Consider the following 95,270-nt stretch of genomic DNA (forward strand, 5'->3'; position numbering starts at 1 on the left):
GCCTGCGATACCTTTCGTGGCACTATCAGCGCAGACACTTATAAAGATTTTATCCTCACCATGCTGTTCCTTAAGTACATCTCGGATGTGTGGCAGGATCACTACGATAGCTACAAGGCCGAGTACGGCGACGAGCCAGAACTTATCGAAGAGATGATGAAGAACGAGCGCTTTGTGCTGCCCAAAGCGGCCAGTTTTTACACTCTGTATGAGAAACGCCATGAACCCGGCAATGGGGAGCGTATCGACCAAGCCTTACACGCGATTGAAGAAGCCAACGGCACCAAGCTGAAAGACGCGGGTAAAAGTGTGTTCCAAGATATTAGCTTTAACACGGATAAGCTGGGTGAAGAAAAGCAAAAGAACACGATTTTGCGCCATCTGCTGGAAGATTTTGCCAAAGAGGATCTTAACCTCAAGCCGAGCCGTGTCGGTACCCTGGATGTGATTGGCAATGCCTACGAATATTTAATTAAAAACTTTGCTGCCAGTGGTGGGCAGAAAGCCGGTGAGTTTTACACCCCGCCGGAAGTCAGTGATTTAATGGCTGAACTCCTGGACCCACAACCGGGCAATAGGATTTGTGACCCGGCTTGTGGCTCTGGTTCCTTGCTGATGAAATGTGGCCGTAAAGTCTTGGCCAATCATGGTAACAAACAGTATGCCCTCTATGGTCAGGAAGCCATTGGTTCCACTTGGTCGCTGGCGAAAATGAATATGTTTTTGCACGGGGAAGATAACCATAAGATCGAATGGGGCGACACCATCCGCAACCCCAAGTTGCTGGATAAAAACGGCGATCTGATGCTGTTTGATATTGTCACCGCTAACCCACCGTTTTCCTTAGATAAATGGGGCCATGATGAGGCCGAACACGATAAGTTCAGTCGTTTTCGCCGTGGTGTGCCACCCAAAACTAAAGGCGATTATGCCTTTATCCTGCATATGATCGAAACCCTAAAACCGCAAGGGCGTATGGGAGTTGTGGTACCCCACGGTGTACTCTTCCGCGGATCAAGTGAAGGCAAGATCCGTAAGCAACTGATTGACGAAAACCTGCTCGATGCGGTGATTGGTCTACCGGAGAAACTCTTTTACGGTACCGGCATTCCGGCGGCAATTTTGATTTTTAATAAAGCCAAAACAGGCACTAGCACCCTATTTATCGATGCTAGCCGTGAGTTTAAAGCCGGTAAAAATCAGAACCTGCTCACCGATGACAATATCCGCAAGATTGTGCAGACCTACCGCAACAACGTCAGCGTTGATAAATACGCCTATATTGCCAGCCTTGATGAGATTAAAGAGAACGACTACAACCTGAATATCCCGCGCTATGTCGATACTTTTGAAGAAGAGAAAGAAATCGATCTGATGGCGGTACGGGCTGAGCGTGAACAACTCAAAGCGCAACTGAATGAGCTGGAAGGTGAAATGGATAAGTACCTTAAGGAGTTGGGTTATGGTGCCTGAAGGGTGGAAACAAGAGTCGCTAGGAAGTCTTTTTGAGTTAAAAAATGGATTGAATACCGAAAAAGATCAATATGGCAGTGGTTACAAATTCGTAAATGTTATGGATGTCTTTAAAAATGACATACTGACAGAATCCAAAATTATTGGGCGTGTTCAGGTTACAGATAGCCAGCTTGAAGGCTATCAGATTAAATATGGTGATGTTTTATTTAATCGTACATCTGAAACTTTTGATGAAATAGCAATGGCGGCGGTTTATTTAGATGATGCGATTGCTACGTTTGGCGGATTTGTAATTAGAGGGCGGCCTACTGGAGATGACATTTTATCAGACTATTCACCTTTTCTATTTCAATCTAAAAATTATAGAAGTCAGGCAATAAAACTAGGTCAAGGAGCGGTTCGAGCGAATATTGGGCAAAAAGACTTATCCAAGGTTTTGGTCTTATTACCCCCACTCCCCGAACAAAAGAAAATCGCCCAAATCCTCTCCACCTGGGATAAGGCCATCACTACCACCGAACAACTACTTGCCAACAGCCAACAGCAGAAAAAAGCCCTAATGCAACAACTGCTTACCGGCAAAAAGCGCCTGCTGGATCAGAATGGGGAAAGGTTTCAGGGGGAGTGGCTAAGAAATTCGTTGAAAGACTTGGTAGAGATTATCTACGGGAAGTCCCCCAAGGAAGTTGTCAGCCCAACAGGTTCATTTCCAATATATGGAACTGGGGGAATTGGGGGATTTGCGTCCGAAGCTCTCTGTGAAGAGACAGCCGTTTTGATTGGGCGCAAAGGGACCATCGACAAGCCTCTTTATATCAGTGAGCCGTTTTGGGCCATTGATACGACGTTTTATTGTTTGCCAAAGACAGATACTGACTTGAAATGGTTTTACTATCTAGTTGGTAGTTTGAAACTTAGAAGTTTTAGCGAGGCATCTGGTGTTCCGAGTTTGTCTCGAGAAACTTTAAATGCGATTAAGGTTTCAGTGCCGTCTACCATCGAAGAACAACAAAAAATCGCTGCGGTACTCTCCGCTGCCGATCAGGAAATCACCACCTTGCAACAAAAGTTGAATCACCTAAAACAAGAGAAAAAAGCCCTCATGCAGCAGCTATTGACGGGGAAGCGAAGAGTACGATTAAACGATCAAAATACTAAGGCCACAACTGATGGAAATTAAACGATTTCGCCTGACTAATTTAGGGCGTTTTAGCGAATTAGAGGCAGAGCTAGCGCCAACACAAGAGCTAAACAGCAATGTGACGGTTTTTATTGGTAACAATGGCGCGGGTAAAACCTCCATCTTAAAAGCGCTTGCCACCAGTTTAAGCTGGTTTGTTGCGCGGCTTCGTAGCGAAAAAGGCAGTGGTAGCCCAATTCCAGAAGGAGTTATTTTAAATGGTCAACCTTCTGCATTGATTGATGTTACTGTTTTAGACGATCACGGTCAGTCAAGTAATCCAGATTATCGTTGGTCGCTTGCAAAAACTCAGAAGGGCAAAAAAAACAAGTTTAACTCTAACTTAAACGATGCTAGTCGGTTAGCAGATGATTATCGCGCCGCCATCACCCATAAGGAACAAGCCAGTTTGCCACTGATAGCCTTCTACCCAGTTGAGCGGGTGGTATTGGATATTCCGCTCAAGATTAAAGAACGCCATAGTTTTGGGCAGCTCGATGGTTATGATAATTCGCTCAATCAAGGGGTTGACTTTCGGCGGTTTTTTGAATGGTTTCGTGAGCGCGAAGATGCCGAAAATGAAACGGGCGTGCCGCAAGATGTGCTGGATAAACTCTTGGAAACGTTGGGTGATAATCACGACGTTTGGCATAAGTTGCAGTCGTTAATGGCCTCTTCACGTGATAGGCAACTGACCGCTGTACGTACTGCTATTAGCAACTTTATGCCGGGCTTTAGTAATTTAAGAGTACGCCGTAAGCCACGATTACATATGTCAATTGATAAAAATGGCCAAACGCTGAATGTATTACAACTTTCACAAGGGGAAAAGTCGCTGATGGCACTTGTTGGAGATGTTGCCCGCCGTTTAGCCATGATGAACCCCGCGCTTGAAAACCCGCTGCATGGTGATGGTATTGTGCTGATTGATGAAGTTGACATGCATCTGCACCCCACTTGGCAGCGCAGCATTATTGAGCGACTAACCTCTACCTTCCCTAACTGCCAATTGATTTTAACCACTCACTCACCTTTAGTGATTAGTGATTATAAAAATGTACTGGTTTACTCGTTAGATGACGGTGAGGTAAGTCAGGTGCCATCGCAATATGGAGAGGATGCAAATAGCGTGTTACTCAATGTCATGGATACTCATATCAGAAATGCACAGATAACAACACGACTTAGCAATCTGCGAGATCTAATTGAAGACGGAAACATTGTTAAAGCACGGAGCTTGCTTGCGGAGCTTGAAACTGAATTACCCACGCAACATTTGGAGCTGAGCAAAAGCAGATTGCTCCTTCGTAAGGAGGAGTTGCGGCGTGCGAAAAATTGACAAAGGTATTGAGCCTCTTAGCTTAATAGCTTTTAAACAAGGCTCACCGAATGCGCGTTATTCTGACTTATCGGATGTTGAACGTAGAGACATTAGAGCTGCCTGTACCACAGAGCAATTTTATCTGTGCGCATATTGCTGCCAGTTAATTTCTGGCGATAATTCAGACACCATGAACGAGCATGTTGAGGCTCAAGCTATTGCTCCAAACCGCTCACTGGATTTTACCAATATTGTTGCCAGTTGCAGAAAGCCAAACCAGTGTGACGCTGCACATGGTTCTCGGCCATTAACACTCACGCCATTGATGCAAGAGTGTGAGACAGAGCTTCGCTTTAGAATGAGTGGTCGTGTGGAAGGGCTTACAGAGCGGGCAGAGAATAGTATCCAGGTTCTCAATCTGGGCGATACAGAAAAAAATAATAAGGCACTGATTGAGATGCGTAAGCAACTAATAGATAGCCTCATTTGGGAAAAATATGGAGATGATCCTGCCAATCTTGAATTGGAAGATGATAAGGAACTTTTAAACTTGCTTATTGACGATCTATTAACGCCAGAAGAAGGGAAATTGGCGCCATTTGCACCCGTACTTGTGAATATTCTGAGAAAAAGAATGGCTGACTAATCAGATTGCAGCTCAAGTATCAGGGATTGAAGAGAGATAAGGCATGACACAATACACACCAAAATTTCAGGAAGAATACAGTGCCAAGTTACCTGCGCTGACGTTATTGACTAACCTAGGGTGGTCGTTTCTCTCGCCTGCACGCGCGTTAGCTGCCCGAGATGGTAAAACGGATGCTGTTGTATTACGCCAAGTGCTACGCACTGAACTGCAAAAACGCACCTTTACCTTTGCGGGGAAGCGTTATCCCCTCTCTGAAAAAGCCATTGATAACTTGATTGCCGAGGTTTGCAGCCCCGCACTTAACGAAGGCTTGTTAACCGCGAATGAGCGCCTGTACAACCATTTGCTGTATGGCATTTCGGTCACTGAATTTGTGGATGGCAAAAAAGCCAGCCCGACGGTTGCGCTGATTGATTGGCAGAACCCAGCCAATAACAGCTTTGTATTCACCGAAGAGTTTACCGTGACCCGTTCCAATGGCGTCGAGAGCAGACGCCCAGATATTGTCTGTTTTGTCAACGGTATTCCCCTCGTGGTCATGGAAGCTAAGCGCCCAGATGGCAACACAAAAAAAGGCCCAACGATTGATGAAGGCATTTCGCAAAGCCTGCGTAATCAGCGCCCCGATGAGATTCCTCACCTGTTTGCTTACAGCCAGCTATTGCTATCGATCAATGGCAATGAGGGGCGCTATGGCACTTGTGGCACGCCCGCTAAGTTCTGGGCCGCTTGGCGTGAGGAAGATATCACCGATGCCGAGATGCACGCCATCAAAAACAAAAAGCTTTCAGAGGACGCCTTAGCCAACTTGTTCGCGCATCGACCGGTGCAAGACTTAGACTGGTATCAAAACCTGACGGCTGCCGGTGAGCTGGCGGTGACCGGTCAAGATCAATTACTGATCAGCCTATTAAGCCCTGCCCGCCTGCTGGAAATGATGCGTTATTTTACCCTGTTTGATAAAAAGGTGGGCAAAATCGTCGCCCGCTATCAGCAGGTGTTCGGTATCAAACGATTGATTGAACGCATCAATACCCGCACCAGTACAGGCGGCCGTGAAGGCGGTGTGATCTGGCATACCACTGGGTCGGGTAAGTCATTCACCATGGTGTTTTTAAGTAAGGCGTTGATTCTGCATGACAGCCTCAAGCAGTGTCGCATTGTGGTGGTGACGGATCGAGTGGATCTTGAGCGTCAGCTTAGCAAGACTTTTGCCTCAGGTGGTGAACTGGCAGACAAGAAAGATAAAGCTGCGGCTATGGCCACCTCGGGGAAACGCTTAGCGGAGCAGATTGGCAAGGGCACGGAGCGGATTATCTTCTCGCTGATCCAGAAATTTAATACCGCGACAAAACTCCCAGAATGCATCAATACCAGCTCGGATATCATCGTACTGATCGATGAGGGGCACCGAAGCCAGGGCGGTGAAAACCATATCCGCATGAAACAGGCACTACCTAAAGCAGCCTTCGTTGCTTTTACGGGGACACCCCTCCTCAAAGACGATAAAACCACTAATAAATTTGGCCCGATTGTCCATGCCTATACCATGCAGCGCGCGGTGGAAGATCGGGCGGTCACCCCCTTGCTGTACGAAGAGCGTATTCCCGATCTGGAGGTGAACGAACGCGCCATCGACAGCTGGTTCGAGCGTATTACTGAAGGGCTTTCCGATGACCAGAAAGCCGACCTAAAGCGCAAGTTTGCCAAAAAAGGTCAAGTGTACAGTGCCGATGATCGTATTCGCCTGATCGCCTTGGATATTGCCAACCACTTTGTCAAAAATATCGACGAGGGCTTAAAAGGCCAACTCGCCTGCGATAGCAAAGCCGCCGCCATCAAATACAAAAAATATCTGGATGAGGCGGGCTTATTTGAATCCGCCGTGGTAATAAGCGCACCCGATAGCCGTGAAGGTAATACCAGTGTCGATGAAGCTGCTATACCTGAAGTGACCCAGTGGTGGAAAGAGCATGTGGGGAGTCAAGACGAACCAGTCTATACCAAACACCTGATTGAACGTTTTGATAAAGATGACTCGCTTAAACTTCTGATCGTAGTAGATAAGCTGCTGACTGGCTTCGATGCGCCAAAGAATGCCGTGCTCTATATCGATAAGCCTTTGAAAGAGCACAATCTGATTCAGGCGATTGCGCGAGTGAACCGCCTGCATCCGAAGAAAAGATTTGGCTTACTGATCGACTATCGCGGCATTCTGGCGGAACTGGATACGACCATCCAGAAGTATCAGGACTTGGCTTCCCGCACTCAGGGCGGGTATGACATCAAGGATATTGCTGGCCTCTACAACCAGATGAGTACCGAGTACAAGCGCCTACCACAGCTGTACAAGCAGTTATGGGCGATCTTTGATGGCGTTAAAAACAAAAACGATATTGAGCAGCTACGTCAGGTGCTGGTGCCCAAGATTGCAGACAGAGACGGAGAGCTGGTGGATGTGCATCTCAAGGTGCGTGAAGATTTCTACGAAGCGCTAACGGCTTTCGCCAGCTGCTTAAAGGTTGCATTGCAGTCTGCCACCTTCTTTGAGGACAAGAGCTTCAGTGACGATGACCGCCGCCACTACAAGGAAACCGTCAAACACTTCTCTAGCCTGCGCCAGTTGGTACAGCAGGACTCTGGCGAGAAGGTGGATTATGACGAGTACGCCGACCAGGTGAAGAAGCTGCTGGATAAGCATGTGGTGGGTGTCGAGGTGAAAGAGCCCGAAGGTGTGTATGAAGTGGGCAAGCTGGGGCAGCAGCAATCGCCGGAAGACTGGGGCGATGATCCCTCTCCTACAAAAATCCGCAACGAAACCGACATTATTAAAACCCGTGTCACCCGCATGATTGAGCAGGAATTACAGGATGATCCCTATGCTCAGGAAGCCTTTTCTAAACTGCTGCGCCAAGCCATCGAAGAAGCGGAGAAGCTTTTCGACCATCCGTTAAAACAGTACCTGCTGTTCCGTGAGTTTGCAGACCAGGTACAAGAGCGCCGCTTGAACGAGATCCCAGACGTTTTTGCTGGTAATCATCATGCCCAAGCTTACTTTGGTGTGTTCAAAAAAGTGCTGCTTGAAGCCTTAGCTGTGCTTGATCAGCAGGTGCAGGATAAGTGGGTGAAGTTAGCTTTTGAGATTGATCAGACAGTTGAAACCTCTGTTGCGGAGCACTCTATCAACCCGCAGAACATCGAAGCCGATATTCGCAAAAAGCTACTGCCGCGCATGTTTCAGGAGTGCAAAGCGATTGGTGGAGGTATGGGACAAGCAAAAAAGCTAGTTGAAATGATCGTACAGATTACTCGCGTTGGACTGAAAGGGGCATGATTTATCAATGAGTGCCCTGATATATCTAGAAGGACGTGAGCTGAGTTTCTTCTACGGCGATGAACGGATTGTCTTTTTGCGTTTAGACCGTCCCAAGGCAAGTGGTAAAGTACAAATTAAGGTCTATCCGGATTGTCGGGTCGTCGCATCGGCCCCAGAAGATGCTGACAGTGAGACAGTTCTATCCGCTGTTAAAAAACGTGGGCGTTGGATATACGAGCAGCTTAGAGATTTCCGTAAACAGCTTGAATTCACCACACCTCGGCAGTACATCAGCGGTGAAAGCCATTACTACCTAGGGAAGCAGTACCTGCTAAAAGTGATTGAAGCACCAAAGCAGATTCAAGGCGTGAAGCTGCTACGAGGCAAACTGGAAGTATCAGTACGAACAAAGTCCACCGAAAAGGTGAAAGAGCTACTGACTGACTGGTACAAAGCACGGGCCAAGGAAACCTTCGCCAAGCGCCTCGATGCGATGTTGGAGCAAGCCCTTTGGGTAGAAGCGCGGCCACCGCTGCGCATCCTGACCATGCAAACCCAATGGGGCAGCTGCTCATCCAATGGCCGAATTACCCTGAACCCTCACTTGGTTAAAGCGCCTCGTGAGTGCATTGATTACGTGATTTTGCATGAACTTTGCCACCTTGCCGAACATAACCATAGCAAACGTTTTTACCGGTTGATGAGCCAAGTCATGCCTCATTGGCAACAAACGAAAGTACGATTAGATGGGATGGCGGCTGTGATTCTCAACGCTTAAGGTCGAAGGGGTGAAATCGCAGGGAGAAAGCCAGCGTATGCCAAGGCGTTGAAATAAAAAACTCCCTGCAAATACAGGGAGTTGTGTAAGTTAAAGCATCAAAACTAGATGCGGTTTTACTCAACGTAAAACTGGTCTTCATCCATCGCCATAAGCACATCAGCACCTGCACGTACTTGGGCTTCTAAGCTCAAGGTCCGTGGCAAAATACGTTTGAAGTAGTGCGCACCCACTTTTAGTTTCGCATCATAGAAACCAGAAGTATCCGCAGCCACTTGCGCTTGTGCAGCGGCCATCATGCGTAGCCACAAATAGCCATAAGTGACGAGACCAAACAGGTTCAGATAGTCTACCGCAGCCGCGCCGAGTTCTTCAGGGTTAGCACCTGCTTGCTCAACTAACCAAGCACTGAGGCTTTCTAAACGCTGGAGTTCGGCTTCGAGCTGGCTGACGTAAGCGGCGAGTTCAGGCGCATCACAAGCGGCCATAAACTGACGCACATCGCTTGCAAAGTGAGCTAAATAACCACACTTATTGGCAACAATCTTACGCCCTACCAAGTCCATCGCTTGGATGCCGTTGGTGCCTTCGTAGATTTGTGCGATACGTGCATCACGTACGTATTGTTCTGCACCCCACTCACGCACATAGCCTTGACCACCGTAGATTTGCTGGGCTTCTACACACACATCAAAGCCACGATCTGTGAGGAAGGCTTTAGCCACTGGGGTTAACAAGGCAACTAATTCTGCGGCTTGTTTGCGTTGCTCTTCATCAGGATGATATTTACTAATATCAAGCTGCATACCAACATAGGAAGCAAAAGCGCGTCCGCCTTCGTTAAAGGCTCGTACGTTCAATGCCATACGGCGTACATCAGGATGCACTAAGATAGGATCAGCAATTTTATCTGGGCACTTAGCACCTTTAGGCGCACGCGCTTGCAGACGCTCTTTAGCAAAATCCATGGCGCTTTGATAAGCGACTTCACCCAAACCAAGACCTTGGATACCAATCGACAAACGCTCATAGTTCATCATGGTAAACATGGCGGCAAGGCCACGGTTAGGTTCACCTACCATCCAACCTTTGGCACCGTCAAAGTTCATCACACAAGTGGCAGAACCTTTGATCCCCATTTTATGTTCGATAGAGCCGCAATTGACATTATTGGCATCGCCACTGCTGCCATCTTCGTTAATCAAGAACTTAGGTACGATAAACAAAGAAATACCACGGGTGCCCGCAGGGGCATCTGGCAATTTAGCCAATACGAGGTGAACGATGTTTTCGCACAGATCGTGATCACCACCTGTGATAAAAATTTTGGTCCCTGAAATGGTATAAGAACCATCTTCGTTAGGTTCTGCTTTCGAACGCAAGATGCCCAAATCAGATCCTGAATGTGGCTCAGTTAAGCACATGGTGCCCAACCAACGGCCCTCATACATAGGGGGCAGGTATTGCTCTTTGATTTCATCGCTGGCGTGCGAATCGAGCAATAAAACCGCACCTGAGTTTAATGCAGGATATAAAGTAAAGGAGGCGTTGGCGGCGTAGAGCATTTCTTCGAACAAGACAGTCAGCATTTTAGGCATGCCTTGACCGCCGTATTCAGGATTACCACCTAAACCCAACCAGCCACTTTCTGCCAAGGTGTCATAAGCTGCTTTGAAGCCAGCGGGGGTGGTTACCTTGCCGTCATCAAAGGTACAGCCTTCTTCATCGCCACTACGGTTAAGCGGGAAAAGTTCATTTTCGGTGACTTTTGCCCCTTCTTCGAGAATTGCATCTACAAGATCAGGGGTGACTTCTGACATCGCCGGCATGGATGCCCACAAACTACCGGCATCAAAGACTTCATTAAGTACGAAACGCATATCGCGAAGGGGCGCTTTGTACATGGCCATAAGCTTATCCTCGAAGATTAAAGAGTCCTAGGGTAATCAATGCGGAACTAAACCGCGCGTTTTAGTCATCATAACTCGCACCCCAGATCATAGCTAGTGCTGAGCGTGACTTATGAGTTTTTTTAAAACACCTCTTGAGCCTAGTCAACTTTGGTAATAAATACAAATACTTAATCACAAACTTCATTGAAAGACTCGCGTTTGCAGAAGTTTACATTGTTCTGTGAGAATTTCCCTTAAAATATTAGACTAGACAGTCTAGTTCCAATCTAGACAACCTATTTTTTCGGAAACCTGAGTCCTTGTTTATGTCCTCGCTAACTTCTGCGCCCTTGGGTGTCAATAATATCCGTAATTTACTTTTGATGCTGTCTGCATTGACTGCCTTGGCCCCTTTAGGGACAGATATTTACCTCCCTGCGGTTCCCAGCATGGCGAGCCGTTTAGGCGTCGTTATCCATGATATAGAAATTTCTATCAGCTTCTTTCTATTAGGGCTAAGCCTTGGGCAGTTGCTAGGTGGGCCTTTATCAGATCAATTCGGGCGTCGCAAACTGGTATTAACTGGCTTGGTTGTTTTTTCCTTAGCAACCTTGGCCATTATTTTTACCACCTCTGTCTATTGGTTATGGGGGTTACGTTTTGTGCAAGCGCTAGGCGGTGGGCTGGCGATGGTCAATAGTTCTGCAATTATCCGTGATATTAGCTCGGGTCAAGTAGGGGCAGCGAACCTTATTCGAGTGATGCAGGTGATGATGCTAGCGCCCTTGGTCGCACCTATGTTGGGGATGCTGATTTTGCACTTTAGTGATTGGAGTATGATTTTTGCTTTTCTATTTATATACAGCTTGGTATTAATTTACTTATTTTATTATTACTTACCAGAAACCAGTCCTCAACAAGCCAATAAGAATTTATTTAAAAATTATTGGCTTGTGCTCCAAGAATCCCGTGTCTGGGGGTTTATGATTTCTGTTTGTGCTGCTTATGCAGGTTTACTCACGTTTGTCACTGCCTCGCCGAGTATTTTTATGGAATACTTTGGTTTGTCAGAAACCTTGTATCCTTTTGTCTTTGGATTAAATGTCCTAACTATGATCTTGATGAGCCGAGTCAATTTGCATTTGTTAAGCCGGTTCACTTCTAAAAAAATTATTAGTATTGGCCAGAGTATCCAAGTTGTAGCCGGTGCTTGTATGCTAGTTTATGTCTTGTTTGTCCCTGTAATTAATTTATGGCTATTGGTTCCTTTAACCATGTTATTTATGGGTAGTCACAGTTTTATTATTTCCAATAGTATTGCTTGTACCACAGAATACTTCCCTAAACAGGCAGGGACAGCCACGGCGTTATTAGCCGCCTTAGGCTTTTTGTCTGGGGGGGTAGCTGGTGGTTTGGCAGGACACTTTGCAGATGGTACCCCTTTGCCTATGGTCACTGTGATGTTAGTGAGCTGTTTGCTAGGTGCTATGATACGTATTTATATGCGTAAAACATTGAAAGTGTGTTAATCACTTTTTTTGATAAAAAACCTGACCAAAGCGGGGAAGTTCTACCTATATAGAAAAAGAGACTTAGTGAGGCAAAACCTGCTAAGTCTCCTACTCCAAATAAAAAGATAAGGGGAAAATAAGCTTAACTTGCTTGTGCTAGGTCTATTTTGGTGGCCTGTTGTTTAGATAAAAATGGTGTGATATCACTAACATCATTTTGTTCAGGGTCTAAAAATTTAGCGGTATAGTCCTTATAAATACCACTGGTTAAAAATAAATCAAAAAGCTCAGCGTCAAAGTGCTGATCATTGCGCATGTAAGCCATGATCTTAAGTGTTTCACTTAAAGTTTTCGCTTTTTTATAAGGGCGATCACTGGCAGTTAAAGCCTCAAAAACATCAGCAATTGCCATAATACGCGCAGGGATAGAGAGTTGCTCTCTAGTTAGTTGGCGTGGATAGCCTGTTCCTACTAAGGTTTCATGGTGAGAACCTGCATATTCAGGGACACGCTTTAAATTCTCAGTGAAAGGAATTTTTTCTAGCATTTTAATGGTAGCTACCATATGCCCTTTAATGATAAATCTATCTTCTTCGCTCAAGGTGCCCCTTTGAATACTTAAGTTGTAAAGTTCACCTTGATTACTTTCATATTTAGGCACAGGTAATTTAAAACCAAAGGCTTGATACTCCTGCATATTGATGGCTCTTTCTCTTGGAATAAGATGCTCAGGCTTGTCTGCTAATAACTTCTCCATAGCAGGGGTTTGAATTTCATCTTTATTGATTCGGGTGAGTTCATCTTCACTTAACCCTAATAGAGGATCAAAATTTCTTTGCCATTCCCAAGTAGCAATGTCTTTAAGCTTTTCAATATCTTGTGGTGCCATAAATTCCCCACCAAGATTAGCGTTTGCAACAAACTCAAAGGCTTGTGTTAACTCAGTAAAATGCTTTTCTAATCCTTGAGATAAGCTGGCTTGCTGATCAGGTGTTTTTACTAAAGCTTGGTAAAAGCTAATTTGTGCATCTCTATATAACACTTCAAAACGCATCCGTATTTCATGAATACGGTTATAAATCGTTTCTAATTTAGTCGATTTATCAACAACATGTTCAGGTGTAATAATTTTCCCACAGTCATGCAGCCAAGCGGCCACTTTAAATTCACGCCACTCATCCTTATTTTTAAAACTAAAACTTGCTAGATTACCTTGGTTACAAGCACTTGCTGCAGCCGCTAGACGCATGGCTATTTCGGGAACACGCTCACAGTGGCCACCGGTATAATGGGATTTATCATCTATTGCTTCTGCTAAAATCTTGACAAAAGAATCTATTAGTTCTTTTTGATCCTCTTCATATTTTTGAATTGAAGCAGACATTTCTAACATAGAATCAGATAATCGGTTAAATTCATAAATTACTGTAGGTAAAGCCTTAACTTTTTCATATTCTTTGTTAGCAATAAAATGGGTCATATCTTCTAGTTGGTGTACAGGGTTGATCACAAATCTTTTTAATGCCCAGTGGATAGGGAAATAAATCAAGGCAATCATCAAAAGTGAAAAAATAACTGTATCAATTAAAAATGACTCTATATTAGCAACTACATCTTTTTTGCTAATGACTGAGGCAAGATACCAAATCTGATCTGAGTTAGCTTCTATTTTAGAGACAAAAAATACGAATGGATTACCTTCTTGATCAATCAACTCCCCATCAAAGTGATTCTGCAAGAAGTGTTGAGGAAGAAAGTTAATAAAATAGTCTGAAGTAACTGTTGTACTGGATTCTTTTAGAGAAGAGGCAATAATATCTTTTTGCTGGTTAAATATGATAAGATCACCCCCAAGCTCTTGGCTTTTTTGTATGAGCAATTCAGTAATTTTATCAAGTGTAAAGTCCACTGCAGCAACATTAATTTTTTTACCTTGCTGAGTATCAAAGTTGCCAAGCGCTAGGGTAATTCCTATCGATCCCGTTGAAGCAAATTGATACGGTTTTGACCAATATTGATGTGCTTCAAGGGTGACATTTTGGTACCAGTCGCGTGTGCGCGGATCATACTGGATTTTGGATACTTGGGTTTTAGCAGTAAAAAATTCAGTATTTTTATAATGCCAAGTATCTTTATTTTGCTCCCTTTGAATATAACGTACGGCTAACTCAGGCTCTCTGCGGGCTTGTAGAAAATTGCCATAAGCATCTGCAGTAAAAATACTTGCAATACTGGTATCGGTCTTTAATTGCTCCCACATTAGCTTTAATAGAAACTCCTTATTAGTGTTAATATTTTCTTTCTGGTTGAATTGATTGATTAAGTTAAGTTGATTGATTGCATTATCAAAAGTTTCATCTAAAATGTGAGCAATATTAGCAGTGGTTTGCGCATTATTGTTTTTGAGTAATTGGTAGGCTTGTTCTAAACTCTTGTTGTAAAAGTTGTAGATAAGAAAAATGGAAAGAGCTAATGTTAAAATCCCAAAAAGGCTGAGTATACTAAATACAAAAGTGTATTTCTTGTTCTTCATTTTAAGCGCCTCCAAGCTTTTATAAAAAATAAGAAAGCACAAAAAGGAATGGACGAGCTCTTTATCTAAAATTTTTCGGTTCATTCCTGAATAAGTAAAATATTCGTACTTCCATATGATTTTGTTATGAGGCGGCTATCATGCCTTTAAAGTGTCTTTGGTACAAGCTTGCTCGCACTCATGCAAATAAAATGTCATCTGCAACCAGATTATTTTTTGTACTTAAGTTGTACAAAAAATGAGACGCTTAAGTAATATGCGAAATTTGTATCAGAATGGGCGGAAAATCCGCTGCATCATTTTTACGTGGGAGATCTTCGCCGACTCAGATGAAAGTCCCTCCCCCTGTTAAGGGAGAGGTTAAGCACGGGTTAAGGTGCGGGGGTATCCTGACTTGCACGCATAATAAAATGCTTAATTCTATGCGTAATCCACCAAACACCCACCAAGATAATAGGGACAGAAATTCCTGTAATTAACTCCTTATTGATAGGCAAACCTGCAGCATATCCAGCATCTAGGATAAGTTTAAATAAACTCACACCATAATAACTAATTGCAGCGATAGATAAACCTTCAACCGTTTCTTGTAAGCGTAATTGTAACCGTGAGCGCCGATTCATTGAGGCTAACAAATGTTGATTTTGTGCTTCTATCGTTAAATCAACCCGAGTTCTTAATAAATCACTTGCGCGTTCAATGCGGCGGGCCAAATCTTCCAAGCCTTGGGTGACAGAAGTACAAGTATGATAAGCAGGAGTTAAACGGCGCTCAATAAAAGTACCTAGATGAATCCGCTGGCCAGTATTGGCTTCTCTTAATTCTTTTAAACGTTGTAACACTAAATGATAATACGCTTGGGTTGCACGAAAACGTGAATTGGTTTCGCCGCGGTGCGCTTCGACTTGGGCGGCAAGCTGAGATAAAGATTGTAAGAGTTCGCGTTCTTGATCAAGGTTTTCTAAAATCGGGATTTGTGCAATCATCTTGGCTAAATCCGCATCCATACGCGCAAGTTCTGGTGCTAATGTACGTGCTGGATTTAAACCTAATAAAGCCATTAAACGATAGGTTTCTAATTCTAAGACCCTTTGCACTAAACGCCCAGTTTGATTCGGGTTGAGCTTATCAATATATAATAAAATACGCTCAAAATTATCCCCTTGTAATCGAAAAGCACTCCATAAAGTGGCTTGGCCTTCCATCAGTTGTGCGCTAATTAAGCGTTGCCCTTCAAAGCAAATACTTAAATCTTGACGATCCCAAGGTTGATTTTTGGCATGAACTTCTAATTTTAAAGCAACCACCATCTGCCCAGGGAGCTTGGCTAACCAAGCCGGAGCAAGAAAATCTAAGGGTGAATATTTAAAGGGGAGATGGGCTTGGGTGCTGGGTCGATAGAAAGTGTAAGTGACAAATTCTAGGTGCCTTTCCCAGCGCAATTCAAATTCAGCAAAACTTTGTTGATACGAGGTTGCGCCATCGGACGGTGGGTTAACGCCGTAATCTCGGCAGAGTTGTTGTAGGTGTTGCCATTCGGCGTCTTTTTCATCCGTAGTTAATAAAATCCCTAGATGTACCACTTGCATCGGGGCTTGCAATACAGGATAAGGACGCGCATGTAACTCTGCATACAAGCTATCCCTCAAAGGATGTTGACGCGGTAAGGTTTCAATCGATGACATCTAGCAAGTCCCTGTCAATACTCAAAATAATGCATAAGGTACTGTGAATATACCGAGAGTGCAATCCTAGATAAAAAGCCCCTGTGAAAGACACAGGGGCTAGGCATTAATGGGAACTTAATATGCGTTTTGGTGGATAAGCTAACACTTTACGCACACTGGCTAAGCCACCTAGGAAGGTGAGTAAAGCGCCGGCAAGCGGCAATAACACCCATAATTCAAAATGTAGGCTCGGGGGAATTTTCAGTACAGAAACATATAACAGGGCAGCAACGCCCTCGGTCAGTATGGCCGCTAAAATGCCAGATAAAGCCCCTAAAGTGACCAGCTCGCTGATTTCTTCACGCCATACCCAGGCACGGGAAGCCCCAAAGACCCGTAATATGGCGCCTTTGTGTTGGCGTCTGGGTTGAGAGGTCACTAAGGTGGCTTGTAACACCAAAATCCCAGCGAGTAACACCACCAGGAATAAGGCTTCTATCGCAAGTGTCGCTTGGCGGACAATGTCTCGTACTTGTGTCAGCAAAGCATCTACATTTAATAAGGTGATACTTGGAAACTGGTTGAGCAAAGCATTGACTTGAGCGCCTTGGTCCTGCGGTAGATAAAAACTGGTCATAAAAGAATGCGGATACTCTAACAAGACCTCCGGCGGAAAAATCACAAAAAAATTCGGTTGGAAGCTTTCCCAACGGACTTGGCGAATACTGGTGATTTGTCCGCTAATTTGCCGATCAGCGATCTTAAATGTCAGTGTTTCTCCTAAAGTAAGCCCTAGACGCTCTGCAAAACCAGATTCAATAGATAGCGGAATCTCACCATTTCTCAGTGTATTTGCTGTCCACCAGCGCCCAGAAACAATTTCGTTTAATGGGGGTAATTCAGCTTGCCAAGTCAGATTTAAAGCACGCTGTAAGGCATTATCTTCCTGACCTGAAGCGGGTACTTGGCTGGCTGGGTCTTGGCCATTAATGGCGACAATACGCCCGCGCACCAAAGGATATAACCCCGCATGTGGCCAACCCGCTTGATTTAAATACGCCTCGAAGCCTTGGCGCTCATAGGGTTGAATATTAATTGCAAACTGATTGGGGGCCTCTGCTGGAAGTTGAGCTTGCCATTGGGTCAGCATATCCGTGCGCACTAACCAGACTAAGGCCATAATCACAAAAGTCAGACTAAAACCAAACATTTGCGCCAAGGTTAAACTAGGATGGCGTACCAGTTGGCGGATACCTTGCTGCCAAGCGCCTTGCGAGCTGTTCGCTAAAAGCTTTTGTAAACCGGCAAGTAGGAGCTTACCGATGACAAGGACACTTAAAGTGGCTGCACCTAAACCTAGACCGGTAAATAAAGTCAGTTGTAAATCCTGAGTGAAGGCGAGCAGTAGGGCAAAAAAAGCTGCGCCCGTCAAAAGGTGTAAAGGAAAGTCTGCACGCTGGCTGGGAGGTTCTGTTGGTCGTAAAACGCGCCAAGGGGGGATTTGGCTTAAGCGCCATAGAGAAGGAAAGGCAGCGCCGAGCATTAATAATAAGGCGACTGTGGTGCCTAAAAAGACAGGCTGTAAACTGGCGCTAGGTAAGGCATCAAAGGGGAGCCAAGCAGTTAAGAAGTATAAGAGGATGTTTTGTGCCAACCAACCAAGCAAACTCCCTAAAATACTCGCGAATAAAACCAGCAATAATAGCTGGCTTAATAAGAGGGTAAGAATTTGCCTGCGTTGACTGCCTAAGCATCCTAATAAAGCAATACTCGCTTGTTGTCTTTGTGCATATCTACGCGCGGTAAGGACTACAGCAATCCCTGTCAGCAAGACCGCCATCAGGCTCACTAGGTGTAAATATCGGGTGGCTGTTTCTAAGGTGTTGCTGAGTGCAGGCCGGTCTTCTTGCAGATTCAAGACCCTGTGTTCACTTGCTAATTGGGGTTCTAATGCTTGCCACCAAGCACTGATAGCTTCTGGGGAGCCAGCAAATTGCATACGGTAAGTAATTCGGCTGCCTGTACGCACTAATTGGGTACTGGCAATATCTGCCGCCGCCAGCATGACTCTGGGATTAAAGCTATAAAAACCATTGCCACGGTCTGGCTCGCTTTCAATTAAGCCTGTGATGACAAAATGCCCTTGGCCAAGGTGTAAGGTATCACCTAATTGTAATTGTAAGGCTTGCAGCACGCCGAGATCGACCCAAGCTTCGCCCGAAGTTGGCCCTTGCTGCACTGCTTGTAAGGTGTGCGGCTGTGCAAGGGTTTTGATTTCTAACGGTGCTAATAAAGGATAAGCGCCATCTACCCCTTTAATGCTGACAAGACGAAATTGCCCAGCCTCACTAGCAGCCATGCTAGGAAATTCCGCGGTGCTTGCAGTTTTTACCCCATATTGCTGAGCTTGTTCAGCCCAATTGAAGGGTAAGGGTTCATTCGCGCGAATAATAAGATGGCCACCGGCCATTTGTGCCGCTTGCAGTTGCATTCCTTTATCGACACGCTCACTTAGAAAAGCAATCAAGGTGGTACTGGCAACGGCTAAGATCAGTGCCAACATCAAAAGGCGTAGCTCTTGACTGCGGCTTTGTCGCCCTAACCAAAGGACACTTAACTTTAAATCTTGTTTTAGCATCGGGGCAACCTCTCTATTCGGGCACAATACGCCCAGCTTCTAACTTGATTCTACGTTGGCATTCTTGGGCTAACTTGCTGTCATGGGTGACTAAAACCAAGGTGGTATGTGCTTCTTGATTGAGCTGAAAGAGTAAATCAATAATTTGCCGTCCTGTGGCGGCATCCAGGCTTCCCGTTGGCTCATCAGCAAAAAGAATTTGTGGATGCGTCACAAAAGCGCGTGCAATGGCCACCCTTTGTTGTTCACCACCAGAAAGTTGATGTGGTCGATGGTGCATACGGGCTTGTAAACCCACTTGAGCTAACCAATGTTGGGCAACTTCTTGCGCACCTGCTTGTCCACTGACTTCCAGCGGAAGCTGTACATTCTCCAATGCGGTCAACTCTGGCAAAAGCTGAAAAGATTGAAAAACAAAGCTCATATAGTGTGCGCGCAGTTGAGCGCGTGTATCTTCATTTGCTTGGCTAAAAGCTTGTCCTGCAAGGCGAATTTCCCCTGCATCTGGGGTATCTAAACCTGCAAGTAAACCGAGTAAGGTCGATTTACCTGCGCCGGAAGCACCTACTAACGCTAAAGTTTCTCCTTTGGCAACTTCTAAGGACACTTGCTCTAATAAACATAAAGGCTCAGCATCTGGGCTTAAACGAATAAAACGGCTGATATTTTCAGCGACTAATAAAGGTGAAGATGTGATTTCTGTAGCGTTTGGTACTGTGTCAGAGGCAGTCGATGACATAAGACCTATCCTTAATAAATTGAAGACCAGTGTATTGATGAAAAATAATTTGGGAAATCGAGTATGCAAAAACCCATAGCAAAGCAGCGTAATCACCCTTGGTGGCGTCAATGGATCCTTTATTTTGGTCTCCCTCTGATGATTCTGGCTTACACCTACTCTTGTAGTGTTGCCTCGACGCCGGAATCCCTACCACAGGAGGGTAATATTTTAGTGTTGGGAGACAGCCTAAGTGCCGCTTATGGGATAGCACCTGAATCAGGTTGGGTCGCTTTATTGCAAACGCATTTACAAGAGTTTGGTTATGCACACCAGGTGGTCAATGCGAGCATCAGTGGTGAAACTACAGGTGGTGGACTTGTGCGTCTACCCGCATTGTTGCGACAGCACCGTCCTGTATTGGTTCTGGTGGAGCTGGGTGGGAATGATGGCTTGCGTGGCTTACCACCGGTGGCTATTCGTAATAATTTGGCGCAGATTTTGCAGCTTACACAGGAAGCTGGGGCACAGGCCATGTTGTTAGGCATTTATTTGCCGCCGAATTATGGTGAAATCTACACACAAAAGTTTGCAAATATTTACCCCGAGCTAGCCAATCAGTATGATGTACCTGTAATCCCTTTTATTTTGGCAGGGATTGCAGACCAACCTGAATCCGGCTTGATGCAAGAAGATGGGATCCATCCCACGCAGGACGCACAACCTAAGATTTTGGACAATATCTGGCCACACCTACACATGTTGTTACCTTAGTAGTGGGGCAAAGAGTTGTTATTTTGTTTTTGCCATCTACAAGGACAGGATGCAAACCGCGAGGTTTCATGCTGCAAGATCAATAAGATGTCATCAAAAGAAGACAGACTTGTGTAGCATAAAAAAGCACTTTGCTTGCCTTAAGGACTCAAGTCAGTGGCCAGCCTGCTTAACGACTCGCAATAATAAGGAAGAGTTATGACTACAGAAACGCCCAACTTTGCTGAACTAACTGCTGAAGATCACGCCCAAAAGCAAGAAACGAACCAAGAGCCAGAACCGCAATTCCGCCAAAACCAGTTCCCTTACCAACGCAAAATGGGACGTCGTGAATACGAAGCCGAAAAGCAAAAGCTGCAAATTGAATTGCTCAAAATGCAACGCTGGATGAAAGAAAAAGGCGAGCGTTTGGTGATTTTATTTGAAGGTCGTGATGCAGCCGGTAAAGGCGGTACCATCAAACGTTTTATGGAACACCTCAATCCACGGGGTGCGCGCGTGGTGGCTTTGGAAAAGCCAAGCGAAAGCGAGCGCGGTCAATGGTATTTCCAGCGTTATATTCAAAACCTGCCCACCAGTGGTGAGATTGTTCTTTTCGACCGTTCTTGGTACAACCGCGCCGGCGTAGAACGTGTGATGGGATTTTGCTCACAAGAAGAATATGTGCAATTTTTGCATCAAGCGCCTGTGCTTGAGCAAATGTTGGCAGAAAGTGGGTTACGCTTATTTAAGTTTTGGTTCTCTGTCTCGCGTGAAGAACAGTTCCGCCGTTTCCAAGGGCGTCGTGAAGACCCGTTGAAGCAATGGAAACTTTCCCCGATTGATATGGCGTCTTTAGATAAGTGGGATGATTACACTCAGGCAAAAGAAGCCATGTTCTTCCATACGCATAAGCCACAAACACCTTGGACTGTGATTAAGTCGGATGATAAAAAGCGTGCACGTTTAAATGCGATGCGAGTGATTTTATCAGCGATTCCTTATGAAAATAAGGATATAGAAACTATTGGTGAGCCGGATCCTTTGATTGTGGCAACTGCAGGTGAAATTCTTAATAACCCAGATATCTAATAGATCTACCTAGATCAAGGTGTTTGTGGTGAAGTGCTTTTATACTGAGTGTAAATGCCCGCTCGAAAGGCAAATGCCTATAGCAAGGAATCAACACAAGTGTCAGTTGCTAAGCAGGCGCTTGTGCTGTAGCTATCAACACAGTTATTGATTGCGAGGGATAAACGATGAAAAGCTGTCATGCAGAACATGCGCATCATGTGGTAGAAACTTTCCGTAATAAAATTAGTGCAAGCGCAGATCAACATATAGGCGCAAAACATTTGGAAGAGCTTGAGTTGTTGATTGAATCAGCAATTTCTAGTGCAGTGATGAGCGCTTTAGAAGAGGCTGCGAAAAAAGCCGATACTTTAGCAGCAGATTTACGTAAATTTGAGCAACATCAAGCCTAACTTGCGGACATTTCTTGTATTGAACGCATAGGCCGATGATAAAAACTGGGCTATCCTTAGACATTTGTGGCTAGGGATAGTCCTTTTTTTGGGAAAGCCATATGTACGCCAATCACTTATTCTGCAAGACTTCCTCTTCTTGCAAAAGCTCCTCCGCAGCCTCTTTATCCTTAGCGCCTACGCCGGCAAGTACTTTGACAGGTAGTTTCACAGGTACAAGTAGTTTCACGGGTGATCAACATACCCAAATGCTGAGCTTGCCGGAGCATGCCTTGCGCCATGATCACGCGTATCACCAGTTGGTGTTCGGCTTAGAAGGCAGTACAGAATTTGATTTAGCCGGTCATCGACGCCCTGTGACTTTAGGGGCTGGCTGTATTTTACCTGCCTCGACCGAGCATGTTTTTCAAGGGTGGGGACAAAATCATATTTTGGTGGTGAATCTCAGTACCCAGCAAGAAGCGGCGATGCTGGAAGCGGTCGAACGCTTATTTGCAAAAGCGCATTATTTTGATTGTCCCCCAGATTTACTCTGGCTATTGCGTGCCCTAACGCGGCAAATTTCTGCTTATCCACAGGATACACGTTTGCATCAAGCTTGTGGTCATACCCTGATTTGTGCGTTAAATCAGCATTTGGGGATGCAACAAGCATGGATACGTACCGGAAAGCGCTTAAATCTAGCGCATATTGATGATTATATTGATGCACATTTAGACCGCAGAATCCAAGTGAGTGAGCTGGCTGGGCTGATGTGTCTGAGTTTGAGTCAATTTCAATATCGTTTTCGTGAGCAAGTGGGAATACCTGCACAAACCTATATCAATCAAAGACGTTTAACCCAAATCGCTCAAGTATTGACAAGCTGTGATCGTCCTTTAAGCCAGGTGGCGCATGAGTTTGGTTTTGCTCATCAAAGTGCTTTGACGAAGGCCTTTAGTCAGTATTTTGGTATTTCACCAGCGCGCTATCGTACGCAATACACACGTCTGTGAGTGAGCTTGTTGGTGGCTAGGTATGGGGCTGATCTGCTTTGCTTTAGTCTAATGTCGAGTGAAAACCAGTTGCATTTGCGCCTTATTAATATTTAAATATTAAGCGTTCTCATTTACTGTTTGGGTTGGGTATCAATCCTTGTTTTCGCTGACTTGATAGGATATAGACACTTATGTTGAAGCCTTCGTTATTAGCCACCAGCTTGCTTGCAGCTTCTAGCCTTTTCAGCACGAGCTATGTGCTGGCACAAGATGAAGTCAATGTATATAGCTATCGCCAAGCTTTTTTAGTTGAACCCTTGTTTGCTGAATTTACCAAGCAAACAGGTGTGAAAGTGAATGTGGTGTTTGCTAAAGCAGGCTTGATTGAGCGTTTAGAGCAAGAAGGCAAACATACGCCGGCAGATTTATTATTGACGACAGATATTGGCCACCTTGAAGAAGCCATGGAAAAAGGTGTGCTGCAGCCAGTGCAAGATGAGGTTTTAGAGGAACATATCCCTGCACATCTACGAGATCCAGAAGGCCGTTGGTTTGCACTGACAACACGCGCTCGAGTAATTTATGCTTCGAAGGAACGTGTACCTGAAGGTGAAGTGCAAAGCTATGAAGATTTAGCTGATCCTAAATGGCAAGGTCGGATTTGTACACGTAAAGGTGATCACCCTTATAACATTGCCTTGATTGCTTCTATGATTGCGCATCATGGCGAAGAGGATGCCAAGGCGTGGTTAAGTGCACTTAAATCTAATCTGGCACAAAAACCCCAAGGCAATGATAGAGCGCAAGTGAAAGCAATTAAAGAAGGGGTATGCGATCTTGCCATTGGCAACAGTTACTACTACGGCAAAATGTTAGAAAACCCTGAGCAACAAGCTTGGGCACAAGCAGTGAACCTGGTGTATCCCAATCAGCAAGATCGAGGGACCCACATGAATATCAGTGGTGTGGGCATGACACTAGGCGCACCTCATAAAGAAGCGGCCTTACAGTTGATGCGCTTTTTAAGTGATACAAAGGCGCAAGGCATGTATGCCGAAGTGAACTATGAAACACCTGTAAAAGCTGATGTGCCTGCTTCTGAATTAGTCGCTTCTTGGGGCGAATTTAAAGCCGATACTTTGCCATTACATGAAATTGCAGCACAACGTAAAGCAGCGGCACAATTAGTCAACAAAGTTGAGTTTAATCACTAAAGTCTACAGGTAAGGCTTTTATACTCATCTCGACTTGTACACCCAAGCTTGGCAACAGGCTTGGGTGTTTGTGTCCAAGGGGAATCAGTTTTAACGGGAGGTGGAATGGCACAGACGCTAGGGCTTAAAGCGTATTTTCGTTTAGGAATACAAGCCAAAATGCATATCCACTGGGGAGTGAGTGCTTGGGTCATCGCACTGCTGGTACTTTTACCCATCTTAGCGGTCTTTGGTTTAGCGCTATGGCCACAAGATGAAAATATTTGGCCGCACTTGTGGGAAACTGTTCTTGGACACTATATCAGTACAACCTTGATGCTGATGCTCGGTGTTGGTTTGCTCAGTGCCTGCATTGGTGTAAGTACAGCTTGGCTAACGAGTCTGTATGAATTTCCAGGGCGTCGTATTTTTGAATGGGCGCTATTACTGCCTTTTGCGATGCCAGCGTATGTCATAGCATATGTTTACACAGATTTATTAGAGTATGCAGGCAGTGTACAGACTTATTTGCGCACTGTGTTCGCTTGGCAATCGCCACATGATTATTGGTTTCCGCCAATTCGTAGTCTCGGTGGTGCAATTGCCATGCTCACTCTGGTGCTTTATCCCTATGTGTTTATGTTGGCACGTGCTGCTTTTTTAGAGCAATCGCCTAGCTTACGAGATGCGAGCCGCTTATTAGGCTGTTCTGCATGGGGAAGTTTTTGGCGTATTTCTTTACCGATTGCCCGTCCTGCAATTGCAGTAGGTTTGGCTTTGGTTTTAATGGAAACTTTAAACGATTTTGGCACAGTTGATTATTTTGCAGTGCGTACTCTGACCGCTGGCTTGTATGATGTCTGGCTGAATATGGGCAATCTATCAGGTGCAGCGCAAATTGCTGTAGTGATGCTGGTATTTGTACTGACCTTAATGGGACTAGAAAATTTTGCTCGGCGTAAGCAAAAAATGTTTTCCCGTCAGGATGGCTTTCGTGCAAGTGCACGCATTCCTTTACAAGGTAGCAAGGCAATGTGGGCCAGCCTTTTGTGTACCTTGCCACTGACCCTAGGGTTTTTAATTCCTTTTGCTTTGTTGGCACGCCATGCTTGGGTTTATTTTGATGTCTCTTGGACCCCCACCTTCTTTAGCCATGCATGGAATAGCTTTTATCTTTCTAGCTTGGCAGCGATTTTAGCTTTAGTGCTCGGCGTTTTGCTTGCGTATGGAAAACGTTTGGTACCTCACCCTGCATTGCAAGTTGGCGTACGTTGTGCCGGCTTGGGCTATGCTATGCCAGGTGCGGTGTTAGCTGTGGGTGTGATGATTCCTTTTTCACGTTTCGATCATGCATTGGATGCTTGGATGCAAGCTAGCTTTGGTATTAGCACAGGTCTTGTATTAAGTGGCACGCTAGTTACGCTGATTTTTGCTTATTTAGTGCGTTTTCTTGCTGTAGCCATTGGGAGTTTGGATTCGAGTCTTGCGAAAGTAACACCGAGTATGGATATGGCAGCACGCTCTTTGGGTTGTCAACCGAAGGAAGTATTGTGGCGTGTCCACTTGCCTTTAATTCGTCCAGGCCTATTAACTGCAGGTTTGGTCGTTTTTGTTGACTGTATGAAAGAGCTACCCGCCACTTTAATTTTACGTCCTTTTGGATTCGATACTTTGGCAACCCATGTGTATCAATATGCTTCTGATGAACTGCTGGAAGAATCTGCACTGGCTGCTTTAGTGATTGTACTGGTGGGGATTTTACCGGTGATTTTAATTAGCCGTGCGATTGTAGGACAAAGACGTACTTAAAACATCAGGGCGCCGCAAGACGCCCTGAGATCAAATGAAGTTTTTACAGTGATGAACTGCGCAATGCTTGGATACGCTCTTCAATCGGTGGGTGGCTAGAAAATAAGATTTCGATCAAGCTACGCTGACTTGAACCCTTATTAATACCGAAAGCGGTCATGGTTGCAGGCATTTGGTCTGCCATCTCATGTTCAGCTTGTAGGCGTTGCAAGGCACTGATCATCGCGGCTTTGCTGACAAGTTGCGCGCCTGCTTCATCTGCACGATATTCACGGCGGCGGCTAAACCACATAACGATCGTGGAAGCTAGAATACCAAGAATAATTTCCGCAATTAAAGTGGTGACAAAAAAAGCAATGCTCGATGCGAAGCCTTCACCGCTTTCGCCTTCACCTTCTTCCTCATCACTAGAGAATAATTGGGAGACACCGTAAGCGATAATCCGTGCAAAGAACATCACAAAAGTATTTACCACGCCTTGGATCAAAGTCAAAGTGACCATATCGCCATTGGCAATGTGGCCGATTTCGTGGCCGATGACCGCACGCACTTCCTCCTCATTCATGTTTTCTAGCAGAGCACTAGAAACGGCAACCAAGGCGCTATTTTTGTTCCAGCCGGTTGCAAAGGCATTTGATTGATAAGAGGGGAAGATGCCAACTTCTGGCATACCAATGCCGGCTTTTTTAGATAAATCTGCAACGGTTTCCACTAACCATTGTTCTTGAGCATTGTTGGGTTGCTCAATAATTTCTGTGCCCGTGCTCCATTTGGCCATTGGCTTAGACATCAGCAGGGAAATCCCAGAGCCCAACATGCCAAAAACAAAACAGAAAATCAGTAAGTTTGTCAGGTCTAGGCCTGCACTACTGACATAGCCATCGACCCCTAACAGCGATAGGGTAATGCTAGCGACAAGAATGACCGCTAAGTTAGTGGCTATAAAGAGCAAAATACGCATCATAGTCACAAGATCCTATAAAAGAGGATAAATAAAAACGCCCCTTTCGAGGCAAATGCCAAAAGGCACTCAGCTTAGATAAAGAGGCGAGATAAAAGTTTACTGGCGATATTTGCTGAAAAAACGCGCTAGACGTGCAATCGCATCTTCTAATTGATCCACATAAGGCAAGGTGACCAAACGGAAATGGTCAGTATGTGGCCAATTAAAGGCAGTGCCTTGTACGATCAGCATTTTTTCTTGCAAAAGGAGGTCTAAGACCATTTTTTCATCGTCTTGAATATTAAAGACTTTAGGATCAAGACGCGGGAACATATATAAAGCGCCTTTGGGTTTGACGCAAGAAATTCCCGGAATTTGTGTGATTAATTCATAAGCTCGGTCGCGTTGAGCAAGCAAACGTCCACCGGGGAGAATCAAATCTTGGATACTTTGATAGCCACCTAAGGCAGTTTGAACCGCATGTTGTGCAGGAACATTGGCACACAGACGCATGGAGGCCAACATATTCAATCCTTCAATAAAATCATGCGCATGATTTTTAGCACCAGATAAAATCAGCCACCCAGAACGGAAGCCGGCAACCCGATAACTTTTCGATAAGCCATTAAAGGTACAAAAAAGCAAATCATCTGCTAGGCTTGCGATCGAAGTATGTTCGGCATCTTCATATAAAATTTTGTCGTAAATTTCATCAGCGAAAACGACTAATTGATGCTCGCGTGCAAGTTGAATAATCCCTTCGAGGATCTCTAACGGATACACTGCGCCGGTTGGATTGTTAGGATTAATTAAGACAATACCGCGCGTACGCTCGGTAATTTTGCGGCGCATATCCTCAAGATCTGGATACCAATCGCTCTGCTCATCACAAATATAATGCACGGCTTTACCGCCTGCTAGGCGAGTCGCTGCGGTCCATAAAGGATAATCTGGCGCAGGAATCAGGACTTCATCAGCATCATTTAATAAAGCCTGCATAGCCATGACGATCAGTTCACTGACACCATTGCCTAAAATAATATCTTCAACGCCTACACCGTCAATGCCTTTGGTTTGACATTCTTGCATTACCGCCTTACGCGCCGAATAAAGCCCTTTAGAATCACTGTAGCCTTGCGCTTGGTGCAGGTTGCGCATCACATCTTGCAAGATTTCTTCAGGTGCTTCAAAACCAAAAGGCGCTGGGTTGCCAATATTTAGCTTTAAAATACGGTGGCCTTCTTCCTCTAAGCGTTTGGCTTCTTGAAGCACAGGACCACGAATGTCATAGCAAACATTACTCAGTTTGTGCGATTTACGTACCGTGTACATATCCTGTCCTAAATAAATAGATCATCAGTCAACCTAGGATATTTCTAGGGGTCATCAGTTGGGCGGGGCATAGGCGAATGCAAGGGATGATCATAACGAGGGGCATCCATCCTGTACAGGATAAACTCAGGATGGATGCAAAAAAGTGGCAAAAGTCGAGAAAAAAAGCACTAAATTAAGTGCCTACAACACAATTTCGGCCTTTATTTTTTGCCTCATACAGGCGATTGTCTATGCGTTGCAAAGCACTTTCGATGGACTCCTGTAAGTTGACTTCACCAACGCCTATGCTGGTAGTAAAGGGGACAGGCTCGTTATTAAGGTTAGAAACCCAGCATTGCTCGCAATGAACACGAATGCGTTCGGCGACTTGTACCGCATCTTCTTTAGGTGTCCCCGGAAGGACAACAACAAATTCCTCGCCACCATAACGTGCTACCACGTCTGTGGTACGTAATTCAGCGTGTAAAATTTTTGCGAAAGTTTTTAAGACTTGATCACCAATTAAATGTCCGTGTGTATCATTAATCCGTTTAAATCGATCTAAATCCATAATCATAATAGAAATAGGAAGTGGCTTTTTGGCATTTTGGCTTTCTTTACTGAGTGTATGTAAGCGTTCCATTAAAACCCCACGGTTTAATAAGCCTGTGAGTGGATCATGGGTTGCTTGTCGGTAAAGACGTAATAACATATGAAGTTGCGATTGATTTGCCCAAATCGCAATAATCATTAATACACTAATTTGCCATAAATCATGAAATCCTACTGGGGTAAATAAATTACCTTGAAACCAGTCTGCTAAAATCATAATCGCAATCAGCGGAATACCTATGCTAATTGATTCCATCGAGGTAAGCGGGAATACACTTAAAAAAGCCATAAGCAAGAAGGGGATAAAGCTATAACCTATCAGTTGGCTTGCCTCTTGTTCTACTAATGCCATGATACCTAAGTAAAAGATCGCAGGGGATAACACTAAAAGTTTTAATGCGATCAGGGTTAACTTTAAGTTACCGCGGCTTTTATGGCTTAAATATAAAGTGCCAAGGAGTACGAGCGTTAATAATAAGCGCCCACCTACGACAATACTAATTTGCTCTTCTGGAAAAATAAGATAATCAATGGGAATCCATAAAGGTGCAAATAAAGTAAATAAGGTACATAGGATGATAATCCGCGAGCGAATATATTCACTACGGGCACTATTAAAGTCATGGGAATGATGCTGGTTCGTCAGGGTGTCAAATAAGTTCATCGAACGGATACGATGAAACATTCCTTGTGGGACACCTGCAAAAGGATAGCGGCGGCGCTCCGTCGCCTGCTTGGATTCAGATGCCTGCTCGGTATGCTGCACGCCTTCATCTCCTGAAAAAACAAAAAAGCCAATACAGGCCTTGGGGGCTTGATCCTAGCATAGCATAAAGGCTATTTATTGATGTAAATCAAGTTTTAGTAGTGGTAAAGAATGCAATTAGACATTTTCTACGGGAGATAACCGATACGAAAACCACCCCAATGACGTCCTTGAATATACACAGGGACAGATAAATCATGCATGATTTCACCTGTATCCCTTTTGTAAGTTTGCAGCAATAAGGTATGGGTATGGCTACCACAGCGTTTGCCAGTTCTATCATCAAAAATACGCTTGCTGCGGCTGTATTTTAAATCTTGCTGATAATCTCCTGTAGGTGCACGGCTCACATGACGGTTATGTGTAGGCACATAACCTTTTTGATCGCATAAAATGGCATAACTGACTTGGGTGAGTTGTTGCAAAATCGGTTCCTGAATTTCTGGTAACATACGATCAGTGAAAGCGTCATAACTTGTGTGGTATTTGGGGGGATCTGTATGCTCAATTTTTTGATACTGAGATTGAAATAAAGCTTCTAAGCTCAACTCACCTTGTGTAATGGCAGATTCAAAACGATGACTAATGGCTTTAGCCGCTGCTTGAGCTTGTTCAAAAATGATTTGGTGGCGCCCACTTAAATTTTGTTGTGCTAATACGGCACTAATTTTTTCTGCTTGTTGCATTAATTGACTGGCCTGATTGGCCAAAGAGTGCATATCTTGCGTTCCTTGCTGGGCTTCTTGCCGTAAGGATGTGCTGGCCTCTGCGATAGATTCTATATGTCCGTATGTATTGTGAATACCTTGGGCGATGGCTTGGATTTGTGATTCTACCGTATCAAAGTTGGTGTTCATGGCCGTTAAACGCTGGCTCACACTATCTATGGCTTGCGTTTGTTGTTGAATATCCTGCATTAAGGTTTGGATGTGAGTAATAACTTGATGCGTACTTTGCTGAATGTCTTGGACGAGATGTTCCACTTGACGAGTAGATTGACTAGTACGTGAGGCTAACTGACGTACCTCATCTGCGACTACCGCAAATCCACGCCCATATTCACCAGCGCGTGCGGCTTCAATCGCAGCGTTTAATGCCAGTAGATTGGTTTGTTCGGCGATTTCTTCAATCACAGAGGTCACTTCTTGGATATTGCCTGAACGGGCACGTAATTCATCCACAACAGTCAGTAAACCTGCAGAATTTTGGCTTAATTGATGCATACTCGTGGTGACTTCTAATAATGCCGTATGCCCTTGATGGCTACTTTGGCGTGCTTGTTCAGCGATTTCTGTAACGCCTTGTGCACTATCAGAAATACCTGCAATAGCTTGGCTAATCGATTGCATGCTTGATACAAGAATCCCTGTACTGGTTTCCTGCTGCTTGAGCGATTTTTCTAATAAGTCTGCATGATGAGATACTTCGGCTGTCGCAATAGCTGTTTTATCAGCACTGTGATTCAACTGATAAGCCATGCGTTTAAGCTGTAAATAATCTTGCGCAATAGGGTAGGTGGCTAGGCTAGCTTCTCGATAGGCTTTAAGATGATCCTCACTTTTTTGTGCGTATACGTTTTGTAGGTGAATCCACTCAGAAGGTAATGCCACCAGCTTCCACATGGCCCCAAGTGTTATACCTGCTGCGCACAAGAAAGCGATCAAGCCAGCTGTGGGTGTTTCCATCATCCATAAGATCAGCAGCATCACAAGCTGAATGCTAACAGCCAACGCGAATAAAGAGGGACGCTTTAACATAAAAATCTCCCATAGAGGGCTATTTAAGGTCGATCAAGTGACAGCTCAGCATCCTAGCTGGCCCTAAAGACTAAAGAGGCCTAGCATACCCTGTATTCGTTTGGTGAGGTCTTATACCTTGGTGGATTAAGCACCTTGTGCAATAGATAAATTTGAACTAGGGTGTTTACCTTCACTAAAACCAGTGCCTTGTGCGTGTTGAGGATCAAACCAAGCTAATTTGTGGGCTAGATGCACCACATTTCCTACAATAATTAATGTGGGTGGACAGATAGGTTGGGGACGTGCCTCTACAGCAGCAACAATGGTCTCTAAGGTAGCGATCAGGGTTTGTTGTTGGCGAGTAGTGCCTTGTTCAATTAAAGCGATAGGCGTATTGGCGGGCAGGCCAGCATGAACTAACTCGCGACTGATATGAGGTAAAGCACCTAATCCCATATAAAAGACAAGCGTTTGTTTTTCTTGCGCAAGTTGCTGCCAAGGAAGGTTGCAATGCCCTTCTTTTAAGTGGCCGGTCACAAAACGCACGGATTGCGCATGATCTCTATGGGTTAGAGGAATACCTGCATAGGTCGCACAGCCGCTAGCTGCAGTGACACCAGGAACCACCTCAAAGCTGATGCCCGCTTGCGCAAGGCGTTCTAATTCTTCACCGCCGCGACCAAAAATAAAAGAATCACCACCTTTTAAACGTACGACACGCAAACCTTGACGGGCAAACTTAACCAAAAACTCATTAATTTCTGCTTGTGGCACACTATGTTGGGAACGTGCTTTACCAACGTAGAATTTTTTTGCGTGTGCTGGAGCCTCTTGCAGCAATTCAGGTGCAACGAGGCGATCATAGAGTACGATATCCGCTTGTTGCAGCAATTTAAGGCCTTTGACTGTGATCAGATCAGGATCACCAGGGCCTGCACCGATCAAATAAACCTTACCAGCTTGCGGGGAACTGGGAGAAAAAGTAAGCTTGGTAAAAGACATGCGACACCTATTTAAATTTATGGAATATAAAATAAATTTTTTATGCCGCTTTTATATATAAACTCTCTGTTTTTGGCTAACAATCCTTAGTTATATGAAAAAAAGTAATTTGTCTAACTCCCTTGTAGAACAATAAAAAAACCGCCCTTGTGAGGCGGTTTTGTTACAAATCACAGCTTGGTGCACTGTGCTTATTCGTTGTGCTTAGTGGAACTGATCTTCTTCAGTAGAACCAGTCAAAGCAGTCACAGAAGAGGTGCCACCTTGAATCACTGTAGTCATATCGTCGAAGTAACCAGTACCCACTTCTTGTTGGTGAGCAACGAAAGTGTAACCCTTATCACGCGCAGCAAACTCAGGTTCTTGAACCATTTCAACATACGCTTTCATGTCTTCACGAGCATAGGCATGTGCAAGTTCGAACATGTTGTACCACATATTGTGGATACCGGCCAAAGTGATGAATTGGAACTTGTAACCCATGGCAGACAGTTCACGTTGGAACTTAGCAATTGTGCTGTCGTCTAGGTTCTTCTTCCAGTTGAAAGAAGGTGAGCAGTTGTAAGAAAGCAACTGATCTGGGTATTCTTTCTTGATAGCTTCGGCAAATTTCTTCGCTTCGTCTAGGCAAGGTGTTGCAGTTTCACACCAGAGCAAGTCAGCATAAGGCGCATAAGCGAGACCACGTGAAATCGCTTGGTCGATACCTGCATTAACACGGTAGAAACCTTCGGCAGTACGCTCACCAGTCACGAAAGGACGATCGTATTCGTCGCAGTCGCTAGTGAGAAGATCAGCGGCGTTAGCGTCAGTACGGGCCAATAAAATAGTTGGCGTGCCAGCAACGTCAGCTGCTAAACGTGCAGCAACGAGCTTTTGTACAGCTTCTTGAGTAGGTACTAAAACTTTACCACCCATGTGACCACACTTCTTCACAGAAGCTAACTGGTCTTCGAAGTGAACGCCCGCAGCGCCGGCTTCGATCATGGATTTCATCAGTTCGTAAGCGTTCAAAACGCCACCGAAACCGGCTTCCGCATCAGCAACGATAGGCGCGAAGTAATCAATGTAACCTGCATCGCCAGGGTTGCTACCGGCTTTCCATTGGATTTGGTCAGCACGACGGAAAGAATTGTTGATACGCTTAACGACAGCAGGAACAGAGTCTACAGGATAGAGAGACTGATCTGGGTACATAGACATGTAGCTGTTGTTATCTGCAGCGACCTGCCAACCAGAAAGATAAATTGCTTGGATACCAGCTTTTACTTGCTGTACAGCTTGACCACCAGTCAAGGCGCCCATCGCATTTACGAAGTCTTTTTCAGGACGGAATGCAGGCTTAGCACCTTCAGTCACTAGGTTCCAGAGTTTCTCCGCACCACGCTTAGCGAGAGTGTGCTCAGGCTGTACAGAACCACGTAGACGTACAACATCTTCTGCTGTGTAAGTACGCTTAACGCCTTTCCAACGTGGATTCTCAGCCCAATCTTTCTCGATAGCAGCGATCTGTTCTGCGCGACTCAGTGCCATGATAACAACCTCACATTTAGGTAAAGGTCTTGCAGCCTAAGCGACTGACAAGGAATAAAAACTCAATAAACTTCAAAAACACTTTAACTCGATACACAGATGGTGCCGCATCTGCATATCCAGTGCTGCAATGCAGCGTAAATTGCGTTTTTTGATACTGCGATGATTAAGCGCCGCTGTCAAATTAGTATTTGGTCTAAGCGACTTTGGACGCATAAGCTTAACCAGTGAAAAAATTCAAACGGGTGTTAGCCCGTGATTGCGTGCTAACTATGCCCTAAAAGGTGAGGGTTTGGCAAATAAAAATTTCAACAAAATCAAGGTTGTAAATTAACTACAAACCCGTTTTTTGTAGTTCTTTAATTTGCTGTGCGCGTTCCCAGTAGCTTTTAAACTCGGCGGCTTTCGCAAGTGCAAGACGTGAACGCCCAATTTCTAAGGTCGCCTTATGCGCATCTGTATCTGCTAGGTACAAGACATGGGTGTCATCAACTAATAAATAAGCCTCACGTTGTGGGCGATAACTTGGGTGGGTTTGTTGAATTTGCAATCCAGAAGACAAACGCTGTTGTAAGCGTACGAGTTTGTTGGTTCTTTGTGTTAAAGAGCGTGTTTGACTCACTAAAATCTGGATTTGATTATACTTATGTGCACGACATACACGAGTAAACTGGCTCATCACCTCATCGTCAAACCAAGCCAGATACAGTTCAGGCGCATAGATTTTAATTTTTTGCTTGGCAGCTTGGGTTAAAGCGTGCCAAGCAATTTGCATTTCTTGGCGCCCATGCACAATCCATTGCCCGCTGCGATCTTGTTCCAAGTAAGTTTGTAAGTAAGCTACCGAAATTTGCTCTGGTGCTTGTTGATCTTGAGCTGCGAGTGTCATCACCATATCTTGATGGGGGAGACCCGCATCGATATAGGTTTCACTAGCGATGCCAAAACCCAGTTGCTGATAAAAGCCTAAGCTTGTGGTTTGTGCGGCTAAAGTAATTTTTGGCCAGCCGCGTTGGCGGGCGCGTGCAACAATAAATTGCATTAGTTTGCGTCCTAAGCCATGTCCACGAACAGGCTTGAGCAAAGCAAGGCGTCCTAGCTTGCCCTCTTTGCTGATACGTGCGGTACCGACAGGCTTTTGATTGACCAGTAACAAATAGTGCTCACAGTGTGGGTCGAGCGCATCAAGCTCTAACTCAGGTGGTACTTTTTGTTCTTGGACAAAGACTTGGTGCCGAATAGCGGTACAGTACTTTTGATATTGTGACCAAGTCCCTGCGACTACTTTGACCTGCGCCATCATGCCCCCCTAAGGTTAAAATTCGTCGGCTGCAAGGATACTACCTTGATTATACCAATCCCTCAGTAAGGCGATAGCCGCCGTGAGTGCTGAGTTATCTATCGGCAAATTCTCGATTTGCACCGGTGGACGGCTGATACTTTCGATCCAAGTTTGTAAGAACCTAGGATAAGCAAAGACGTGTCCATCCACAAAAATCTGTCCGTCAGTGGTTGAAGTCGGTGGCACCCAAGCAAGACGGCTCCCCTCTGCCAAAATAAAAGCGCCTCCTTGTTGTAAATATGCCTCTACATCCACAGTGGTTAGTGGTGTTTCTGCAGGGATCAGCTGATCAGCGTATTTGGTTTGGGTCATCGTCAGGCCAAACCAGGTGCGTAACGTCTGCTCATCTGAGTGTAAGGCTTGGGTTAATAAGGTACGCATTCTTGTGATGGCTTGATCATCTATTTGCGCTGGATGTTGTGGCAAGTTGAGATCTGGATCTGTATACCTGAGATCTTCACTGAGTTGGGGGGCGATATAGTCAATCCAACCAGATAGGCTTTCCTCTGCACTGGGCGCGCGAAAACCAACTGACCAAGTCATGCATTCATCATCTAAAGCAAGGCCATAATGTGCCAGTGCAGGGGGCAGATATAAAAGATCTCCTGGATGAAGCACCCAATCTTGGCCATCAACAGGCGTAAAATCTTGTAAAATTCGCAAAGGTGCATCGGCTAAAATGGGCGTAGTTTGACTACAAAACTCCCCAAGTTGCCAGCGTCTGCTACCTGCAGCTTGTAATAAAAATACGTCGTAATAATCAAGATGGGGGCCGACACTACCGCCTTGGACGGCGTAACTGATCATGATGTCGTCGAGACGCCAACGCGGGATAAAATCAAATGCGTCCAAAAGTGCGGCGACTTCAGGGACATAATGATCCACGGCTTGGACTAATAACGTCCAATTTTTTGCAGGCAGTTGGGCAAAGGTGTGCTCGTCGAAAGGCCCGTGTTGTACTTGCCAATCTTGCTGAGCTTGTGTGCCCAAAACTAAGCGAGATTCCACCATCTTTTCCATTGCAAGGCCAGCGACTTCTTCTTTGCTCAGTGGGGATTGAAAATTTGCAATCGCTTGGCGGATCAAAAGCGGCTTTTTCTGCCAATAATCGCGCAGAAAGGTTTCGCGACTCATATCCCCTAATAAGGCGGTAGTCAGAGGCAACATGATTATTTCCTATCATTTTTAGAAAACAATGAAGGCTCCTAGCAAGTCACTAAGAGCCTTCATTTCATCAAAATCTGCAAGCTAGTGGATTAATCTGCCTGCAAAGCTAACGTTTGTTGTGCCGCATTACCTAGATAAGCGGCCGGTGTCAGTGCTTTGAGCTCAGTTTTAACACCTGCAGGTAAGTCAAGCGTATCAATAAACTCAGCCAGTGAGGCTTGATTAATGGTCTTACCACGGGTGAGGGCTTTTAGCTTCTCATAAGGTTGCTCAATACCATAACGGCGCATCACAGTTTGAATGGGTTCTGCCAGTACTTCCCAGCTGGTATCTAAATCTTCGTGCAGACGTGCGGCATTAGTTTCTAGTTTGCTAATCCCTTTGAGGCTGGCTTGATAAGCAATCAGGCTATGGCCTAATCCTACGCCTAAATTGCGTAATACGGTGGAATCGGTTAAATCACGCTGCCAGCGTGAAATAGGTAGCTTGCTTGCTAAATGCTGGAAAATCGCATTGGCAATCCCGAGATTACCCTCGGAATTTTCAAAATCAATCGGATTAACTTTATGCGGCATGGTGGAAGAACCCACTTCGCCTTCGACTGTGCGTTGCTTAAAGTAACCCAGTGAAATATAACCCCAAACATCACGATCAAAATCAATCAAGATGGTATTAAAGCGTGCGATAGCATCAAAAAGCTCAGCAATATAATCATGTGGCTCGATTTGGGTGGTGTAAGGATTCCAAGCTAAGCCTAAGGATTCAACAAAGGCTTGTGCATTGGCTTGCCAATCCACTTCAGGATAGGCGCTCAGGTGAGCATTGTAATTGCCGACTGCGCCATTGATTTTCCCTAATAGAGGCACGGCTTCCACTTGTTGTAGTTGACGTTGTAAACGGTAGACTACATTGGCCATTTCTTTGCCCAAAGTTGTAGGGCTGGCTGTTTGTCCGTGGGTCCGTGAAAGCATGGGTTGGTCTGCATGGGCTAGCGCAAGGGCTTGTATCGCTTCAATAACGCGGCGCATTTCGGGAAGAATGACTTCTTCTAACCCGCCTTTGAGCATCAATGCGTGAGAAAGGTTGTTAATATCTTCACTCGTACAAGCAAAGTGGACAAACTCATTGATTGCAGCCAGCTCAGCCACGGGGGCAAGATGCTCTTTAATGTAATATTCCACCGCTTTTACATCATGGTTGGTGGTGGCTTCGATCGCTTTAATGCCTTGTGCATCGGCTTCATCAAAGTTTTCTACTAGCTGATTGAGCGTCTGGTTGGCTTGGTCTGAAAGCGCAGGCACCTCGGCAATACCGGGATGAGCAGCAAGTTGTTGCAACCAGCGAATTTCAACCTCTACGCGGCGACGAATCAAACCAAATTCAGAAAAGTGTTTGCGCAAAGCGGCGGTTTTGCTGCCATAACGGCCATCAATTGGCGAAATTGCTGTGAGAGATGATAACGACATGCCTAAATACTCACCCTAAGAAAAATCAAAAATCAAAGCCTAGCATGATACCTAAAAAAGCCGAGACTCAGAAGCCAAGTTGCTGCAAATCCTTGAGGATCTTTTTGCGCCCGAACAATAAACGCCAGCGTTTGCCGCCTGATTGACGCCATAACATGGCCGAGCGTACACCTGCCAAAAGTAAGGCGCGTACCTTGTCAGCATTGATATTTTGCTTTAAAACTTCTGGCTCGCCTTGGACTTGAATACGAAAGCTTAAATGACTCAAAGTATCCTGATACAAGGTCGACAGGTTATGAATGACTTGGGGATCTGTGCTACCAAAATGCTGCACTTGATGTTTCATGTTCTCTAAACGTTGGCCAATGGCTTCCAACATTTGTGGTTGTTTCATCAGCTTATGTTGCAAGACCAAAATCGACATTGCATAACGCAGTACCGCAGGATGAGCGCGGGCATCACGTTGCATAAACTCTTTCAGTTGACGCGCACCGACTTGTAAGTGTTCAAGCTGGCCACCGTAGATATCTAAAGTACGTTCGGGGCTAGTGACAAGAATGCTTTCAATGCTGATAGCAAAAGGTGCTTGATCCAGCAAACCACGCGTAGCAAGTGAATGCACTTGCACTGCCGCTTGAAAAACACCAGCAAGTGCCAAAGTTTGGCGAACCTCGTAGGGATAATCTGAAAGACTCATAAAGGCAGTTCTCTTTAATCTAAAACGGCAAGCCATTAATTGAAGGTATGTTCGATCACTGCACCGCCTAGGCATAAATCATCTTGGTATAGAACAACAAATTGCCCAGGGGTCACAGCACGTTGTGCTTGTGCAAATTGGATGCGGTAGCGCCCTTCGTCTAACGGCTCGACGTGGCAAACTTGTTCTTGCTGGCGGTATCTTACCTTGGCTGTACACGTGAAAGTATCTGTGGCTGGTTTACGACTGATCCAATGGAACGCTTCTGTCACCAAGGCTTGGCTGTATAACAAGGGGTGTTCGCCTTGTACTGCGATTAACACATTGCGTTCGAGATCTTTACCAGCAACAAACCAAGGCGCTTCGGGGTATTTGGCCAACCCCCCAATCCCTAAACCTTGGCGCTGACCTAGAGTGTAATACATCAGACCTTGATGCTGCCCAATCACATCCCCTTCAGGTGTTTGAATTTCTCCTGTTTGTGCAGGCAGGTAGCGTTTGAGGAAATCACGGAAACGGCGCTCACCAATAAAACAAATCCCAGTCGAGTCTTTTTTACGTGCGGTCACTAAGCCAAGTTCAGTAGCAATTTTGCGCACTTCTGGTTTCGTGAGTTCACCAAGCGGAAAAAGGCTTTTGGCCAGTGCCTCTGAGGTGACGGCATGTAAAAAATAACTTTGATCTTTTTGTGTATCTTTGCCCTTGTATAAAGCGGCGCGTTCGCCATCCCAGCCACGGCGTGCATAATGTCCAGTGGCAATAAAATCTGCGCCCAAAATTTGGGCATATTGCATAAAGACCTTAAATTTGATTTCACGGTTACATAAAATATCTGGGTTAGGGGTACGCCCTGCAGCATATTCAGCAAGGAAGTACTCAAACACATTATCCCAATACTCAGCAGCAAAGTTAGCGGTATGTAGATGAATGCCTAACTTGTCACACACTGCTTGTGCATCGGCCAAATCTGCTTTGGCGGTGCAATATTCGGTACCGTCGTCTTCTTCCCAGTTTTTCATAAATAAACCAGAGACTTGATACCCTTGCTGCTGGAGTAAATACGCAGTGACTGAGGAATCGACGCCGCCAGACATGCCGACGATCACGGAAGTTTGTGCTGGCGGGGGCGTAAGGGCCGTATCCTGCATGAGGGCTTATCCTGACTTGTAGAACATAAGTGAACAATAAAACGTGGATGCTGTGCTTAGGCAAGGCCACGGAAATCCTGGATGATTTCTAAGGGATAATGTCGGCCAGCAAGAAAATCACGACAGCAGGCCAGCACCATAGGTGAGCGTAAACGCCCTGCGCGCTCAGCGGCTTGAATCTCATCCCATGTCAGCCAATGTGCTGCAACAATGCCTGTATCTAGTTCGCGTTCAGGAAAGTGTTGCTCAGGCACGGCAATAAAGCAGTGTCTATGATAGATGATTTGCTGATCTTGAATCTGGGCTTGATTGACATACAAGCCTAAATATTGTGTTAAACGCACTTGCCAACCACTTTCTTCTAAGGTTTCGCGTTTGGCGCCTGTGAATAAACTTTCGTCGGCTTCTAAATGGCCAGCAGGTTGGTTGAGTTTGAGCTTACCTTGTACCCATTCTTCAATCAGTAAAAAGCGCTCTTGATCATAAACCAAAGTGGCAACGGTCGTATTGGGCTTCCAACGCATAGGCAAGAGTATCCTATTGTAGATAAATGAAAAATATTTGTCTCTACGACGATTTTTTGCGTGTTTGAGTTTTGGCTGTTGGGTTTTTTGTTGAGGGTTTACGCACGACGGAGGCGGTCGCGACCGGCATATGTACTTCTGTGGTGCGGTAGCGACCGACTTTGATAAAATCCAATGTCCAAGTCCCTATGGCATAACGCACAAGACGCAAGGTCGGAAAACCTACGGTAGCTGTCATGCGTCTTACTTGCCGATTGCGCCCTTCTAATAAAGTCAGTTCAATCCAACTTGTACCTAAACCAGGGCGAGGCTGTACTGCTTCAGGGCGTTCAGGTAACCAAGCTGGTGCTTGAAAATGTGCGGCTTTCGCAGGTCGTGTCATACCATCGTTAAGCTCGACACCTTTGCGCAGTTTTTCTAATGCTTCATCTGTGATTTGCCCTTCAACTTGTACCCAGTAGGTTTTGGGTAGCTTGTATTTAGGCTCAGTAATTCTTGCTTGTAAAGCGCCTTCATCAGTGAGCAAGAGCAAGCCTTCAGAATCATAATCAAGGCGACCTGCAGGATAAATATTGGGTACCTTAATATAATCTGCAAGGGTGGTACGTCCTTTATCGTCACTAAATTGTGAAAGAACTTGATAAGGTTTGTAAAAAAGGTACAGGGTGCTCATAAGGCGTATCCAAGTGTTCACGCGCGCTTAATCAACTAAAGCGCGAGGATATTGTCATTAAGTTGTGATTTTAACGGAAGTAGCTACCAGATGCTTGCAGTAAAGTGACTTTTCCGTGCGGCTTTTTAGTGATCAAGATAAAAAAATTAACGGTTTTCTCTTTGCACTTGGCTTGCTCAAGTATCCAACTCCTTCTAATCTGTACAAGAAATAAGCAGCTAGCTCATGTTGCATAACAAGAAAAGTGAGGGAGTAAAACAATGGAATTTCAACATATTTGTGTTCCTAGTACTGGCGAAAAAATCCAAGTACAAGAGGATTTTTCTCTCTTGGTTCCCGACCAACCGATTATTCCTTTTATTGAGGGAGACGGGATAGGTGTTGATGTGACGCCACCGATGCAAGCTGTAGTGGATGCTGCCGTGGCGAAAGCGTATGCAGGTCAACGTAAAATTGCTTGGATGCAGGTATATGCCGGTGAAAAAGCGACGCAAGTCTATGATAAGGACACTTGGCTACCGCAAGAAACCCTTACTGCGATCAAAGATTATGTCGTGTCGATTAAAGGCCCTCTGACAACCCCTGTCGGTGGTGGGATTCGTTCCTTGAATGTCGCTTTGCGTCAAGAGCTAGATCTGTATGTCTGTCAGCGTCCTGTGCGTTGGTTTACTGGGGTACCTAGTCCGGTTAAAAATCCCGGTGATGTTGATATGGTGATTTTCCGCGAAAACTCAGAAGATATTTATGCAGGAGTTGAATGGAAAGCGGGGACGCCTGAAGCCGATAAATTGATTAAGTTCCTCCGTGAAGAAATGGGTGTGAACAAGATTCGCTTCACCGAAGAGTGTGGTATTGGTATTAAGCCAGTTTCAGCCCAAGGTACCAAACGCTTGGTGCGTAAAGCGCTGCAATACGCAGTTGATAATGATCGCAGTTCAGTGACCTTGGTACACAAAGGCAACATTATGAAATTCACTGAAGGCGCTTTTAAAGATTGGGGTTATCAGGTAGCAGCGGAAGAATTTGGCGCTGAACTACTGGATGGCGGCCCTTGGATGCAATTTGCTAACCCTAATACAGGCAAACAAATTATTGTAAAAGATGTGATTGCAGATGCCATGTTACAACAGATTTTGTTGCGTCCTGCAGAATATGATGTGATTGCGACTTTAAACCTCAATGGGGATTATTTATCCGATGCTTTGGCCGCAGAAGTCGGTGGTATAGGGATTGCCCCAGGTGCGAATCTCTCTGATTCTGTAGCCATGTTTGAGGCAACACATGGCACAGCACCTAAATATGCAGGTCAAGATAAAGTCAATCCTGGTTCGTTAATTCTATCGGCAGAAATGATGTTGCGTCATATGGGTTGGGTAGAAGCAGCGGACTTAATTATCCAAGGTATGGAAGGTGCAATTGCTGCAAAAACAGTGACTTATGATTTTGAACGCTTGATGGAGGGCGCTGAGCTCCTCTCGAGTTCTGAGTTTGGCGCCGCTGTGATTGCGCACATGGATTAAACTGCTTCGGTGTTGTTCGGTCTTATCATCCCGTTCGTGTTGCTACATGAGCGGGTTTTTTGTTTGTTCTCGGGTGTGCTATCTTGCTGGAAGAAAGCATCAGTTTTGTATTACCAATACACTGAATTTTTTAAGCGAGCCTTCTGGGTTTAATATATATTTATTATCTATTTTTAATGATCATGCATGATGAAACACCTTGGGCTTATCAGCCTCTAAGTTTACACTCAGCCTCATCTTTTGAGGTATACGCAATGGCAACTTCTGATGAAGATGCGGCAGGGGATGCCCATGAGGATGTCAGCCTTGCGCCTGCGCGTCCTCAACTTAAACCACCGCGCATGTACCAAGTGGTGATGTTAAACGACGACTATACGCCTATGGATTTTGTCGTCGAGGTATTGATGGAATTTTTTAATATGGATCAAGAGCGTGCAACTGAAGTAATGCTTGCGGTTCACTTGCAAGGACGTGGTGTTTGTGGTGTTTTCACCCGGGATGTGGCCGAAACCAAGCAGATGCAGGTTAACCAGTATGCACAGCAATGTGAGCACCCCCTGCTTTGTGATATCGAAGCGGTGGACTAAACCCGAGCTCACTCCATAATTTGGCGGCCAAGAGGGTACTCCCATGCTCAGCAAAGAACTTGAAAAAACCTTAAATTCGGCCTTCACCCTTGCGCATACGCAGCGCCATGAATTTATGACAGTCGAGCATTTGTTGCTCGCTTTGTTAGATGATGGCTCAGCGACAGAGGTTCTACGTGCCTGTGGTGCAGATATTGAGCAACTGCGTACGGATCTACACGAGTTTATTCGTACGACAACACCGACTTTAGCAGATAGCCAAATTCAAGAAAGAGACACCCAACCAACACTGGGTTTCCAACGTGTGCTCCAGCGTGCGGTGTTTCATGTGCAATCATCAGGGAAGTTAGAAGTCACAGGGGCCAATGTTTTGGTGGCGATTTTTGGTGAGCAAGAAAGCCAAGCAGTGTACTTTCTACGCCACCAAGGGCTTGCCCGTATTGATGTGGTGAATTTTATTTCCCATGGCATTTCTAAATTGGCAGGTCAGGAAACCGCCCCTGATCAAGAAGCGTTAGATGAAAATTTAAGTGAAAGCCCCCAAACTGGGCAGCAAGCATTACAGGCATATACTTCTAATCTAAACGAGCAAGCCCGTATTGGCCGCATTGATCCTCTGGTAGGGCGTGAAGCAGAAGTTGAGCGCGTGATCCAAATTTTGGCACGGCGGCGTAAAAATAACCCTCTACTTGTTGGTGAGGCAGGGGTGGGTAAAACTGCGATTGCAGAAGGCTTAGCCAAGCGCATTGTGGATCGGCAAGTACCTGAGGTGATCGCTTCAAGCATTGTATATTGTTTGGATATGGGCGCTTTGCTGGCAGGTACTAAATATCGGGGGGATTTTGAGAAGCGCTTGAAAACCTTGCTTGCCGATCTGAAAAAGCAGCCCCACGCGATTTTATTTATTGACGAGATTCATACCATTATCGGTGCAGGTGCCGCGTCTGGCGGTGTGATGGATGCTTCTAACCTGTTGAAACCTTTGTTATCTGGTGGGCAAATTCGTTGTATCGGTTCTACGACATTTCAAGAATTTCGCGGTATTTTTGAAAAAGATCGCGCTTTGGCACGTCGTTTCCAGAAAGTGGATGTGTTAGAGCCTTCTGTCGAGGATACCATAGGGATTTTAAAAGGCTTGAAAAGCCGCTTCGAGCAGCATCATAAGTTAAATTATCAGGATGATGCTTTGGAAGCAGCAGCACGTTTATCAGCGCGTTACATTAATGACAGACATCTGCCAGATAAAGCCATTGATGTGGTGGATGAAGCAGGCGCTTATGAGCAATTACAAACCGCAGAAAAGCGTAAAACTTGTATTGGAGTGGAAGAAATCGAAGCCATTGTGGCAAAAATTGCGCGCATTCCGCCAAAAAGTGTTTCTAGTTCAGATAAAGAATTGCTACGTAAGCTAGACACCAACTTGAAAATGTTGGTCTTTGGTCAAGACGAGGCGATAGAGACGCTTGCAAATGCGATCAAGTTGTCGCGTGCAGGGCTGAAAGCACCAGAAAAACCCATAGGCTCTTTCTTATTTGCAGGCCCCACTGGGGTTGGTAAAACGGAAGTGACGCGGCAGCTAGCACGCCTATTGGGCATTGAGCTTGTGCGCTTTGATATGTCTGAGTATATGGAACGTCATACCGTATCACGCTTGATTGGTGCGCCTCCTGGCTATGTAGGCTATGACCAAGGCGGCTTGTTAACAGAAGCGATTACGAAAAATCCACATGCAGTGCTCTTGCTAGACGAAATTGAGAAAGCGCATCCTGATGTGTTCAATCTCTTACTGCAAGTCATGGATCACGGCACACTCACAGATAACAATGGCCGCAAGGCAGATTTTCGCAACGTGATTTTGATTATGACCACAAATGCGGGGGCGGAGACCTTAAATCGGCGGTCGATTGGTTTCCAAACACAAGACCACTCCAGCGATGGTATGGAAGTTTTGCGTAAGCAATTCACTCCTGAGTTTCGTAACCGCTTAGACGCTATCATTCAGTTCCATGCTTTGGAACTACAGGTGGTGAAAAATGTCGTCGACAAATTCTTAGTTGAGTTACAAACCCAGCTTGAAGATAAACAAGTGACCTTGGAAGTGGATGAAGAAGCGCGCACTTGGCTAGCAGAACAAGGCTATGATAAAGACATGGGTGCCCGCCCTATGGCACGCTTGATTCAAGACAAATTGAAAAAGCCCCTCGCGGAGGCCATTTTATTTGGTGAGCTTGCACAAGGTGGTACCGTTTTTGTCAATCTAGAAAAAGAAACCCAAAGTTTAAAACTAGATTGGGAAGCGGTGACTACCCCTGCGTGATCTTTGCATCAGTGAAAGAAGGGGGTTGGCAAGGTGAGGAATACATTATGTACGCAAAGGAGAATTCATCTTGCCAACATCGAGGAAGCGGACTTAAGGGACGGGTTTAACGCGCACGATAGACAATGCGGCCTTTGCTTAAGTCGTAAGGTGTGAGTTCTACCTTCACCTTATCACCGGTTAAAATACGGATGTAATTTTTACGCATCTTGCCAGAAATATGAGCGGTCACTACGTGGCCGTTTTCCAATTCAACACGGAACATGGTATTTGGTAGGGTGTCAATAATCACACCTTCCATTTCAATACTGTCTTCTTTAGCCATACACTCGTTACCTTTAGGAGCTATCAACACAGAGCAGCTTCTCAAGCAAAAGTGAATGGAAGCTGCAAAAATCGCGCTATATTCTGCACCATCTGCGTTGAATAAGCAAAATAAGAAGCCTTAAAGTGTCCAAGAGGTATCCTCATCGAGATCACTTAAGGGGATGAATTCGTCCTGACGTACCCATTCATGAGGGCGACGCAAGACTTCAAGCGGGTAAAAACTGGACTTATACGCCATTTTACGACATTCAGCAATCCAATAACCTAAATACACATAAGACAAGCGCAGCTGGTGTGCATAAGCAAGTTGCCATAAGATAGCATAAGTTCCTAAGCTGCGGCGCTGGTATTTTGGATCTGGATCATAAAAAGTATAGGTAGCGGATAAACCTTGATGAAGGTGATCGACCGCCGCGACCGCAAGGAGCTTCCCGTGTAAACGAAACTCGTACAAAAAAGCATAAGCTTTTTGTGTGACTAAAAAGCCTTGGTATTGAGATTCATCCGCTGGATACATATCACCATCTGGATGGCGTTGGTGAATGTACTTGGCGTAGAGTTGATAATGCTCATCGACAAAATGGGCTGGTTGGGGGATCACTTGCAAATCTTGGTTGCGGTTGTAAATTTTTCGTTGTTGTCGTGAGGGTGAAAAGGCTTCTACAGGAATCCGCGAGGATAAGCAAGCGCTACAATTTTCACAGTAAGGGCGATATAAGTTTTGTCCACTGCGTCTAAAGCCCAAATCCGACAGAAAATCGTACAAAGATGAGGTGATTTCCTGTTTAGGATCAAGAAACAAGGTCGTCGCCTGACGATCCGCAAGATAGCTGCATTGATGAGCGTGCGTTTTATAAAAGCGCAGCCTAACAATATCTTCAATTGAGTTCGAGTGGCTCACAGGCAATCCTATCTCGGGTATTCACCGCATTTTTAAGCTGTTGGCTAAATACTTGGCGTGGTACTAACCGAGCGCCCAAGCTGGCAAGATGTGCACTATACACTTGGCAATCAAGCAAAAGGCAGCCTTGGGCGGCCAAGTATTGCACTAGGTGCACAAAAGCAACCTTAGAGGCATTGCTAGCGCGTGCAAACATGGATTCACCAAAAAAAGCCTGGCCGATAATGACACCATAGGCACCGCCAACTAAATTATCTTGTTGCCAAGCTTCTACCGAGAGTGCAGCACCCTGCTGGTGTAAGGCTTGATAAGCAGCTTGCATTTCTTGCGTGATCCAAGTCCCCGCTTGGCCTTGTCGAGGTATTTCGGCACAGGCAGAAATTACTTGAGCAAATGCATGATTCATGGTGATACGGAACTTGCGCTGGTGAAGTGTTTTTTTCAAGCTGCGGCTGATATGGAGTTGCTCTGGGTATAATACCATGCGTGGATCAGGCGACCACCAAAGTAAAGGCTCTCCTTCAGAATACCAAGGGAAAATCCCACGTTGATAAGCGGCATAAAGACGCGCACAGCTTAAATCACCACCCCAAGCCAACAAACCATCGGGTGTTGCTTGGGTTAAAGGCGGGAATATTTCTGGATTATTACCTAATTCAGGCAAATAGATCATGGAATTTGCGTGTCTTCTGGCGTTTGCGAATGTTCTTGCTGCAAGCTGGCTGCTTGGTATTCGGCGAGTTCTTTTTCTATATCTGTAGGGGTTTCTAACGTCAGTTGCCCTAAATGGCCCGCGCGTAAATCATGCAGAAGAACTTCGGCGGCTTTGTGAAAGTCAATCTCGCCCCCTGCACGTAAACCCCCGCGGCGCTGCCCTATATGGGCTAGGGTATCTTCAGGAGATAACCTTTGCTCCAGCTTATAACGCTTTGCTAAAACTTGTGGATAATTTGTATTGAGCCAAGCAGCAGTAAATAAACCCACGTCGTAATAATCCATTGCCGTATCACGAATAGCCCCTGTCGCAGCCAAACGATAGGCACAAGTTGGCGGATCCAGTTTAGGCCAGAGAACGCCTGGAGTATCAAATAAAGCTAAGCCTTGCTTGAGCATAATCTTTTGCTGGGCTTTCGTGACCGCAGGCTCATTACCTACTTTGGCAATACGTTTACCTGCTAAGGAATTAATTAAAGTGGATTTACCAACGTTAGGGATCCCCATAATCATCACACGTAGTGCTCGATCAGCACGGATATGGCCAGCGAGCTGACGACATAAAGAAGCAATGGGTTTGAGTGTGTTGGCTTGTGGTGTGATGATAGGCAAAGCGCGGACTTGGCTGTCCTGCTGTAAATGTTGTACCCAGGTTTGAGTTAATTGTGAATCCGCTAAATCGGACTTAGACAAAAGCTTCAGTCTAGGTTTATTGCGGCAAATATTGGCAAGCATTGGATTTGCACTAGAATGAGGAATGCGCGCATCCAAAACTTCAATGACGACATCAATTTCAGGTAAGACTTTGCGAATTTCTCGCTGTGCCTTATGCATGTGTCCTGGGTACCAGCCTAACGCCATAATGGAAATATACCTTCTATTGAGATAAAAACCTGGTTAAAAACAAGTGCTTTAATCGTAGACTTGCTTTTTCTTCCAAGTATCTTCTTCTTCTAACATCTTATCTAAGCCTTGGCTTAGCTGATTATTTTGATTTTTCGCATTTGCCTCTTGCATTGCAACTTCTTGCTCGAGGCGATCAATACGCCGCTTACAATTTAAAATTGTATCATTGTACTCGCCAGCGGCGTTTTGTTTGTTCAATTCATTAATGATACGTTTATAATGAATGATAGCAACTCTCAGTTTCCCTGCATTTTGCGCCGTTTCAGCCGCATGGCTGTAAACTTCGAGGATAGACTTGGTAAACGCAGATTTAATCTGTTTAAGATAGGACTGTGCACTGACTTGGGGAATTTTACGGTCTTGATATTGGCCAAGAATATATTTGTGCAAGTTTTTTAAGTTACGGCGCACGACATTCGCTGTTTGAATGTCTGTGATAGGTTTGTTGTTGAGGTTTTTACCACTCTCAACAACAAGAGCATGTTCTTCAGCCGCATCCAGATTTTTTTGTGCGCGTGCGTCTTTGGGATCTAACTCAGATTGCTCGCGCAAAAAATCGACGACTTGGCGTGCAAGAAAAATACGAAAGTCGTGATCTAAATAATGGGGTGGGATTTCGTCAATCAAAAACTGCAATTGGCGTGCGCGATCTCCTAATAAACGGACACGGCGAGCACGTTCAATGCGTTTTTGTTCTGCGCGTTGACGTGCGTAGACAAAAAAGATCATCCCAAGGGCGATAACGAGAGATCCGCCTAAGAGTGCTATGGTGGTAATCGTCATTTATCTCTACCTTGTGTGCCTGTGAAGCTAACACCTGTAAAAACTTCAGGTATCTGCAGGATACTTGCATAGATAGCTAGAGTGCAGCAGCCCCTAGAGCAAGGTAGGATGCTTACTTCGTGATAGTAGGAAACTATAGTAAAGCGCATCCTTTCAAGCTGTTGGTTGAGTGTGAGTATACTCTTGTGTCCCTATGAGATGCTACGCTTGCGGCAGCTTACTTAAAGGATATGCAGGAATTTTTACCATTTTGAAAAAAAATAAATAAATCATCTTGACAGAATAAAACCCGCTATATATTATACGCGCCACCTAAATGAGGTGCTTGCAACGAAGTCCCATTCGTCTAGTGGCCTAGGACACCGCCCTTTCACGGCGGTAACAGGGGTTCGAACCCCCTATGGGACGCCAAGCGGGAATAGCTCAGTTGGTAGAGCACAACCTTGCCAAGGTTGGGGTCGCGAGTTCGAGTCTCGTTTCCCGCTCCAATTTGCTTTTAGTAAAAAGCACGTTAGCAAGAAGATGTACGTAAAAATTTTATGTGTCCCATTCGTCTAGTGGCCTAGGACACCGCCCTTTCACGGCGGTAACAGGGGTTCGAACCCCCTATGGGACGCCAAAGCGGGAATAGCTCAGTTGGTAGAGCACAACCTTGCCAAGGTTGGGGTCGCGAGTTCGAGTCTCGTTTCCCGCTCCAAAAATTATTGATACCCAAGCTTATGTCCCATTCGTCTAGTGGCCTAGGACACCGCCCTTTCACGGCGGTAACAGGGGTTCGAACCCCCTATGGGACGCCAAGCGGGAATAGCTCAGTTGGTAGAGCACAACCTTGCCAAGGTTGGGGTCGCGAGTTCGAGTCTCGTTTCCCGCTCCAGAATTATAGAAAAAGCAGCCCTTTTGTGGCTGCTTTTTTGCGTTGGCTATTTTTTATATCAAGCATTTTTATTACCTCTTATCCACCAGCCCAATAGGAGAGCGAATATGTGCTCACAAGCCTTGGTGATTCGTCATTTAAGTAAAACCTATGCTAATGGTTTTCAAGCCTTACAGGGTATTGATCTCACTGTGGAAGAAGGTGATTTTTTTGCCCTTTTAGGGCCAAATGGCGCCGGAAAATCAACTACTTTGGGGATTGTATCTTCTTTGATTAATAAGACAGAAGGGCAAATTGAAGTTTGTGGTATTGATATTGATAAAGATTTTGCGACAGCGAAGCGTCAATTAGGAGTTGTACCGCAAGAATTTAATTTTAATCAATTTGAAAAAGTGCTTGATATTGTCGTGACACAAGGTGGTTTTTATGGGATGCCTTTAGCACAAGCAAGATCACGCGCAGAACATTATTTAAAAGCTCTGGGTTTGTGGGATAAAAGACATCAGGCATCACGTATGTTATCAGGAGGAATGAAACGGCGTTTAATGATAGCCCGTGCCTTAGTGCATCAACCTAAGTTATTGATTTTAGATGAACCTACTGCAGGTGTGGATATTGAGCTAAGACGCTCCATGTGGGATTTTATGCGTGAAATTAATGCACAAGGCACCACGATTATTTTAACTACACATTATCTTGAAGAAGCAGAAAGTTTGTGCCGCAATATTGCGATTATTGATCAAGGAAAAATTATTAAAAACTCGAGTATGAAGTCTTTATTGCAAGAATTGAATACAGAAACTTTTATCTTTGACACACGCACACCGCTGACAGCCGCGGTGAATCAACAAACAGAAGGTTATCAAGTACGTGTATTAGATGATTCCTCACTAGAAGTCGATCTACGCAAAGGGTGCTACTTAAATCAAGTATTTCATTTTTTTGAATCTCAGGGGATTCAAGTTTCTAGTATGCGTAATAAATCGAATCGATTAGAAGAACTTTTTGTTGAGCTAGTGCAGGCCAAAAACACACATCTAGAAACAAGTTCAGTATAAAAATGACTATAGGATAGCAAAATGCAATTTTCACAATATCGTATCGCTTTGCAGACTATTTTGATCAAAGAAATTCGGCGTTTTTTGCGAATCTGGGGACAAACCTTATTACCACCAGCCATTACTATGGGACTATATTTTGTTATTTTTGGGAATCTCATTGGGACACGTATAGGGAGTATGGAAGGATTTACCTATATGCAGTTTATTGTGCCAGGCTTAATCATGATGTCTGTCATTACTAATAGTTATTCCAATGTGACTTCTTCTTTCTTTAGCACTAAATTTCAACGTTCGATTGAAGAAATGCTAGTCTCCCCAATTCCTAATTGGGTGATTTTAGTTGGTTTTGTTTTAGGTGGCGTTGCACGCGGCCTTTGTGTTGGCTTTATTGTAACCTTGCTTTCTTTATTTTTTACTGATCTTAGCTTGAATAACTTGTTTGTTACCTTGTTAGTTATTTTTATGACAGCTGTACTTTTTGCCTTAGGTGGTTTTATTAATGCCATGTTTGCCAAAAAGTTTGATGATATTGCAATTGTACCTACATTTATTTTGACGCCTTTAACATATTTAGGAGGTGTGTTTTATTCTATTAAATTACTCCCTGAATTTTGGCAAGGCGTCTCCTTGATTAATCCTATCTTGTATATGGTCAATACTTTCAGGTATGGTATTTTAGGTGTGTCAGATATTAATGTGGTAACAGCGCTCATTGTCGTCTTCTTATTTATTATTGCCCTATTTAGCTGGGCATTATGGCTGCTTAATCGTGGTTATGGCATTCGTAGTTAAATTTCGATACGAGATAAGGGGTAAATATGCATCCAGCTGAGGCATCAAATTTAGGTAAGGCCAGTCCTTACCCAAAAAAATACGATTCTAAATGGCTTTATCCTATTGCACGCCATCTACAGCGCCAACATTTACAGACCGAGGGGGTTCCTTGTTATGGTGAAGATATGTGGACAGCGTATGAAGTTTCTTGGCTCGATATGAAGGCCAAACCACAAATTGCACTTGCGAGTATTCGCTTGCCTTTGCAAAGTCAAAATTTAATTGAATCCAAATCTTTAAAGCTATATTTGAACTCATTTAACCAAAGTCAATGGCCTAGTTTAGAAGCGGTGCAAGCACAAATAAGCCAGGACTTAACTCAAGTTGCCGGAATGCAAGTACAAGTGGATTTGTGGACTTGGCAGCAAGCAGAAATGTATTTGCAACCCAAACCAATACAAGGCATGTGTTTAGATGATTTAGAGTTGCAGGATGAAATTGCAAGCGCACCAGTCGATCAGCCAGATTTATTGGCTGATGTAGAAAAAGGTAAGAAACTAGTAAAGCCTGAATACTATTATTCACACTTGTTAAAATCTAATTGTCCAGTCACAGGCCAACCTGATTGGGCAACGTTATGGATTGAATACCAAGGGGCACCTTTAAACTTATCTGCTTTGTTAGCTTATATTTTAAGCTTTCGCCAACATCAAGATTTTCACGAGCATTGTGTAGAGCGCATTTATTACACACTTTGGCATGTATGCCAACCAGAGAAGCTCAGTGTATATGCTCGTTATACACGGCGCGGTGGTTTAGACATCAATCCTTGGCGCACGTCAGATGCAAAAGCAGCTCATGCACCTTTAATACGTACAATACGTCAATAAAAAAATACGATATTTTTTGTGGTACTTGCCTCCGTCCAGTAAAGGAGGAGGCTAGGTTATAGAGAAATTTTATATTTTTTTCTGTGGATCTTCTTCTCCATCATTTAATAAATGTTCACCAAAATTAAAATCATCTAGTTCATCTAGACTAGAATCTAATAAATCCATATCTTGCATTTCATCTGTATGATCAAACATGGATTCTTCGTAAGGAATTTCATCTTCTTCCTCAGAGGTTGCTTGAGTAGATTCATCGGTAAATTCTGGCATATCAAAATCGTCTGTATCGGGCGCATCATCTTTTAATAATGCATGTATTTCATGATCTAAGTCTTCTTCCTGTATCTGTGGATCTAGCTCTGTACGTGATGCATGTAAAGGCGCACCCATATCTGGATCTAGTTGTTCGAATTCGTGGCTACTAAGACTAGGGGAGCTTGAACTCAAGATATCTTCATCTTCATCAAACAGGGCGTCAGTTGGCAGATCATCCATACTAATATCGAAATGCACGCCAAGCTCTTCGGTAAGGGCTTGGGTATTATCTTCTTCTACAGGAAAATCTTCTTGTAAATCAGGAGCTTCTGGCAAGGTTTCTAGTTCTGCATCTGGGTCAACATCCAAATCGAAATCTTCCAATAAAGCCGCATCAGCAACCGCTGCCCCAGCAACCCCCAAGGCAGCAGCACCGGCCACTTTGGCACTTGTTGAAGATTTTAACTCTGAAGGTGCAGCCAGCTCACAGCCAAGGCGGCGTGCTAGTCGTTCTGCAAGATCACGTTGGGCAACATGGAGTTCTTGCGTTTCGGGATGCTTCACAGGCAAATGGTCAATCAGTTGTCCTAAACGTATTAACAGGAGTTGAGCTTCTTCATCCTGTTGTGGCTCTATGCTGACCTTGCGAGCAACGGCATTCTTTAATTTTTGCAGGCGTTTTTTTAGCGTGCGTATATGGATGACAAGGAACACAAGGGTGCCCAGCAGGAGCACGATAAGCTCGACAATGCCGAGTAAGGCGAAAGTTGATAACTGCATAATGGGCTTTCACTCCTGTAGCGATGGCCAACGTAAACCTTTAGGGCACAAGAAATGCTATCATTATCCGTCTTGTACTGCCTACTCTAGAAGAGGCGCTGCCAAGTCTTCACTATGAAGGATAAGATCTATGCATGCTTTAGAACTGTTGTTGACGCGTAACTCTATGCCCCGTCTGGTAGCACCTGCGCCTGATGATAGCACGATGCAGCACCTGTATCAGGCTGGATTGCGCGCTCCTGATCATGGATGCTTACGCCCTTGGCGGTTTATTGAATTTCAAGGGCAAGCTTTGCAGCAACTAGGTGAATATTTTGTACAAGCACAACAGCAAGAACAAGCCCAAACCACGCCAGCACAGTTAGAAAAAACACGGCAAATGTGTACACGTGCGCCCATGCTCGTATTGGTGGTTGCTGTGTGCCAATCTCACCCTAAAGTGCCAGAAGTTGAACAACTCATGTCTGCGGCTTGTGCTGCACATGGTATTTTATTGGCAGCCCATGCACTGGGTTGGGGAGCGATGTGGCGTACAGGTTGGTTGACTTATTCACCGAGCTTACATCAATCTCTTAGTTTACAAGCACATGAAAAACTGGTCGGTTTCTTGTATTTAGGAACACCTGCAGGCGCTTATAAACCACTGCCAGGGCATCAAATCACTGACTTTGTCACTAAAATTTCCGGATAAGGCCACCTATGTTATCGCAAGAATTTTTAGACGCATTTTTAGCAGACACCTGCCGCAAAATTCCTCTTGTACAACATTTAGGGATTCAAAGTTTGGATTTTAATGAACAAGCCTTGCAGATGAAACTGGCTTTGGCACCCTTAATTAATGATAAGGGTACAGGTTTTGGTGGTGGAATGAATGCTTTAGTAACTTTGGCCGGTTGGATGTGGGTTACTTTAACTTTGGAAGAGGCTGGGTTAGTGCGTCCTGTGGTGGTGAAGTCAAATCAAAGTGATTTTCTTGCACCAATTACGCAAGACTTTGAACTAATCTGTCGGCCTCAAACAGGGTACACCGCCTCCAAGTTAATTGAACAAGTGAAGGCGGGGACAAAAGCAGGGATTAGTTTACGTGCTGATCTACAATGTGCACAAAAAACTGCCTTGACTTATCAAGGGGACTATCGCGTATTAGCCACTTAATTTGACGTAGTCTGCGTTGTTGATGGCTCGAGTAAGTTTTCAATCGCACGGATAAAGCTAGCTTTATCAGGCGGTGTGGTAGCACCAAAGTGTTGTACAAAATGGCCTTGGGCATCAACAAGGTATTTGTTGAAGTTCCAGCGCGGACGCGGGGCGCCTTGCTCAAATAAAGTTTGAAAAACAGGATTCAGGTCACTACGGCGTACATGGGTTGGTTTGAACATGGAGAAGCTAACGCCAAAATTCAGCAAACAGACTTCGGCAATTTTTTCCTCGCTTTGTGCTTCTTGAAAAAAATCATTAGAAGGAAAGCCTAAAACCACTAGTCCTTGAGGGCCATATTTTTGGTGCAAACTTTCTAACCCTTGAAACTGCTTAGTAAAGCCGCAATGGCTCGCTGTGTTGACGATCAAAAGCGGTTGACCAGCAAATTGGCACAGATCTAAGCTTTCTGAGCTATGCAAGCGTCCTTGGGTGGATTGCAGCATAAGGGGGCAAGATGTCGTCATAGGTTGTGCTCCTTTGATAGAGGATAGATCTTGAGCAAAAGCGACAGAGCAAGAACATAGGTAAACCAGTATGAGCCAAGGGGAAGCTAACCGCATAACATCACCTAATGATAAATAAAGTGGCTTAAGAGTATGATAGAGTGTATGATTTTTGTATAGCTTTTGCATAAGAAATAAGCAAGCTAAGCAAAATAAAAATCAAACTTGACTTGGCAAAAAAATAACGTATAATTTTGCCTCACTTGTACGGAAGAGTGTCCGAGTGGTCGAAGGAGCACGCCTGGAAAGTGTGTATGTCGCAAGGCATCGAGGGTTCGAATCCCTCCTCTTCCGCCAGAATCAAAAAGAAAAGCCCTGATTAATCAGGGCTTTTTTTATGCCTAATGATAGACTTTAAATTGCATCTGGTAAGGATGATCTTCTGTACAGGGGCGCACTCGACTGTGAGCACTTGCCTTACCCTTAGGCCCTAAAGTGCCTATCGATAAGTATTTAGACCACAGCAAATTCTTGTGAATATCAAAAGCATAGAGTTTGACGCCGACAGCATCGCGTAAGGTGCGGCTCTCATTCTGGACTGTAATACTCAGGCGACAGCTATTATTGCCTGATGTGCGTCGAATCTCCAGATCGCTATAGCTAGTGTTGTGGTTTAATTTACCATAACTTTTTACAGCTTGGCTGGTAGGGCTAATGATTAATAAGAAACTAGCTAATATAAAATGTTGTACGCGCATAAAATATCCCTATTGTGGCTTCCTTCCTTTGTGGTCCTGAGTTGATGATAGGCACTCTTCCTTGAGTGCTTGTGTTGCGAGTAAATTTATAGCAGTTTTCTTAAAGTAAAGGCACCACGGATATCACCTTCATTAAAGTTACGTGCTTGATCTTGCGGATATAACTCATCCAACTTCTGTAAGACAGCGGGCTGAATCTGGCTATCGGCACCATGGCAACTTAAGCACATAGATTGCGTTGGAATGGCCTTCATATAGCGCAGGACTTGCTGACCTTCTTCCTCCACCACTTGACTGTATTCTAATTCAGCAATTGGGGTACCGGCCTGTTTTTGAGCTGCAAAATCTTGTAAGACTTGTTGTTCCCAAGCATCTGCGGCATTGTCTGGGTTGCGTACTTTTAAGCTAGTACGGGCAATTTCGAATCCTTGTGCTTGGCTGACTTCTTGTGCAATGGGGGCGGCTTTCTCACTACAAACGCCGATGCCAGCAGGTAAACCACCTTCACCAATGGCCGCTTTTAAGGTGCTTTGTAACTCAGTAGCAAAAATTTTAATGCCGGTTTTCATCTCAGCGACTTGAGCGCTGGCATCTGGTGTTTGCGAACTTGTGGTCTCTTGCGCCCAACTGGCTTGGGTGAGTGTTAAAAGGGTAAAGCAGCAGGCAAATAAAGGATTTAGTTTCACTGGGTGGCTCCTTATGATCAACATCAGCGCAGTAAAAATTGATAATCGTATGAATATTAGTTTTTTCTTATCTTGATGGCAACCTTCACGAGGCTGCAAGGTCTTGCTTGTGTCGTATTTGTTGCTCAAGTAACGCCCACACACAAACGAGCATTAAAGGATACATAAGTGCGCCACTGTGATGTGCGAGTAGGGTTTGCGATAAACCAAAATCAATAAAAGTGATGGGAATGAGGGATAAAGCTGTGGCCAGTGCACGCGTACTTGTACAAGAAGTATACAAATAAGGGAGTGCATAGAAAATAGGTAAGAGGTATAAAGCCAACAAAGTCAATAAACCAAACAGCCCGCGCTTGAGTGTGGCATCTAACAAGTCATTATGAACATGGTCAAAAGGTGCAATGACAGGGGTGACTTGTCCGGCAGTAATTAACGCTTGCTTTTCCTGCATATAATCCGTTTCTCCCCAGCCTAACCAAGGGCGCTGCGGAATCAAGTCAATTGCCAGTTGCCACATTTCAAAACGTGCCCCGAGGGAGGTGTTCACTTCAGCTTGTTGATAAAGTTGAATATCTTGCCAAGCGGCATGAATGCGGGTCGCAACCCCAGTTTGCGGAATTGCATAGATAAGTAAGGGGACAATACAGGCAGAGGCAAGCAAAATAAATTTTAGCCGACAACTTAGCCAGGGAGCATAAGCCCGCCAAAGTACCCAAGCCACGAAAGGTAGGCCAATCCAGCCACCTCGGCTGCCAGAAAGTAAAGAGGCTAATAAACCAGCACTGCCTGCTAACAAGGCGAACATCAGCAAATAGGTGCGCTGACGCCCTTGGCCTTGTAGCACCAAGCCAACGCCTGCAAGGCTTAAGATCCCTAATAAAAGACTTAAGTCCCCAAACTGAATGACATGGGTAAAGCCTTCGGCTCTGGGCATACCCAATCCCCATTTTTGCCAACTGGCGAGTAGGCCGGCAATCAGGGCACCGAACATCACCCCAAGCCACCAAAATAGAGGCGATAAACGGATACTTAACAGAAACCAAAACACAGGCAAGGCAAGTAAAAAACGACTGGCACCATCTAGCTCCCTAAGCTCGGTCAAGGTGGGTAAAAAGCTCAACCAATAGGCAAGCAAAGCCAACATCAAAGCGTGTATTTGCCAAGACAGGCTACTTAAAGCGCGGCGCTGGCGCACTAGGGTGATACTTGCGCATAATAAAAGTACGGCAGCAATGGAGTAACCCGAAGGCAAGGCAAGACACAAAGCGCCCAATAAAAAAACCGCAAGATTAGTATAGGTCTCCAACGAAGGCGTGAGGCCAAAAGGGATCTTCACAGCATCTCCTCTTACAAGATGGGCGCGAGCGAATCACCTCGGCCGATTGCATAATAACGTAAGCCAGCGGCTTGCATGGCAAGCGGATCATATAAATTACGTCCATCAATGACCAATTTAGACGCAAGATGTTGCGCGAGCCAAGAAGCGGATACTTGACGAAATTCCTGCCACTCTGTGCAAATAAGTAAGGCATCGGCTCCCATCAGAGTTTGCTGTATACTTGTGCATAAGTCCAAGTCTGGACGCGTGCCATAAATCCGTGCGCATTCTGCTTGGGCCTGTGGATCATAAACTTGGACATGTGCGCCAGCTTGCCATAAAGCCTCTAAAAGCACACGGCTTGGTGCTTCGCGCATATCATCTGTCTCTGGTTTAAAGGCTAAACCCCAGACAGCCAAGGTACATCCTGCTAAAGATGTTCGTCCTTGCGTTTTTGCCAGTGCATCTTGCAGCTTCTCGAACATACGTTGCTTTTGTTGATGGTTGACTTGTTCTACCGCATCTAATAAATGTGCACGATACCCCACCTGTTCTGCCATGTGTGCTAAAGCTTGTACATCTTTAGGGAAACAGGAACCGCCATAACCACAACCTGCCTGAATAAAATGCGGGCCAATACGTGGGTCTGAGCCAATCCCAAGGCGTATTTGCTCAATATCCGCGCCCATGCGCTCAGCTAGATTGGCTATCTCATTGATAAAACTAATTTTAGTGGCGAGCATGGCATTGGCAGCGTATTTGCTAAGTTCTGCCGCACGGACCTGCATAAAAATCAGTTTTTGTGGCTGATCTTGTAAGAAAGGTGCATAACATTGGCTCATCAGTTCGCGAACGCGTGCGCTTTCTGTACCGACGATAATGCGCGCACCTTGGGTAAAATCTGCTATGGCAGCCCCTTCTTTAAGAAATTCAGGATTCGAACACACATCAAAATCTAAGTTGACTTGGCGTTGACTGAGTGTTGCCTGAATGCAGGCTTGTACTTTCTCCGCAGTGCCTACAGGCACAGTCGATTTATTAATGATCAATTTGTAATCTTGCATGTGCTCGCCTAAAGTGCGTGCGACTGCCAATACATAATTTAAATCCGCGCTACCATCTTCATCTGCAGGCGTACCTACTGCAATAAATTGCAACAGACTCGCAGACACGCCCCAAGCAGCGTCTGTGGTAAAGTGCAAACGTCCGGCGGCAAGATTGCGCTGAACTAAGTCGGCCAAGCCAGGTTCATAAATCGGGATGTGCCCTTGTTGCAAGGCTTGAATTTTTGCAGCATCGACATCAATACAAATCACCTCATGGCCTGCATCGGCCAAGCAGGTCCCTGTGACTAAGCCCACATAACCGGTGCCAAAAACACTAATACGCATATTGATCCTCTTGCCGCTATTGCCCTTTATTTTTTTATTCAAAACTCAGGGAGATTGTTCATGTTGACTCAACCAAGGTTAAGCAAAAAATGGGTGTGGATACCCTTGTTGTTGACCAGCTTAAGTTTACCCGCGTGGGCGCAACCTGTACGCGAACTTTATGTGAGCGCAGATTCTGAAGTGGAAGTCCGTCCAGATCAACTCCAGATGCGTGCGGAAATCTTTGCTGAAGGCGCTGATCTTGCCGCAACCCGCGAGCAAGTGGAAGAGCGTATGCGTACTTTATTACAGGCATTGCAAAATTTGGGGATTGATGCCAATAAGATGCAAGCGGGGAGTATCCAAGTGGTGCCCAAAATGCATTGGCAAGACAAGCAGCCACCAAAACGTATTGGTAGCCGTGTAAGCCGTGAATTGCGTTTGCATCTAGAAGACTTAAGCCTTTACCCGCAAGTCTTAGAAGCGTTATTTGCCGCTAAGGTAGATCATCTTGGGCAAGTGAGCTTTAGCTATAGCAAGGCTGAGCAGTTGGAACAGCAAGCATTAACCCAAGCCTTACAGAAAGCACAGGCAAAAGCGCAACTGATGGCGCAAGCACTCAATGTGCGTTTGGGTGAGGTGATGACAGTGCGCGAAAGCCGTGCGCCCCAGATGCAACCTGTAATGTATCGGATGGCTGCCCCTATGGCAGATATGGAAGCGGCTGGTGGCCGTCATAAGGCGCTTCCTCAATACGAAGCGGGGGAAATTAAAGTCAGTGCTGCAGTAGATCTGGTATTTCGTTTACAAGAGGTAAAAACCAGTGAGTGATGCGCGTGATCAGCGCCATAAACGCGCGATGCAAAAACGCAAGGCCTTGGTCGATGCCAAGGTAGCCGCTGCTACGGAAGATCGTGGTCAATTATTGATCTTAACCGGCAATGGTAAAGGTAAAACTACCTCCGCTTGGGGGAGTGTCGCCCGTGCTTTAGGGTATGATTATCCCGTAGGTGTTGTGCAGTTTATCAAAGGCACTTGGGAGTGTGGTGAACGCAACTTGCTGGCAACGCACACACTTTTAAGTGTGCATACGATGGGCACAGGTTTTACTTGGGAAACCCAAGATCGTGCGCTTGATCAAGCTGCATGTGATGCGGCTTGGGCAGTGGCAAAGACTTGGCTGTCAGATCCAAAGTATTATTTAGTAGTGCTCGATGAGCTAACTTACATGCTCAAGTTTGGATATCTTGCTATTGAAGAAGTCGAGCAAGCTTTAGTTGAGCGGCCGCGTGAGCAAAGTGTCATTATTACCGGACGCGCAGCCCATCGGCGCTTGTGTGAGCTGGCAGATACGGTGACTGAAATGCAAGCAGTACGCCATGCTTTTGATGCATGCATTCAAGCACGGCGCGGTTTAGATTGGTAATTTCGATTAAAATATTGACCTCCCCTTGTTGAAGGGGAGGGTGTGATTGAGTGGACAAATAGGGGGTTTACTAAGTAGACGAGCAAGGATCAACCGTTTCGCGAAAATCTTCGTCTTTAAGCGCAGGGACTTCCTTAACTGCATAGTTTTTATCTAGGCGATGTAATGCGTGGCACATACTGTTAAGGCGTTCATCCACTGCATGCATATGGTCGAGCATGGCATGGATAGAACGTGCTACAGGATCAGGCATTTCTTCACTAATACCATAGGCATCAAAGCCAAACTTTTCCTGCATGGATTTACGCTTGTCTGGATCAACGCTCAAATCTTCGCTCGGCATATCAGGTTCGGCACGTTTGACAATGCGTCCTGGAATACCAACAATGGTTGCACCTGCCGGTACTTCGCGAGTGACAACTGCGTTAGAGCCAACTTTTGCACCTTGACCAACGGTAAAAGGCCCTAAGATTTTGGCACCAGCGCCGACAATCACCCCGTTTTCTAGGGTCGGGTGGCGTTTACCTTTATTCCAGCTAGTACCGCCTAAAGTGACGCCATGATACAAGGTAACATCATCACCAATCTCCGCCGTTTCCCCGATAACAACGCCCATACCATGGTCAATAAAAAAGCGACGGCCAATTTTGGCTCCAGGGTGAATTTCAATGCCTGTCAGCCAGCGTGCTAGGGTAGATAGCCAGCGTGCAAACCATTTCCAGCCTTGTTGCCATAACCAATGGCTAACTCGATGAATCAGTAAGGCATGTAAACCTGGGTAAGTGGTGAGGACTTCAAATGTAGTGCGTGCAGCAGGATCGCGAGCGAAAACGCTAGCAATATCTTCGCGTAGACGAGTAAACATGAGGCATCAACCTTTAAAATTCGGGTGCAGAAGATCTCTTCGCCTTATCTTGGCTGTGAGCTTAGAATATGGGGGCTTATTTTGCTTTTTCTGTGCGCAAGCGCGCACATTTTTGCGTCGCCGTTTGGATGCCACGAAGAATATTCACTTCGGTACAATCTGGGCGCGCACGCAAATAAAGACGCCTCAAGCGCGTCATCAGTTGGCGGGGCATTTGCGGGTCGTGAAACTCGATATCGATGAGGGTTTGCTCAAGGTGCGCAAAAAAACCTTCTAGGGCTTCGCCACTAGCAAGAGGAGCATCCCAAGATGTACCCCAAGGGTGAGCAAGATTGTCTTGATTGGTCTTTTCTATACAGGCCATGCGGAGTTCATAAGCTAAGACTTGTACAGCAGCGGCAAGATTTAACGAGCTAAAATCGGCTTGTGTCGGGATATGTACATGCGCATGGCAGCAGCTGAGCTCTTCATTGGTTAACCCACGGTCCTCGCGGCCGAAAACAAGGGCAACTTGGGAGGTTTCTTGCTGCTGTAGGGTGTCTCTGACAGCCTGTGCCATTTGACGCGGATTAATCAGAGGCCAAGGTAAATGCCGTGAACGTGCACTAGTCCCTAGCACAAAGTGAGTGTCTGCTAAAGCGGTTTTGAGATCAGGGGCATGTAAAGCGTTTTGTAAAATATCATCTGCACCTGAAGCACGTTGGGTTGCTTCAATATCAGGAAAACGCTTAGGGTTGACTAAGGTTAAATGCTTTAACCCCATGTTTTTCATCGCGCGCGCAACCCCGCCGATATTGCCGGGATGACTCGTTTCTACTAGCACAATACGAACAGCATCAAGTTGCAGTTGAGGGCGAGACATGCGCGCGTCTTCCTGTATCGAGCAACTTTAGATAGCCAAAGTTGCTGGGAAAAAATTACGCTTTTAAGCGTTGCACTAAGGATTTAAAGGCTTTTGGACTGGCAGCAATCAGTTGAGTTTCTACTTTAGGTGCACCTTGTAAATTACCTACAAGTGCGCCAGCTTCTTTTAATAATAAAGCGCCAGGTTCTAAATCTTCATCCTCAATTCCTAAAATACACACAGCATCCAGCTGACCACAGGCGACCGCTGCAATGTCAATCAAATTGCAGCCACTATTAATATGGGCACCTAAGTCTGGGCCTAAGCCTTGTAATACGCGGATATATTCGCCTAGGTATTGGCTACGCCAGCTTGCATTGGGCAAAGGCAAAGCGATACGGGCTTGTTCTAACGTCCAATGCTGAGGAACACGACCACGCTTACCATTGGCTTGCATCCCATAACCACGGCTGGCTGTGTATTCATCCCCAGTAATCGGGTTGATCACAACTGTGTGTTCCGCACGTCCTTGCTTTAATAGGGTGATACTTAAAGCACAAGTATTTAGACCGTGCGCGAAATTATCCATGCCATGCTCCGCGCATAAACGCCATACAGGCGCTTCTGGTTTGCTCGCATGTTTCACAAAATGCCCTTGGATGCCATATTCTGGATAAGCACGTTGTAGCTGGCGTGCAATTAAGGTTTCGGCACGTTCACTAATACGCGTTAATACCTGTGCTAATGAAGCTTGATCATGGGTTGGATCTAAGCGTTCACGCATTTGCAGAAAAGGCTCTACGGCCTCGCGGGCAGCACGGAGCGCCAACTGGATAATAGGTTGCATGGATGATTTCGCCTGCGTCAGGAATCAAGGATGTTAAAGAACAGTCAAGAGGGCACAATTATAGCAAGGCTAAGGGGGAAAATATAGAGAGTCCTTAACGAGATGGTGCCCAAGCCCTCAAAGTAAAAAACGCAAGCCGACAGCGACAAGAAGGAGCGCAAAAATTTGCTTAAGACGTGTGCTTGGGAGCCTATGTGCTAAATGCGCACCCATGCGTGCAAAGGGGACACTCATCAGCACAATCCCAGCAAACGCAGGCCAGTAAACAAAGCCTGTCGCACCCGCAGGTAAAGCCTCTAACCCCCAGCCTGTGTATATGTTGACTAAGGCACCCACTATAGCAATGGGTAAACCACAGGCGGCAGATGTGGCCACAGCTTGATGCATAGGCGCATTACACCAAGTTAAAAAGGGTACGGATAAAGAGCCACCACCAATGCCAAAAATAGCAGAGGCCCAGCCAATCAGGCCGCCGACGCCTGTTAAGCCAGTTTGTTTGGGGATTTGTCTGCTTGGCTTAGGTTTAAGTCCTAGCCCCATTTGTAGGGCAACTATGAGAGCAAAAACCCCAATAATTTTTTGTAATGCCCACCCAGAAAGTAAGCTAGCGGTCATAACACCCAAAGCAGAGCCAAACACAATGCCTAAGGCTAAAGGCTGAAACCAATCCCAACGAACCGCCCCTTTATCTTGGTGTGCTTTCACCGAGCTGAGCGAAGTGACTACAATGGTCGCCAAAGAAGTACCTACAGCAAGATGCGTGAGGATATTGACATCCATACCTTGGGCGGTAAAAGTAAAAACTAAGGTGGGTACAATAATTAAGCCACCGCCAATACCAAATAATCCGGCAAGTGTGCCGGCCGCTGCACCGAGAAATAAGTAAGTTGTTAATGTCATCAACATAAATTAGGGGTCCATAGAAGAGCAGGAAAGGGACTCAGTATGCAAATAAGCCAGCCATTTGGCGACCATTTGCCGCAACTGCGTTGGACGATAAGGTTTCCCAAGATAATCATTCATGCCAGCAGCAAAAAAGGTATCCCTATCTTGTTCCAGTGCATTGGCGGTTAACGCAATGATAGGAATACGGCGATTATGACCATGCAAGCTCGCGCGCCAACGTCGTGTCGTCTCAATTCCATCAATTTCGGGCATAAAAATATCCATGAGTACCAGATCAAAATCCGTATGTTTGGCACAATGAAGTGCTTGGTAGCCATCATGCACTACGCTGACCTGATAACCAGATTTTTCCAAGATTGCCCGAGCTAACATAGTGTTCACTGGACCATCATCCACCACTAAGATATGTGCATCCTGCACTTGAGTCTGGCTAGCCTCGATTGGTTGACAAGGCAAACATACACTAAACACAGATCCTTGGCCGATCCGGCTTTTGACCTGAATATCCCCGCCCATTTGTTCGATTAAATGCTTACTTAACGTCAAACCAATACCAGCACCACCGTGTTCACGCCCGTATCCCATTTCTAATTGAGAGAAAGGTCGAAACAGATGATTAGTATCTAACGCATGAATCCCAACGCCTGTATCACTGACAGCAAAACGCAACCATAATTGATTGTTATGGTTGGCTTTTGGATGAGCGGGACCTTCGATTAAATCAACGTTTAAATGTACATGGCCTTGGCGAGTAAATTTAATTGCATTACTCATTAAATGGTTTAAAACTTGCTTTAATCGGTATTCATCTGCAAGCAGATATTGCGGAATGCGTGTATCTATATCTGCTTTAATTTGTAATGCTTTGGCTTGTGCTTGGCTTTCAAATTGAGCTAGTACATCCTGTACTAAAGATTCTGGCTGAAAAGGAATAGGCTTGATTGAGGTTGTGCCCTGCTCTAAATCAGAAAGTTGGCCGACATCTTCAATAATAGCAAGTAACTGATTAGAAGATTCCAAAATAGCATCAATAAAGCCTAGATGCTGCGCATTAAAGGGATGCTCTTGCGTTTCACCGGCTTCTTTAAGTAACTCGGCAAGTCCAATCACTGTATTTAAGGGCGCTCTGGCTTCATTACTGACTGCAGCAATAAACCCTGATTTAATTTGTGATGCTTCACGTACGCGTTGTGAGTTAACACTTAAACGGGTTTGTTTTTCTACAATAGAGGACATATCTAAGCAAATACCTAAAAAAAGTGCAGCTTCTTGTGTCTTATCCTCTATTTGTGGCTGCATATGCAAGGGAACTAAATATAATAAAAAGTTCGTGCCTTGGCTTTGATCTCTTGTGACTTGTAATAAACGGGTTTCTGGGTATAAGGGCAAGGCTTGCTGACGAAACAACTCATAGATTTTTTCTTTTGTTTTTGGCTGTTGAATCCCAAGCCCTAGATGATTTTCCCAAGCGTGATTAAAATATAAAACCTCATGTGTTGATGTGATTAAAACACAAGGCTGATGGCTACGTTGAAACCAGAGCTCACAAAGACGTTGGCACCAAATATAAAACTCTTGTTGATGATATTCATTAAAGCAAACCCCTTGTGCAGAGCAAGCGCGGTTTAATACTTTTTGTAATTGAATAAACTCTTGTGTATTTGTTAGTGCTTCGATATCCAAGCTAAAAGGATTGGTTTTTATTTGCGGTAATTTTCCTTTATCATCGGGTGTGCTTTGATGATTTTTACTCAGTTTATTATGCGTGAGATAGAGAGAGGCCAGTGCTTCCGTAAATAAATAAGCTGTCCGTTTTGTTCTTTGCCACATTAAAATAATGAGAATCAGCCATAAGCTAATGCTGACACCTGCAACGGCTACGAGAATACGTTGATGCTCGTGGGATAAAGTATAAGTTTCTAAATACAAGGTTGGCTCAGGGACCACGAGCATAAATTTCCAGTTTGTCTCCGTGACCGAAGCCCAGGCCACCACACTTGTCTGCTGCAAATCAACATGGAGCAACCCAGAGGGGTCTTGACGCATAGGTAAAGTTAAACTAGCAAAATCTGGACGCTGAAATAAATTGAAGGTTTCAGGTTTAAATTGATTGCCTAGCTGAGAGCTTGGCGTTTTAGGGTAGGTATGTTCGGTTAACTCTTTAACTCCCCAATCTTGTTCTGCTTGTGGCGGCATCGCAAGGACCATACCTTCAGCATCAAGTAGCATGGCATAGGCACCGTCCCAAGGCAGCTCAATTTGTTGTAACTGGCTGACAAATGCCTGCACGGTAATATCCATACCCACAACAGCAGTTAGGGTATTGCCTAGATAAACAGGGGCTACATTGGAGAGCATCCAGCCGCGCCCAGCAGGATCTAAGTAAACAGGCGTCCATACTGGAGTACGTCTTGGATTGTGTTCTTCATCTGCGCTGTAAAAAAAAGCGTGATCACGTACATCTGTATGTGGAGGATATTGTTTAAGTACTTGAATAAAAGGGTAAATCACATGCTCAGTACGAGCTGTGTTAATATAAACTTGTTGAATAAGAGATTCGGTGCGGTAGAGGTCAGTCATTAAGCTTTGTAAGCTCAACAAGCGTGCGGCAGTGAGGCGATCTTTTTGTGGATCTCTTGGATATAGAGCAGAAAAAAATAATGCCGCGCCACCATCGTTAAAAGCTTTATGTAACACACCCTCATCTGTAACTTGTAACTCCGCATCCGTTGGATTGGGTGCTGGATGAATTAAAGCGCGTTGTGTTTGACTTGCGAACAGCTGTCCACGACGCGCAATGGCATCGAGACGGATATTTAAGCCACGCGCTTGTTGCTGGACGAACTCTAATAGGTGCTTTTCTGTGCTAGCAATGAGCACCTGCTGGGAGGCACGTGCTTCCAGCAGGGTATAAGCAGCAAAGCCTATCCCGAAAATAATCGCAATAGCAAAAAGTGGCAACAAAACAAAGCGTTGCTGTAATTTCCACCACCACAGAGTTAAAGGTGGTGCGGATTGTTGATCTTCATCCATTAGGCTCAAGTAACACCAAAATCCCTTGTTCTTGCCAATAGGCGGATTGCATTAACAATATCTAGTAAGTGTGCTTGGCACAGAACGCCTAGGCAACTTCCCTTACTAGCCTACCGCTGTAGGCAATAAAACGACGAATAAACGAGGAGTTGACCTCAATATGTGCCTAGCACTTTTAGCGTGGCAGGCTTCATCTGCCTATCCTCTTGTACTTGCAGCAAACCGTGACGAAGTCTATCAGCGCCCAAGTGCCCAGCTGGCTCCTTGGCAGCAAGCAAGTAAGATGCCAGACTGGCCTCAACCTCTGTGTCCCTTATTTGGCGGCCGTGATTTACAAGCTCAGGGTGCTTGGCAGCTTGCAGATACCCAAGGCCGTTGGGGGATTTTAACCAACTATCGACATCCAGATGAACGCCTAAAGACCTATGCAGTCTCACGAGGTCACATTCTACCCTTTTGGGTTGGTCAAGCGATAGAGGCAAGGGACTTTAATCAGTGGTTACAAAGACATGCCTCAGAATTTGCTGGATTTAATTTACTTTGGGGTGACCGCCAGCAGGCATTTTGGTTTAGCAATCGTGCGGCATCTACGCAAGTGCATCCTTTAGATCCAGGGGTGTATGTGCTTTCTAATGCCCTATTAGATACACCTTGGCCTAAAGTACAGCGTTTGCATACTCTCGCTTTGCCTTTGTTGGCAAAATTATTACTCAATCAAGCACCGAATCCAGCGGCTTGGTGGCAACTGTTAAACGACCGTCGTCGCCCTGCAGATCAGGCTTTGCCCGATACACAGGTGGGTTTAGTTTGGGAACGCCATCTTTCTAGTATCTTTGTCCATGCAGGGATGCCCTCCAATTTAGACGAAACAGTCACGACCTATGGAACTCGAGCTTCTAGTTTGTTTTGGCACACGCAAGCGCAAGGCTATTTTGCAGAGCGTACTTATGATGTCAATGCACAGATTGAAGCAGAAAAAATACTCGCTTGGCATTTGCGGGCGTGAATACCTACCCAGTTGTTCGTGAACAACTAAAAAGTGAATTGCTGCTAGCCAAGTGACTGCTTGCGACCTAAGCCATAGGAAAGCGTGCGTCATAGGACGGCGAGCAGTCAAGGTTTCTATGCTCTTTTAAGGTGTTGATAACCTTTGTAAATGTTGGCTTAACGATGCCGCATCAAACTCACCTTGTAAACGCCATGCGCTTGCCTCCTTTTGATTATAGAAAAAGAGTAAGCTGGGCGGGCCAAATAACCCCCATTGGTCCATCAGGGCTTGTTGATCTGGTGTATTATCAGTGACATCCCAGCGAATCAGCTGCATTTGTTGCAAATGCGCTTGTACTCTAGGATCAGGGAACACTTGATCTTCGATGATTTTGCAAGACACACACCAATCAGCATACAAATCAACTAGAACCCAAGTATTTGCTGGGGCTTGTGCAAGGGCTGCTTGCACTTGGGCACTGGTATAGGCGGGTATCAAATCAATCTCCTTGGATTGTTGTATAGATGGACCTGTTTGACTAGTTAAAAAACCGAGGGGACGTGTGACTTGGGTATGCCCTGCCCAAGCACCAATTAATAAAGCGCAGGCGTATAAAAAGAGCCAAACACCAAGGATGCGTCGGATCAGCGCGCGACTGCTTAGACCGATAGCGAGCGCTCCAGCCAAGGCTAAAGAGCCCCACAGCCATAAGTGCCATTGCGGTGCGAGCCAGCGTGTTACTAACCAAACGGCCATAGCTAACAATAACCAAGCGAAGACGTATTTAATATCCTGCATCCAAGCACCTGCTTTGGGGAGGAAATGTTGGCCAAAAACAGCAACCAAGATTAAAGGAATCCCCATACCTAGCCCCAAACTGAATAAAGCTAAGCCACCTAAAAGGGCATCTTGCGTGCTGGAGATATAGACGAGAGCGCCCGCGAGAGGTGCAGATAAACAAGGTGAAACCACTAAGGTGGATAAAGTGCCCATAACTGCTGCACCTGAAAGGCTACCCCCTTGAGTTTTTTGCGACCACGCACTGAATTTATCTTGTAAATATCTAGGTAGGCTTAGATCGTAGTAACCAAACATAGCACCGGCAAAAATCACAAAAAGTAAAGCAGCAGCTGAAAGTACCCCAGGTGATTGCAAATGCGCTTGTAGGTTTAAAGATGCGCCAAAGATCCCCATAATGCTTCCTAAGAGAGCATAAGTAAATGCCATGGCCAATACGTAAGCGAGCGCTAAGCTAAAAGCGCGTGCACGTGTTAAAGAGGTACTTTTATCTTGTGCCCCCAAAATCAAGGTCGACATAATTGGTAACATAGGCAACACACAAGGCGTGAAAGTCAAACCTAAGCCTGCTAACGCGAATAAAATCAGCACAGACCCTAAGGAAGCTTGTGCAAGATGTTGGCTAAAAGTCTGTTGTTCGCTAGCGGGTGGCGTGGGCACTTGGGCTTGGCTTTGTGGCCCTAATAAAGTCGTCGGGTCGCTGTTTTGCGGTACATCTTGCGCACTTGTACTGGCAAGCGGGGCTTGAGCATCCGCAATATTTTTTTGTGCCTCCGCAGCAGAAACTGTGACTAATTTAGGCTGATGTGCGCCAGTAAGCCAAGCTTGCACTTGTGTATGATCAAGCGTGAGACTGACTTGTTGATGTTGTGGCGGGTAACATAAGCCTGCATCAGCACAACCCTGATAAGTGACTTTCGCGGTTAGGGTTAAAGGCGCTTGGGTGAGGCGAGGTTGAGGTTCGATTGGCTGGACTGGCACACTCAGTTCATCATAAAAAACATAGACTTCACCAAGAAACTCATCCTTTTTGTATTGACCTTCAGGCAGGCTGGCGATGGCCAATTCAAACTCAGTATCTGGTGTTTGTGTCAGCTGAATTTTATGTCGATACAAGTAATATCCAGGGGCCAATTTCCAGTATAAATGGACTTTTTGTGTACTGGGGACAAAAACAAAATCCAGTTGGAAGGCTTGCTCTGGAGGTAAAAATTCGCTATTTGCGGCCTGTTTATCGGCAAAGAGCTGCATAATAGGCGAATCCGTATTGAATAAACTCGCTTGGCTAGGCAGGCTAATAAGACAGCCAATGAGGAATAAGCAAACCCTCAAGAAAGGAAGGCTTGTTTGGTATGTAAGGGATGTTGACACAGGTAACTCCCGTGAATGAAAAAAATTCACAATCCTAAGCCCTGTATCAGGGCTCAACGTTTGAACATGGAGCAGTGACTATGCAAAAACTTGCTAAGTTCACCCAAAAGTTATTAGAAACGAGCCGTACACACTTACAACCTATTGAGGGGCGTCTTCCTTGGGGAAAAATAGCAGTTGGTGCGGGTACCTTGTATTTGACCTGTGCTGTGCTCGTCGGTTTTTATTGGAGCCAAGAACCTGATCCTTTTGATGTCCAAGAACATGCAAGTGACTATGCTCGAGCACAACAACAAAGTTTAGTGACAGGCAGCATCACCACAGCCACTGTGATTAAATTAGGGGAGACCTTATTAGAAAAGCCGGGCGGTTATTTGAGTAATGACCGTTTCCCCCCTGGGCTATGGTTAGATAATATACCCAGTTGGGAGTTTGGTGTCTTGGTACAGATTCGTGATATGTCACGGGCATTACGCCGTGATATGAGCCGCTCCCAATCGCAATCAAGTGAAGACAAAGATTTGGCTAAAGCAGAGCCACAATTCTTCTTTGATAGTAATTCGTGGATTTTACCTTCCACAGAAAGCGAATACCGCCGTGGATTGCAGGTACTCCGCAGCTATTTGTATCGCTTAGCAGATCAGCAACAAGCCGATGGCCAATTTTATGCACGTGCAGATAACTTGGTGCGTTGGTTATCTGATGTGGAAAGCCGTTTGGGGAGTTTGTCACAGCGTCTTTCTGCCAGCGTTGGTAAAGATCAGTTAAACTTAGCCCTTGCAGGCGATACCACAGCAACGCAAAGCACAGCCGCACCAAGTGATCAGAGAGTGAAAACACCTTGGACGCAAATTGATAATATCTTTTATGAAACGCGTGGGAGTGCGTGGGCTTTAATTCAATTATTACGTGCGGTAGAAATTGACTTTCGTAAGGTGTTGGAAGATAAAAACGCGCTGGTGAGTTTGCGTCAAATCATTCGTGAACTAGAAAGCACCCAGCAAGCTTTATGGAGCCCGATGATTTTTAACGGTAGTGGCTTTGGTATTTTTGCAAATCACTCTTTGGTGATGGCTTCTTATATCTCGCGTGCCAATGCCGCCATTATTGATTTACGTGAGTTGCTCGCCAAAGGATAATACGATGGATTTTGGGTACTAGCAATCTCAATAAGGCTTGTCATTATTTTTATGAAAAATATTTTACCACCTTCGACCTCTGTTTCGATTGTGCTTGGTGTTGTGATTGCGCTGGGCGTCTTATGGGGGTTACCTCCTAAGCCTGCTAGTACCCAATCAGCTGCTTTTCAAGAGGTTGCTGTACCTGTGCAAACGCGCCTTCAAGGTATGGAAACTGGACCTGTATCCTATGCGCAAGCCGTGCAAGAGGCGGCGCCTGCCGTCGTGAATATTTACACGACAAAAATCATTGAAGAACAAGTCCATCCTATTTTAAATGATCCATTTTTTCGTCAATGGTTTGGGTATCATTCAGAACCACGTCGCCAACAAAGGTTGCAATCAAGCTTGGGATCTGGGGTGATTGTCAGCCATGAGGGTTATATCCTCACCAATCATCATGTGATTCAAGATGCTGACGAAATCCGTGTCGCTTTACGTGATGGGCGCGAAACTTTTGCGCATATTGTGGGTGTCGATCCAGATACAGATTTAGCTGTCCTTAAAGTGGATCTACAAAGGCTGCCTGTGATTCGCATCAGTGCCTCCGATCAAATCCAAGTGGGGGATGTTGTCTTGGCTATTGGTAATCCTTTTGGTGTTGGGCAAACAGTGACCCAAGGGATTATTAGTGCGACTGGGCGCAATAGTTTAGGTATTAATACGTTTGAGGATTTTATTCAAACTGATGCGGCCATTAATCCAGGGAATTCAGGTGGCGCTTTAATTAATGCTTATGGCGAACTGGTCGGCATTAATACAGCCATTTTCTCGCGTTCAGGGGGGTCACAAGGGATTGGTTTTGCTGTGCCTTCTAACTTAGCAAGGCGCACGATGAGCGATATTATTCGTTATGGTTATGTCGTTCGTGGCTGGTTAGGTATTGAAGTACAGGATATGAACGCTCATCTATGGCGCTTATTTAAAATACCACCACAAGAAGGCGGGATTTTGGTGACGGCTATTGTGCCCGAAGGGCCAGCCCATCAAGCAGGTCTCTTACCGGGAGATATTTTGCTACAGCTCAACGGACAAAACATCGAAAATGCCCGTGAGCTGATGAATCTGATTGCAGGTACGGCGCCGACAACCCAAGTGAAACTTAAAGTATTACGCAACCAAGCCTACTATCAAGCACAAGCACAGATTGCCGAGCGGCCACATAGCCCCCAAGAAGTGCAACTGCACCCGGAAAAGCAGTGACTAGTATTTTTGTGGATCAGCAAGATAACCACGCAGAGAGTTTGGTAGGGCTTCATCAATAATGACATCAATGAAATAGCCGACATAATCTAAAGGGTTATCCAACTTTAAGTTGACGACACGGTTATTTTCAGTTCGCCCAGATGCTTGTCCAGGATCTTTCGGGGATAAACCTGTGACTAGGATGCGTTGCTTGGTACCCACCATCCGACGACTAATTTGCATCGCTTGATGGTTGATTTGTTGTTGCAGCACTTGTAGGCGCTGTTTTTTTACGGCCTCTGGTGTGTCATCGGCCATTTCTGCGGCAGGCGTACCAGGGCGAGCGCTGTAAATAAAGGAGAAGGAATGATCAAAACCCAAGGTGGTGATCAAATCGAGCGTTTGTTGGAAGTCTTCTTCTGTTTCTCCAGGAAAGCCAATAATAAAATCAGAAGAAAAACTAATATCTGGACGCAAAGCGCGAATTTTATGCATTTTAGCCAGATATTCCTCACGGGTGTGACCACGTTTCATCGCCTCAAGAATACGATCTGAACCGGATTGCACAGGTAAATGTAAGTGGCTAACAAGCTCTGGAATCTCTGCATAAGCTTGAACCAAGGATTCAGAAAACTCGACCGGATGTGAAGTGGTAAAACGGATACGGTCAATGCCATCAATGGCAGCCACAAAGCTAATGAGCTCAGCAAGATCTACCTCCTCACCTGCAGCATTATGGCCACGATAGGCGTTCACATTTTGCCCTAGCAGGTTGACTTCACGCACCCCTTGCTCCGCCAAGTGGACAACTTCTGCAATCACATCTTCGAACGGACGCGAGACTTCTTCGCCTCGGGTATAGGGAACCACGCAGAAAGTACAATATTTAGAACAGCCTTCCATAATGGATACAAAAGCGCTGGCCCCTTCTACCTTGGGCGCAGGGAGGCGGTCGAACTTTTCGATTTCTGGAAACGTAACATCCACCATGGGAATCTGCTGACGGCGGCTTGCATCGATCATTTCAGGCACACGGTGTAAGGTCTGAGGGCCAAAGATGACATCCACAAAAGGGGCACGTTTACGGATATTCTCGCCTTCTTGGCTGGCGACACAGCCTCCCACGCCAATCACTAAATTTGGATTTGCCGCTTTGAGTTGTTTCCAGCGCCCCAACTGATGAAAGACCTTTTCTTGTGCTTTTTCACGAATGGAGCAGGTGTTTAGCAAAATCACGTCGGCTTCATCTTCACGATCTGTGATTTCAAGCGCGTGTGACTCGCCTAAAAGGTCAGCCATGCGTGCCGAGTCATACTCATTCATTTGGCAGCCGTGTGTTTTGATAAACAATTTCTTTGCCATGAAAATATCCAATCACCAAGAAAGTTAAGGTAAATAAGCGGGCGTAAGGCCCACTAACAAAAATGCAGGGTATCAAAGGCGCTATTGTAGCAAACTTGATTAGGGCACGCCCTTGCTGGATTTTTGCTTGAGCAAACGCCGCATAAACCCTCGCCCAATCGGGCGGGGAGGCGTCACAAGTGTTTATTTGCGTACCCAGCCTGAAGCGGTTTTGATGTATTGGCCGGCAGGTGTACGTGCAATAGCTTTTTGCCCTGCACGTTGTGCAACTTGTTGTAAAGTCAACCCATGTTTGTTGGCGATACGTTGGTACTCTTGCTGACGTGCTTGGTTAATTGTACTCGCAAGATCTTGGGTTTGTGCGTTGGCTTTGATGACACCTAAATAGCCATCGAATTGTTCACCGACCCAGCCTTGGGTTTTCGCTTTATCTAACATTTGCGTTGCTTGGCTTAAACTCATAGCGTGTACTTGTGTGCTAAAACCTACGCTGGTAAAGCACAGCAACAGGAAGAAGGGCAACCAAGAGAGAGCGCGAAAAATAGGAAATGACATAAAAGATGCTCCTCTAAAATAATCCCTGTTCATCATTGAATAGTTCGTCGAGTTCTTTATCCACTTTAATGCGGATTTCGTGCTCGATTTTAACATTTAAATTAATGTTGATCGGCTCATTCGGCATAGCCACTTGTACCTTAGGTGTACAAGCACCCAAAAGTAACAAGCTGCTTAAGGCAAACAATTTCAGCATAAGTCTATCCTTGAAGATTTTAAGGCACCTTATTGGCGTTCTTGCTGTTGATAATAGTAGTTTTCAATGCGTTCTTGTAATTCTTGGTTTAAATCTTGGGTGATTTGTAAACTAGTTAATAAGGAAGGTAAGTGCTCTTCTAATTGAATGTTAAAGTGGATCGGGCGGCCTTGTTCAATGTGTGGATTATAGCCTTGCAAACGTAAAGCCAGTAGCAAACGGCCCGAAGGCGAATATTCTAGCCCTGTATATAAGGTTTGATAGTAAAACTCACTCAGAGCGGTTAACGCTAACTCAAGTGCTGGATTGCCTGCAGCTATTTCTTGCCGGTTGGGCACTTGATAGCTTAAATAACCACCGGGGGCACGCGCGTATAAAGCACCAGGCTGCACTTCAAGATGGTCTGGATACAGCACAAAAGGCAATACGCCTGCTAAGACACCTTCCCCTTGAAATCCTGAATGTGGGTGTACTTCTTGTAGTAGCTGAGCAAGTTGTACATCTTCAATATAAAGGACCCAAGGCCAAGCAAGTTGAGACATCTGTGCGAACTGAAACTGAGGATATGTTCTGGCTGAACTGGTCAGACGTCCGCCAAAGATTTCGGCTTGCATGGGCGCAAGCTGGATTTGCCAAGGTGTGGCTGCTTGTTTAGGCCAATCGATTTGTGCGCCAGCGGCAAGGTGTTCAATATCGACCCCTATATCTAGATGCGCTAATTGGATTTTAGGCTGTAAGCGCCAATGCTTGGCACGCGTGTTCCAAGCCAGATCCAGATCAAGCCCTCGCCAACTCCAAGTTTTATATAAGCCTTGCAGGCCTTGTAAATGCGCTTGTCCTTGGATTTGTGCATTTTGCATTTGCGTGATCGGACCAGCAAAATCCACCTGCATCTGTACTTGTCCTTGTTGCAGGCTTAAGCTGTCCGGCCAAAAGCGCAACTGAGGCAAAAGCCCATCTTGCGATATATCTTGATGTTGTATGCTTAAGTGAGCATCGAGATAAGCCTGTTGTGCTTGCCATTTTCCTTGGCTGCTCAAGTGCCATCTAGATGCCAGTGTTTGTTGGCCTGTAGCAAATAAGTGGCCGTTGAAGGTGAAAGGCCAAGCCTGTCGCAAACGAGGGGTTAGCTTGAGTTGCCCTTGCCAATCAAAAGGCGGCAGGTGAGGGGTTGCTTGCACCGCCTGCGCATCAGTTTCCACAATTAAATCAGTATCAAGCTGGTGAGTTGCCGCTCGCCAGAAGGCCTTCCCAGGCTGTAATTGTAAATTAAAGCCAGCGAGGGCCGCTTGGCTGGCAAGGTGGTGTACTTCTTTGAGTGCTAGTTTGCTATGTTGCCAAGTCATCTCTAGGCCTTGTGTGTCCCATTGTGCTTGTCCTTGTGCCCACAGCTCCCCTTGCGCAAATTGCCACTGATCCCACTGCCAAGCTTGCGGGCTGTGCAGATGAAGTTGCCAATCATCTAACTGCAAATACAAAGGCTGTAAGCTTGCTTGGCTGGCCTGTGCTTCTAGGTTCACTATATTCGTTCCTTGCATTTGTGCTTGGATTTGAGCACGCATTTGTGACCAAGACCAAGCCTGCAAATGATGCAGAGGCACACGACTTAAAGCATTGAGAGTACCAGACCAAACCAGTGGTGCTGGTTGATTCACAGGATGACCGAGCCAAGGTAGTGTTTGACTGTGGGCATCAAGTTGCCAGGCACCCACTAAATCTGCGTGTGCTGGCTGATCAGAAGAGAGATGCCAATTGACTTGGAGGTTCGCTTGGGTGCCTTGCCATTGAGGTGCTAGCACGCCTTGGGTATCTTGTAGATGAAGCTGGGTTTTCAGTTGGGGTTGCAAATGGGCTAATTGTGCTATGAGCTGCTGGGCTGGCAAGGTGTTAGGCGCTTGCCAAGCTTGTATATGAGCCGGCCATTGGGCTTGTAAATCAAACTGGAAATCTGCTTGTAAGGCGGTAAGCCTTGCTACCTTTGAGGTGTCGAGTTGATTGGCTATGCAAGTATTTTGTAACCAAGTAGGTAAAGGGATTTGCCCTGTGATATGTAGTGGGATCGCTTCATGCAAGGCCTGAGTTAGCTCTGTAGTGAAGGTAAACTGGCTTCCTGTAGTGATTTCCTGACTTTTGATAGCAAGTTGTGATGCTGTTAGCACCATCTGATGCTGGCTTTGAGTGGCGCACAGGTTTTCGTGTACATGCAGTTGTATATGATAAGCCGAAGATGCTGGGTGTGTACTGGCTTGTGCATTGAGCTGGCCGTGCAACTGGACATCGGATAAATCAAGTTGCCAATGTTGAATCTGTAAGGAGGAAGGTAGCTGGGCTAAATAAGCTAACCAAGTAGGCTGAGGGAAACGCCATGCAGGTAGGTGAAATAATTCAGCGGAATTTTTTTGTGCCGGTGATGCATGAGCTAAAGCAAGATGCTCTATATAGATATGTTGCGGACGCATAGATTGAAACTTTTGCAACTTTAACGCCTGCACTCTTAAATGAAAGTAAGCGTTTTGAATTTCTAATTGGGGCAATATCAAAGTGTGTTGTTGGCTTTGCCACTGGGGCCAATCAAAGGCAACCTGGGTTTGCGTCGCTTGCAAGCTTTGTAGCACATAAATTACTAGCCCACATCCAGCGACCGCTAAGGTGCTGATCATCAGGCTCAAGCCTCGCCAAAACATAGCTTTCTCCTTTAATTGACCCATACTGCATTTTAGAAGCCTGCTGAGACAAGAAAAAGATTCATCATTTTTGCATTTTTTGCTTGGCAAGTCGTCAAAGTGTCATCAAACTGCACTAGGTTTGACTAAAGTACAAAAGATAAGTGAATTTTACTTCCTGGAAAGTAGTGATCAGTTTTTTGCACCAAAATAAAGCTTAAAAAGCCAGTTAATACTCATAAACGCATGATTGAAACCAACTGAAAGCTCATTTTTTGTTGGTCAGTGCGTCGCCTATTGTCAGTCTATACGTTTATAATTACAGTTAATTACTTACAATAAAATTAAAAGAACATTCACTTTCTTTGTTAAACCTGTTTTAATCCAGACCAACTGTTAAATCACCTAAAAAGTGCAGTGTTTGCAAGCCGCACCAAATCGGTGCCATCTATGGCCTTTCCTGTTCGTTAGATAAAAGAGACGAGATTTTCTATATGACTTTATTGAATCAGGTTTCAGTACGTGTACGTCTGTGGATTTTAGGAGGCGTACCTTTACTTGGATTAATTCTCATGGTGATTTTTGCTGGCCATGATATGCGCCTGATTCATAGTAATATCACCACAGTCTACGAAGATAGAGTCTTGCCACTGGGGCAGTTAAAACAGGTCTCAGATCAATATGCGATTAATATCGTCGATAATTTGCAGAAATTCCGTGGGGGCTTGGTGAACGCGCAAGAATTAACAGCCAACTTTGAGACCGCAGTGCGTGTGTCTCGTCAGGCGTGGGCACAATATGTAGGGACCTATCTTACAGCAGAAGAAAAGCAAATTATCCAAGTCTTTGAAGGTTACCGCGCGCGTGCGCGTGAGCAAGGCAATCAGCTTCCAGAAAAGCTCAAGGTGTCGGGTTACCGCGCGCGTGCGCGTGAGCAAGTCGGTGCTTTAATGCAAGATTTACAAGTACTGAAAACCATGCCAAATCAAGAGTTTAACCAGCGTTTATATCAAGCGATGGACCCTATGACTGCTGAGTTGGAAAAGTTGATTCAAGTTCAATTAAAAGAAGCGGCTATCGCACGTGGACAGGCAGACATCAATTTAAATTCCGCATTACAACATTATTATATCTTAGCGGCTGTTTTGGCTGGAATGCTGATTCTGATTGGAAGTTTGACTTATCGTTCCATTTTATATCCCTTGAAAACCCTGCAAATGGGCATTGAAACTATTGAAGAAACGGCAAATTTAACTTTGCGGGTGCAAGTGCAGGGACAAGATGAAATTGCCGCTACCAGCTTTGCTTTCAATAGCATGATGGAGCATTTTCAGAAAGTCATTCGCCGCTTGCATGAGGCAACCCAACAGGTGGCCGCTTCCGCAGAGCAAATGGCAGCCATTAGCCGTCAGGTCAGTCATACCGCACAAGAGCAAGAAACGCAAACGACCCAGGTGGCCACCGCTGTTAGTCAAACCACAGTAGCAATTGAAGAAGTCGCCCGCTATGCCGTACAGGCTGCGGATACAGCACAAGCTGCTGAGCGTGATGCGAATGAAGGCGAACACAAGGTTCAAGATAATATTCGTTCGATGCAGGATCTCTTTAGCGCGGTTGAACAAGCGACCCAAGTCATTGACCACTTGCATACAGAAACAGATCAGATTGCTGTAGTGTTAGAGACCATTCAAGGGATTGCTGAACAAACCAACTTGTTGGCACTGAATGCAGCCATTGAAGCGGCACGTGCGGGCGAATCTGGACGCGGTTTTGCGGTGGTTGCAGATGAGGTACGCCAACTGGCAGCCAGTACGCATAAAGCGACAGGTTCGATTAAGGATATGATTGAAGGTCTGCAAACGGGCGCACAAAAAGCAGTCCATGCTATGGCGAAAAGCCGAGAGTTAGCGCAATCTAGTGCTGAGTATGCGCGTTTATCCGGACAGGCACTTGAATCAATTAATCAAGCTGTGGATGCGATTGTGTCTGTGAATACACAAATTTCTGCCGCTACGGAAGAGCAAACTTCCGCTGCCAATGAGATCAACACGAGTGTCAGTTATCTTAACGATAGCATTCGTGAAATCAGCGAAGGTGCATCGCAAACGGCCACCGCAAGTGAAGAATTGGCACGCCTAGCGCATGGTTTACAACAGCAGGTCGACCGCTTCACCGCCTAGGTCCCATCTGTCAGACCGAAAAAATCTAACCAAGCTTGATGCTGAGCGTAAATACTCGGCATCTCTTTCTCCGTGATCCAAGTAAAGCGTATCGGATAATATGCCGGACATTGGGCCAGCTTGTCTAAATCACGCGGCAAAACTGTGCCTATTTTGGCATAGCCGCCGACATTTTGGCGCTCGCGCAGCAGAATAATAGGTTGCCCATCACTGGGTATTTGGATGGCGCCAAGTGTAATCCCTTCAGAAGCATAATTCGTTGCTGGTGTTGGGATGACCTCACCAGTGAGGCGATACCCCATGCGATTGGATTGCGGACTGACCTGATACGTATGTTGGCTCAATAGGTGTTGTGCGTATGGACTAAAGTCTTGCACTTGATAGCTTGGTAAGATCCGTAAAACTAACGGCTTGGGCAAAGGCCAGCCTTGGTAAGTACGTCCAACCCCTCGGCTTGAATAAGAGGAAGAGGTAATTTGTGGCAAGCCTTTTAAGAGGTCTTGGGCTTGTAAAAAGCGACCTTGGAAACCGCCGCAGGCCTCCCGTAAGACGGTGCTACGACTACCAAAGCACACAGGTACTTGCCAGCCACCAGCCACGGCTAAATAGGAACGCATCCCCTGTCCTTGGTACGTAAAGCTTAATTGATCACCGGCTTGCACTTGAAAGTTCATCTGCATAGGAATGATTTTTTGATTGCGTATCATCTGTAGCGGCGCACCAACACAGGCAAGATAGGCGGTTTGCAATATTTCTAATCTGAGCCCACCACAAGTGATTTCCAAACTTGCCGCTTGCACAGGGTTGCCGAGTAAATGGTTGGCCCATGCATGTGCATTCATATCCAACGCACCGCCTTGGGCTAAACCTAAATGTGCTAAGCCTTGACGCCCTAAATCTTGCACACTGGTCGCGGGACCAGGGGTGATGACACGTGCTAAGGGTTGGGCTGGGGCATCAGGGAGAAATAACATGTTATCTTCCTTAAAGCCGTGAGGGATGGCGCTGATGTTGGCAATATTCGCGTGCGGAAATTGGGTAAAAGCGCACTTCATCTCCTAGTTGCCAAGGGTGTAAATAAGCGGTTTGCGGATCAAATAGGATCCAAGGCGTGATACCAAGAAGATGCCAGCCAGCAGGTGAAGTTAGTGGATAAATGCCGGTATATTCGGCAGCAATTGCGACACTACCCGCAGCGACTTGCGTCCTTGGGGTCGCGCGTCTTGGATGGATTAACTCAGGTGGCAAAGGGCCTAAGTAAGCAAATCCAGGGGCGAAACCTTGCGCTAAGACTTGATAGCTGGTTTGGCTGTGTAAATCAATAATATCTTGGCAGCTGAGTTGGCTGACTTGTGCTAGTGCGGCTAAATCTAACCCATACTCAGCATGGTAACAAACAGGGATCAAATGCTGCTGTGCTGGCGGGCGAGCAGCTTCTAAAGTCGCAAGCGGGCATTGGGTGCTCGCATAGCGCTGGGCATGTTCGGCAAGATAGGTATACCAATATTCGGCCGACTTGGTGAAAGGATGGCGTACCCACAAAGATTGCGGGCCAGGGATGATTTCTAACCAAGGCTGGGATTGTAATGCGCTTTGTAAACACAAAATCCGTAGTGATAAATGAGGCAAGTGTGGATCTAGAGATAAAATCCATGCGTCTAAGCCCGCTCTTTTGATCTGCCAGTGCAATCTTTGCATAGAAAACACCTTGCTAAAGCGCTTGTTGCAAGTATTGACGAATCGCTTGGGCAAATAGGACAGCGTGTGGATGATCTCCGTGGATACATAAGGAATCTGCTTCGAGAGCAGAAGCCATGCCAGCAAAGCGGCGTTTTTGCACCAAGGCTTGTACTTGTGTTAATACTTGTTCCACCTGGGTATGACAGGCATGGGCTTGTGTTCTTGGTGTGAGGGAACCGTCGGCCTGATATTGGCGATCTGCAAACACTTCCCATAGCAAAGGGATCTGGTAGGGCGCGGCTAAGGTACGCGCTTGGGTGTTGTCTGGCTGGCTCAGTACCATGAGGGGCAAAGGCGGGTGTTGACTTTTTTGTGCATAATCTGCCAAAGCTTGGCAAATCGCGGTAAATACTGTGGGTTGGTGCATCATATCCGTATAAAGGGCACCGTGCGGTTTGACGTAGGCAACGCAAGTGCCTGCAGCACGGCAGAAAGCCTCTAATGCACCTAGTTGATATAAGATCAGCGCATAAATTTCATCAGGTGAACATGCTAGAGAGCGGCGACCAAAGCCGACTAAATCAGGATAACCTGGGTGAGCGCCAATTTGTACTTGGTGTGCCACAGCTTGGGTCACGCTGGCTTGCATGGTGATAGGATCGGCAGCATGGAAGCCACACGCAAGATTTGCTTGGTCGATATACGGAAACAAAGCAACATCTTGCGACTGTTGCCAAGCACCAAAACTTTCCCCTAAATCAGCATTGAGTTTCAACGCACATATCCTTCTTGGTTAACAGGCTTGGATTGAGTGGAATTTACCCTCTTGGTCATAAAATAGGCGAAACCAACCACGAATACCTTCACGTCTTAAGACTTTTTGGAGCACCTTGGCCGGGAAACGTACTTTGCGCCCGTCACGGCTGGTAGCCACCACATATTTCACTTGCCCTTGGTAATAGGCTAAAAAAGCCTCTGCTTCTATGGCAAGCCAAACGTCAATCGATTGATAAGCTGCTGTCATATGAATTGAAATCGAAAAATAGAAAGGCCAAGTTTTCCAAGACTTGGCCTTGAGTGCAACTAAAAATCTTAGTACGGATTAAGTTTCAGGTTTTTGCTGAGCAAAGCTGGCAAGACGACGAATGACTAACGTGAGCAAAGGATAATCTGCTTGCTCTTGCTGGCAAGCCTCCTGCATTAATGCCTGCCAAGATTGCCAGTGTTGACCATGCCCTTGGCTCCAAAGTTGTAATCTTTCTTCTAAAGAACGTCCAGTATCTTCCATTTGCAAAACTTGCGCACTGAGTAACCCTTGTTGCGTGTCTAAATCATCACGCAAAGTTTCGCGTAGTAAAGCTTCCCAAGGCGTATGCACAGGTAAACGCGCGACCTGTTGGCGTAGATTGGATAAGCCTAAGAATTCACCCAGTGCAAAATAGGTCATAGCGACTTGTTGCAGTTTGGCCCCCGTTTGTTGCTCGGTGCGAATGATTTCTAAAAAGGCATAGCGAATGGAGCTGGCGGCAACAAGGCTAGCGATGGCTTCAGGTACTTTTTCTGCCAAGAGTTTTTGCGTGCGTTCTTGCCATTGTGCTTGTGCATAGCCTTGCACTAAATCGCCAATTTGCTCGCTGAGTTGTTCAATTTTGGAGGTAAAATGTCCGGTGACTTCCTCCATGCTGGTATGGGCGAGGGCATGTTGACTCAACCAGCGGGTAGCATAACGTAAGGTACGCATGAGTTCGCGCATCATGCTGGCTTGCACTTGAGCGCTGACTTGATTATCAAGAGATTCTATTGCTTGCCATAATCTAGGCAAATCAAAGATATCTCGTGCAACCAAATAGCCGCGTACAATCGCTTCAACACTCATATCACCTGCATGGCGTAAACGATGCACAAAGCTAATGCCCATATGATCAATGAGATCATTGGCAAGGCGCATAGCTAAAATCTCTTTATGCAACGGGTGTTGCTGTAGGGCATCGCCATAACGTTCGACTAACACGAGCGGGAACACTTGGTAAATCTCGCGTTGAATCCAGGGCTCATCGGCTAACTCTGTAGCTTTAATGGCCTCTTTTAAGTCAATTTTGGCATAGGAAATCAGCACGCAGACTTCGGGTAGACTTAGCCCTTGGCCTTGTGCTTGACGTTCGGCAAGGGCTTTATCTGTTGGCAGACCCTCAAGCTCGGGATTGAGCACCCCACGCTGTACCAGATCGCGCATAAAGTTGCGTAAGGCACTTAAATCTTCCGCGCTGGTATGTTGGGCAAGGCCAATCGCTTGGGTTTGACGGTAATTATCTAGCAAGACCAGCATAGCCACTTCATCTGTCATGCTTTCCAGTAGTTCGTTGCGCTGTTTAAGGGTGAGATCACCTTGACGGACCACATCATCCAGCAAGATTTTGATATTCACCTCATGATCAGAACAATTCACGCCGCCAGCGTTATCAATAAAGTCTGTATTCACTAACACGCCTTGCTGTGCCGCTTGGATTCGTGCCGCCTGAGTGAGACCCAAATTACCACCTTCGCCAATCACTTTACAGCGCAGGGCAGAGGCACTAATGCGCAGGGCATCATTGGTTTTATCGCCCACTTGGGCATGGGTTTCTTGGTCTGCTTTGACGTAAGTACCAATACCACCATTCCACAGTAAATCAACTGGTGCACTAAGTAAGGCGCTGATCAGTTCATTAGGTGTGAGCTTGTCTGCTTCAATACCTAAGCAGGCTTTCATTGGTGTGCTGATAGGAATGGATTTGGCCTCTCGGGAGAAAATACCACCACCAGTAGAAATCAGGTTCTTATCATAATCATCCCAAGAGGATTGCGGCTTTTGAAATAAGGCTTGGCGTTGGCTAAAGCTTGTACTCGGATCTGGATCTGGATCAATAAAAATATGTTTGTGATTAAAAGCGCCAATTAAACGAATATGCTCGGATAACAGCATTCCATTACCGAAAACATCGCCGCTCATATCACCAATACCCACGACGGTAAAACTTTGGGTCTGTGTATTGAGGCCCAAAGTACGGAAATGCGCTTGTACGGAAACCCAAGCCCCACGCGCGGTAATCCCCATTTTTTTATGGTCGTAACCGTGCGCGCCTCCGGAAGCAAAGGCATCGCCTAGCCAAAAGTCATAACCGGAAGCAATGCGGTTAGCAATATCAGAAAAAGTCGCCGTGCCCTTATCAGCGGCAACTACTAAGTAAGGGTCATCCTCATCATGGCGAACTAAATCGGGCGGTGGTTGAATCTGTTGCTGAACCAAGTTATCAGTAATATCTAATAAACCTTGAATAAAACAGGTGTAAGCCTGAATCCCTAAAGCTTGTTGGGTTTCTCGGTCGGCGTTTTCTGGAATCTGCTTGCAGACAAACCCCCCTTTCGCACCGGCAGGGACGATAATGGCATTTTTGACTTGTTGAGCTTTGACAAGTCCGAGAATTTCGGTACGGTAATCTTCTAAGCGGTCTGACCAGCGTAAACCCCCACGAGCGACTGCACCACCACGCAAATGCACGCCTTCCATGCTGGCGGAGTACACAAAGATCTCATATCTAGGCCGAGGCAGCGGTAAATCTGCTAATTGGCGTGGATCGAGCTTAAAAGAAATATAGGTTTTGGGTTCGCCTTGCGCTGTGCGTTGAAAAAAATTGGTACGCAAGGTGGCTTGGATCAGTTCCAAATAACGGCGCAAAATTCTGTCTTCGTTGAGGCTAGCGACCTTATCCAATGCTTTTTGAATGCGTTCTAACGTGTGTTTTGTTTCTGCCTCCGATTGATTACCGTTCGGGTCGAATCTTTGCATAAACAAGGCGACTAACCAACGACAGAGTTTTGGATGATTGCCAAGGGTGCTGGCGATATAGTCTTGGGAAAATCCAAAACGGATTTGTTTCATATAACGTGCATACGCACGCAGCATAGCGACCGAGCGCCAATCTAGATGGGCACCTAAGACAAGACGGTTAAAGGTGTCGTTTTCGGCTTCACCCTGCCAAACCCGCGCGAAAGCTTCTTGAAAGGTATCGCGTATGCTATGTAAATCAATCTCTCCTTGCGGATAAGCCAGCTCAAAATCATGAATCCAGTACACATCGCCGGTACGGCATTCTAGCTGATAAGGATGCTCACCAAGGACACGTAGACCCAGATTCTCCAGTACGGGTAAAATATCAGACAGGGGTAACGCGCGATGGCGGTGGAACAGTTTAAAGTAGAAAGCTTGGGTACCGGTTTCGACTTGGCGATAAAAGCTCATTGCTAAAGCTTGTTGTGCTAAAGATTCACAGTGCAAAATATCGCGAACCCCAGTGCGCGCGTTAAAATCTTCCCGATAAGAGGCAGGGAAAGCCTGCCCATATTTGCGCACATGTTGATTGGCCTCCTCCTCACCAAAATGCTCCAGTAGCGCATCATATAAATCATCTTGCCAAGATTGAGCTGCTTGCTGAATACGGTTTTCTATTTGTTGTGCGTCCCACTCTAAAGCGGTTTGATCAGGCAACATACGCAGGATATATTGGGTCCGCGCGAGAATGGATTCAGAAAAATAAGTGTTAAATTCAACAAACTCTGCTTGTAAGGCATCACATAAAATGGCTTGCGTTTTTAAGCGTAGCTCTGTGCTGTACAAATCACGCGGCATAAATACAAGCACAGAATACAGATGACCAAAGTGATCTCTACGGATAAACACACGAATTTGTCGGCGTTCGCGGATATTTAAAATGCCCAGAGCCGTTTGGGTTAGCTCCTGCATACTGGTTTGGAACAGATCATCTCGCGGATAAACTTCTAAAATCTGTAGTAAATGTTTGCCTTTATGCCCTTGAGGCGCCAGTTGTGCTGCCCGTAAAACCGCGTCTACTTTTTGACGTAAAATAGGAATATTGCGTGGGCTTTGTGTGTAAACACTTGCGGTATATAAACCTAATAATCGCCATTCTCCGGTCAGTTGGCCTTGCGTATTAAAAGTTTTTAAACGGATGTAATCAGGATAGGCTGGTCGGTGTACACGTGAATGATGTGGCGCTTTTGCAAAGGATAAAAGTTCGGGAATGAGAACAAACTGACGCTCATCGAGCGCTAGTTCTTGGCGCGATTGCTCGGAATATCTTGGGTCGTCTAGCTTAAGCACCCCCAGTTTAGAACCAATTTGTGGTCGCAAACGTTGGTGGCCGCATTCATCTTCGGCAAAGATATAGGCTTCTAAACCGAGGAAAGTGAAATGCCCATCGCAGAGCCAATCTAAGAAGGTGGCGGCTTCTTGCACAGCTGGTGCATCAATTTGTGGCGGTGGATTGCTGCGAAGGTTTTGTGCGAGGCTTTGTACTTGGGTTTGCATCCCAGTAAAGTCTTGAACGGCTGCCTGAATTTCTTGGAAAACTTGTAGCAAATCGTCGCGGATTTTTTTAAGCGTAGTTTTTTGAGTGTGGCGATCAATTTCTATATAAAGTAGGGAAATACATTGATTATCTAGGGTATTTTCGTTGAGATGCTGGCAAGAGGTAATCTGTAATTCATTGTTTTGCTTTTGCAATGCAAGAACGGCACTATGAATATGATGAACAGTAAAAGCGGCACGATTAAGCGCCATACGTACAGAATCGACTAAAAAAGGCATGTCTGGGTGAGCAATCTCAATCACAGTATGATTGGAATGCCAGCCTTGTTCTTCAATATCTGGATTATAAATGCGCACCTTAGCATGAGGTGCTTGGTAGGCTTGTAATAGATGCCAGCTGGATAAGGTAGCGCCATAAATTTCATCTGGCTTGCGCTGCCAAAGGTCATCACTGGCACCTTGATAATACACATCGGCAAAACGCATCAAGCGTGCTGCTTCTTGTTCTGGTAAACGTTGCTTTAGTTGCTGGGTTAAGGTTTCTAGAGCATCAGCTTGTGAAATAGGCATAAGTGGTTTCTCCTACGAGTGGACACTTATGCCAGTATAGACGTTTTTTATTAATGCACCCCGTCTAATCAACTGTGCGCTGAAAATAGGCTAAATATCTGATTTTAATGTAATCTGCTGGATTTGGGTTTGGGCTTGTTGTAAAGAAATTTCACGATGCTCCGGCATATTAAGACCTTCAGCATACAAGGTGTGAACTTGGGTGAGGCCAAGTAAGCGTAAGAAAGCATGCACATAAGGTACTTGGTAATCCAACCCAATATCTTTATACAAACCGCCGCGTGTGGCGACTAAGTACACAGGTTTATCTTCTAGCAATCCCTTAGGGCCTTCTGGCGTATAAGCAAATGTTATCCCCGCACGTGCGAGTTGATCAAAATAAGCCTTTAGTTGTGAGGGAATATTGAAGTTATACATAGGTAAATCAATCACTAATAAATCTGCCTGTCGCACCTCCTCAATGAAGGCATCAGAAATGGCAACTAGCTGTGCCTGTTCTGGTGTTCGTTCTTCTGCAGGTGTATGGAAGGCTTGTACATGACGGGCTTCTAGGTGTGCGATGGGGTCTTGTGCTAAATCCTTGCTGTGTAGGGTCACAGGTGTTTGTGCTTGCTCGCTGAGGTGCTGGATCAGCTTGTGTGCTAGTGCACGTGATTGACTGTTTTCTGCAAGAATACTGGATTGGATATGTAAAATTTGCATAAGAAACCTGCCTTAAGTGTGTTGAATAAAAAACTGTTAGCCAGTGTGCTATTAATTAAGCCAATATAAAAACGCAATTTTTATTAGAGTTTCATCGAAAAATTCGATATGTTGAGCGTTTTATTTCTATGGCTTGTGCTCACTGATGAAAATCTCTCTAGAACAATGGCAAACTTTAGTCGCTGTTGTTGATGCAGGTGGTTATGCAGCGGCAGCAGAACACTTGCATAAAAGCCAATCTTCGATTAGCTACGGAATCCAACGCATTGAACACCAGCTAGGCGTGCCTGTCTTTCGTTTAGTTGGGCGTAAAGCAGAGCTGACAGATCAAGGCCGAAGCTTATATCGACATGCACGCCGTTTATTAGCTTCAGCACATCAACTCGAAGCCATGGGGCAGTATTATGCGCGTGGTGATGGTGGGGAAATTCGTATTGCTTTAGATATGCTTTGCCCCATAAAGCCGCTTTGGTGTAGTTTAAATGCCTTTGCACAAGACTACCCGATGACGAAAGTCACTTGGTTAGAAGCTTCTTTGAGTGGTTCAGAGGAATTATTACTACAGCGTCAGGCGGATTTGGTCATTTGCCCACAAGTTCCCGTTGGTTTTTTGGGCGAGCCCTTATTAACTGTAGAGATGCTAGCGGTTGCCCATCCTCAACATCCTTTGCATCAGTTAGGGAGCCGCTTGACTTTAGAAGATTTGCGCCAATATAGGCAGTTGGTGATTAAAGATTCAGGGCGACAAAATCGAGATGCCGGTTGGCTAGATGCAGAACAACGCTGGACGTTTAGCCATATTCAAACCTCTATTGCGGCCGCCTGTGAGGGGCTTGGTTTTGCTTGGTACCCTTTAGCTCGTATTAAAAATGAACTGGCTCAAGGTCGCTTGCAACCCTTGCCGCTGGCACAGGGCGCACGCCGTTTTGTGCACTTGTCTTTAGTCGTAAGTGCTGGCGAGTTTGCGCCTCATAATGTACGTCGCCTTGCGCATTTAATGCGGGTACATTGTCAATCTCAGCCGCTTAGTGATGACGCCAACTAGAGAAGTCTATGTCTTTAAATTCAGCCTTTACACAATTACAGCAGCAGCTAGAAACACGCATTATTGGCCAACATCGATTAATTAATCGCTTGCTGATCGCTTTATTGGCTGATGGTCACTTATTAGTAGAAGGCGCGCCGGGATTGGCGAAAACGCGCGCCATTAAAAGCTTGGCCGCGTGTCTAGAAGGGAGTTTTCAGCGAATCCAGTTTACTCCAGACTTGTTACCAGCAGACATTACAGGGACAGATATTTATCATCCACAAACAGGCGATTTTAGCTTCCAAGAAGGTCCTATTTTTCATCATTTTATTCTAGCTGATGAGATCAACCGCGCGCCTGCAAAAGTGCAATCTGCTTTATTGGAAGCCATGGCCGAACGTCAAGTGAGTTCTGGACACAGAACTTGGCCATTAGCACACCCTTTTTTAGTAATGGCAACTCAAAATCCGTTGGAGCATGAGGGGACTTTTCCGCTACCTGAGGCCCAGTTAGATCGTTTTTTGTTACATGTCAGTCTGACTTATCCTAACTTGCAAGAAGAAGCGCGCATTTTAGAACTGGCACGTGCTGAGTGGCAAAATACAATGCCAGACGCAGCGCCATCAGGCCTTGCAAGCAGTACACAGGATACAGTCAAGCTCAGTCGTGAGGTGTTACAAGCCGCTCAAGCGCACGTTTTACAAGTCTATATGGCACCCGAGCTGACTCAATATATGCTGCATCTGATTATGGCCACTCGCCAACCCCAGCACTATGATCCGCAAATGCAAACTTGGTTGACTTATGGAGCTAGTCCGAGGGCGACTTTGGCTTTGGACCGTTGTGCGCGTGCTCATGCTTGGTTAGCAGGACGAGATCATGTTGAAGTCACAGATATTCAAGCTTTAGCACCAGATGTGTTAAGGCATAGGCTTATTTTAAGCTATTTAGCACAAGCCGAAGGCATCAATAAGGATGCTTGTATTCAACGTCTATTGGAAATTGTCCCTTGTACCTAGATGCTGAGGCCTATCAATTACCACATCTGCTTGCCTTACAAGCTTACGCACGTGGGTTAAGTTTGCACCATTTGCCCTATCAGCAGCCAACTTATGGGCAGCATGCAGGAGGTTTGCTGGGACGAGGTATGGAGCTGCAAGATATTCGTGCTTATCAACATGGTGATGATAGTCGTTTAGTTGATTGGAAAGTGAGTGCGCGTACCGGACATTTGCATACTAGAGTATTAGCACCTGAGCGTGAACTCAGTGTGCGCCTGTGGGTTGATTTGTCTCCCAGTCATTTATTTGCACAGGCAGGCAATAAAGTCGGCATGAATGTGCTGACAGCTGCCTTGCTTGCTTGGACGATACGCCAGCAACAAGACAAGTTACATGTCTATCTGCATCAACCACAAGAGCTACAAGTTCTATTACATCAAGCCAGTCAAGTGCATTTTATTCACCAGCTTGAGGCTTTAAGCCAAGCAGCGCATCAATTAACTCAAGTTGAAGCGGTAGATACACAAGCTTGGTTAAGGCATCTCAAATATTTTGCGCAGCAAAGCCGTCAGGGGGATGTACTGGTGATTATTAGTGACTTTCATGCCTGTCAGCAAGAAGAAAGCTGGACGTGGTTACGACTTTTAAGTCAATCTGCTTGGGTTGTGCTAGTACATGTACGTGATCCCCTAGATGCGCATGCGCCTCAGGTCGAGCAAGTGACCCAAGGCAAGAGCTACTATAAAATGACAGCGTCTTTACAGCATCAATGGCGACACTATTTTCATCAACAAGGTGAACGACTGAAGGCATTAACACAGCATCCACATTGCCACTATCTGGCCTTGGATACAGATGCAGATCCTTGGTGGCAACCCTTGTATGCTTGGTTGGGGCCTTCAAGGATCAATTAATGGATCAGCAAGCTTTGCAAGCAGCACTGTATGATATTGAGTGGTATGCCAATTGGTGGCCGCCTATAGGAGCCTGTGTGCTCGCACTGACTTTGTTATTGTTCACCTGGGGACTTTTATATTGGCGTGCCAAACGCTGGCGGCGCTTGGCATTGGCACAATGGCGGCACTTGGCAAGTGGTGATTTGCGACACCCAAATGCGGATACTGTGGCGCAGTTAAATGCTTTGTTAAAGCAAGTTGCTTGTACCTGTTATCCGCAAGAGTTACAGGTGCGTGCTTTAAGTGGTGACGCTTGGATTGCTTGGTTAGATGCACACGTCAAAATACCCTTATTTGCTGATACGTTGGCAGGTCGTTTGTTACGAAATCAGTATCACGCGCAGGCTAATGTTGAACCACAGGAACTCAAAGCTTTATTACGTGCAACGCGTTTATGGATTAAACAACAAACATGAGTATCAGCTGGCTTACCCCTTGGGTGTACCTTTTATTGCCCTTACCTTGGTTATTGGCTTGGTGGTTGCCGCAAATTCGTGTATCGACTTGGGCACTGCGAGTGCCTTTTTTGGCACAGTTACAACGCCGGCAAGATGCGAACTCTAGATTATGGCAAGCTTGGTGGCGGCATTTGCTTGCAGCTTTTGTTTGGATCGCTTGCGTGAGTGCTGCTGCCGGGCCTGTGTATTTGTCCAAGCCTGTAGAATTACCTTATTTAGGTCGTCAATTAATGTTGGTTGTTGATCTGTCCGGTAGTATGGAAATTCAAGATGCAGATTTTCGCGGGCAAAAACTCACTCGGTTGCAAGCGGTGAAATCTGTCGTCGGGGAATTTGTACAAGCACGTGGACGTGATCAAGTGGGTTTAGTGGTATTTGGCGACCAACCCTATTTATATGTACCTCTTACTTTGGATCACACCTTATTAGTTCATCAATTAAATCAACTGCAAGCACGTATGGCTGGGAATGCGACGGCTATTGGTGATGCACTGGGACTGGCTGTGAAAAAATTATTGCCTTATCGCCAAGAGCGTACCTTGATTTTGCTGACTGACGGACAAAATAATGCGGGTACTTTAAGTCCAGAAGAGGCCTTGCAGCTGGCTGCGAGTGAAGGTATTCGTGTGTATGCTATTGCTTTTGGTGACCAAAGCATTGCACAAGAGCAGCAAGGATGGCAAAGCTTGATTACCGCGCAAGGTGGGCGCTTGTTTCAAGCCAGCAATTTAGCAGAGTTGCAAAGTGTTTACCAAGTGATTCAGCAACTAGAGCCAGCTTCACAAGCACGTTGGTGGCAAGCACAAACGAGCCTAAGTGTTTGGTGTTTGCTCGCGGCAATCGCCGCTTGGCTTTTAGGTGCTCTGTTGCATGGATGGCAAAGCAGACACGAAGCCAGCTTAAAGCAGTAAAGGCGCACATATGGCAGAGAACTTTCAGTTGATAACATTAGGTACAACGCAAAACTGGCAGCATGTTGATCAGCTGATACAAACATACTTGTTGCAGCCTTGGCCTTTAATGCAAGATTGGGTTATTTTGCGTCCTTGGGGAGCGGTCATCTTCCTGCTGCTTCTTGGTGTTTTGTGGATTTTAAACAGACAACAACAAATTCGGGTGCCAGATTGGCATTGGTTGCCAGAAGCAAGGCGTGCGCCTATGGTGCAAAAAAGTGAAGATAGCACAGAAACACGGACGTGGTTCTCTCGCATACTCACATGGGTGGGAATTTTCAGTGTGTTGCTTGCACTGATAGCACCTGCTAAAGAACAAGAAATGCCCGTAGCGCAACAAGCCGATGCCCTCGTATTGGTAATGGATTTATCTTTATCCATGCTTGCGCAAGATCAAGCACCGAATCGTTTAGAGCGCGCCAAAATCAAGTTATTAGATAGCTTGCGCCAGCGAACTTCTGGATTGAGTGCTTTGGTTGTCTTTGCACAAAGTGCCCATATTCTAACCCCCTTAACGACAGATCAGGCAAGTTTAGCCGCCCTGATTCCTATGCTTCACCCGCAAGGTATGCCGGTACCGGGTTCAAATCCTGATGCTGGGTTGGCAAAAGCGGGTGAACTCTTAGCTTCTTTGCCTGCCAGTTATCAAAAAAGAGTCGTTTTGATTAGCGATAGGTTACCGCATCAGTGTCCTACCTATCCGTTAGATGTCTTTGCTCTATTGATGTTAGGCACAGAAAATGGAGGAACCTTGGCGCAGTGGCCTGTGCAGTATCCTGAACCTGAAAATAAGGATCTGGCCTTGGATATTGCTCAAGTGCAGGCATTTGCTGAGCAATGCGGCGCGCGTTGGAGTGTATTGACGCATGATCAAAGTGATTTACAGCAATTGCAAATATATCAAACCTCTCTCAGTGTAGCGAGTGAAACGAAAATGCAAGCACGCTATTACCAAGATTACACCGCGTGGGCAGTATGGCCTTTGCTTTTAAGTCTGGCTTATCGGTGGCGATATCAAAGCCTGCTTTGGGGCTGCTTGTTATTGACATATTTGCCGCAAGCGATTTACGCACAAACATCCATACAAACGCATGCAGAGACAAACCGAGTCACAGAAATTCAACAAGAAGTTGCGCAACACCCTGCCCCTTTTTTATATGCACTGGCACAAAAGCAAATGCATCAAGCGGCAGAATATGCAAATCATCATCCTTTCTACTTGGGAATTTTAGCGTATCGACAACAAAGATATGCGCAGGCAGCACAAGCCTTTGCACAAGCTGAAAAGATATGGCCGTTAACGCATCCCCAAGGGCTGGCAGCACGTTTTAATCATGCCAATGCACTTTTGCTAGCAGGGCAAGCCCAGACGGCGGCAAGCTTATATGCACAAATTTTGCAGACATACCCGCAACACATAGGAAGCCGTCACAATTATCAAATTGCACAAACGCAGATACAAAGGCTAACGCATCAGAGCCGCACCAGTAAGAGTCAAACGCAAACGCCACCAGTTTGGGGAAGGCAACAAGAGGCGCAAAAGGAGACACAAGCAAGACATGCAAATATGCAACAAGGGCTAGGGCGCCTCAATTTAATTACTGACGATCCTTGGGCGCTTCTAAGACGCAAACTACAAGCTGAATATAAGCAGGGATCTCATCAGCAAGCAGCCACAGAAATTGAGGTTGCATGGTGAGGCCTTACCAAAAACCTTATTTACTTTTTTTGATGATTTTAGTGTCAGTGGGATTTAGGTGCCAACTGATTTGGGCAGCTGATCGGGTTTATGGACCGCAAGATCAAATCCCTGTCTTGATGTTGGAAACTGACATCAATCAGCAAGATATCTATCCTTTGCAACCAGCGTATTATCACTTTCGCGTGCTCTACAGTGTGCGCATTAGTGAACCTAAGTTGGATAGGTTGCAAGTGCTTCATGCAGATGTTTTATCTTTAGGGGAAGGGCAAGAATTTTTTTTGGAACGCCAAGGACAACGCTACCGAGTTGCACAGTGGGCATTTGCTGTCGTGCCACAAATTGATGCGCCGGACAATACTGCTATTCCTGAACGTATGTTTTCTGGACGTTACTTCTTAAATCAAGGATTTAGTGGTGATGAGTTTGTTTTAGTTTCATCGGCTTATCCGCTAAAACTGAAAGCGATTCCTGAAAGCTTCCCTAAGGGGTATCCATGGTTGCCAGCGACCTCCTTAACTATTCGCGGATTCTGGCCACAGTCTTTGCAAGAATGGCGCGTAGGAGAACCAAGGCAATGGGAGATCAGTTTGGATGCAACCGGTCAGCTCGCAGAAAACCTACCTTTTATTAATGGTGACTTAGAAGGTTTTCGTGTCTATCGTCAGCCTTCGCGTTTTGAGAATTATCCGCTTGCACAGAGCATGCAAAGTATCCGCAAGGAACTGCTGACTTTGGTACCAGAACACTCTGGAGTGTTCTGGTTACCACAAATTCGTATTCCTTGGTGGGATTTACAAACTCACACTCTGCGCTGGAGTGAGCTTGCGGCACAACAAGTAAAAATTTTGCCTGCACTGGATCAGGAAACCGGCTCATCCACGACGGAAGCTGTTAATAACCCTCTACCTTCGTTGGCAACTGAGCAAGCAAGTCAAGTGTGGGTGCAGCAAACGCGCAAAACTTATTTGTTGTATCTTTTCTGGTACATGATTGCCCCTTTACCTAGCGTGCTATTATGGTGGTATCGCGGAAAAATTTTTACAAAACGTCCATGGCATCCTTTATACCCACGTCTTGACCAACAAAAAAACCACTAAACCCCTTGCATTCTGTTTTGATCTGCGTATAATTCGCCTCCGCTGCTTAGGACGAGACCATTAGGTGCGTCTAGGTA

General features: G+C 45.5%; 79 protein-coding genes and 7 tRNA genes (1 of these 86 only partly in view). 41 read left to right on the forward strand and 45 right to left on the reverse strand.

The genetic code is table 11. The annotated features are described in order from the left end of the window. The 6 genes in view from BMX05_RS08420 to BMX05_RS08445 are tightly spaced (at most 43 nt apart) and all read left to right on the forward strand, a layout consistent with a single transcriptional unit that may run on beyond the window. Positions 1-1,473, forward strand: partial view of a type I restriction-modification system subunit M gene (locus tag BMX05_RS08420; protein WP_093310138.1) — the 3' portion only. 39 nt of this gene lie to the left of the window's left edge; the window shows 1,473 of its 1,512 coding nt (coding positions 40-1,512); its start codon lies off the left edge, out of view; the stop codon is at positions 1,471-1,473. Then, the gene (locus BMX05_RS08425; protein WP_177166846.1) at positions 1,463-2,656 is read left to right on the forward strand and encodes a restriction endonuclease subunit S; all 1,194 of its coding nucleotides are present in this window, start codon (positions 1,463-1,465) and stop codon (positions 2,654-2,656) included. The genes BMX05_RS08420 and BMX05_RS08425 overlap by 11 nt, the downstream gene beginning before the upstream one ends. Continuing rightward, a complete protein-coding gene (locus BMX05_RS08430; protein ID WP_093310145.1) occupies positions 2,646-3,995 on the forward strand; it encodes an AAA family ATPase in 1,350 nt (449 codons plus the stop codon). Before BMX05_RS08425 ends, BMX05_RS08430 begins: the two co-directional genes overlap by 11 nt. Next, positions 3,982-4,623 carry an HNH endonuclease family protein gene (locus BMX05_RS08435; protein WP_093310147.1) on the forward strand — a complete coding sequence of 214 codons (642 nt, stop codon included), beginning with the start codon at positions 3,982-3,984 and terminating at the stop codon, positions 4,621-4,623. The genes BMX05_RS08430 and BMX05_RS08435 overlap by 14 nt, the downstream gene beginning before the upstream one ends. Before the next feature lie 43 nt (positions 4,624-4,666). Beyond that, complete coding sequence (locus tag BMX05_RS08440) at positions 4,667-7,960, forward strand: type I restriction endonuclease subunit R (protein ID WP_093310151.1); 3,294 nt, start codon at positions 4,667-4,669, stop codon at positions 7,958-7,960. Positions 7,961-7,967: 7 nt separating this feature from the next. Further along, complete coding sequence (locus BMX05_RS08445; protein ID WP_093310153.1) at positions 7,968-8,720, forward strand: M48 family metallopeptidase; 753 nt, start codon at positions 7,968-7,970, stop codon at positions 8,718-8,720. A 116-nt stretch (positions 8,721-8,836) separates the two neighbouring features. Here BMX05_RS08445 and BMX05_RS08450 read toward each other — a convergent pair whose 3' ends face one another. Next, on the reverse strand, positions 8,837-10,630 hold the full coding sequence (locus BMX05_RS08450; RefSeq protein WP_093310157.1) for an acyl-CoA dehydrogenase C-terminal domain-containing protein: 1,794 nt from the start codon (positions 10,628-10,630) through the stop codon (positions 8,837-8,839). A 308-nt stretch (positions 10,631-10,938) separates the two neighbouring features. On the opposite strand from BMX05_RS08450, the gene BMX05_RS08455 reads away from it, so the two are divergent. After that, positions 10,939-12,141, forward strand: coding sequence for a multidrug effflux MFS transporter (locus BMX05_RS08455; protein ID WP_093310160.1), 1,203 nt, complete (start codon positions 10,939-10,941; stop codon positions 12,139-12,141). 124 nt (positions 12,142-12,265) lie between these two features. Here BMX05_RS08455 and BMX05_RS08460 read toward each other — a convergent pair whose 3' ends face one another. From BMX05_RS08460 to BMX05_RS08475, 4 genes are all read right to left on the reverse strand, one after another. Continuing rightward, a complete protein-coding gene (locus BMX05_RS08460) occupies positions 12,266-14,656 on the reverse strand; it encodes an HD domain-containing phosphohydrolase (RefSeq protein WP_177166847.1) in 2,391 nt (796 codons plus the stop codon). Between the two features lie 371 nt (positions 14,657-15,027). Continuing rightward, entirely contained in the window at positions 15,028-16,341 is a 1,314-nt protein-coding gene (locus BMX05_RS08465; RefSeq protein WP_093310167.1) for a DUF3422 family protein, read from the reverse strand. Between the two features lie 106 nt (positions 16,342-16,447). Then, positions 16,448-18,961: an ABC transporter permease gene (locus BMX05_RS08470; RefSeq protein WP_093310170.1), complete on the reverse strand. Its 2,514-nt coding sequence runs from the start codon at positions 18,959-18,961 to the stop codon at positions 16,448-16,450. Between the two features lie 13 nt (positions 18,962-18,974). Further along, positions 18,975-19,700, reverse strand: a complete 726-nt coding sequence (locus BMX05_RS08475) for an ABC transporter ATP-binding protein (protein ID WP_093310173.1) — start codon at positions 19,698-19,700, stop codon at positions 18,975-18,977. A 63-nt stretch (positions 19,701-19,763) separates the two neighbouring features. Here BMX05_RS08475 and BMX05_RS08480 point away from each other — a divergent pair, with 63 nt between their 5' ends. The 6 genes from BMX05_RS08480 (at position 19,764) to BMX05_RS08505 (ending at position 25,895) form a co-directional block, all read left to right on the forward strand. Continuing rightward, entirely contained in the window at positions 19,764-20,453 is a 690-nt protein-coding gene (locus BMX05_RS08480; RefSeq protein ID WP_245710612.1) for an arylesterase, read from the forward strand. 198 nt (positions 20,454-20,651) lie between these two features. Next, positions 20,652-21,524 carry a polyphosphate kinase 2 gene (ppk2, locus tag BMX05_RS08485; RefSeq protein ID WP_093310176.1) on the forward strand — a complete coding sequence of 291 codons (873 nt, stop codon included), beginning with the start codon at positions 20,652-20,654 and terminating at the stop codon, positions 21,522-21,524. 167 nt (positions 21,525-21,691) lie between these two features. Next, positions 21,692-21,916 carry a hypothetical protein gene (locus BMX05_RS08490; protein ID WP_093310179.1) on the forward strand — a complete coding sequence of 75 codons (225 nt, stop codon included), beginning with the start codon at positions 21,692-21,694 and terminating at the stop codon, positions 21,914-21,916. A 101-nt stretch (positions 21,917-22,017) separates the two neighbouring features. Then, entirely contained in the window at positions 22,018-22,911 is an 894-nt protein-coding gene (locus BMX05_RS08495) for a helix-turn-helix domain-containing protein (protein ID WP_093310184.1), read from the forward strand. Positions 22,912-23,084: 173 nt separating this feature from the next. Continuing rightward, entirely contained in the window at positions 23,085-24,107 is a 1,023-nt protein-coding gene (locus tag BMX05_RS08500) for a Fe(3+) ABC transporter substrate-binding protein (protein ID WP_093310188.1), read from the forward strand. 105 nt (positions 24,108-24,212) lie between these two features. Next, positions 24,213-25,895 (forward strand): ABC transporter permease, encoded by a 1,683-nt coding sequence (locus BMX05_RS08505; RefSeq protein WP_093310193.1) that lies wholly within the window; start codon positions 24,213-24,215, stop codon positions 25,893-25,895. A 43-nt stretch (positions 25,896-25,938) separates the two neighbouring features. Here the strand turns inward: BMX05_RS08505 and htpX are convergent, their stop codons facing one another. From htpX to BMX05_RS08570, 13 genes are all read right to left on the reverse strand, one after another. Then, a complete protein-coding gene (htpX, locus tag BMX05_RS08510) occupies positions 25,939-26,859 on the reverse strand; it encodes a protease HtpX (protein ID WP_093310197.1) in 921 nt (306 codons plus the stop codon). A gap of 96 nt (positions 26,860-26,955) precedes the next feature. Then, positions 26,956-28,170, reverse strand: coding sequence for a pyridoxal phosphate-dependent aminotransferase (locus BMX05_RS08515; RefSeq protein WP_093310200.1), 1,215 nt, complete (start codon positions 28,168-28,170; stop codon positions 26,956-26,958). Positions 28,171-28,345: 175 nt separating this feature from the next. Next, the gene (locus tag BMX05_RS08520; protein WP_093310205.1) at positions 28,346-29,530 is read right to left on the reverse strand and encodes a GGDEF domain-containing protein; all 1,185 of its coding nucleotides are present in this window, start codon (positions 29,528-29,530) and stop codon (positions 28,346-28,348) included. A gap of 128 nt (positions 29,531-29,658) precedes the next feature. Then, on the reverse strand, positions 29,659-31,287 hold the full coding sequence (locus BMX05_RS08525; RefSeq protein WP_093310209.1) for a methyl-accepting chemotaxis protein: 1,629 nt from the start codon (positions 31,285-31,287) through the stop codon (positions 29,659-29,661). Positions 31,288-31,413: 126 nt separating this feature from the next. Then, positions 31,414-32,271: a uroporphyrinogen-III C-methyltransferase gene (cobA, locus tag BMX05_RS08530; RefSeq protein ID WP_093310213.1), complete on the reverse strand. Its 858-nt coding sequence runs from the start codon at positions 32,269-32,271 to the stop codon at positions 31,414-31,416. Between the two features lie 204 nt (positions 32,272-32,475). Then, positions 32,476-33,804: an isocitrate lyase gene (aceA, locus tag BMX05_RS08535; protein ID WP_093310217.1), complete on the reverse strand. Its 1,329-nt coding sequence runs from the start codon at positions 33,802-33,804 to the stop codon at positions 32,476-32,478. A gap of 334 nt (positions 33,805-34,138) precedes the next feature. Further along, positions 34,139-35,104, reverse strand: coding sequence for a GNAT family N-acetyltransferase (locus BMX05_RS08540; RefSeq protein WP_177166848.1), 966 nt, complete (start codon positions 35,102-35,104; stop codon positions 34,139-34,141). 15 nt (positions 35,105-35,119) lie between these two features. Then, on the reverse strand, positions 35,120-36,313 hold the full coding sequence (locus BMX05_RS08545) for a cupin domain-containing protein (protein ID WP_093310224.1): 1,194 nt from the start codon (positions 36,311-36,313) through the stop codon (positions 35,120-35,122). An 89-nt stretch (positions 36,314-36,402) separates the two neighbouring features. After that, positions 36,403-37,779, reverse strand: a complete 1,377-nt coding sequence (gene purB, locus BMX05_RS08550; protein ID WP_093310229.1) for an adenylosuccinate lyase — start codon at positions 37,777-37,779, stop codon at positions 36,403-36,405. A 67-nt stretch (positions 37,780-37,846) separates the two neighbouring features. Beyond that, the gene (gene hflD, locus BMX05_RS08555) at positions 37,847-38,476 is read right to left on the reverse strand and encodes a high frequency lysogenization protein HflD (protein ID WP_177166849.1); all 630 of its coding nucleotides are present in this window, start codon (positions 38,474-38,476) and stop codon (positions 37,847-37,849) included. Between the two features lie 35 nt (positions 38,477-38,511). Beyond that, the gene (gene mnmA / locus BMX05_RS08560) at positions 38,512-39,624 is read right to left on the reverse strand and encodes a tRNA 2-thiouridine(34) synthase MnmA (protein ID WP_093310237.1); all 1,113 of its coding nucleotides are present in this window, start codon (positions 39,622-39,624) and stop codon (positions 38,512-38,514) included. 56 nt (positions 39,625-39,680) lie between these two features. Then, complete coding sequence (locus BMX05_RS08565; RefSeq protein ID WP_093310242.1) at positions 39,681-40,148, reverse strand: NUDIX hydrolase; 468 nt, start codon at positions 40,146-40,148, stop codon at positions 39,681-39,683. A 43-nt stretch (positions 40,149-40,191) separates the two neighbouring features. After that, positions 40,192-40,821, reverse strand: coding sequence for a pseudouridine synthase (locus BMX05_RS08570; RefSeq protein WP_093310245.1), 630 nt, complete (start codon positions 40,819-40,821; stop codon positions 40,192-40,194). 260 nt (positions 40,822-41,081) lie between these two features. Here BMX05_RS08570 and icd point away from each other — a divergent pair, with 260 nt between their 5' ends. The 3 genes from icd (at position 41,082) to clpA (ending at position 45,245) form a co-directional block, all read left to right on the forward strand. Continuing rightward, on the forward strand, positions 41,082-42,341 hold the full coding sequence (gene icd / locus BMX05_RS08575) for an NADP-dependent isocitrate dehydrogenase (protein WP_093310249.1): 1,260 nt from the start codon (positions 41,082-41,084) through the stop codon (positions 42,339-42,341). Positions 42,342-42,595: 254 nt separating this feature from the next. Continuing rightward, entirely contained in the window at positions 42,596-42,928 is a 333-nt protein-coding gene (gene clpS / locus BMX05_RS08580; protein ID WP_093310413.1) for an ATP-dependent Clp protease adapter ClpS, read from the forward strand. Positions 42,929-42,971: 43 nt separating this feature from the next. Then, entirely contained in the window at positions 42,972-45,245 is a 2,274-nt protein-coding gene (clpA, locus tag BMX05_RS08585; RefSeq protein WP_093310253.1) for an ATP-dependent Clp protease ATP-binding subunit ClpA, read from the forward strand. A 106-nt stretch (positions 45,246-45,351) separates the two neighbouring features. Here the strand turns inward: clpA and infA are convergent, their stop codons facing one another. The 5 genes from infA to BMX05_RS08610 form a co-directional block, all read right to left on the reverse strand. After that, positions 45,352-45,570, reverse strand: coding sequence for a translation initiation factor IF-1 (infA, locus tag BMX05_RS08590; protein ID WP_093310256.1), 219 nt, complete (start codon positions 45,568-45,570; stop codon positions 45,352-45,354). Positions 45,571-45,690: 120 nt separating this feature from the next. Continuing rightward, a complete protein-coding gene (locus tag BMX05_RS08595) occupies positions 45,691-46,473 on the reverse strand; it encodes an arginyltransferase (protein ID WP_245710614.1) in 783 nt (260 codons plus the stop codon). Next, complete coding sequence (gene aat, locus BMX05_RS08600) at positions 46,451-47,146, reverse strand: leucyl/phenylalanyl-tRNA--protein transferase (RefSeq protein ID WP_093310260.1); 696 nt, start codon at positions 47,144-47,146, stop codon at positions 46,451-46,453. Before aat ends, BMX05_RS08595 begins: the two co-directional genes overlap by 23 nt. Next, entirely contained in the window at positions 47,143-48,048 is a 906-nt protein-coding gene (gene ylqF, locus BMX05_RS08605) for a ribosome biogenesis GTPase YlqF (protein ID WP_177166850.1), read from the reverse strand. The genes aat and ylqF overlap by 4 nt, the downstream gene beginning before the upstream one ends. Positions 48,049-48,099: 51 nt before the next feature. Beyond that, positions 48,100-48,876 (reverse strand): hypothetical protein, encoded by a 777-nt coding sequence (locus BMX05_RS08610; protein WP_093310269.1) that lies wholly within the window; start codon positions 48,874-48,876, stop codon positions 48,100-48,102. 335 nt (positions 48,877-49,211) lie between these two features. On the opposite strand from BMX05_RS08610, the gene BMX05_RS08615 reads away from it, so the two are divergent. The 9 genes from BMX05_RS08615 (at position 49,212) to queF (ending at position 52,475) form a co-directional block, all read left to right on the forward strand. Continuing rightward, positions 49,212-49,287: transfer RNA gene (locus BMX05_RS08615), tRNA-Glu, on the forward strand. A 1-nt stretch (position 49,288) separates the two neighbouring features. Continuing rightward, positions 49,289-49,364: transfer RNA gene (locus tag BMX05_RS08620), tRNA-Gly, on the forward strand. 55 nt (positions 49,365-49,419) lie between these two features. Continuing rightward, positions 49,420-49,495: transfer RNA gene (locus BMX05_RS08625), tRNA-Glu, on the forward strand. A 2-nt stretch (positions 49,496-49,497) separates the two neighbouring features. Beyond that, positions 49,498-49,573, forward strand: a tRNA-Gly gene (locus BMX05_RS08630). Between the two features lie 24 nt (positions 49,574-49,597). Beyond that, positions 49,598-49,673 (forward strand) — tRNA-Glu (locus BMX05_RS08635). 1 nt (position 49,674) lies between these two features. Then, positions 49,675-49,750 (forward strand) — tRNA-Gly (locus BMX05_RS08640). Between the two features lie 107 nt (positions 49,751-49,857). After that, positions 49,858-50,808, forward strand: coding sequence for an ABC transporter ATP-binding protein (locus tag BMX05_RS08645; RefSeq protein WP_093310273.1), 951 nt, complete (start codon positions 49,858-49,860; stop codon positions 50,806-50,808). 21 nt (positions 50,809-50,829) lie between these two features. Next, positions 50,830-51,603, forward strand: coding sequence for an ABC transporter permease (locus BMX05_RS08650; RefSeq protein WP_093310277.1), 774 nt, complete (start codon positions 50,830-50,832; stop codon positions 51,601-51,603). Between the two features lie 26 nt (positions 51,604-51,629). Further along, positions 51,630-52,475: an NADPH-dependent 7-cyano-7-deazaguanine reductase QueF gene (gene queF, locus BMX05_RS08655; protein ID WP_093310279.1), complete on the forward strand. Its 846-nt coding sequence runs from the start codon at positions 51,630-51,632 to the stop codon at positions 52,473-52,475. 69 nt (positions 52,476-52,544) lie between these two features. Here the strand turns inward: queF and BMX05_RS08660 are convergent, their stop codons facing one another. Continuing rightward, complete coding sequence (locus BMX05_RS08660) at positions 52,545-53,510, reverse strand: hypothetical protein (RefSeq protein WP_093310281.1); 966 nt, start codon at positions 53,508-53,510, stop codon at positions 52,545-52,547. A 130-nt stretch (positions 53,511-53,640) separates the two neighbouring features. Here BMX05_RS08660 and BMX05_RS08665 point away from each other — a divergent pair, with 130 nt between their 5' ends. Together BMX05_RS08665 and BMX05_RS08670 are read left to right on the forward strand one after the other, a co-directional pair. After that, the gene (locus BMX05_RS08665; protein ID WP_093310285.1) at positions 53,641-54,201 is read left to right on the forward strand and encodes a nitroreductase family protein; all 561 of its coding nucleotides are present in this window, start codon (positions 53,641-53,643) and stop codon (positions 54,199-54,201) included. Between the two features lie 8 nt (positions 54,202-54,209). Next, positions 54,210-54,665, forward strand: coding sequence for a YiiD C-terminal domain-containing protein (locus BMX05_RS08670; RefSeq protein ID WP_093310287.1), 456 nt, complete (start codon positions 54,210-54,212; stop codon positions 54,663-54,665). Here BMX05_RS08670 and BMX05_RS08675 read toward each other — a convergent pair. Further along, positions 54,662-55,174, reverse strand: a complete 513-nt coding sequence (locus tag BMX05_RS08675; RefSeq protein WP_245710616.1) for a glutathione peroxidase — start codon at positions 55,172-55,174, stop codon at positions 54,662-54,664. The genes BMX05_RS08670 and BMX05_RS08675 overlap by 4 nt on opposite strands. Positions 55,175-55,422: 248 nt before the next feature. On the opposite strand from BMX05_RS08675, the gene BMX05_RS08680 reads away from it, so the two are divergent. Continuing rightward, positions 55,423-55,510: transfer RNA gene (locus BMX05_RS08680), tRNA-Ser, on the forward strand. A 44-nt stretch (positions 55,511-55,554) separates the two neighbouring features. Here the strand turns inward: BMX05_RS08680 and BMX05_RS08685 are convergent. The 4 genes from BMX05_RS08685 to BMX05_RS08700 all read right to left on the reverse strand — a co-directional run bounded on the left by BMX05_RS08685 (position 55,555) and on the right by BMX05_RS08700 (position 59,306). Further along, entirely contained in the window at positions 55,555-55,911 is a 357-nt protein-coding gene (locus tag BMX05_RS08685) for a hypothetical protein (protein ID WP_093310294.1), read from the reverse strand. Between the two features lie 86 nt (positions 55,912-55,997). Next, positions 55,998-56,597, reverse strand: coding sequence for a Tll0287-like domain-containing protein (locus BMX05_RS08690; RefSeq protein WP_177166851.1), 600 nt, complete (start codon positions 56,595-56,597; stop codon positions 55,998-56,000). An 85-nt stretch (positions 56,598-56,682) separates the two neighbouring features. Beyond that, positions 56,683-57,933 (reverse strand): O-antigen ligase family protein, encoded by a 1,251-nt coding sequence (locus BMX05_RS08695; RefSeq protein ID WP_093310301.1) that lies wholly within the window; start codon positions 57,931-57,933, stop codon positions 56,683-56,685. 11 nt (positions 57,934-57,944) lie between these two features. After that, positions 57,945-59,306, reverse strand: coding sequence for a UDP-glucose dehydrogenase family protein (locus tag BMX05_RS08700; RefSeq protein ID WP_093310304.1), 1,362 nt, complete (start codon positions 59,304-59,306; stop codon positions 57,945-57,947). Between the two features lie 60 nt (positions 59,307-59,366). Here BMX05_RS08700 and BMX05_RS08705 point away from each other — a divergent pair, with 60 nt between their 5' ends. Together BMX05_RS08705 and cobO are read left to right on the forward strand one after the other, a co-directional pair. Continuing rightward, the gene (locus BMX05_RS08705) at positions 59,367-60,116 is read left to right on the forward strand and encodes an SIMPL domain-containing protein (protein WP_093310308.1); all 750 of its coding nucleotides are present in this window, start codon (positions 59,367-59,369) and stop codon (positions 60,114-60,116) included. After that, positions 60,109-60,711, forward strand: a complete 603-nt coding sequence (gene cobO / locus BMX05_RS08710) for a cob(I)yrinic acid a,c-diamide adenosyltransferase (RefSeq protein ID WP_093310312.1) — start codon at positions 60,109-60,111, stop codon at positions 60,709-60,711. Before BMX05_RS08705 ends, cobO begins: the two co-directional genes overlap by 8 nt. A gap of 70 nt (positions 60,712-60,781) precedes the next feature. Here cobO and cysE read toward each other — a convergent pair whose 3' ends face one another. From cysE to BMX05_RS08735, 5 genes are all read right to left on the reverse strand, one after another. After that, positions 60,782-61,576 (reverse strand): serine O-acetyltransferase, encoded by a 795-nt coding sequence (gene cysE, locus BMX05_RS08715; protein WP_093310315.1) that lies wholly within the window; start codon positions 61,574-61,576, stop codon positions 60,782-60,784. 76 nt (positions 61,577-61,652) lie between these two features. Next, the gene (locus tag BMX05_RS08720; protein WP_093310319.1) at positions 61,653-62,438 is read right to left on the reverse strand and encodes an RNA methyltransferase; all 786 of its coding nucleotides are present in this window, start codon (positions 62,436-62,438) and stop codon (positions 61,653-61,655) included. 55 nt (positions 62,439-62,493) lie between these two features. Further along, positions 62,494-63,267, reverse strand: a complete 774-nt coding sequence (locus BMX05_RS08725; protein WP_093310322.1) for an inositol monophosphatase family protein — start codon at positions 63,265-63,267, stop codon at positions 62,494-62,496. Between the two features lie 117 nt (positions 63,268-63,384). Beyond that, on the reverse strand, positions 63,385-64,173 hold the full coding sequence (locus BMX05_RS08730; protein ID WP_245710618.1) for a sulfite exporter TauE/SafE family protein: 789 nt from the start codon (positions 64,171-64,173) through the stop codon (positions 63,385-63,387). A 3-nt stretch (positions 64,174-64,176) separates the two neighbouring features. After that, positions 64,177-67,206, reverse strand: coding sequence for a response regulator (locus tag BMX05_RS08735; protein ID WP_093310326.1), 3,030 nt, complete (start codon positions 67,204-67,206; stop codon positions 64,177-64,179). A 160-nt stretch (positions 67,207-67,366) separates the two neighbouring features. Here BMX05_RS08735 and BMX05_RS08740 point away from each other — a divergent pair, with 160 nt between their 5' ends. Continuing rightward, positions 67,367-68,212: an NRDE family protein gene (locus tag BMX05_RS08740; RefSeq protein WP_093310332.1), complete on the forward strand. Its 846-nt coding sequence runs from the start codon at positions 67,367-67,369 to the stop codon at positions 68,210-68,212. 126 nt (positions 68,213-68,338) lie between these two features. On the opposite strand, the gene dsbD is transcribed toward BMX05_RS08740, so the two are convergent. Further along, positions 68,339-70,243 carry a protein-disulfide reductase DsbD gene (dsbD, locus tag BMX05_RS08745; RefSeq protein ID WP_093310334.1) on the reverse strand — a complete coding sequence of 635 codons (1,905 nt, stop codon included), beginning with the start codon at positions 70,241-70,243 and terminating at the stop codon, positions 68,339-68,341. Positions 70,244-70,443: 200 nt separating this feature from the next. Between dsbD and BMX05_RS08750 the strand changes: the two genes are divergently transcribed. Together BMX05_RS08750 and BMX05_RS08755 are read left to right on the forward strand one after the other, a co-directional pair. After that, complete coding sequence (locus BMX05_RS08750) at positions 70,444-71,502, forward strand: DUF2333 family protein (RefSeq protein WP_093310337.1); 1,059 nt, start codon at positions 70,444-70,446, stop codon at positions 71,500-71,502. A 51-nt stretch (positions 71,503-71,553) separates the two neighbouring features. Next, entirely contained in the window at positions 71,554-72,744 is a 1,191-nt protein-coding gene (locus tag BMX05_RS08755; RefSeq protein ID WP_093310341.1) for a trypsin-like peptidase domain-containing protein, read from the forward strand. Here the strand turns inward: BMX05_RS08755 and miaB are convergent, their stop codons facing one another. The 4 genes from miaB to BMX05_RS08775 all read right to left on the reverse strand — a co-directional run bounded on the left by miaB (position 72,745) and on the right by BMX05_RS08775 (position 77,523). Further along, positions 72,745-74,088, reverse strand: a complete 1,344-nt coding sequence (gene miaB / locus BMX05_RS08760) for a tRNA (N6-isopentenyl adenosine(37)-C2)-methylthiotransferase MiaB (RefSeq protein ID WP_093310343.1) — start codon at positions 74,086-74,088, stop codon at positions 72,745-72,747. A gap of 183 nt (positions 74,089-74,271) precedes the next feature. Beyond that, positions 74,272-74,643 (reverse strand): YdbL family probable chaperone protein, encoded by a 372-nt coding sequence (locus BMX05_RS08765; RefSeq protein ID WP_245710620.1) that lies wholly within the window; start codon positions 74,641-74,643, stop codon positions 74,272-74,274. Between the two features lie 13 nt (positions 74,644-74,656). Then, a complete protein-coding gene (locus BMX05_RS08770) occupies positions 74,657-74,839 on the reverse strand; it encodes a YnbE family lipoprotein (protein ID WP_177166853.1) in 183 nt (60 codons plus the stop codon). A gap of 29 nt (positions 74,840-74,868) precedes the next feature. Further along, positions 74,869-77,523: an intermembrane phospholipid transport protein YdbH family protein gene (locus BMX05_RS08775; RefSeq protein ID WP_177166854.1), complete on the reverse strand. Its 2,655-nt coding sequence runs from the start codon at positions 77,521-77,523 to the stop codon at positions 74,869-74,871. A 473-nt stretch (positions 77,524-77,996) separates the two neighbouring features. Here BMX05_RS08775 and BMX05_RS08780 point away from each other — a divergent pair, with 473 nt between their 5' ends. Next, a complete protein-coding gene (locus BMX05_RS08780) occupies positions 77,997-79,682 on the forward strand; it encodes a methyl-accepting chemotaxis protein (RefSeq protein ID WP_093310350.1) in 1,686 nt (561 codons plus the stop codon). On the opposite strand, the gene BMX05_RS08785 is transcribed toward BMX05_RS08780, so the two are convergent. From BMX05_RS08785 to BMX05_RS08810, 6 genes are all read right to left on the reverse strand, one after another. Next, positions 79,679-80,656, reverse strand: a complete 978-nt coding sequence (locus tag BMX05_RS08785) for a 5-oxoprolinase subunit C family protein (RefSeq protein WP_177166855.1) — start codon at positions 80,654-80,656, stop codon at positions 79,679-79,681. The genes BMX05_RS08780 and BMX05_RS08785 overlap by 4 nt on opposite strands. A gap of 10 nt (positions 80,657-80,666) precedes the next feature. After that, the gene (locus tag BMX05_RS08790) at positions 80,667-81,380 is read right to left on the reverse strand and encodes a 5-oxoprolinase subunit B family protein (protein ID WP_093310360.1); all 714 of its coding nucleotides are present in this window, start codon (positions 81,378-81,380) and stop codon (positions 80,667-80,669) included. A 13-nt stretch (positions 81,381-81,393) separates the two neighbouring features. After that, the gene (locus BMX05_RS08795) at positions 81,394-82,137 is read right to left on the reverse strand and encodes a 5-oxoprolinase subunit PxpA (RefSeq protein ID WP_218139018.1); all 744 of its coding nucleotides are present in this window, start codon (positions 82,135-82,137) and stop codon (positions 81,394-81,396) included. Between the two features lie 18 nt (positions 82,138-82,155). Beyond that, the gene (locus tag BMX05_RS08800) at positions 82,156-82,386 is read right to left on the reverse strand and encodes a DUF2835 family protein (protein WP_093310366.1); all 231 of its coding nucleotides are present in this window, start codon (positions 82,384-82,386) and stop codon (positions 82,156-82,158) included. A gap of 78 nt (positions 82,387-82,464) precedes the next feature. Then, entirely contained in the window at positions 82,465-87,297 is a 4,833-nt protein-coding gene (locus tag BMX05_RS08805; RefSeq protein WP_093310369.1) for an NAD-glutamate dehydrogenase, read from the reverse strand. Between the two features lie 90 nt (positions 87,298-87,387). Further along, a complete protein-coding gene (locus tag BMX05_RS08810; RefSeq protein ID WP_093310372.1) occupies positions 87,388-87,999 on the reverse strand; it encodes an FMN-dependent NADH-azoreductase in 612 nt (203 codons plus the stop codon). A 145-nt stretch (positions 88,000-88,144) separates the two neighbouring features. Here BMX05_RS08810 and BMX05_RS08815 point away from each other — a divergent pair, with 145 nt between their 5' ends. From BMX05_RS08815 to BMX05_RS08845, 7 genes are read left to right on the forward strand one after another with little or no spacing between them, the layout of a single operon-like run. Beyond that, the gene (locus BMX05_RS08815; RefSeq protein ID WP_093310375.1) at positions 88,145-89,044 is read left to right on the forward strand and encodes a LysR family transcriptional regulator; all 900 of its coding nucleotides are present in this window, start codon (positions 88,145-88,147) and stop codon (positions 89,042-89,044) included. A gap of 8 nt (positions 89,045-89,052) precedes the next feature. Then, the gene (locus BMX05_RS08820; RefSeq protein WP_093310377.1) at positions 89,053-90,045 is read left to right on the forward strand and encodes an AAA family ATPase; all 993 of its coding nucleotides are present in this window, start codon (positions 89,053-89,055) and stop codon (positions 90,043-90,045) included. Continuing rightward, positions 90,036-90,941, forward strand: a complete 906-nt coding sequence (locus tag BMX05_RS08825; protein ID WP_093310380.1) for a DUF58 domain-containing protein — start codon at positions 90,036-90,038, stop codon at positions 90,939-90,941. Before BMX05_RS08820 ends, BMX05_RS08825 begins: the two co-directional genes overlap by 10 nt. Then, positions 90,941-91,399 (forward strand): DUF4381 domain-containing protein, encoded by a 459-nt coding sequence (locus tag BMX05_RS08830; protein ID WP_093310383.1) that lies wholly within the window; start codon positions 90,941-90,943, stop codon positions 91,397-91,399. The genes BMX05_RS08825 and BMX05_RS08830 overlap by 1 nt, the downstream gene beginning before the upstream one ends. Further along, complete coding sequence (locus BMX05_RS08835) at positions 91,396-92,352, forward strand: VWA domain-containing protein (protein WP_093310386.1); 957 nt, start codon at positions 91,396-91,398, stop codon at positions 92,350-92,352. Before BMX05_RS08830 ends, BMX05_RS08835 begins: the two co-directional genes overlap by 4 nt. Positions 92,353-92,362: 10 nt before the next feature. After that, positions 92,363-94,093 carry a vWA domain-containing protein gene (locus BMX05_RS08840; protein WP_093310389.1) on the forward strand — a complete coding sequence of 577 codons (1,731 nt, stop codon included), beginning with the start codon at positions 92,363-92,365 and terminating at the stop codon, positions 94,091-94,093. Between the two features lie 47 nt (positions 94,094-94,140). Next, positions 94,141-95,193: a BatD family protein gene (locus BMX05_RS08845; RefSeq protein WP_177166856.1), complete on the forward strand. Its 1,053-nt coding sequence runs from the start codon at positions 94,141-94,143 to the stop codon at positions 95,191-95,193. The last annotated feature ends 77 nt before the right edge of the window (positions 95,194-95,270 follow it).

The sequence above is a fragment of the Allopseudospirillum japonicum genome (genome assembly GCF_900108915.1).
Classification (GTDB): domain Bacteria; phylum Pseudomonadota; class Gammaproteobacteria; order Pseudomonadales; family Halomonadaceae; genus Pseudospirillum; species Pseudospirillum japonicum.

What these genes read in the sequence shown, in the direction of transcription:
- clpA (WP_093310253.1), top strand. Translation starts at nt 42,972, where the DNA reads ATGCTCAGCAAAGAACTTGAAAAAACCTTAAATTCGGCCTTCACCCTT.
- ylqF (WP_177166850.1), bottom strand. Translation starts at nt 48,048, where the DNA reads ATGGCGTTAGGCTGGTACCCAGGACACATGCATAAGGCACAGCGAGAA.
- BMX05_RS08490 (WP_093310179.1), top strand. Translation starts at nt 21,692, where the DNA reads ATGAAAAGCTGTCATGCAGAACATGCGCATCATGTGGTAGAAACTTTC.
- BMX05_RS08730 (WP_245710618.1), bottom strand. Translation starts at nt 64,173, where the DNA reads ATGTTGATGACATTAACAACTTACTTATTTCTCGGTGCAGCGGCCGGC.
- BMX05_RS08670 (WP_093310287.1), top strand. Translation starts at nt 54,210, where the DNA reads ATGTTATCGCAAGAATTTTTAGACGCATTTTTAGCAGACACCTGCCGC.
- BMX05_RS08425 (WP_177166846.1), top strand. Translation starts at nt 1,463, where the DNA reads ATGGTGCCTGAAGGGTGGAAACAAGAGTCGCTAGGAAGTCTTTTTGAG.
- BMX05_RS08720 (WP_093310319.1), bottom strand. Translation starts at nt 62,438, where the DNA reads ATGTCTCGCCCTCAACTGCAACTTGATGCTGTTCGTATTGTGCTAGTA.
- BMX05_RS08525 (WP_093310209.1), bottom strand. Translation starts at nt 31,287, where the DNA reads ATGTTAAAGCGTCCCTCTTTATTCGCGTTGGCTGTTAGCATTCAGCTT.
- BMX05_RS08610 (WP_093310269.1), bottom strand. Translation starts at nt 48,876, where the DNA reads ATGACGATTACCACCATAGCACTCTTAGGCGGATCTCTCGTTATCGCC.
- BMX05_RS08705 (WP_093310308.1), top strand. Translation starts at nt 59,367, where the DNA reads ATGTTGACTCAACCAAGGTTAAGCAAAAAATGGGTGTGGATACCCTTG.
- aceA (WP_093310217.1), bottom strand. Translation starts at nt 33,804, where the DNA reads ATGGCACTGAGTCGCGCAGAACAGATCGCTGCTATCGAGAAAGATTGG.
- BMX05_RS08830 (WP_093310383.1), top strand. Translation starts at nt 90,941, where the DNA reads ATGGATCAGCAAGCTTTGCAAGCAGCACTGTATGATATTGAGTGGTAT.
- queF (WP_093310279.1), top strand. Translation starts at nt 51,630, where the DNA reads ATGCATCCAGCTGAGGCATCAAATTTAGGTAAGGCCAGTCCTTACCCA.
- BMX05_RS08800 (WP_093310366.1), bottom strand. Translation starts at nt 82,386, where the DNA reads ATGACAGCAGCTTATCAATCGATTGACGTTTGGCTTGCCATAGAAGCA.
- BMX05_RS08565 (WP_093310242.1), bottom strand. Translation starts at nt 40,148, where the DNA reads ATGCGTTGGAAGCCCAATACGACCGTTGCCACTTTGGTTTATGATCAA.
- BMX05_RS08685 (WP_093310294.1), bottom strand. Translation starts at nt 55,911, where the DNA reads ATGCGCGTACAACATTTTATATTAGCTAGTTTCTTATTAATCATTAGC.
- BMX05_RS08740 (WP_093310332.1), top strand. Translation starts at nt 67,367, where the DNA reads ATGTGCCTAGCACTTTTAGCGTGGCAGGCTTCATCTGCCTATCCTCTT.
- BMX05_RS08755 (WP_093310341.1), top strand. Translation starts at nt 71,554, where the DNA reads ATGAAAAATATTTTACCACCTTCGACCTCTGTTTCGATTGTGCTTGGT.
- BMX05_RS08645 (WP_093310273.1), top strand. Translation starts at nt 49,858, where the DNA reads ATGTGCTCACAAGCCTTGGTGATTCGTCATTTAAGTAAAACCTATGCT.
- BMX05_RS08700 (WP_093310304.1), bottom strand. Translation starts at nt 59,306, where the DNA reads ATGCGTATTAGTGTTTTTGGCACCGGTTATGTGGGCTTAGTCACAGGG.
- miaB (WP_093310343.1), bottom strand. Translation starts at nt 74,088, where the DNA reads ATGGCAAAGAAATTGTTTATCAAAACACACGGCTGCCAAATGAATGAG.
- BMX05_RS08840 (WP_093310389.1), top strand. Translation starts at nt 92,363, where the DNA reads ATGGCAGAGAACTTTCAGTTGATAACATTAGGTACAACGCAAAACTGG.
- BMX05_RS08475 (WP_093310173.1), bottom strand. Translation starts at nt 19,700, where the DNA reads ATGTCATCGACTGCCTCTGACACAGTACCAAACGCTACAGAAATCACA.
- hflD (WP_177166849.1), bottom strand. Translation starts at nt 38,476, where the DNA reads ATGAGTCTTTCAGATTATCCCTACGAGGTTCGCCAAACTTTGGCACTT.
- BMX05_RS08805 (WP_093310369.1), bottom strand. Translation starts at nt 87,297, where the DNA reads ATGCCTATTTCACAAGCTGATGCTCTAGAAACCTTAACCCAGCAACTA.
- htpX (WP_093310197.1), bottom strand. Translation starts at nt 26,859, where the DNA reads ATGATGCGTATTTTGCTCTTTATAGCCACTAACTTAGCGGTCATTCTT.
- BMX05_RS08650 (WP_093310277.1), top strand. Translation starts at nt 50,830, where the DNA reads ATGCAATTTTCACAATATCGTATCGCTTTGCAGACTATTTTGATCAAA.
- BMX05_RS08445 (WP_093310153.1), top strand. Translation starts at nt 7,968, where the DNA reads ATGAGTGCCCTGATATATCTAGAAGGACGTGAGCTGAGTTTCTTCTAC.
- dsbD (WP_093310334.1), bottom strand. Translation starts at nt 70,243, where the DNA reads ATGCAGCTCTTTGCCGATAAACAGGCCGCAAATAGCGAATTTTTACCT.
- BMX05_RS08725 (WP_093310322.1), bottom strand. Translation starts at nt 63,267, where the DNA reads ATGCAACCTATTATCCAGTTGGCGCTCCGTGCTGCCCGCGAGGCCGTA.
- BMX05_RS08430 (WP_093310145.1), top strand. Translation starts at nt 2,646, where the DNA reads ATGGAAATTAAACGATTTCGCCTGACTAATTTAGGGCGTTTTAGCGAA.
- BMX05_RS08820 (WP_093310377.1), top strand. Translation starts at nt 89,053, where the DNA reads ATGTCTTTAAATTCAGCCTTTACACAATTACAGCAGCAGCTAGAAACA.
- infA (WP_093310256.1), bottom strand. Translation starts at nt 45,570, where the DNA reads ATGGCTAAAGAAGACAGTATTGAAATGGAAGGTGTGATTATTGACACC.
- BMX05_RS08455 (WP_093310160.1), top strand. Translation starts at nt 10,939, where the DNA reads ATGTCCTCGCTAACTTCTGCGCCCTTGGGTGTCAATAATATCCGTAAT.
- BMX05_RS08440 (WP_093310151.1), top strand. Translation starts at nt 4,667, where the DNA reads ATGACACAATACACACCAAAATTTCAGGAAGAATACAGTGCCAAGTTA.
- BMX05_RS08750 (WP_093310337.1), top strand. Translation starts at nt 70,444, where the DNA reads ATGCAAAAACTTGCTAAGTTCACCCAAAAGTTATTAGAAACGAGCCGT.
- BMX05_RS08835 (WP_093310386.1), top strand. Translation starts at nt 91,396, where the DNA reads ATGAGTATCAGCTGGCTTACCCCTTGGGTGTACCTTTTATTGCCCTTA.
- cysE (WP_093310315.1), bottom strand. Translation starts at nt 61,576, where the DNA reads ATGTTTACTCGTCTACGCGAAGATATTGCTAGCGTTTTCGCTCGCGAT.
- cobA (WP_093310213.1), bottom strand. Translation starts at nt 32,271, where the DNA reads ATGTCTTTTACCAAGCTTACTTTTTCTCCCAGTTCCCCGCAAGCTGGT.
- purB (WP_093310229.1), bottom strand. Translation starts at nt 37,779, where the DNA reads ATGTCGTTATCATCTCTCACAGCAATTTCGCCAATTGATGGCCGTTAT.
- BMX05_RS08465 (WP_093310167.1), bottom strand. Translation starts at nt 16,341, where the DNA reads ATGTCATCGATTGAAACCTTACCGCGTCAACATCCTTTGAGGGATAGC.
- BMX05_RS08540 (WP_177166848.1), bottom strand. Translation starts at nt 35,104, where the DNA reads ATGGCGCAGGTCAAAGTAGTCGCAGGGACTTGGTCACAATATCAAAAG.
- BMX05_RS08495 (WP_093310184.1), top strand. Translation starts at nt 22,018, where the DNA reads ATGTACGCCAATCACTTATTCTGCAAGACTTCCTCTTCTTGCAAAAGC.
- BMX05_RS08570 (WP_093310245.1), bottom strand. Translation starts at nt 40,821, where the DNA reads ATGAGCACCCTGTACCTTTTTTACAAACCTTATCAAGTTCTTTCACAA.
- BMX05_RS08470 (WP_093310170.1), bottom strand. Translation starts at nt 18,961, where the DNA reads ATGCTAAAACAAGATTTAAAGTTAAGTGTCCTTTGGTTAGGGCGACAA.
- BMX05_RS08450 (WP_093310157.1), bottom strand. Translation starts at nt 10,630, where the DNA reads ATGGCCATGTACAAAGCGCCCCTTCGCGATATGCGTTTCGTACTTAAT.
- BMX05_RS08460 (WP_177166847.1), bottom strand. Translation starts at nt 14,656, where the DNA reads ATGAAGAACAAGAAATACACTTTTGTATTTAGTATACTCAGCCTTTTT.
- BMX05_RS08815 (WP_093310375.1), top strand. Translation starts at nt 88,145, where the DNA reads ATGAAAATCTCTCTAGAACAATGGCAAACTTTAGTCGCTGTTGTTGAT.
- BMX05_RS08810 (WP_093310372.1), bottom strand. Translation starts at nt 87,999, where the DNA reads ATGCAAATTTTACATATCCAATCCAGTATTCTTGCAGAAAACAGTCAA.
- clpS (WP_093310413.1), top strand. Translation starts at nt 42,596, where the DNA reads ATGGCAACTTCTGATGAAGATGCGGCAGGGGATGCCCATGAGGATGTC.
- mnmA (WP_093310237.1), bottom strand. Translation starts at nt 39,624, where the DNA reads ATGCAGGATACGGCCCTTACGCCCCCGCCAGCACAAACTTCCGTGATC.
- BMX05_RS08775 (WP_177166854.1), bottom strand. Translation starts at nt 77,523, where the DNA reads ATGTTTTGGCGAGGCTTGAGCCTGATGATCAGCACCTTAGCGGTCGCT.
- BMX05_RS08780 (WP_093310350.1), top strand. Translation starts at nt 77,997, where the DNA reads ATGACTTTATTGAATCAGGTTTCAGTACGTGTACGTCTGTGGATTTTA.
- BMX05_RS08665 (WP_093310285.1), top strand. Translation starts at nt 53,641, where the DNA reads ATGCATGCTTTAGAACTGTTGTTGACGCGTAACTCTATGCCCCGTCTG.
- BMX05_RS08515 (WP_093310200.1), bottom strand. Translation starts at nt 28,170, where the DNA reads ATGTACACGGTACGTAAATCGCACAAACTGAGTAATGTTTGCTATGAC.
- icd (WP_093310249.1), top strand. Translation starts at nt 41,082, where the DNA reads ATGGAATTTCAACATATTTGTGTTCCTAGTACTGGCGAAAAAATCCAA.
- BMX05_RS08500 (WP_093310188.1), top strand. Translation starts at nt 23,085, where the DNA reads ATGTTGAAGCCTTCGTTATTAGCCACCAGCTTGCTTGCAGCTTCTAGC.
- BMX05_RS08785 (WP_177166855.1), bottom strand. Translation starts at nt 80,656, where the DNA reads ATGTTATTTCTCCCTGATGCCCCAGCCCAACCCTTAGCACGTGTCATC.
- BMX05_RS08790 (WP_093310360.1), bottom strand. Translation starts at nt 81,380, where the DNA reads ATGCAAAGATTGCACTGGCAGATCAAAAGAGCGGGCTTAGACGCATGG.
- BMX05_RS08505 (WP_093310193.1), top strand. Translation starts at nt 24,213, where the DNA reads ATGGCACAGACGCTAGGGCTTAAAGCGTATTTTCGTTTAGGAATACAA.
- aat (WP_093310260.1), bottom strand. Translation starts at nt 47,146, where the DNA reads ATGATCTATTTGCCTGAATTAGGTAATAATCCAGAAATATTCCCGCCT.
- BMX05_RS08765 (WP_245710620.1), bottom strand. Translation starts at nt 74,643, where the DNA reads ATGTCATTTCCTATTTTTCGCGCTCTCTCTTGGTTGCCCTTCTTCCTG.
- BMX05_RS08735 (WP_093310326.1), bottom strand. Translation starts at nt 67,206, where the DNA reads ATGGATGAAGATCAACAATCCGCACCACCTTTAACTCTGTGGTGGTGG.
- BMX05_RS08660 (WP_093310281.1), bottom strand. Translation starts at nt 53,510, where the DNA reads ATGCAGTTATCAACTTTCGCCTTACTCGGCATTGTCGAGCTTATCGTG.
- ppk2 (WP_093310176.1), top strand. Translation starts at nt 20,652, where the DNA reads ATGACTACAGAAACGCCCAACTTTGCTGAACTAACTGCTGAAGATCAC.
- BMX05_RS08480 (WP_245710612.1), top strand. Translation starts at nt 19,764, where the DNA reads ATGCAAAAACCCATAGCAAAGCAGCGTAATCACCCTTGGTGGCGTCAA.
- BMX05_RS08675 (WP_245710616.1), bottom strand. Translation starts at nt 55,174, where the DNA reads ATGACGACATCTTGCCCCCTTATGCTGCAATCCACCCAAGGACGCTTG.
- BMX05_RS08770 (WP_177166853.1), bottom strand. Translation starts at nt 74,839, where the DNA reads ATGCTGAAATTGTTTGCCTTAAGCAGCTTGTTACTTTTGGGTGCTTGT.
- BMX05_RS08545 (WP_093310224.1), bottom strand. Translation starts at nt 36,313, where the DNA reads ATGTTGCCTCTGACTACCGCCTTATTAGGGGATATGAGTCGCGAAACC.